The following is a 111,417-nucleotide window of genomic DNA, read 5'->3' as shown; positions in this document are numbered from 1 at the left end:
CGCCACCTTGAACGTGCGCGGCATGTCCGGCTTGGTGCGGCGCAGGATGACGACGGCGACGTTGACCAGGGCGAAGGCGAAGAGGGTGCCGATGCTGGTGGCGTTGGCGAGTTCGCCCAGGGGGATGAAGGCCGCCAGCGCGCCGCAGAAGAGGGAGACGATGAGGACGTTGGCGCGCGGGGCACCGCTCTTCTCGTCGACCTTGGCGAAGACCTTGGGCACCAGGCCGTCGCGGGACATCGCGAACAGGATGCGGGTCTGGCCGTAGAGGACGGCGAAGACGACGGAGGCGATGGCGACGACGGCGCCGGCCGCGAGGACGACGCCCCAGACGCTGGTGCCGGTGACGTCGGTCATGATCTGGGCGAGTGCGGCCTCGGTGCCCTCGAAGTCCTGCCAGGGCATGGCGCCGACGGCGACGAAGGCGACGAGGACGTAGAGGATGGTGACGATGCCCAGCGAGAGCATGATCGCGCGGGGCAGGTCCCTCTTCGGGTTCTGGGCCTCTTCACCGGCGGTGGAGGCGGCGTCGAAGCCGATGTACGAGAAGAAGAGGGTGGAGGCGGCGGCGCTGATGCCGGTGACGCCGAGCGGCGCGAGCGGGGCGTAGTTGCCGGACTTGATGCCCATGACGCCGATGCCGATGAAGAGCACCAGGGTGACGATCTTCACCACGACCATGATCGTGTTGATGCGGGCGCTCTCCTTGGCACCGCGCATCAGGAAGACCATGGCGAGCAGGACGACGACCAGGGACGGCAGGTTGATCCAGCCGCCGTCGCCCAGCGGGGCGGCGGAGAACTTCTCGGGGAGGGTGACGCCTATGGTGCCGTCGAGGAGCTCGTTGAGGTACTGGCCCCAGCCGACGGCGACGGCCGAGACCGAGACGGCGTACTCCAGGACCAGGCACCAGCCGCAGACCCAGGCGACGAACTCGCCCATGGTGGCGTAGGAGTAGGAGTACGAGGACCCGGAGACGGGGACGGATCCGGCCAGCTCGGCGTAGGACAGGGCCGAGAACAGCGCGGTCAGGCCCGCGATGATGAAGGAGATCGTCACGGCCGGGCCGGCCTTCGGGGCGGCCTCGCCGAGGACCACGAAGATGCCGGTGCCCAGGGTGGCGCCGATGCTGATCATCGTCAGCTGCCACATGGTGAGCGAGCGGCGCAGGACGCCGCCCTCGCCCTGGCCGCCCTCGGCGACGAGCTGCTCGACCGGCTTGCGGCGCAGCAGGGGGTGCGCGGGCTTGCGGGTCTCACCGTCGAGCGGTGGCGCCTGGCCGTGATCGAGCACGAGAGGACTCCTTTGACACTGCGGATGGGGACTGAGGCATCGACCGCAGCGGTCCGGAGCAGGACAGGCGTGAGCCTGGGCATGGGGGACCGCCGAGCAGGCGGTCCACGCCACTCCACGTACAGCGAGTGAGCCTACGAGCTGAGTGATACTGCCCGTAATGCACCATCCTTGCACATTGGCGCACGATCGTTGCGCGGATCTGTCCGGGATGGCCCTTTGTTGCGCGTGGATGTTCGATCAGTGCGCAGGCACCTCCAACCCCCTTTCTTGACACTTCGTCAGTCCTGCCGCAGCGTGCCGCCATGGATCCGGACCCCCGCCGGGCCGACTCGCCGAGATCGCGGACATCGCGGACACCACAGACATCACGGCCGCCCGTACTCGTCTTGTACGTCCCGGCCGCGCCCTGGCGGCGTACGCCATGGGCAGACGTTGGCCGCGCACGGCGGGGTAGGCGTCAAGTTCCCCCATCCGAAGATCGGAGGCGAGCAGTGACCACCGAGGACACCGCCCCGCACGCGCCGTGCACCACCCCGTGGCTGGACCCGGCGCCGTTCCTGCGCGGGGTCGCCTGGCTGGACCGGGGCCGCCCGGTACGGGCCGACCCGGCCGACACCATGCGGCTGCCCTGGGACACCGGCGAGCGGGCCACGCTGCCCATCGGGGTCCGGCTGGAGTTCACGGCCGAGGGGGCGCACGCCGTGGAGATCCGTTACCGGGCGACCGTCCCCGGGCCCACCGACGCCCTGCGCGACCTGGCGCACGGCTTCGCGCTGTGGGACCGCCACGGGGTGGTCCGGGAGGTCTGGACCGAACCGGCCGAGGAGGCCCTCGTACGCATCGAGCTCCCCGGGGGGCGCGGACCCTTCACCATCCACCCGCCCGAAGCCCAGGCCCCGGTGATCCTCGGCGTGCGGGCGGTCGGCGGCGCCCTCGCCCCCGCCCCGCCGGCTCCGCGCTGGGTGGTGCACGGCGACTCGATCACCGAGGGCTGGTGGTCCACCCGGCCCGCCCACGGCTGGCCCGCGGTCGCCGGCCGGGCGCTCGGCTGGGACACGGTCAACCTCGGCTACGCGGGGGGCGCGCGCGGCGAACTCGCCACCGCCGAGCAGCTCGCGGCCCTGCCCGCCGATGTCCTCACCCTCGCCTTCGGCACCAACTGCTGGTCACGCGTGCCGTTTTCGGCGCCGCTGATGTACGAGACCACCCGCGCCTTCCTCGACCTGGTCCGCCACGGCCACCCCCGTACCCCGCTGCTGCTCCTCTCCCCCGTCCTGCGGCCCGACGCCGAGCGCACCCCGAACCGGCTGGGCGCCACCCTCGGCGCCCTGCGCGACGCCATGGAGCGGGCCGTCCGGGACCGGATCGCCGCCGGGGACGGCCGGCTGGTCCTGCTGCCCGGGCACGACCTGCTGGGCCCCGAGCACCTGGCGGACGGCCTGCACCCCAACGACAGCGGACACCAGGTCCTCGGCCTCGCTGTGGCCACGGCTCTGCGGCGGGCCGGGTTCGCCGCGGGGTGAGTGAAACAGCCCACACCGCCCCTCGTGAACAGAACGGCCACCACACGGCGTGTCCTTCGCAAGCTGCCGACGCACCGCACCGGCGGGGCGGCGGACACGGAGACACCACACGTGGGAGAGATCAAGATGGGCATCAAGCGCGGAACCACCCTGGCCGCCGTGGCCGTTGCCGTCGCACTGACCGCGACGGCCTGCGGCGGGGACGACACCAAGGCCGGCGCCGCCAAGCCGGCCGGGGCCGCCGCCGCCGCTCCCGCTTCCGGCTCCGACTACGGGTCCGACTACGGCGCGGGCTCTGCCGCCGGTTCCGGTGCGAAGGCCGCCGGGCAGCTGGCCGTCGCCCAGAACGACACGGCCGGCCCGGTGCTCACCGACAGCGCCGGCCTCACCCTCTACCGCTTCGACAAGGACACCGCCAAGCCGCCGAAGTCGAACTGCGAAGGGGACTGCGCCACGACCTGGCCGGTGGTCGCGGCCGGTGACGCGACCGCCGCCGCCGGGATGGACCCGGCGCTGCTGGGCGAGGTGGTCCGCGGCGACGGCAGCAAGCAGCTGACCGTGGCGGGCTGGCCGGTGTACCGCTACGCCAAGGACACCAAGGCGGGCGACCTGAACGGGCAGGGCGTGGGCGGCACCTGGTTCGCCTTCGCGCCCGACGGGAAGAAGGCGGCGAAGGCGGCGGCCGCGCCCCAGGCCCAGGATGCCCAGGGCACCCAAGGCGCCCAGGCCGCCCGGGGCGCGCTGACCGTGGCCAAGGACCCCAAGCTCGGCGACCACATCGTCGACGGCAACGGGATGACCGTCTACCGGTTCAAGAAGGACACCGCCTGGCCGATGGCCTCCAACTGCACGGGTGACTGCGCGGCCAAGTGGCCGGTGGTGCCCCCGGTGGACAAGGCCGACGCCAAGGGCATCGTGGAGAAGGGCTTCTCCGTCCTGGACCGCCCCGACGGAAAGAAGCAGCAGGCGATCGACTGCTGGCCCGTCTACACCTTCACCGGCGACAAGAAGGCCGGTGACATCAACGGGCAGGGGGTCGGCGGTACCTGGTACGCCGTCTCCCCCGACGGCAAGCTGATCACCACCTCCTGATCACCACCTGCTGATCACCACCTCCGGATCATCACCTCCTGACCGCCCCCTCCCTCCACTCACGAGCCGCGCGGCCCCCTGCCCCCTCCCCCCGGCAGGCGGGCCGCGCACCGTTTCCCCGCGGGCCGGTCGTCCCTAGACTCCCTCGCATGCTGCGCGTACTGGCCGTCGACGACGAGAAGCCGCTCCTTGAGGAACTCCTCTACCTGCTGCGCTCCGATCCCCGGGTGCTCAGCGCGGAGGGCGCCTCGGACGCCACGGAGGCCCTGCGCCGCATCACCCGGGCCCTGGAGACCGGCCCGGACGGCCCCGACGGCATCGACGTGGTCTTCCTCGACATCCACATGGCCGGACTGACCGGCCTGGACATCGCCCGGCTGCTGGCGGGCTTCGCGCGGCCGCCGCTGATCGTGTTCGTCACGGCCCACGAGGGTTTCGCCGTGCAGGCCTTCGACCTCAAGGCCGTGGACTACGTACTCAAACCGGTCCGCCCCGAACGGCTGGCGGAGGCCGTCCGACGGTCCTGCGCCCAGCTCGGGCGGGCCGCCGAAGAGCCGCCGGAGCCCGCCGGCCCCGCCGTCCCGGTGCAGCGGCGGCCCGCCGCGCCGGAGGTGGCCGTGGCCGAGCGGGCGCCGGACCAGATCGCCGTGGAGCTGGGCGGGGTCACCCGCTTCGTGGCGATCGCCGACATCGCGTACGTCGAGGCCCAGGGGGACTACGCCCGGCTGCACACCGACGAGGGCAGCCACCTGGTCCGCATCCCGCTGTCCACGCTGGAGGAGCGCTGGGCGGCACACGGGTTCGTCCGGATCCACCGCCGCCACCTGGTGGCGCTGAGCCGGATCGACGAGCTCCGCCTCGACGCCGGCACCACGAGCGTCCGGGTGGGCTCGGCAGAACTCCAGGTCAGCCGCCGCCACGCACGGCAGCTGCGGGAACTGCTGATGCGCCAGGCCACCGGCTGACGGGATCCGCCCACCGTCGGCCGGCCGGATCCGCCGACCGTCCGGCGTGCGCAGGCGCCGTTCGTCGCGCGGCACGGGGCGTACGGCGATCCGCCGGTGCCGCCGGTCGCAGGAGCTCCCGGGGGGACCCGCGGTGGCCGCGGGCCGCGCCTATCGTGGAGCGGCAGGGGCGGGAGGAACACGAGATGGCTGAGATCCAGGCGCTGCTCGACGCGCTGGCCGCGTTGCCCCGGAGCCGGCCGGCCGGTCCCGCCGAGGCCGAGGCGCTGCTCGCCCGGCTGCGCAGTGCGGCCGCGCGCTGGGCCGAGGTCCTGTACGAGGCGAACGAGGGCGCCCGGCGGCAGCTGCCGCCCCGGGCGGAGGCGGCGCTGACGCTGGCGTTCCGGCGGGCCGAGGACTCGTACGTGGAGCTGGAGATCGCCCTCAGGGACTGCGCGGAGCACCGCGACCCGGCCCGGTGAAGCGCCGCCCGGAGGGGCGGGCGCTCCTCAGCGGGCGTAGGAGCCCAGGCCGACCAGGCAGTAGACGTACTCGTTGAGCGTGATCCCGCCCCGGGTGTAGCGGTACGAGAAGGCGTACTGCGTCTTGGGGTTGTCCTCGCAGCGGTTGAGGTCGGAGGTCAACGGAATGCTCTCGATCACCCGGTAGTGCGCGTCGTCCGCCGAGCAGGAGACCTCGCGTACTCCGGTGACGCGCTGCGCGGTCGTCGAGTCGGGCAGCTGTCCGTTGAGGCAGGTGCCCCGGTCGAAGGGGCTGGGAGCGGCTTCGGACGGGGTGGCGGGGGCCTCGGTCGCGGGGTCGGTCGCCGTGTCGGTCGCCGTGTCGGCGGGGGTGCCGGCCGGGGCCGGGGCCGGGGCGGGCGACCAGGAACCGGTCGAGGTGCTGGGCGTCGGGGTGGCGGTGGCCCGGTCGTTCTCCTCGTCCCCGCTGTTGAACAGCACCAGACCGACGATCACCGCCGCGGCGACGCCGAGCACCAGCAGGCACCCCTTGGCGCCGGAGGCCCCCGGGGTGGCGGGCCGCGCCGTGCCCGCGCTCGGGGACACCCGTATGCGCAGCAGGACGTCCGTGTCGCCGACGCGGGTGCGGACGAGGTCGCCGTCCCGGGCAGGCGGGATGCGCAGGTGGGAGGTGCCGGTGGACAGGGGCAGGGCGATGACCACTCCGGAGGCGGCCTGCTGGGGGGTGAGCGTGAGGGGGATCTCCTGCGAGGACACCGGCTGCTCCAGGGGGGGTGGCGCGGACACGGCCTGACGGACCCTCACGAGTGTGCCGCGTGCACGCAGGGTGACGCAGGGGTTCCGCCGGATCACGCCTGTTGCCGGCCCGCGGGCGCGCTTAGACTCCGGTACCTCCCCCTCCCTGCCGAAGGACCTGCCGGTGAACCAGACGTACGCGCTGACCGCGGTCACCGTCGTCGTCCTGGTCACGGTGCTGGTGGGGGCGCTGGGGCTGCGGATCTCGCGGACCACCTCCGACTTCTACGTCGCCTCCCGCACCGTCGGCCCGCGCCTCAACGCGGCGGCGATCAGCGGGGAGTACCTGTCCGCCGCCTCCTTCCTGGGGGTGGCCGGGCTGGTGCTGCTCCAGGGACCCGGGATGCTCTGGTACCCGGTCGGGTACACCGCCGGGTACCTGGTGCTGCTGGCTCTGGTCGCCGCTCCGCTGCGGCGCTCGGGCGCGTACACGCTGCCCGATTTCGCCGAGGCCCGCCTGGAGTCGCAGGCGGTGCGCCGGATCGCGGTGCTGTTCGTGGTCGGGGTCGGCTGGCTGTACCTGCTCCCGCAGTTGCAGGGCGCGGGGCTGACGCTGGAGATCCTGACCGGGGCACCGCACTGGGCCGGCGGGGTGGTCGTCGCCTTCGTGGTGACCGCGGCCGTGGCGGCCGGTGGCATGCGGAGCATCACCTTCGTGCAGGCCTTCCAGTACTGGCTGAAGCTCAGCGCCCTGCTGGTGCCGGCCTTCTTCCTGTTGGCGGCCTGGGCCGGCGACGGCGCGCCGCGCGCCTCCTTCGACGCCCCGGCGGTGTTCCGCGAGCACACCGCCGTCACCCTCGCCGAGGACGTACGGCTGTCACTGGACGCACCGCTGACCCTGACGGTGACCGGCCAGGTGGACGGGTGGACCTACGCGGGGGCGCCGGTGCGGCTGGAGGCCGGGCAGCACCTCGTACGGGCCCGCGCGCGGCTGGAGTTCGACCCTGCCACCCGGGTGCCCGAGACCCGGCCGGCGGCCGCGCCGGGGGTGTCCAGCTGGTCCGAGCCGCTGGACGGGAACCGCCCGGCGCTCGGGCTGTACGCGACGTACGGGCTGGTTCTGGCCACCTTCCTCGGCACGATGGGCCTGCCTCATGTCGCGGTGCGCTTCTACACGAGCCCGAACGGTCCGGCCGCGCGGCGCACCACGCTGGTGGTGCTCGGCCTGCTCGGCTTCTTCTACCTGCTGCCCCCGGTGTACGGGGTGCTCGGGCGGACGTACACGCCGGAGCTCGCCCTGACCGGGGACGCGGACGCCGCGGTGCTCGTGCTGCCCGAGCGGATGCTGGGCGGGGTGCTCGGCGAGCTGCTGGGGGCGCTGCTGGCCGGGGGCGCGTTCGCCGCGTTCCTCTCGACGGCCTCGGGCCTGACCATGGCGGTGGCGGGGGTGCTGCACCAGGACGTGCTGCCGACGCGCGGGCTGCGGACGTTCCGGTTCGCCGTGCTGGTGGCGATGCTGGTGCCGCTGGCCGGGAGCATGGCGCTGACGGATGTGCCGGTGGCGGACGCGGTGGGGCTGGCCTTCGCGGTGTCGGCCTCCTCGTTCTGCCCGCTGCTGGTGCTGGGCATCTGGTGGCGGGGGCTGACCCCGCCGGGCGCGGTGGCCGGGCTGGTCGCGGGCGGCGGGGCGGCGCTGGGCGCGGTGCTGGCGACCCGGGCCGGGCTGGCCCCGGCGGGGTGGGTGCACACGCTGCTGGCGTGGCCCGCGGCCTGGTCGGTGCCGCTGGGGTTCCTGACGATGGCGCTGGTGTCGCTGGCCACCCGGTCGCGGATACCCGCGGGGACCGCGGCGACGCTGGCGCGGCTGCATCTGCCGGAGACGCTGCGGCTGCGGGAGACCGGCGGCGGGGCCCGAGGTGCGGGCGGGGCCCGAGGTGCGGGCGGGGCCCGGGGTGCGGGCGGCGCTCCATGAGCGGAGCAGTGCTCGCGGTGCTGGCGGTGGCGGGTGCGGTCCTGCTGCTGGGCCTGGGCTGGGCGGGCGGCCGGTGGCAGGCCCGGCGTGGCGAACGGGCGACCGGGCTGGACCTGGGGACCCCGGTGGAGCGCGCCACCTTCCACACCCTGCACACCGCTTCGCTGGCCGCTCCCCCGCTGCGCGCCGGCCTCACCGAGGACGCCGCCCGCAAGGCCGCCAGGCGGCTGCGCTCCCTGCTGGGCACCGAGGCCCTGTGCCTCACCGACCGGCAGTCGGTGCTGGCCTGGGACGGGCCCGGTGCCGACCACCACCAGCGGCGGGCAATGGCCCGGGTCGCCGTCATGCTGGACTCGGGACGCAGCCAGAGCGTTCGGACCGAGTGCCACCGTCCCGACTGCCCGCTGAAGTGGGCGGTGGTGGCCCCGCTCACCGGCGAGGACGGAGTGCTGGGCGCGCTGGTCGCCTACGGCTCGCGGGAGTCGGCCGTGCTGGTGCGGGCCGCCACGGAGGTGGCCCGCTGGGTATCCGTTCAGCTGGAGCTGTCCGAGCTGGACCGCTCGCGGACCCGGCTGATGGAGGCGGAGATCAAGGCGTTGCGGGCGCAGATCTCCCCGCACTTCATCTTCAACTCCCTCGCCGCGATCGCCTCCTTCGTACGCACTGATCCGGAACGGGCGCGCGATCTGCTGCTGGAGTTCGCCGACTTCACCCGCTACTCCTTCCGGCGGCACGGCGACTTCACCACCCTGGCCGAGGAGTTGCGCTCCATCGAGCAGTACCTCGCCCTGGCCGGGGCGCGCTTCGGGGACCGGCTGAAGGTGACCCTGCAGGTGGCTCCCGAGGTGCTGCCGGTGGCGCTGCCGTTCCTGTGCCTCCAGCCGCTGGTCGAGAACGCCGTCAAGCACGGGCTGGAGGACTCCACCGAGGAGTGCCGGATCACCATCGCCGCCCGGGACGCGGGCGCGGAGGCGGTCATCACCGTCGAGGACAACGGGGTCGGGATGGACCCGGACCTGCTGCGCCGGATCCTGGCCGGGGAGCGCGCCGGATCCTCCTCCGGGATAGGGCTGACGAACGTCGACGAGCGGATCCGGCAGGTGTACGGGGACGTGTACGGCCCGGTGATCGAGACCGGGGTCGGGGCAGGCCTCAAGGTCACCCTGCGGATCCCCAAGTACCGCGCGGGCGTGCACAGCGCACCTCTGGGCGACGAGCCGCCCGGGCACTGAACGCCGCGGTCCGTGCGAGCCGGGACCGTGCGCGCGGCGCAGCGGAACGGGTTGCCGTGCTGCGAGAGGCACAGGTCTGCGGCCGAGCCCGGCGGTGCGTCGGCGGCGGCCGCTGCCCCGGCGGCCCGGGGTGGAGCTGCTGTGCGCGGAGCCGGGGGCGGGTCGTGGGGGCGTGCGGTCCGACCGGAGTCGGCCGAGCTGCTGCACGGGGCGGCCCCGCTTCCGGGATCGGCGCTGCGGGCAGGGCCCCGTACGGAGGACTGCCCGGGCCGCTCGTACGGCCGGGCTCGGTCCCGCGCGGACCGCCGAACAGCTGCCGGCCGCGGTGCGCCGGTCGGCCTGGGCGGCCTGGGCTCTGACCGGGGCCGGCGGCCGGATACGCCGCCGGGCGCCCCCGGCCTATGGCGGGGCGCGGTGGTGGCGCCGACGATCCAGACGCGGCCCGCTCGCCGGGGGGACGGAGGAGGCGTGGGCACAGGGGCAGCCTTTCCCGGAAGACGAGCGTGACGGACCGGACACGAAGAGTTGTGCGACCGTGCGACCTCATCCCGCCGCGGGCGGCGCCGACCGGTCGAACGGCACGCCGCCACGGTCCACCGCGCCGGGTACGCCCGTGGCCCCCGGCCGTCCGCAGGGGACGTCCGGGGGCCACGGGGAGGAGACGGAGACCCGCTCCGGAGGGGGACTAGCTCCAGCTGGCGTGCAGCGGCTTGCCCTCGGCGTAGCCGGCGGCCGACTGGACGCCGACCACGGCCTTCTCCTCGAACTCCGCGAGGGAGCCCGCACCGGCGTAGGTGCAGGAGGAGCGCACACCGGCGATGATCGAGTCGATCAGGTCCTCGACGCCGGGGCGCGCCGGGTCCAGGAACATCCGCGAGGTGGAGATGCCCTCCTCGAAGAGTCCCTTGCGGGCCCGGTCGTACGCGGACTCCTCCGAGGTGCGGTTCTGCACGGCGCGCGCGGACGCCATGCCGAAGGACTCCTTGTAGAACCGGCCGTCGGCGGACTGCTGGAGGTCGCCCGGCGACTCGTAGGTCCCGGCGAACCAGGAGCCGATCATCACGTTCGACGCGCCGGCGGCCAGTGCCATCGCCACGTCGCGCGGGTGGCGGACGCCGCCGTCGGCCCACACGTGCTTGCCGTACTTCTTGGCCTCGGCGGCGCACTCCAGCACCGCGGAGAACTGCGGGCGGCCCACGCCGGTCATCATGCGGGTGGTGCACATGGCGCCCGGGCCCACACCGACCTTGATGATGTCGGCGCCGGCGTCGATCAGGTCCTTGACGCCCTCGGCGGCGACGATGTTGCCGGCGACGATCGGGACCTGCGGGTCCAGCGCGCGGACGGCCTTGATCGCGTTGATCATCGATTCCTGGTGGCCGTGGGCCGTGTCGATGACGAGCGTGTCCACGCCCGCGTCGAGCAGCTGCTTGGCCTTGCCCACGAAGTCGCCGTTGATGCCGACGGCGGCCGCGATGCGCAGCTTGCCCCCGGCATCGGTGGCCGGGGTGTAGAGGGTCGCGCGCAGCGCGCCCTTGCGGGTCAGGATGCCGACGAGCTTGCCGTCCTTGTCGACGGCCGGGGCCAGCTTGCGGTGGCCGGCGTCGAGCTTGTTGAAGGCCTCGCGCGGGTCGATGTCGGCGTCGATGAGCAGGAGCTCCTTCGACATGACCTCGGAGAGCTGGGTGAAGCGGTCCACGCCGGTCAGGTCGTGGTCGGTGACGACGCCGACCGGGCGGCCCTCGGCGTCGACGACGACACCGGCGCCGTGGGCCCGCTTGGGCAGCAGGGACAGTGCGTCGGCGACGGTCTGGGTGGGCGCCAGCGTGATCGGGGTGTCGAGCACGAGGTGGCGGGTCTTCACCCAGGAGATGACGTCGGTGACGACCTCGATCGGGATGTCCTGCGGGATGACCACGATGCCGCCGCGGCGGGCGACGGTCTCGGCCATCCGGCGTCCCGCGATGGCGGTCATGTTCGCCACGACGAGCGGAATGGTGGTGCCGGTGCCGTCGGGCGAGGAGAGGTCGACGCCCTGGCGGGAACCCACCGCGGAGCGGCTCGGCACCATGAACACATCGTCGTACGTCAGGTCGTACGGCGGCTTCTGGTCATTGAGGAAACGCACGTGCAGAACTTCCCAGTCGATCGGAGTGCCTCGGACAGGGCAGCCGAGGAAACGCACGTACTTCATTCTCCCATGGCCCGGCATCAATGCCGCCCCGGCTGATCGTCCAGGACATACCGGGCCCGGTGGTCGGTTCCTACGGACGGGCGGAAGGTGGAAGGACAGGAGTGACAGATCGACGGTGGAGGCACCATGCGGGCAACGACGCGGAGCGAGACGCCCGTCGCCCTTGAGGGCGGCGGCCTGGAAATCCGGCTCAAGGAGATCGGCGGGGACCTCACCGTCGGGTTCTTCCGCCTCCCCGAGGGTGCGGACCTCACCGAGGCGCTCAAGGGTCTGCCGGGCGACATGTGCCAGTGCCCGCACTGGGGCTATCTGCTCAAGGGCCGGCTGCTGATGCGGTCCGCGGACGGGGAGAGCGTGTACGAGGAGGGTCAGGCCTTCTACTGGGGCCCGGGGCACGTTCCGGTGGCGCTCCTCGACACCGAGTACGTCGACTTCTCCCCGACCGAGGAGCTACGCAAGGTGCTCGACCACGTGAGGGGTGCGTCCGGGTGAGGGGCGCGCACGGGTGAAGGGTGCGCACGGGTGGTGAAGGGTGCGCACGGGTGAGGGGCGCGTCCGGCTGGGTCCGCGCCCCCCTCGCGGCGGCGCCGCGGCCGGTCGGCCGGCCGGCCGCTCCGCCGGCTGCTCAGCGGATGTACTCGCGTCTGGGGCTCTGCCCGGGGATCAGCGGGCGCGGCGGCAGCCTCGGCGGGGTGGCCGGGCGGGTCATGGGTGCTGTCGCGGTGGCGGCGGGACGGGCGGGGCCGGGATAGCCCTCGGGGATCCGGCCGCGGGCGGTCAGCAGCATCGACGCGTGGGCGACGCTCGCGAGCGTGGCGTGGTGGTGCCAGCCACGGAAGGAGCGGCCCTCGAAATCACGGATGCCTACGGGTTCACAGGTCTCGGTGAAGTCGAGGGACACCCGGTCGGTGAGTTTGGCCAGCAGGAACAGCTGGGCGAGGGGCCGGTCGCCGATGTTGGTGATCCAGAACTCGGAGGGCAGCAGGGCCGCTTCGGTCCAGGCGCCCATGAGCAGCAGCGGGGTGGCCGGTACGGGGGCGGGCCGGTCCTCGCTGGGGGTGGCGAGGATGGCGGCCGAGGTCAGCAGGGTCACCGCTCCTTCGGCGCGGCCGTGCCGGGTCCATTCGACGACCCGGCGCTGGGAGCGCAGCGAGTCGATCAGTTCGCGGGCGGGGGCGACGTGCGGGCCGGGCCGCTGCCGGCCCGCTCCGCCGAAGGCGACGGGCAGCGAGCCGTCGACCTTGAAGACGAAGGGGATGTCCTGGAAGGCGAAGGACTCGACGCTCTGCGCGATGTCGGTGTTGGCCACCTCCATGACCACCGGACGGCGCTGGAGCTGCCAGGAGGCGGCCATGCGCTGGACGGCGTGCACGGCGTCCTGGACGGGGGTCAGCGAGCGGGCGGTGTCGGGGATGCCGGCCCGTCGGCGGCGCAGCAGTTCGCTGGTCCACGGCCCGGGCAGGGTGAGGGTCCATTCGACGGGGAAGCTGGCCTCGCTGGAGGCGAGCCAGATCCCGCTGGACTGCTGGCAGTTGGCGGTTCGGCCGAGCTGGGGGACGAACTGGCGGCCGACGCCGACGGAGCGGTCGCCCGCCTTCTCGATGACCATGGGCTGGACGACCCAGGCCAGCGGGCGCTGGGCGGTGCGTTCGAGGTACTGGGCGAGCGAGCGGCGGACGGGCGTCCAGTCCCACGGCGACTTGCTGATGAACTGCTGGAGACTCTGCTCGACGGAGCTGGCACCCGTTCCGGCGATGTTACGGATCGTTTTCTTCCCGTTGGTCCTCACCAGGCCGTTGAGATATACGCGGGCCCAGTTTCGCTGGTCCCGCCTGGGTAAGGACTCGAAGAAGAGAGAGATCAGCATGTCGATCAATTCGGAGATTTCCTTTGTGGATTCCTCCGGCAGAACTACGCGCGCCATCTGGGCCTCCCCCGCGACCACTAGATCCAATACCCTACTTGACCGCACGAAACGGCCGTAGGGCCCCGCAACTACTTCCTGAGGTCGCTCGCAGTTTCGAGCCGCTCTTCTTCCACCACGAGGGGGATCGGGATCTGGTTCGCCGCATAGTAGAGAGCGATCAGGAAGTGCGCGACGAGCGTGAGGGGCGCGGAGAAGAAGGACAGGACGACCGTCAGCGGGTAGGCCACGGCGCCCAGGCCGAAGCGCACCCGGGTGGCCCGGGCACCCTCCCGGTCCACCCGTTCGTGGAACAGGTGGCCGACCCGGGTGACGTACCACCAGAAGGCCAGGAACGCCAAGGCGTACAAGACGGTGATGGAGCTGTAGAGGACGGCCGCGGCGTTGGCGGAGCCGCCCTCCTCCACGAGGTGCTCGGCGAGCACGGTGGTGGTGTACGGAATCACGGAAACCACCATCAGCACCAGGAGATTCAGGAACAACAGCGGACGGTCCACCCGCTTGAGGTGACTGAAGATGGTGTGGTGGTTCACCCACATCACACCGATGATGAGGAAACTGACCACGTATGCCGCGTAGTGCGGCCACTGTTCCCGGACCCCGTGCCAGAAGTCCGATCCCGTTTCCTCCGGAACCTTCAGTTCCAGGACGAGAATCGTGATGACGATGGCGAATACACCGTCACTGAATGCCTCGATCCGCCCGGTTTCGCGTTCCATGACCTCCCCTTCGGATTCCACGTGCACGAGCAGGGAGGGCGCTGCCTCCGCCCTCCCCGCACACGCTACCCAGATATTCTTGATCAGCTGCCGAACCCGGCGGTCTGGCGCCAGATCCGGCCATCGCGGACCACAAGTGTCCCGAACGCGTGCTCCGGTTCACCGTTCAGATTCATGATCGCCCGGTAGAAGATCGTGTCCTCGGTCTCGATGTACTCCTGGAGCTCCACCAGGGTCGGCTTCAGCGTCAGGTAGCCGGTGAAGGTCTCGCGGACGGCGTCGATCCCGACCGAGGCCCCCTCGAAGCGCAGGAGCACCGCGTCGTCGGTGTAGTTCTTCATCACCGCCTCGATGTCCAGGGCGGCCAGCGCCTCCATCTGGCGGACGAAGACCGGGTGCAGCGTGGAGATGTCGTACGTGGCCATCTGACTCCCTCTCAACGGGTGCTGGTGGGTGGGGCGGGTGGTTCGGCGCAGGCGGCGGCCGCGGAGAGCGGCAGCCGCACCACCATCCGGGTCTCCCCGGGACGCGAGCGGGCCGTGATCGACCCGTGGTGGCGCTGGGTCACGATGCGGTAGCTGAGGTGCAGCCCGAGGCCCGTGCCCTTCCCGACGTCCTTGGTGGTGTAGAACGGCTCGAAGATCCGCGGCAGGGACTCCTCGGGGATGCCCCGGCCCGTGTCGGTGATCTCCACGACCAGGCAGGCCCCCTCGGCGCGGACCCGCAGGGTGAGCGTGCCGGCGCCCTCCATGGCCTCGGCGGCGTTGTCGACCAGGTTGGTCCACACCTGGTTCAACTCGCCCGGATAGCCTGTCAGTTCGGGCAGGCCGGGCTCGTACGCACGCACGATGGTGATGCCGGAGAGCTTGGCACGCAGCACGACCAGCGTGTTCTCCAGCCCGTCGGTCACCGGGAAGCGCTGTTCGGGGGCGCGGTCGAGATTGGCGTAATCCCGGGTGGCGGCGACCAGTTGGGAGATCCTGGGGCCGGCCGCGCGCAGCTCCGCCGCCAGCGAGCGGACCTCCAGCAGGGCCGCCAGGTGGTCCAGGGCGGCGGCCAGGGCCGGTTGGCCGATCCCTTCCAGCCGCTGCAGCAGCCAGCCCAGCTCCAGCCCGAGGTCCGAGATCCCCGAGCCGAGCAGTCCGGGCCGTTCGGTGCCGGCCTCCTCGGCCCAGTCGGTGATCTCCTCCTCGGCGTCGGCCTGGGCCAGCGGGTCGGTGGTCGCCGGCGGTGGCAGCTTGTCCAGCTCCTCGCTCAGCCGGTCGAGTACGGAGCGCTCCGCGCCCGTCGCGGCGGCCCCCCAGGCGTGGGCGGTCCGGGTGAGCCGGTCCAGGGCGGGCGCCAGCTCCTGCGCCGCCCGGGCGACGGCCGCCGCAGGGTTGTTGAGCTCGTGGGCCAGTCCTGCCGCGAGGGTGCCGAGCGCCTCGACGGTGGCCCGCTTGCGGGCCTGGACCTCGGAGGACTTGATCCGCCAGGCCAGCACCGGGATCAGCACCGCCGCCACCCCGTGGCAGCGGGTGAGCATCTCGAAGAACACCGGCTTGGGATAGGCCACGACGGTGGTCGACGGGCCACTGGCCGCGGCGGTGGCCACGTAGGCCCCGTCCGTCAGCAGGGGCAGCTCGCCGGTGAACCGGTGCGCGGCGGAGGGCTTGCCGTCGTGGTCCTCGGCGGCCGCGCTCTCCTCCTCGGTGGAGTGCCGGGTGAGCACCTCCTCCCGCCCGTCCACGACCTTGGTGACCACCAGCCCGCCCGAGAGCAGGACGTGGAAGCCGGTGGCCTCCTCGCCGTCGCGGAAGAGGACCTCCCCGTCGGCGAGCACCCGGGGCTCGGAGACGGAGACCAGCCAGTCGAGCTGCTCCTCGGTGAGCCCGGCGAAGATCTCCAGACCGCGCAGCGCCGACCGCAGGTCGAGGCCCGCATCCCCAGCGTTCATGCCGTACTCCCTTCGGACCGGGTGCGGGCGGCCAGCCGCAGCGTGGCCAGCAGGGCCAGCGCGCACACGGCGGCGACGGCGGCCATGAAGCCGACCGAGGTGCGGTGCAGCCCGTGGATGTTGGTGAGCATTCCGGCGAGCACCGCCGGCACGCTCATGGCGAGGTACGCGAAGACGTAGACCGCGGCGGTCAGTTCGCCCCGGTGCGCCGGCTCGGCGAGCGCGCTCAGCGCCCGGAAGGCGCCGAGGAAGGCCGCGCCCCAGCCGCTGCCGAGGACGGCGGTGCCCGCCAGGAACACCGCGGCCGAGCCCAGGCCCAGGGCGAGCAGCACCAGCCCGAGCCCGGCCAGCAGCCCGCACAGCCCGAGGACGGCGGTGCGCAGCGCCTCGGTGCGGCCCAGCAGCAGCTGGGCGGCGGTGGCGGCGCCCGCGAGCAGGGCGACGGTGGCCCCGCCGACCAGGTAGTTGGTGCTCCGGAGCAGGGACAGGGCCAGGTGCGGTCCGAGCGAGAGGTAGAAGCCGCCGACGGACCAGACGGCCACGATGGTCAGGACGAGGACGGTGAACCGGCCGCGGACGGCGGTCGGCACGCTGATCCGGTGGACGGCGATCCTCATCCGCCGGCGGCCCTCCGAGGCGCCGACGGGAGCGCTCTCCGGCATCCGCACCACCCCCACCAGTGCGGCCGAGAAGGCCGCGACCAGCAGCAGGTAGCTGAGCACGGTCGGGGCGGGCGCGTACTGGACGAGCAGCCCGGCTCCGATCCCGCCCAGCCCGATCCCCACGGTGGGGCCCGCGCTGTTGACCTGGGCGCCCAGCGCGGGCCGGGAACGGGGCGCCAGTTCGAGCAGGGCGGCGCCCATCGCCCCGGTGGCGAGGCCCACCGCGAGCCCCTGCACGGCGCGGGCGGCGAGCAGCAGCCCGAGCCCCTCGGCCCCGGCGAACAGCCCCATGGAGACGATCGCCAGGACCAGCCCGGCACCGAGTACGGGGCGCCGGCCCAGGGTGTCCGACAGGGAGCCGAACAGCAGGAGCCCGAGGAGCACGGTGACGGCGTACAGGGCGAAGACGACCGTGATCGTGCCGGAGGACAGGCCCCATCTCTGCTGGTAGAGCACGTAGAGGGCGGACGGTACGGAGGAGGAGAGCATCAGCAGGACGAGGACCGCCCCCACCACCCGGAAGCCGGAGCCTCTGGGCGCGGCGGCCGGCCGGGCGGCCGGGTGCGGCGGAACCCCCGTGGTCGTCCTGGACATGTCGGCCACTGCGTCAACTCCCCCTTGTGGGCGGTCAGGCGAGGGCCTGGTCTGCCCTCTGCAGCGCGCGGGCGGTCAGCACCCCCGCGAGATGGCCGAGGTACTCGGCCGAGGTGCCGCGCCCCGGGACGAACAGCTCCCGGGGCTCGGCGCGGAAGGCCGCGAGCACGGCTTCCGTCGTGTACGGGCCGCCGCGCAGCCGGTCTTCGACGCCGCGCAGCCGCAGCGCGCGGGCGGTGGCCCCGGTGACCGCGATGCGCGGCCCGCCGGGGGTGATCCGTACGGCGGCTGCGCACACCGGGTAGCGGGTGGCCCGGTCGGCGGTCTTCTCGAAGGCGGCGGCCCGTCCCGCGGCCGGCACCAGCAGGGCGGTGATCACGGCCCGGGCGGGCACCCCGGTGGCGGCGAGGTCCTCGGCGGTGACGGTGGAGCGCCCGCCGAGAGCGGCCAGTTCGACCAGGGCGTCGGCGGCGACGGCCGCCACGGGCAGGTCGGTGGCGCGGCCCGCGGCGGCCAGGTTGCCGCCGGCGGTGCCGAGGTTGCGGACCTGGGGGTCGCCGTTGGCCCGGGCCGCCGCGGCCAGTTCCGGGGCCTCGGCCCGCACCAGCGGGTCGTCGGCGAGTTCGGCGAGAGTGGTGAGGGCGCCGATCCGGAGCCCGTCGGGGGTCCGCTCGATCCCCCGCAGCTCCTCCAGGTGGCGTACGTCGACCAGCAGCCGCGTCCCCTCCGCGTCGAGGGCGGTCTCCCCGGTGCGCAGGCCGGGCAGCAGGCTCTGGCCGCCGGCGAGCACCCGGGCGCCGCGGGTGGCGGACAGCAGGGTCAGGGCCTCTTCGAGGGTGAAGGGCCGGGCGTAGTCGAAGTCGGTGAGGATCACTGGGCTTCTCCTCGCAGGCGGCGCCAGACCTTCTCGGGGGTGAGTGGCATGTCGATGTGCTGGACGCCCAGCTCGGAGAGGGCGTCGACGACCGCGTTGACGACGGCCGCGGCGGGCGGCACGGTGGCGATCTCGCCGGCGCCCTTGGCGCCCAGCGGGTTGTGCGGGCTGGGTGTGACGGTCTTGTCGAGCGCGAAGAACGGCACGTCGGCGGCGCGCGGCAGGGCGTACCGGGTCAGGTCGCGGGTGACGAGCAGGCCCTGCTCGTCGTACTCGGCGGCCTCCAGCAGTGCCTGGCCGAGGCCGTGCACGATGCTGCCCTCGATCTGGCCGAGGACGATCTTCGGGTTGCCGATGTTCCCGGCGTCGTCGACGGCCGTGTAGGCCACCACCTCGATCTCACCGGTGAGTTCGTCGACCTCGACGACGGCGACGTGGCTGCCGAAGGGGTAGTTGAAGTCCGGCGGGTCGAAGTGGGTGGTCTCGTCGAGGGCGGGCTCGATCTCGGGGGGCAGCCCCCAGCCGTACCACATGGCCATCGCCAGCTCGGCGAAGGTCTTGGCGTTCTCCTCGTTGCCCTCCTCGTGGATCTTGCCCCGGGCGTAGACGACCTTGTCTTCCGGGATGCCGAGGAAGACCGCGCCGGCCCTGACCAGCTTGTCCTTGATCTTGCGGGCGGTGAGGGCGATCGCGGGTGCGGCCATGCTGTACGAGCGCGAGCCGTAGGTGCCCTGCCCGTACGGGGCCTTCTGCGTGTCGCCCTCCAGGACCTGCACCTGCGCCGGGTCGATGCCGAGCTCGTCGGCGGCGACCTGGGCGAAGACGGTCCCGTGGCTCTGGCCGGTGGAGGCGGAGCCGACGGTGACGGTGACCTCGCCGGTGGGGTGGACGCGGATGTTCGCGCTCTCCCAGGTGCCGCCGAGCATGCCCTCCTGGGACATCCGGGTGGAGGGGCCGACGCCGCAGATGGCGACGTAGGTGGCCAGGCCCACGCCGAGGCGCTTGCCGCGGGTGCGGGCCTCGGCCTTGCGGGCGGGCATGTCGGCGTAGCCGGACAGCTCCAGCGCCCGGTCGAAGTTCAGCTGGTAGTCCCCGGAGTCGTAGGTCCAGCCGAGGCCGTTGTCGTACGGGAACTTCTCTTTCGGCACCAGGTTCTTGCGCCGTACGGCCGCCGGGTCCATACCGATCTCGGAGGCGTACCGGTCGACGAGGCGCTCCATCAGGAAGGCGGCCTCGGCGCGCCCGCTGCCGCGCTGGGCCCCCAGGGAGACGGTGTTGGTGAAGGCGGCGTAGACCTCGCAGAAGGCGGCGGGGATGTCGTACATGCCGGTGATGGAGCGTCCCATCAGGGCGGTGGCGACACCGGGGCCGATGGTGGAGGGGTAGGCGCCGAGGTTGGCGTAGCTGGTGGCGCGCACGGCGGTGATCCGGCCGTCGCGGGTGCCGGCGAGGGTGACGTGCTGGCGGTGGTCTCGGCCCTGGACGGTGGAGTTCATCAGGCCGGTGCGGGTGTCCACCCATTTGACGGGGCGGCCGAGCGCCTTGGAGAGCAGCAGGACCAGGGCCATGTCGGGATAGAGGTAGCCCTTGGTGCCGAAGCTGCCGCCGACGGTCGGGGCGATGACGCGCAGTTTGTTGAAGGGGATGCCGAGGACCAGGGCGGAGAGCAGGAAGCGGTGGTTGTGCGGGCCCTGGGTGGAGGCGTAGAGCGTGTATTCGCCGGTGGCGGCGTCGTAGTCGCCGACCGCGCCGCGCGGCTCGATGGGGCTGTTGATGGTCCGCTGGTTGACGAGGTCCAGCTCCACCGTGACCTCGGCCTCGGCGATGGCCGCGTCGGTGCGGTCCTTGTCGCCGCAGGTCCAGTACGCGTTGAGGTTGCCGGGCACGGCCTCGTGCAGCTGGGGCGCCCCTTCGGCGAGGGCCTCGTCGGCCCGGGTGACCACGGGCAGCGGCTCGTACTCGACGACGATGGCGGCCAGCGCGGCGGCGGCCTGGCGCGGGGTCTCGGCCACGACCACGGCGATCGGGTCGCCGACGTGGCGGACGGTGTCACCGGTGAGGACCGGGCGGGCGCCGGGAAGTCCGTAGGGGTGCGGCGGGAAGTGGCTCTCGACACCGCCGGGTATCCAGATGCAGGGCAGCGGCATGACGTCGGTGAAGTCGGCGGCGGTGGCCACCTTCAGGACGCCCGGCAGCTGCTGCGCGGCCTTGGTCTCGATGGAGAGGATCTTCGCGTGGGCCACCGGGCTGCCGAGGATGGCCATGTGGGCGGTGCCCGGCAGGTCGATGTCGGCGACGTACTTCGCCTCGCCGCGCAGCAGCTGCGGGTCCTCGCGGCTGTCCAGCGGCTGTCCGAGCACCCCGGATCCGGGGAGGGCGCTCTCCCCCGTCACTGCGGTCATGGCTCAGCCCTCCTGACCGGACGCGGCGGAGGCTGCGGACGCGGTGGACCCGGCGCTGACGGCGTCGGCTCCGGCGGCCTCGGCCCGGGCGGCGGAGCAGGCGCGCTGCACACCGCGGACCACGCTGTGGTAGCCGGTGCAGCGGCACAGGTTGCCGGTGAGCCATTCGCGGATCTCGGGCTCGGTGGGGGCCTCGCCGCCGGCGGCGTTCTTGATGAGCGCGGTCTCGACGAGCTCGCCGAGGGCCATCACCATGCCGGGGGTGCAGAAGCCGCACTGGGTGCCGTGCTCCTGGCGCAGGGCCTCCTGGAGTCCGGTGAGTTCACCGCCGGGGGTGGTGATGCCCTCGATGGTGGTCACCTCGGAGCCGGCGGCCGTCGCGGTGAGGACCAGGCAGCTCTTGACGGACCGGCCGTCGAGCCGGACGACGCAGGATCCGCACTGGCCGGTGTCGCAGCCGACCTTGGTGCCGGTCAGCCCGAGGCCGTCGCGGAGCCGTTCCACGAGCAGTTCGTTCGGCTGGGCCGAGAACTGCTCGGGTCTTCCGTTCACGTTCAGTGAGAGATCCATGCCAGCGCCTGCGCTTCCGTGAGCGGCCGGTTGAAGAGGGGCCCGCCGGGCTGCTGGAGAATTCCTCCGGAGTGCAGCGAGCCGGTGTCGACGGGCGCGAATCCCAGATCCGTGATGATTCCCGCGACGATTTCCTTCGCCTTTTCGTCGTCGCCCGCAGTGAAATGGGCCAGACGTTCGCCGCGTGCGGTGCCGGCAATGGCGAGGGTCTCGTAATGCATGGTGTTCAGGGATTTCACGACCCGGGCGCCGGGATACCACTCGGCGACCAGTTCGCTGGAACTCCGGCCGCCGAGATCGGCGGGGGTGCCGGCGCCGCTGAACGCGTTGGTCGCGTCCACCATCACCGTGTCCCGTACCGCGTCCGCGGGGAGGAGCCCGCGGACGCTCGCGAAGGGCACCATCAGCACCAGGAGTTCGGCCCGGTCGGCGACCTCGGCGGGGTGCGCCGCCGAGGCCGCCGGGCCCAGCTCGGCCAGCAGCGGACCGAGGGACTCGGGGCCGCGGGCGTTGGCCAATAAGACCTCGTGCTCCGCGGCCACCAGGATCCGTGCCAGGGTGGATCCGATCCGCCCGGTGCCGATGACGCCTGTCCGCATTGCCGCTCCTTGTCGGGTCGGGTGGGTCAGTCCATGCCGATCCAGACCGACTTGGTCTGGGTGTAGCTTTCGAGGGATTCCGGCCCGCATTCGCGGCCGTAGCCGGAGGCCTTGTAGCCGCCGTAGGGCACCGAGGGGTCGTACTGGTTGTAGCAGTTCACCCAGACCGTCCCGGCCTTGATCTGCGAGGCGACCCGGTGGGCCCGGCGCAGGTCCTTGGTGTGGACGCCGGCCGCCAGTCCGTACGCGCTGTCGTTGGCGATGCGGATGGCGTCCTCTTCGGTGTCGAAGGGGATGATCGACAGCACCGGGCCGAAGATCTCCTCCTGGGCGATGCGCATGCTGTTGTCGACCCCGGTGAAGACGGTCGGCAGGAAGTACAGGCCCTGACTGGAGGCATCCTCGGGGGTCCAGCCGGTGCCGCCGGTCCGCAGGACGGCGCCTTCCTTCTCGCCGATCTCGATGTACGAGCTGACCTTCTCGAACTGCCCGCGGTGGGCGAGCGGCCCGAAGAGGGTGGCCGGGTCCCTCGGGTCCCCCGGCTTGAGGGCGGCGGCCCGCCGGACCAGGCGCTCGACCAACTCGTCGTGGACGGGGCGCTGCAGCAGCAGCCGGGAGCCGGCCGTGCAGATCTCGCCCTTGTTGTAGTAGATGCCGAAGAAGGCGAGTTCCTCGGCGGCGTCCAGGTCGGCGTCGGCGAAGACGATGTTGGCGGACTTGCCGCCCAGTTCCATCGTCACCTTCTTCAAGGTGCCGGCCGATTTGCGGATGATCGACTGGCCGACCGCGGTGGAGCCGGTGAAGGCGATCTTGTCGATGCCCGGGTGGTCGGTGAGGGTCTCGCCCAGTTCCACCCCAGGACCGGTGATCACGTTCAGCACCCCGTCGGGGATCTCCGCCTCCTGGAAGAGCTCGGCGATCTTCAGTGCCGTGAGCGGGGTCGCCGGGGAGGGCTTGTGGACGACCGTGTTGCCCGCCGCGAGGGCCGGTGCGATCTTCGTCATCGACAGCAGCAGCGGGAAGTTGAACGGGGTGATGGCACAGACCACGCCCAGCGGTTCGCGCAGGGTGTAGGCGAGCTGGCCGCCGGCCGGGGCCCGCGAGGAGCCGTCGACCCGGGTCACGGCGCCGGCGTAGTAGTGCATGAGCTGCGCGGCCATGGGGGCGTCGACCGTGCTGGAGAAGGCGAACGGCTTGCCCATGTCCACCGTCTCCAGCAGGGCGATCTCCTCCAGGTCGCGCTCGATGAGCTCACCGACCCGGTTCAGCCTCAGCGCGCGTTCCTGGGCGGACAGTCTGCTCCAGGGACCTTCCTCGTACGCCGCGCGGGCCGCCGCCACGGCCGCGTCCGCGTCGGCCGCGGTGGCCTGGGCCACCGGCACGATCTCCTGTCCGTCCACGGGGCTGATGTCCGGCTCGGTACGGCCGTCCTGGGCCGAGACCCATGTGCCGCCGATGAACAGCTTCCCGGGGTTGGCCAAGGGCTGGTCGCTGAGCGCGCGCTTGGTCATGGCTGCCTTCCGGTGTCGGTGTGCGGGGCGTGGTACTAGCCCTTCGCGAGCTGCCGTAAGAACGTCTCGGCGAGGGCCTTGGAGGAGTACGGGTTCTGACCGGTGGTGAGCTTGCGGTCCACGACGACGTGCGAGTCCCAGATCGCCTCGGCCTTCTCGTAGCGGGCGCCGAGCCGGGTGAGCTCGGCCTCCAGGATCAGCGGGAGGCGGCCGGCCATGTTGGTGACCAGCTCCTCGCTGTGCGAGAAGGCCGTCATCCGGTAGCCCTCGAAGGGCCAGCGGCCCTCGCCGTCGCGCAGCGCGAGCAGCGCGGTGTGACCGTGGCAGACGGTGGCCAGCGGCTTGTCCTGGGCGAGGGCCCAGCGCAGGATCTGGGCGAGCTCGTCGGACTTGGGCAGGTCGCCGATCGCGCCGTGGCCGCCGCTGACGTAGATGCCGTCGTAGTCGGCTATGTCCTTCTCGTCCAGGGACTCCAAGGAGATCGGGTTCTTGAGCTGGGGGATGCTCTCGATGACTCTGACGTACTCGGCGGCGTTGGCGGCGTCCTCGTCCGGCGAGCCCTCGGGACGGACCCACCGCAGGAATGCGGGGTCGATGCTGGTCCGGTCGACCGTCGGGGCCTCGCCCCCGATCGTCGCCACGTCCACGGTGTGGCCTGCTGCCGTGAAGAGGGTGTAGGGAACGACGAATTCCTCGGCCCAGAATCCCGAGGGGTGCTGCTCGCCGTCCAGCAGATGGAGCGTGGACTTGGCCGTCATGACGACGAGAATCTTCATGACTGTTCTCCTTGTTCTTGAATCGCTGCCGATTCAACACGCCGCCCGCGAGGGGCGTAAGGGGGGAGCGTCAGGCGCGCGATACTTCGTCACGTGCGTCCAACGCCGTGATGATGGTGCGGAATTCACCGACCAGGGGGTGGTCGGGATGGGCTTCGGCGAATATGCGTTCACCGTAGAGGGCGGCCATTTCCGGCACATAGGGAAGTATTCCGGCCAGGGGGGCGCCATAGACTTCCTGTGCGCGCCGGTGGGCCTGCGTGGGGTCGACGCCCTCGGGAGCCATGCTCATGACCAGAGCCCGCCGACAGGCCAGCCGCCCGGCGAGGGCGATGGTCTCCTCGACCCCCGAGAGATCGATCCGGTCCGCCCGCGCCAGGATCATCAGCACGTCGGCGCTCGCCATGGCGGTCACCGACTCGTTGTTCAGCCCGGCGTGGGTGTCGAGCAGCAGCACGTCCAGGGCGTAGTACTCGGCCAGCCGGTCGAAGCCCTCCGGCAGCAGCCCGACGTCGTATCCGCTGGTCATGATCTCGCGCAGGGCCGCCGTCCCGGTCCGGGCCGGCACCACGTACAGCCCTTGCACGCCGACCTGCTGGGCCGCGGCCTCGATCTCGCAGCGCCCCAGCAGGTAGTCGGCCAGGGAGGGGCCCGGGCCGAGCCGGAACAGCAGGTCCAGGGTGGGCGACTGGATGTCGGTGTCGACCACCCCCACCCGGCGCCCCTCGCCCGCGATGAGCAGGGCCAGGTTCGCCAGCACCGAGGACTTTCCGGTGCCGCCGCGGTGCGAGTGCACCACGATGGTCCGGGCCATCAGGCCACCGCCGTACGGGCGGCCGCGGTCCGGTCTCCGTGCGGCCCCCGCGCCGCACGTGGCCGGTGCAGGGCCAGCATGGTGACGTCGTCGTGCTGTTCGGCTGTGCCGGTGTGCTCGCGTACGGCCGTGTCCATCCGGTCGACCACCTCCCTGCCGCTCGCCGGGGGGCCGGCGAGCAGCTCCAGCATCCGTTCGTCACCGAGGAAGGTGCCGTTGGGGCAGCGGGCCTCGGGCACTCCGTCGGTGAACACGAAGAGGGTGTCTCCCGGGTTCAGCTGTGCGTAGCCGAGCGTGTACACGCAGTCGGGCAGCACCCCGACGGCCGGCCCGGTCACGTCCAGCGGAACCGGCTCGCCGCCGTCGGCGCGCAGCAGCAGCGGCGGGTTGTGGCCGCCGTTGATGTACACGAGGCTTCCGGTCTGCGGGTCCAGCACCCCGAAGAACAGGGTGGCGAAGTACCCCTGCCTCAGGTGGTTGCGGGTGAGGTACCCGTTGGTGGCGGTGACCGCGTTGAGCAGCGGTGTGGCGCCGACGACGGGAACCCGCCGGCTGCCCGCCCGGCCGACGGCCACCAGGTGCTGCAGTCCGCTGTTCTCGGCGGTGTGCCGCAGCAGCGAGCGGATCAGCGCCATGAACAGTGCGGCGCCGACCCCCTTGTCGCAGACGTCGGCGACGACGAAGGCGAGCCGGCGGCCGCGGGAGATCTCGAAGACGTCGTAGAAGTCCCCGGCGACCTGCCGGGCGGGCCGGAAGCGGACGTCGATCTCCCAGCCCTCGGGGACCGGCATCGATTCGGGCAGGAACCCGGCCTGGATCTCCCGGCCGATCTCCAACTCCTTCTCGTATCCCATCAGTTCGGCGCGGGCGTCGGCTTCGCGCAGGGTGCGTCCGAGTCCGGCCCGCTCCGAGCAGCTGTGCAGCCGGGCCCCGACCAGGGCGGGCAGGAAGGGCGGTACGAGGTAGTCGTGGCCAAGGCGCACGTGCTCCTCCAGGGCCGCGAACCCGGTCGCCGTCCAGACGACCACGATGGGCGCCCCGGCCCAGCGGCGCAGCCGGCGTACGGCCAGCCGTACAGATTCCCCGTCGCACTCGGCGGGCGCGAGCAGCACGTCCGCGACGGGCAGCCCGTCCATCGGGCCGGCCAGCAGCTCCGGCAGGGTGCGGGCGACGAGTTCGGCGTCCATCGTCCGCAGGGCGTCGAGCAGTTCGAGCGGGGGCGGCGGGTACTCGTCGAGGATGATCACGGTCGTGGAGGGCATGGGTCCGTCCCCTCAGCCTTCACAGTCAGCATGCTGATGTTGCGGCCGTCCCTGCGTACGTAGCTGAATTCGTCCACGCTGGTCAGCGCCAGGTGGATGCCGAGTCCACCGATCCGGCGCCGCTCGGGGGGAACCCCGGGGGCGGGCGGCAGGCAGCCCTCGACCGGGTCGAAGGCGGGTGCGGAGTCCACCAGGGTGATCTGCACCCGGCCCGGACCGGAGCGGCCGCGGACGGTGATCCGCCCGTCGCCGCCCCGGTACCCGTGCATCACGATGTTGGTGGCCAGTTCGTCCACGGCCAGCCGGATCCGGTACGCGGCCCGCTTGTCCAGGTCCGCCCGGCCGGCCAGCCGCAGGACGAACGCGGCGATCGCGCCCAGGGCCCCCATCGTCGCGGGCACCTCCAGCTCTGCGGGCGTCCTCGCCAGTTCGACCGTGTCACGCACGGAGTCGGCCATCGCCCTTACTCGTCCGAGAGCACGATGCTGCGGTCCAGCCCGGCCGTCCGGATGGTCCGGGAGACGGGCTCGATCGCGCCGACCACCTTGATGGTGACGTGGTCGGCGATCTTCTGCTGCGCGAAGACCAGGGACCGCAGCCCGGCACTGGCCATGTAGCCGACACCGGCCATCCTGATCTCGACGGTGGTGGTGCCGTGGCCGGCGGCCTTCTCGATGGTCTGGTGGAATTCCGGCGCGGTGTTGGCGTCCAGCTCGCCCGCCAGCTCGATCACGGTGGTGTCGCCCTCGATGCTCAGGGACACGGAAAGCGGCATGTCAGGTCTCCTTCGGCCGTACGGTTCGGTCGCTCATGGCGCGGACGGGCTACAGCTCGGGTGCGGGCGTACGGCCGACGAGGATCACGACTGAGCGCGGACCGATCAGGTACTTGCCGGCGTTCTCCAGCTCGGCCTCGCCGCCCGGGGTGCGGATGTCGTACGGGGCCTCGGCCCCGGTGTCCGCGAAGAGGTGCCAGCTGCGCCCGTGGGGCAGGGCGGGCAGCTCCAGGTCGTGCGCTTCCCAGTGCGCGTTCATGGCCACGTACACCACGTCGTCGTCCCCGGTGCCGCAGCGGGCCACCGCCAGCAGCCGGCTCTCGTCCGACCAGTCGGGCTGCCAGGCCCGCTCCCCGTGCCAGCTGATGTCGGGCAGCCCGAGGGTGTCCCGCATCTGCCCGGTGGGGTGGGAGGTGGAGCGCAGTTCGCGGTGGTGGCCGCGGAAGGCGATCATCTCCCGGGTGAACCGGAGCAGTTCGGCGTTCTGGTCGACCTGGTCCCAGTCGAACCAGGAGAGCTCGTTGTCCTGGCAGTACGTGTTGTTGTTGCCCTGCTGGGTGCGTGCGACCTCGTCCCCGGCCAGCAGCATCGGGATGCCCTGGCTGGTGAAGAGGATGGCCAGGGCGTTCTTCATCTGGCGCAGCCGCAGCGCGTTGACCTCGGGATCGTCGGTCGGCCCTTCCGCCCCGCAGTTCCAGCTGTTGTTGTCGTTCGCCCCGTCGTTGTTGCCCTCCCCGTTGGCCTCGTTGTGCTTGTCGTTGTACGAGACGAGGTCGGCCAGGGTGAAGCCGTCGTGGGCGGTCAGGAAGTTGACCGAGGCGGAGGTGCCGCGGGTGGAGTACAGGTCCGGCGAGCCGGCGAGCCGGGTGGCGAGCTCCCCGGTCACCCCGGCGTCGCCCTTGAGGAAGCGGCGCACGGTGTCGCGGTACTTGCCGTTCCACTCGGCCCAGCGGCCGTACGCCGGGAAGTTGCCGACCTCGTAGAGGCCGCCCGCGTCCCAGGCCTCGGCGATGAGTTTGGTGTGCCGCAGGACGGGGTCGTAGGCGAGCATCTCCAGCAGCGGCGGGTTGGGCAGCGGAGTGCCGTCCGGAGAGCGGCCGAGGATGGCCGCGAGGTCGAAGCGGAAGCCGTCGATGTGGTAGTCGGCGACCCAGTGGCGCAGGCAGTCGAGCACGTAGTTGCGGACGACGGGGTGGTTGCAGTTGACCGTGTTGCCCGTGCCGCTGAAGTTGAAGTAGTACCCCTCCGGCGTGAGCATGTAGTAGGTGGCGTTGTCGAGCCCCTTGAAGGAGATCGTCGGGCCCTGCTCGTTGCCCTCGGCGGTGTGGTTGAAGACGACGTCGAGGATGACCTCGATGCCGGCCGCGTGCAGGTCCTTGATCAGGGTGCGGAACTCGTCGCCCTGCATCCCGTAGCGTCCGGTGGCCGCGTAGCCGGCCTTGGGCGCGAAGAACGAGACGGTGTTGTAGCCCCAGTAGTCGAAGAGCCGCTCACCCGTCTCCGGGTCGGTGCGCGGGTTGTCGCTCTCGTCGAACTCGAACACCGGGAGCAGCTCGATGCAGTTGATCCCGAGTTCCTTCAGGTACGGGATCTTCTCCCGCAGCCCCGCGAAGGTCCCGGGGGCGGTGACGCCCGAGGAGGGGTGCCGGGTGAAGCCGCGCACGTGGGTCTCGTACACGACGAGGTCCTCGGCGGGCAGCCGCAGCGGTGTGTCGTCGCCCCAGTCGAAGTCCTGGAGGCAGACCCGCGAGCGGTACTGGTAGCCGCGGCTGCGGTCCGGCTCCACGCCCCACACGTCGCGACCGGAGATCAGCCGGGCGTACGGGTCGGAGAGGACCTGGCGGGCGTCGAAGCGGTGTCCGGTGACCGGGTCGTAGGGGCCGTCGGCCCGGTACCCGTACTCGATGTTCTCGTGGTCGAGGCCGAAGACCGTCATGGCGAAGACGCTGCCGGTGCGGAACTCCTCGGGGAACTCCAGCTCGGCCATCGGCTCGGGCTCTCCGCGCTGGTAGATGACCAGGGTCATGGAGGTCGCCTGGTCGGAGTACACGGAGAAACTGACCCCGCCGGGGACCACGTTGGCCCCGAAGGGGAACGGCTTGCCCGCGCGGACGCGGTACCCGCCCACCTCGTGGGTCGGGTACGCGTCGACGCGCAGGACCTGCTCGGACTGCGTCTCGGTCATCGCGCGACCGCGCTCTTGACGGCGGTCTTCGTGGAGGCGGCCCTGGCCGCGGCCGCGGCGGCCTCGCCGGTCTCGAAGAAGTCGAGGAAGCCGGTGGCCGACATGACGAAGCGGACTTCCTCGCTCACCCCGTACAGGGTGACGGCCACACCGGCGTGCTGGGCCTCGCGGTAGACCACGAGCAGGGTGCGCAGGCCCGCGCTGGACACGTAGGTGACGGCCGTGAGGTCGATCCGCAGCGGCCGGCCCTCCCGGACCAGCGGCAGCAGGGTCTGCAGCAGCGATCCGGAGGTCTCGCTGTTGATCTCACCGGTGGCGACGAGCACGGTGCCCGCCTTGTTCCGGCGTTCCTTGAGGTTGAGAGTCATGATGTTCCCCTCTATCTGGGGCGCCCCCCGTTGGGCATTACTTGGTCACCGGCCGCAGCCGGACCTTGACCTTGACGCGGCCCTGGACGTCGGGCAGCTTGACGGTCAGAGCGTCGGCGTCGAAGTCCCGGTACGGCTTCTCATCGATCTCGACGGACGCGATCTGCACCGATCCCGCAGGGAGCAGGTCGGGTGAGACGCGCAGGATGCGGTCGGGCAGGTCGGTCGGCGCGGGCTTGAAGTGGAAGTCCATCTCCCGGCCGTTGACGAGCAGGTTGTTGTACACGGCGGAGAGGTAGCAGAGCTCCGCCGAGTGGTACATGGACATCGAGTGGCTGCCCTTGAGCCGCTCGGTGCCGAGCAGGTACGGCGTACCGCTCGCGAGCACGTTGAAGTAGACGGCTCCCTCGTCGTGGTCGAGGAAGAAGGTGTTGTAGAAGGCCTGCGCCTGCCGGGCCTCGCGCAGGAAGTCCTCGCCGCCGACCGTGCCGTTCAGGATGAGGTAGGCGAGGATCGCCTGCTCCTGCTGCCACCAGGCCTTGCGGTCGTGCCAGGCGAAACGATACGTCTCCTGGTCGCCCTGCTTGATCCGCTCGACGACGTCGTACCAGCCGCCGCGCTGCCGGTCGCTGCCGACCGCCGGCATGATCTCGCCGATCTTGCGGGCGAGCTCCTCGTAGGCCGGCTTGGGCTTCAGCGAGTTCATCCGCATGAGGTTCCAGGCGATCTTCAGGTTGTGCCCGACCACCGCGCGGTTCTGCTGCCAGCTGTGCGCGGTGTCGTGCGACCAGTCGCGGAAGAAGCGCTCCTGGACGAACGGGCTGTTCTTGTAGTCCGGGAACTTGTCCGCGATGGTGTCGAAGGTGTACTCCAGGAAATCGGCGTACTTCTGCTCGCCGGTCGCCAGGTACAGGTTGATCAGGTACGCGGGCGCGTGGTCGCCGACCGAGTTCCAGTTCTTGCGCTCGGCGTTCTCGCCGAGGGACTCGTGGTCCGGGCTGAAGAGGATCGGGTCGATGTGCGAGTAGTAGCCGCCCTGCTCGCGGTCCAGGAAGAACTTGTCGAACAGCCGGATCGTGGCGTCCGCGTCGTTCTTGATCCGGACGTCACCGGTGACCCGGTACGTCTGGATCGGGCCGGCCAGCGCGTAGATCTGCTCGTACATCGGGATCGCGTCGTAGTCGTCGGAGAACTCCGAGGTGAAGAGCTTGCGCTCGCTGTCCCCGTCGACGCTGATGCCGTGGTACCAGAAGACCACGTCCTCCTCGCTGTCGACGACCCGCATGTGCTTGCGCAGGTACTCGGTGCCGCGCTCGGCGACCTCCAGGTACTCGTCCTTGCCGGTCAGCAGATAGGCCGAGGCCATGCCGTAGACGAGGCGGGAGATCGTGTCGGTCTCCTGGACGTGGCTGGCGGTCTTGTCGCCGCCGAGGCGGATCTCGGTGCGGTACTCGGTGAAGTCCACCGGGCCGTCGCCGAACTGCGCCCGCCTGTAGAAGTCGGCCAGCGACTCGATCTGCTTGACCCACCAGCTGGGCTCCTCGAACCGGTAGTCCTCAGCTCCGCGGCCCAGGAACACCAGGCGCTTGGCGTCGAAGCGCCCGCCGTGCTCCGGGTAGTGGATGCCGTAGGCGAAGAGGAACCGGCCGGGCGAGAGCATCTCGTCGATGTGCCCGGAGGCGTCGATGTAGGGCTCGTCCAGGTTCCGGACCAGCTCGGCGCTCGGGTCCCCGGCCAGCGAGACGTCGAACTCGCGGCCGTCCGCGGTCTTCAGCCGCAGCAGGCGGGACTGGGAGTCGAAGCGGCCGACGTAGCCCGCGATCGTGTCGGAGAAGGAGAAACCCACGGCGTCAGCCATGTTTCACACACCGTCCTTGTCGTGAGAGCTGTCGTCCTCGAATCCCTGGCTGACTTCGACGATGACCCCGTCGGGGTCGCGGACCCACACGGTCCGCCAGCCGCAGATGAAGCCGTCGAAGTCCAGGGGTCCGAGGGTCACTTCGGCCGCGTCGCCCAGCTCGGCCAGGAACGCGTCGACGTTGTCCGTCTGAAAGGCCAGGTGGCGCATCCGGCCCGGGGCCTGCGGCCCGTCCTCGTACGCCGGCCGGGCCGGTTCGGTGCCGGCCGCGAAGAGCTCCAGGTACGCGTCCCCCTTGCGCAGGAACACGATCTGCGCCTCGCCGAGGTCGACGACCCGGGCCCGGGTGAAGCCGAAGTACCGGGTGTAGAACTCCTCGGTGGTCTTCTGGTCCGTGCAGTTCAGGCCCACGTGCGACCACACCATCCGGCCCATCAGCCGGCCCCCCGGCCCCGGCCCGCCGCGATCAGCTCGATGATCCGGCGGGCGAAGAGGTGGTGGTGGGCGCCGGTGCGGCCGGTGACCAGGTCACCGTCGACCACCACGTCCTCGTCGACGTACTCGGCGCCCATGTTGCGGACGTCCCCGATGAGGTTGTTGTGGCACACCACCTTGCGGCCGCGCACCTTGTCGGGGATCGAGGCCGCCAGCCACATGCCGTGGCAGATGATCCCCTTCAGGACCGTCGGCTCCTCGAACGCCCGGCGCAGCAGCTCGGTCGCGGGCGCCAGCACGTCCACGTCCTCGGTGTAGCGCAGCCGGTCGGCCACCATGCCCGAGGGCACGATGACCGCCGCGTACCGGCGCAGCTGCTCGTCGCTCAGCCCCTCCAGGGACCGGCTCGCGGTGAACGGCGCCCGGTACTCGTGGCCGGAGAAGGTGAGGGAGTCGTTGCCCCACAGCCGGGTCAGGAAGTCGACCTCGGCACCCTCCTCGGCGAACCGGTGCTGGTAGTAGAAGATCTCCGGCTCGTAGAAGTCGCTCTCGACCAGGACCGCGATCCGGGTCCCGGTGAGGGCGCCCTCGCGCAGGACGGCGTCAGGCACGGGACACTCCCTTCAGGAAGTCCGCCGCGCGCTCGGCGATCATCGCGATGGCGGTGTGGCAGTTGCCCGACGGGACGGCGGGCATCACGCTGGCGTCGACGACGCGCAGGTTGCGCACCTCGTGCACCCGCAGCTCGGGGTCGACGACGGAGAGGTCGTCGATGCCCATGCGGCAGGAGCCGGCCTGATGGTGGTAGCTCTCGGACTTCTGTTTCACGAAGGCCCGCAGGTCCTCGTCGCTGCCGAAGCCGGGGCCGGGCTGGAGCTCCTGCTTGTACCAGGGCGAGAACGCCGAGGTCGCGAAGATCTCCCGGGCCAGCTTCACGCCCTGCACCATCCGCTCCAGGTCCCACCGGTCACCCAGGTAGTTCGGGTGGATCAGCGGGTGGGCCAGCGGATCGGCGCTCGCGAGCCTGATCCAGCCGCGCGAGACGGGCCGGACCACACCGGGCAGGATGCTGACCGTGTTCGGGTGGTCCTGGCCGACGATCACGTCGAAGGGCACGTGCACGAAGGCGATCTGCAGGTCCGGTGCCGGCAGACCCGGCCGCGACGAGAGGAACAGGGCGCTCTCCGACAGGTTCTGCGCCGGCGGCGGCAGCTCCTGGGTGACCTCGGCCATCAGTCCGGTCAGGACGTGGTTGTGGAAGTTCTCGCCGACCCCGGGCAGGGCCGCGGTGACCTCGATGCCGTGCTCGCGCAGCCGGGCCGGGTCGCCGATGCCGGAGAGCAGCAGCAGCTTCGGGGACTCGATCGCCCCGGCCGCCACGATCACCTCGCGGCGGGCCCGTACGGTGTGCAGGCCGGGCTCGGCGGCGGTGTCGACGGCGGTACGGCTGTCCCGGACGGTCCGGCCTGGGACGGCCGCGGGCGGGGCGAGCTGTGCGTACTCGACACCCGTGCAGGTGTCCCCGTCGAACAGCAGCCGGGTGCTCTGCGCGCTGGTGCGCAGGGTGAGGTTGGGCCGGCCGAGGGCCGGTTCCAGGTACGCGGCCAGGACGCCCTGGCGGCGGCCGTCGGCCACGTCGATGTGGTGCCAGCCGGTGCCGAACAGGCCCCGCCGCGGTCCGTCGGCGTTGAAGTCCGCGATCTCCTGGTGGCCGAGTTCCACGGCCGCGTCGATGAAGGCGCGGGAGACGGGGTTCGGGCCGTGCAGGCCCGCGTTGGTGATCCGCTGCGGGCCCCGGGTGCCGGTGGTCGCGGCGGTGGCGTCCTCCTGGCCCTCCAGCAGGGCGAAGTACGGGAGCACGTCCTCGTGGGACCAGCCCGCGGCGCCCTGGTAGGCCCAGTTGTCGAAGTCCGAGGCGTGGCCCCGGATGTGCATCATGATGTACAGGTTGCTGCTGCCGCCGGGGGCCTTGCCGCGCGGTTCGTACGTACGCCGCCCGTCGAGGCCGGGCTGGGGAACGCTGGTGTAGCCCCAGTCGACGGGACCGCCGAGCAGTTTGTACCAGGAGGACGGGTCGTCCACCTCGGGCGGGATGCGGTTGCCTCCGGCCTCCAGGACCAGGACGGAGACGTCCGGGTCCTCGGAGAGGCGGCTCGCGAGGACGCTGCCCGCGGTGCCGGACCCCACGACGACGTAGTCGTACTCCTCTACAGCCATCACGTGTCCCCTCAGCCCTGGCCCAGCACCTGGAAGGGGACGGTGTCGTGGTAGTTCGCCATGTAGGCGATCTTTCCGTCCACGATCCGGAAGAAGTTCATGACCTCGGCCTCGATCGCCTCGCCGGAGGCGCTGACGGCGCTGAGGTGGGAAACGGCCGCGGCCTTCTCCCCGTCGACGAGGAAGTGCAGGGGCTTGTTCCGGAAGACCCGGTACATCGTCCCCATGCCCTTCATCATCGAACGCAGCACTTCCAGGCCCTCGATGTGCCCGGCGAGCTGCTCGTCCATGACCTGGTCGTCGGCGAACAGGTCGCACCAGCGGTCCCAGTCCCCGGCGTTGGCGTAGTCGTAGTACTTCTCCAGGATCTGTCGTGCGTCCAGCGTGCTCATCGCGCTCATCCCCCTATCGGTCCCGGCGGGTTCCGTCCGGCGCGAACGGCGCCCAGAACTGGCTGAAGGCGGTGGCCGAGTCGCCGAAGAGGCCGTCGCGGCCCTCGGTGATCCGGCCGTCACGCCACCGCATGAAGTGGAAGACCGGATAGTCCATCCGCTCGTACGGCGACCGGCTCGCCTCGTCGGCGCCGTCCCGCACGGCGACGTTGCGGCACACGTCGGCGCTGCAGTCCTCACCGACGAGCACCGCCTGGATGTCCATCCGGAAGGTGCCGCCCGTGAGCTTGTGGGTCTGGCCCATCAGCTCCAGGAAGGCGTCGAGGCTCTCGTACCAGCCGGCGAGCGGGTGGTTGCCCGGCACCAGCCAGCGCAGGTCCTCGGAGTAGAACTCCAGGATGCGTGCGCGGTCTCCCGAACCGAGGGCCTGGTAGGCCGCACGGACCCGCTCCGGTGTCACTTCGGTCATCGCCGCTCCTCCTTCGCCGGCGCTCAGAGGGATCCGGAGCCCGGCATGGGGGCCAGCTCGTTGACGGTGTACTGCTTGATCAGCGGTCCGTCGGGGCCGGCCACCACGGTCCAGGTCTGGTCGGCGTCGAAGCCGAGCCACTGGCTGCGGGCGGCCGGGGCGTCCCAGATCCTGGCCTGCCAGTTGACGAGGACCCGGACGATCGCCCGGTCGCCCTCGATGACGGGCTCCACCTTCGTGACCGTGTGCACCTCGTCGAAGAAGCGGTGGGTCACGGCCTCGTACCAGCGGCCGAAGCCCTCGCGGCCGAGGAAGGTGTCCTCGGGGACCTTGAACTCCAGATCCTCGGTGATCATGGCCAGCACCCGGTCCGGCGCAAGGTGCTGGTCCAGCGCCACGTACCAGTTCTCCGCGAAGGTGCGGATCGCGTCCTCGGTCAGCCGCTCGGCGGGCATGCGGTCTCCTCCTGTCCGTGGGGATGGGGTGTGCGGTGGGTCAGATCTGGACGTCGACGAGGAACGGACCGGGGTGGTCCAGCATCCGGCCGACGGCGGCGACCGCCTCGTCCGGCTTCTCCACGCGGGTCCCGCCGGCGCCGAGCGAACGGGCCAGGGCGGCGAAGTCGATCTCGGGGTGTGAGAGGTCGAAGGAGCCCGGGAAGCCGTGCTCCGGGATGTCCCGCTCCCGCCAGTACTGGGCGATGTTGTCGTCCAGCAGCCGGTACTTGCGGTTGTTGCAGACCACGAACTTGGCGTCGATGCCGTGCCGGACCGCGGTCCACAGCGCCTGGTACGTGTACATCGACCCGCCGTCGCCCGCGAAGCCCACGACCAGCCGGTCGGGCCGGGCCAGCTTGACCCCGACCGCGCCGGGGAAGCCCACCCCGAGCGAACCGCCCCGGGTGAGGTGGTAGTCGCCGGGGCGCTGGGGCGGCAGGTACCGGGTGACCAGCGGGGAGGTGGTCAGCGCCTCGTCGAAGACGATCAGGTCCCCGCCGGTCCGCTCGGCCAGGGTCCGCAGGAAGACCGCCATCGGCGAACCGTCCTGCGCGGTCTCTGCCGCGCGGGCGTCGAGCGCCCGCTCCCGGGTCCGGGCGTCCAGCCGGGCGGCCGCGGCGGCCCGCTGCTGCGGGGTCAGCCGCTGTTCGAGTACGCCGGCCAGGGCGCGCAGCGCCTGGCGCGGGTCGGCGGCCAGGCCCAGGTCCACCGGATGGTTCTTGGCGATCTCATAGGCGTTGAGGTCGATGTGGACGACCTTGGCTCCGGCCCGGAAGGGGTTCTCCAGCTCGGGGAACACCTCCGGGAAGACGTACGTGCCGACGATCAGGACCCCGTCCGCGTCCCCGACCAGCTCCTTGCTGTGCGGGCCGAACATGTGGCCGGTCTGCACGCGGCGCAGCGGGTGCGAGGCGGCGATGTTCACCTCGGAGGAGTCCACTTCGTACACGTCGGCGCCCAGCAGCTCGGCGACGGCGACGAGTTCGCGCTGCGCTCCCGAGAGGGAGACCCCGTCGCCGACGAGCACGACGGGCCGCTGCGCGGAGGCGAGCAGCTCGGCCGCCCGCCCCACCGAGGCCGCCGAGGGCGCCACGTCGGTGAGCGGGACCGTGGCGGGAACGACGGGTTCGGTGTTCGGCTCGTCCAGCACGTCCATCGGCAGCGCCACGAACACCGGGCCGCGCGGCGGGGTCAGGGCGATCTTCACCGCCCGGCGGATGGTGCGCAGCACGGACCGCGGATCGGTCACCCGGGTCGCGTACTTGGTCACCGGCTTCGCCATCGCCACCAGGTCGGACGCCATCTGCGCGTCCATGGCGTCGTAGCGGACGCCGGCGTCGCCGGCGATCACGACGAGCGGGGTGTGGCCGCGCAGCGACTGGTAGAGCATGCCGATGCCGTTGCCGAGCCCCACGCCGGAGTGGAGCTGGAGCAGGGCCGCACCGCCGGTGGCCCGGGCGTAGCCGTCGGCGATGCCGGCGGCCACGGTCTCCTGGAGGGCGAGGACGTACTGGAAGTCCTCCGCCGCGTCCACCGCGTCGAGGAATCCCTGTTCCACCGTCCCCGGATTTCCGAACATCACTGTCAGGCCGTCGGCCTTGAACTGCTCGATCAGCCTTTCCCGTCCGGGAGTGGCTTCCATGAATTCCCCCTCTTTTCACCGCGGTTACGGGGCCGCCGGAATCACCACCCGTAACGGGTGAGGCCTTCTTCGAGGACTTCCACGATCTTCTGCCCCGTGAGATAGGAGTCGGGGGTCGAACGGCCGGTCACGAACGGGAAGTCGACGATCACCGAGAGGGGGTGGCCGAAATTCCCGTGATACGCCCCGCGCGGCCCGGTCGCATCGCGCAGGATGTACTCCAGCGGGTACGGCGGCGGCCCCATGTTGAAGTCGGTGCCGAGGAATCCGGTGCCGTCCTTGTAGTCGTACTCCTTGCAGTGGCCGGTGACGTGCTTGCCCCAGATGATGCTCCGGCGGTCTCCCCAGTCCCGGGCGAAGGCCAGACAGGCGACGCCGTAGCACTCGGCGGCCACGACCTTGCCGGCCTTCTTGAAGGCCAGGATCAGGGCGTGCACCCGCTCGTTGTTGGCGAGGTCGACGATGGGGCCGCTGCCGCCGACGACGAGGATCGCGTCGTATCCGGCGATGTCCGCGTCGAGCTTGTCCAGATCGCGGTGGTACTGCTCCAGCTTGCGCAGGTAGCCCTCGTCGCTCGTGTACGGGCGCTCCGGCACCCACGCCTCGATGTCGAGCGGCGAGTCCAGCCGGCTCGACTGCTCGAACTCGCGTCCCAGCCGGGCGTTCTCCTCGGTGGTGACCGAGCGTCCCAGCGGAGGGTCGATGAAGTTCGCGTCGAGGCTCGGCGGAAGAGCGTGCGCACGCTTTCCGGTCGGCGTGGCGAATACGACTTCGTAGCCCCGCTCGTCGAACTTCGACACCGGGCCTATGAGTTCTTCGGCCCAGTAACCGTGTTCGGAGACAATGACCAGAATCTTTCTGCTCACGGATTCCTCCAGGCGCCGCCTGTTGTCGTTGGCGTCCACCACACTGCTGGCGCCCGGACCCGGCGTCAAAGCGCCCGAAGGCGACTTCGTGAGGTAGGAAGGCAGGTCCTCGGCCCACTTCACGTAGTCACTCACCGAGGTCATGAAGTAGCCGCGGGACTTCCTGACTTCGGCCGAATCACTGAACCATTGCCGGGGCCCCGCCCTATGGTCTGGACGCGCCGTGAATCACGGGTGCACGGAGGACAGAGGAGAGGGACGGGGACGATGACGACCGACCTGTTGTGCACACACATCGAGCAGATACGTCCGGTGAAGCCCGGCACGGAGGGCTGCGAGGAGTGCCTCGTCCTCGGCGACAGCTGGGTGCACCTGAGGATGTGCCTCAGCTGCGGGCACGTCGGATGCTGCGACTCCTCGAAGAACCGCCATGCCACCAGGCACTACCGCACGACCGAGCACCCCATCGCCGCCTCGCACGAGCCGGGCGAGGACTGGGCCTGGTGCTACGCCGACAAGCTGATGCTGGACCCGGCGTGAGCGCGGCCCCGGAGCACGCCGCCGCCCCCGCGACGACGGCGACGGCGACGGCGACCGAGCGCGCGGAGACCAGGAAGCCCGTCATCCTCGCCGTGGACGACGACCCGCAGGTGCTGCGGGCCGTCCGCCGGGACCTGCGCAGCGCCTACGGGGACCGCTACCGGGTCCTCGGGGCCTCCTCGGCCGCCGACGCGCTCAAGATCCTGGACTCCCTCGACGAACGCGGCCACGACCCGGCGCTGTTCCTGGTGGACCAGCGGATGCCGGACGTGACCGGCGTCGAGTTCCTCCTCGAAGCCGTCAGCCGCTTCCCCGACGCGCGCCGCGTCCTGCTCACGGCGTACGCGGAGACCGACGCGGCGATCACCGCGATCAACCGGGTCCGGCTGGACTACTACCTGCTCAAGCCGTGGGACCCGCCGCACGAGCGGCTCTTCCCGGTCCTCGACGACCTGCTGTCGGACTGGCTGGCCACCTACCGCCCGGCCTACGACGGCATCATCGTCGCCGGCCACCTCGTCGCCCCCGGAACGCACGCCGTACGGGACTTCTTCACCCGCAACGGCCAGCCCTTCCGGTTCCTCAACGTGGAGCGGGACCCGGAGGCGCTGACCCTGATCGCCGCCCAGGCCGACGCGCCGCTGCCCCTCGTCCGCTTCCCGGACGGGTCGGTGCTCTCCGCACCGAGCGACACCGAGCTCGCCCAGCGGCTGGGGCTGGCCACGACCGCCTCCCGCCCGCACTACGAGTGCGTCATCGTCGGCGCGGGGCCCGCGGGCCTGGCAGCCGGGGTGTACTCGGCCTCGGAGGGCCTGTCCACCCTGATGCTCGACTCCCGGGCCCCCGGCGGCCAGGCCGGTACCTCCAGCCTGATCGAGAACTACCTGGGCTTCCCCTCGGGCCTCTCCGGCGGCGACCTCACCCGCCGGGCCACCATCCAGGCCTCCCGCTTCGGCGCCGAGATCCTGCACCCGGTGGAGGTGGTCTCGCTGACCCGGGACGACCCGGCGAAGATCCTCACCCTGGCGGACGGCACGGAGATCAGCGCGGAAACGGTGCTGCTGGCCACGGGTGTTTCGTACAACCGCCTCCAAGCCCCGGGCGCGGACCGCTTCGAGGGCGCGGGCCTCTACTACGGCGCGGCCACCACCGAGAGTTCGGCGTGCATCTCCCAGCACGTGTTCATCGTGGGCGGCGCCAACTCGGCGGGCCAGGCGGCGGTCCACTTCGCCAAGTACGCGGCCCGCGTGACGGTCCTGGTCCGCGCGGAGTCCCTGGACGCGAGCATGTCCCGCTACCTGATCGACGAGATCGAGCGCACCCCGAACATCGAGGTGAAGGTCCACACCACGGTCGTCGCCCTGTCCGGTGAGGACCACCTGGAACGGATCACCCTGCACTCCTCCGACACCGGCGAGGACACGGAGGTCCCGGCCCGCTTCATGTTCACCTTCATCGGCGCCCGCCCGCACACCGACTGGCTGTCGGGCGTGGTCGAGCGGGACGAGTACGGCTTCGTCCTCACCGGCTCCGACCTGATCGCCAACGGAGGCGAACTCCCGGCGGAGTGGAGCCTGGAGCGCGCCCCGTACCCGCTCGAAACCAGCGTCCCCGGGGTCTTCGCGGCGGGCGACGTGCGCGCCCACTCGGTCAAGCGCGTCGCGTCGGGCGTCGGCGAGGGCGCGATGGCGGTCTCCCTGATCCACCGTTACCGCTCCATGGGCTGAGCGCGCCCCTGGGCTGAGAGCGAACGCCGTGGGCTGAGAGCGAACACGATTCCCTTGCGATCAAGCTGCAAGCGGATGCAACGTTGATTACATGATTACAGCAGAGCAGAGCGAGCAGCTTCGCACGTGGTTCGCGGACCGCCTCCCGGTGGACGTCTACGAATCCCTGGTCGAGGTGGCCGTCGACCGCGAGGAGATCACGGTCGTCGGCACCCTCCCGGCGAACGAGTCCGTCAGGGAGTTCCGCGAGCGCACCCGCGAACAGCGCATCGAGGTGGCACGGGAGGCGGAGGAGCTCTACCGCCGCAAGGTCGCCTGGGCCGTCCAGTCCGGCGACGAACGCGTCCTGTTCACGCACCTGGCCGTCCCGGTGATGACGCGCCTGCGCCAGCCGGAGCGCCAGGTCCTCGACACCCTGGTCGCCGGCGGCGTGGCCCGCAGCCGCGCCGACGCCCTGGCCTGGTGCGTACGCCTGGTCGGCCGCAACACGGACGAGTGGCTGACCGAGCTCCGGGACTCCCTCGCCAAGGTGCAGCAGGTCCGGGCGGCGGGCCCCGACGTCACCCCCGAGGGCAGTGCCGATGCCGCCGACTCCCAGAAGTCTGAGTCGGAATGAGCAAAGCCCTCCCGGCCCGGGCATGATCACGCAAGTCTGACGAGCGACCAGGACCCGATCACAGGGAGAGGCCCGTTCCATGACCACCACCGTCGAATACATCCGCTACCGGATCGCATTGGACGACCAGCAGGCCTTCGAGGACTCCTACCGGCAGGCCGCGGAAGCCCTGGCCGCGTCACCCGAGTGCATCGACTACGAGCTGGCCCGCTGCGAGGAGGAGAACGACCGCGAGCACTACATCCTGCGCATCCGCTGGACCTCGGTCGAAGCCCACCTGAACGGCTTCCGCAAGGGGGAGCACTTCCCGGCGTTCTTCACCGCGATCCGCCCGTACGTGAAGGCCATCGAGGAGATGCAGCACTACCGCGTCACCGACGTGGCCGGCCCCGGAAAGGCCGCACCCCAGTCATGAGCACCACACCCGGCACCACCCCCACCATCTACGAGTGGATGGGCGGGGCGGAAGCCATGCAACGCCTCACGGACGTCTTCTACGCCCACGCCCTCCGGGACGAGATCCTCGCCCCGGTCTTCGCGGGGATGGACGCGGAACACCCCCGGCACGTCGCGGTCTGGCTCTCGGAGGTCTTCGGCGGCCCGAAGGACTACACGGCCCACCACGGCGGCCACCCGCACATGGCCACCAAGCACCTCGGCCGCGGCATCACCGAGAAGCAGCGCCGCCGCTGGGTGGACCTGCTCCTGGACACGGCCGACGAGGTCGGCCTCCCCACGGACCCGGAATTCCGTGCGGTGTTCGTCTACTACATCGAGTGGGGCACCCGTATGGCCCTGATCTACTCGGGCCCCACCCCGCCCCCCGTGGACGCGGCCGACATCCCGGTCTGGTCCTGGGGGCAGACCCCGCCCTGGATCCCCAAGAGCTGACCCGGTTGGGGGCAGGATCCGCCTGCCCCCACACCACCGGGCCGCAGCGCGGTACACCGGGCGCGCCGGGCGGAAGCGCGGCACCGGCCCGCCTCAGTCCTGCGCGGGCTCCCCCGCGGAGGCGAGCAGGACCGTCAACGCCCCCTCGTCGCCGGAGCGCCAGAAATCGACGGCCTCCTCCAGCACCTCCTGGAGCGTCGCCCAGTCGCCCGGACGCGCGCCGGCGTAGCCCCGCCACGAGGACACCGCCACCAGCCACCCCGGCGGCGCCGGCTCCCACCACGACAGGTCCCTCAGGGCGTCGGCCAGCGCATCCCAGTTCCCCCCGAACCACTCCGGCACGCGCAGCGCCGCCCCCCAGCGCCGCATCAGCTCGGCCTTGCTCCGTACGCCGTCCAGGTCCACCCGTACGGTCGTCCAGCCCGCCTCCTGCGCGGCGGCGAGCGCCGGTGCGAGCGGCTGCGGCTCCAGGGTCATCGCAGGACCGCCTTGAAGGTCTCGTAGTGGTCGGCGGTGTAGAAGAACTCCCCGCCCTCACCGGTCACGATCCTCCGGGCCCCGCGATCGCGCTCCCCCGGCGTCCTGACGGTGAACTCGTGGTAATAGCCGCGCGGGTGCGGGGGCAGGGCCTTCTCGAAGTTCCCGAAGACCGACCCGTCCTGCCGGTACGGGTACGGCCCGCCCTTGTCGATGAGCGCCAGCACGTTCCGCGCCTCCTGCGGCAGCGCGTCGGCCCGTACGGTGGCCATCCCCTTGGCCCATCCGGGCGCGGACGCACCGGAGCCCGAGGGCACGGCTGTCCCGCTGCCGGCGCTGCCTCCGTCGCCGCTCCCGCAGCCCGCCGCGCCGACCAGCGCGGCGCACAGGAACAACGCCCCCAGCACACGCAGCAACGATCGGGGCATGCTCCCGAAGATCATGCACCGATCGTGCCAAACATCCGATTCGCTCGCGAATCGCGCGGTGACCGCGGTGTCCGCGGTGTCCGCGAGGTCCTCAGAGTGCGGACATCTTGGTGTACGGACTCAGAATGCGTTTCTGGACGGACCCGAAGTCGACCAGGACAGCGATCCCCTCCTCGATACCGACGACACGGCCGAGGCCGTGCTCGTCGTGAGAGACCCGGTCGCCGACGCTGAACTGCCGGAGCGGCGGTTCCACGGGGGCCTTGAACGGGCTGGACGGCAAATGGCGGCGAGGTACTGCGGACTTTGTCATTGGGACCAGTATGCGCCCAGCGGGCCCCTGTACGGCCCTGGCTGAGGATCTCAATTCCGGCACCATCCGCCGCAGGCCCCCCACCGGGGACCCGCCCGGACCCCTCGGGCTCCCGGTCAGTCGTCGGGGTCGGCCCGCTCCAGCGCCGGGCGCAACCCCGGCGCCGACTCGGTCAGCAGGTAGTCCGCGACCGCCGTGTCCGTGACCAGGCTGGTCACCAGGCCCGACCGCAGCACCGCGCCGATGGCCGAGGCCTTGCGCAGCCCGCCGGCGATCGCGACGACCTCGGGGATCCGGCGCAGCCGGTCCGCCTCGACGGTGATGCAGCGCTCGCCGAGGTCCCGGCCGACCCGCCGCCCCTCGGAATCGAAGAGGTGGGCGGACATCTCGGCCGCGACACCGAGCGAGGCGTAGTGGGCCCGCTCCTCGTCGCTCAGCATGTCGTGGACCGTGGAGATGCCGGGCTCCCACGAGCCGATGGAGACGGCCGCGACGGTCACCTTGTCGAAGTACTCGAAGGCCCGCGCGATCCCGGTCTGGCTCCGCAGCGCGGCAGCGGTCGCGGGATCGGGCAGCAGCATCGGCGCGTAGATCGGGTGCGCGTCGCCTCCGGAGACCTGCGCGGCGCGCCGTACGGCTTCGACGGAGCCGCGCTCGGCGGTTCCGGCGTCGTACACCCCGGTCAGCTGGACGACGGTGCACTGCGGGAGGCGGTGCAGGGAGGCGGCCATGTGGATGGTCGACCGCCCCCACGCGAGGCCCAGTACGTCGCCCTCGTTGACGAGCTCGCCGAGCAGGTCGGCCGCGACCGCGCCGAGGTTCTCCGGGTCGGGCGCGTCCTCGGTCGCATCGGCCGGGGACTCCACCACCACGGCGTGCCGGAGCCCGTAGCGGGCCCGGAGGGCGTCGGAGCGCTCCGCATCGAGTTCCGCCGGGACCCGGATCTCGATGCGCACGAGGTCGCGTTCGAGAGCGGTCTCCAGGACCCGGGCCACCTTGAAGCGGCTCACGCCGAACTCCTCGGCGATCTGGATCTTGGACTTGCCTTCCAGGTAGAAGCGGCGGGCCATGGCCGCCGCCTGCACCAGCTCCGCGGGTCCCATCCGCAGGGCTGACCGTCCCGCCGACATTGCAGACACCGCGTTCTCCTCACTGCTGTTCACACTCTCGACTCGCCGTTCATCCTGTCAGATCCGGCGGCCGTTGATCAGCCCGGACAGCTGCCGTTCACCGAGCTGTTCACCAAGCCTTGTTCCCGTTGTTCCTGTTGTCTCCGTGGTCACACACGCCTCAGTGGTCGCACGCCCAGGGCGCCGCGGAGATCGCGGCGTCCGCCTGCTCGCGCAGGGTCCGTACGGCGGCGGCCGGGTCGACCGCCCCGTAGACCGCGCTCCCCGCGACGAAAACGTCCGCGCCGGCCTCTGCGCACTGCTCGATGGTGGAGGCCGAGACCCCGCCGTCGACCTGCAGCCAGAGCTCCAGGCCGTGCTTGGCGATCAGCTCCCGGGTCCGGCGGATCTTGGGGAGCATGATGTCGAGGAAGGGCTGGCCGCCGAAGCCGGGCTCCACCGTCATGATCAGCAGCATGTCGAGCTCGGGGAGGATGTCCTCGTACTGCTCGATCGGCGTCGCGGGCTTGAGCGCCATGGACGCCCGCGCCCCCTTGGCCCGGATCTCCCGCGCGAGGCGCACGGGCGCCGCGGCGGCCTCGGCGTGGAAGGTGATCGACCCGGCGCCGGCCTCGACGTACTGCGGGGCCCAGCGGTCCGGGTCCTCGATCATGAGGTGCAGGTCGAGCGGAGTGTCCGTGGCGCGGCTCAGGGACTCCACGACGGGCACACCGAGGGTGAGGTTCGGGACGAAATGGTTGTCCATGACGTCGACGTGCAGCCAGTCGGCCCCCTCGACGGCCCTCGCCTCCTCGGCGAGCCGGGCGAAGTCGGCGGACAGGATGCTGGGATAAATCTGAGCGGCCATGCCCCAAGCCTGCCATGCTCCCGGCCGGTTCCGGCCACGACCCCGAAGGTCCGGTCTTCCTTAGCTGGCCTAAAGTGATCATGGAGAACATTTAACTTGTCCTTCGCGATCGACTACGGCACGGTTCTGCTCTGTTCATGACACGAGCCGAATCCCGGCCCAGCCCCCACCCGACGCGAGGAGACCAGCCCCGGCATGCCCGCTGCCCCGCCCCCGGCGACCACATCCCCACGCCCCGCTCCCACCCCTTGGCGCAGCAAGGACTTCCGCACCCTTTTCACCGCCTCCACCCTCAACCAGTTCGCCACCAACACCGGCCAGGTGGCCGTCCCCCTCCTCGCCCTCACGGCCCTCGACGCCGGCGCCGCCCAGATCGGCGCCCTCGCCGCCCTCTCCACCGCCGCGTTCCTCCTGATCGGCCTGCCGGCCGGCGCCTGGGTCGACCGCCTGCGCACCCGCCGGGTATTGATCGCCGCGGACCTCGCACGCGCGACCCTCCACGCCTCCTTGCCGCTGGCCTGGTGGCTGGACGGGCTGACCCTCGCGCAGCTGTACGCCGTCGTCCTCGCGGGCGGCTGCGCCACCGTCTTCTCCGAGGTCGGCTCCCAGAGCGTGCTGCCCCGGCTCATCGGCCGCGACGGCCTGGTCCGCGCCAACGCCGCCCTGGTCACCCTGATGGCCGTCGCCAACATCGCCGGCCGCGGCGCCGGCGGAGCCCTCGTCGCCGCCCTCACCGCCCCCTTCGCCCTGGCCTGCTCCGCCGCTGCCTACCTCGCCTCGGCACTCCGCCTCGTCCGGATCCGCCCCACCCCGGCGCCCCCGCCCGCCCGGACACCGCTGGCGGCCCAGATCCGGGAGGGGGTGCGGCACGTACTGGGCCACCCCGAACTGCGCGCCCTCGCGCTCAACTCCGCCCTCAGCAACCTGGGCAGCGCCATCGTCAACACCATGCTCCCGGTGCTCTTCGTACGGGAGCTCGGTCTCTCCGCGGCCGCACTCGGCCTGTTCTGGGCGGCGGGCGGCGCGGGGCTCCTGCTGGGCGCGCGCCTGGCCCGACCCTTCGCCGCCCGCGTGGGCTACGGCCGCGCCCTGGTCCTGAGCCTGACGCCGGCGACGCTGCTGGTACCGCTGATGGACCGCGGACCGTGGCTCTGGGTGGCGGGGGCCGGGTGGCTGCTGGCCATGATGAAGGTCGGCGCGAACAACGTCCTGGGCGTCAGCCTCCGCCAGCACGTGACCCCGGACCCCCTCCTGGGCCGCATGAACGCCACCTTCCGCTTCCTCCTCACCGGCGCCCTCGCCCTCGGCGCAGCCGCCTCGGGCCTCCTGACGGAACTGACCACGCTGCACACCACCCTCTGGACGGGAGCCACGGTGATGGCCCTGTCATGGATCCCCCTGTCCCTGTCACCGATCCGCCACAGGGTGACGGGGCCGTAGGCGGGGGCCGCGGATGGGCGGGGCTTCGGGGGCGGGAGCCCGCGTGCGGCATCGGAAGGCGGGGCGGGGGCTTCGGGGGCCGGAATCCCCGCACCCGGCATCAGAGAACGTCCGGGGGCGTCCCGTCAGTCGACTGTCCTTCCGTGTCGGTCCGGGCCGTCAAGGGCGCTCCTTCGTCGCGTCGCTTCGCGATGGCCTTCGGCCACCCTTGACTGCCCGGCCCGCCCCGGAAAGACAACAGACTGCCGGGAAGCCCCCGAAGGATGGCCGGGGGGTTCGTGTTCAGGGGTGGGCCCGTCAGCGATGCCCGGGCCGTTTCCCGCCGCCAGTTCCCCATCCGGGGCCGACCGTCCCCTCTTCCCGAGCCCAGGTCGGGTCAAGCCGCAGCCGACGCCAATCAGATGGGCAATCCGGGGCCCGCGGGGGCCACCATCGCGTCAGATCGCTACACAGCCGGTCTCGGCATAGCGTCCGGCGCCCGTCTGGGGTTGCTCATAGCCGCGACAGATCGCTACACAGCTGATCTTGGTTTGGCGGCCGACGACCGTCTGGGGTTGCTCATAGGCCGCCACAGATCGCACAGGGCTTGTCTGCGTTGGCGCCCGACGGCCGTCGGGAGTCGGGAGGGGCGCGACGGATCGCTACACAGCCGGTCTCGGCTCGGCGTCCGCGGTCCGTCTGGGGTTGATGGGGCGAGATGACAAGCTCTTCAGCGGCTCGGGAAGGGAAACCTGGGGCTGGGGAGACGACGGCGATCGTGACGAGTCTCCTTGCGGACCGCCCCGCCCTACCGCTGCCCCGGGGTGCCGGTCCGGGCATCCGTCCGCCGCATCTGACAAGCCCACTGCCCGCCACTGACCGCCATCTGGACCGATCCAAGCGTCATTCAGGCCCCACGGCGGCCCATTGGAGACCTTGGCGGCCTCTTCGTGGGGCATCTGGAGGGCCGAAAGGGCTCAGAAGGAGCCAGATGCCAGGCTTTTCGTCATCACGCGCAGTCAAGAGCCCATCCATCGACCAACCGGCCGCCAAAACGGGACAAACAGGCCGCAGAGGCATGACTGGCGTCATGACCGCGTCGATGGCGCCCATTCCCCTCCCCCCAGACGGCCGCCGGACGCCAACCCATGCCCGGCTGTGTAGCGATCTATCGCACCTTCCCCAGACAGGCCGCGGACGCTATGCCGAGACCGACTGTGTAGCGATCTGTCGCGGCTATGAGCAACCCCAGACGGGCCGCGGACGCTATGCCGAGACCGACTGTGTAGCGATCTGACGCGATGGTGGGCGGATGGCCGCCGATGCCCATCTCATTGGCGTCGGCTGCGGCTTGACCCGGGCTGGGCTCGGGAAGAGGAGATGGTCGGCCCCGGATGGGGACATGGCAGCCGGGATCGGCCCGTGGATCGCTGACGGGCCCGCCCCTGAACACGAACCCCCCGGCCATTCCCCGGGGGCTTCCCGGCAGTCTGTTGTCTTTCCGGGGCGGGCCGGGCAGTCAAGGGTGGCCGAAGGCCATCGCGAAGCGACGCGACGACGAGGAACGAGGAGGAGCGCCCTTGACGGCCCGGACCGACACGGAAGGACAGTCGACTGCCGGGAAGCCCCCGGACTCCCTCTGATGCCGGGTGCGGGCATCCCGCCCGCCCCGCCCCCGCTCGCCTACCGCCCCCCGCACGCGGGCATCCCGCCCACCCCGATCCCGCCCCGCCTACCGCCCCCGCACGCGGGCATCCCGCCGACCCCGCCCCCCGACCCCCGCCCCCCGACGCCCCCCTACTCCTCCGGCGGGAACACCGTCTCCCCCGTCGCCGCCAGGGTGATCGTGATCGCCTCCACCGGGCAGCCCTCCGCCGCCGTCAGGACCGGCTCGTTCGCGTCCGTCTCCGGGTCGCGGGGGTGCGACTGGCGGGCCGAGTCCAGGGCGAAGCCCTGCGGTGCGTGGTTCACGCACATCCCCGAGCCGATGCAGACACCCCGGTCCACCTCCACGTGCCAGCGGTCGCCCATCAGGCACCCGCCCCGACCCCGTAACCCGCCGGCAGGTGGATCATCTTGTGCTCCAGGTACTCGCTCAGCCCCTCCGGGCCGAACTCCCGCCCGACCCCGCTGTTCTTGTAGCCGCCGAAGGGTCCCAGCATGTCCAGGCTGAAGGTGTTCACGTTGAAGGTGCCCGTGCGCACCTGCCGGGCGAAGTCGATGCCGTGTTCGACGTCCCCCGTCCAGACGCTGCCGCTCAGTCCGAATTCCGAGTCGTTGGCCACCCGTACCGCCTCCGCCTCGTCCGCGTACGGGATCAGGCAGACCACCGGTCCGAAGATCTCCTCGCGGGCGATGCGCATCGAGTTGTCCACGTCCCCGAAGAGCGTGGGCTCCACGTACCAGCCCCGCTCCAGCCCCGCGGGGCGGCCGCCGCCCGCCAGGACCTTGGCGCCCTCCTCCTGCCCGATCCGGATGTAGTCGAGGGAGCGCTGCTGCTGGCGCGGGGCCACCAGCGGCCCGAGCTGGGTCGCCGGGTCCAGCGGGTCGCCGACGACCAGGGCGCCGGCGGCCGCCGCGAGGGCCTCGGCCACCTCCTCGTACCGGCTGCGCGGCGCGAGGACGCGGGTCTGGGCCACGCACGCCTGCCCGTTGTTCATCCAGGCTGCGGGGACGATCCCGGCGACGGTGCTCTCCAGGTCGGCGTCGGGCAGGATGACGGCGGCGGACTTGCCGCCGAGTTCCAGCGTGACCCGGGTGAGGTTGCGCGCGGCGACCTCCATCACGCGCCGGCCCGCCGCCACCGAGCCGGTGAAGGCGACCTTGTCGACGCCCGGGTGGCCGACCAGGTACTCGCTGACCTCCCGGTCGGCGGGCAGGATCGACAGCACCCCCTCGGGCAGCCCGGCCTCCCGCGCGATGTCGGCGAGGATGTACGAGTCGAGCGGGGACTCCGGCGACGGCTTGAGGATCACGGTCGATCCGGTCAGCAGCGCGGGTGCCAGCTTGGCGGCGGCCACGAACTGTGGGACGTTCCACGGGATGACGGCCGCGACCACGCCCACCGGCTCCCGGCGCACCAGGATCGGCCCGAGCACGCCCTGGCGGTGTTCCTCGTAGGGGTAGGCGCGCGCGACCTGGATCGCGGCGTCGTAGACCATCATCGGGCCGAGGGCCTGCGCGAGGATGCTCCAGGAGTAGGGGGAGCCGTTCTGGGAGCTGATCGACCGGGCGATCTCCTCGTGCCGGACGGCGATGGCGTCCTTGATCCGGGTGACGACGGCGATCCGCTCGTCGAGGGACATCCGCGGCCACGGGCCCTCGTCGAAGGCCTTGCGCGCGACGGCGACGGCGCGGTCCACGTCCGCGTTCGAGGCGTGCGGGACGCTGCCGATGACCTGCTCGGTGTGGGGGGAGACGATCCGGATGGTGTCGGTGCCCAGCGGATCCGTCCACTCCCCGCCGATGAACAGGTGTCCGTGTTCCACGAGCTCGGTCATGGCTGCTGCCTCCTGCGGCTTGGCGTCCCAGAACTGATACCAGTTCTATTTCCAGGAGTCCACGGCCGGGACGCAACCACCCGGGTGATCCCACGACTGGTCAGGAAGCCCCGGAGATGGTCGACTTGGGCGACCACTGCAACACGTTCTCGTCACAGTGGAGGCCGGGCGGCCCACGCCCGCGGCCAGGCGCAGACAGGGAGCCCCTCATGCCAGCGGATCCGTCACAGGCGAAGCCCCATCCCGTGCCGCAGGTCACCGACCACGGCGGAGGCGTCCACGGCATCAAGGTGCCCATTCCGGACAACCCGCTGGGCCACACCCTCGTCCACGTCCTCGACACCGGCCGCGGCCCGGTCCTCGTCGACACCGGCTGGGACGACCCGGAGTCCTGGGACACCCTCGTCGCCGGCCTCGGCGCGCTCGGCATCGCCGTCGCCGACGTCCACGGCGTGGTCATCACCCACCACCACCCCGACCACCACGGCCTGTCCGGCCGGGTCCGGGAGGCCTCGGGCGCCTGGATCGCCATGCACGCGGCCGACACCGAGGTCGTCCTGCGGACCCGGTCCGCGGAGCCCGGCGTCTGGTTCGACTACATGAGCGACAAGCTCGCCGCCGCCGGGGCCCCCGAGGACCACATCGCCCCGCTGCGGGCGGCCCGCGCGGCCGGGCGGATGCGGACGCTGCCGGGGCTGCGGGCCGCCGTCCCCGACCGGGAGATCGTCCCCGGCGAGCTGCTTCCCCTCGCCGGGCGCAGGCTCCGCGCGATCTGGACTCCCGGCCACACCCCCGGCCACGTCTGCCTGCACCTGGAGGAGGAGCACCCGGCGCAGCTGCCCGGCAACGGCCGCCTGTTCTCCGGCGACCACCTGCTGCCCGGGATCTCCCCCCACATCGGCCTGTACGAGGACCCGGAGGACACCCGGGTCACCGACCCGCTCGGCGACTACCTCGACTCCCTCGAACGGATCGGCCGCCTCGGTCCGGCGGAGGTGCTGCCGGCCCACCAGCACCCCTTCACCGACGCCCCGGCCCGGGTCCGCGAGCTGCTGCGCCACCACGCGGAGCGGCTGACCGGGCTGTGGGAGCTGCTGGCCGAGCCGCTGACCCCGTGGGGTCTGGCGGAGCGGATGGAGTGGAACCGGCCCTGGGCGCAGATCCCGTACGGCTCCCGCAACATCGCCGTCTCGGAGGCCGAGGCGCATCTGCGGCGGCTGGTGAAACAGGGCCGGGCGGAGGCGGTCGCGGGCAGCGACCCGGTGGCGTACCGGGCGCTGTGAGGCCGCGTACCTGCGGCGCGTCGCGGGCGCTGCCACCGGGCCCGGTAAGGGGCGCCGACCGGCGGCGCCCCGGGCAGGCAGGCTACGGGCCGGTAGAGTGAACCCGTCGTCCACCCTGCCGTACGGGGGGAAGCCGGTGGGAATCCGGCGCTGACCCGCAACCGTGACCCGCCGGCACCGCCGGGACCGGGGAGCCGGATTGCCCCGTACGGGAGGTGCGCGGCTCGCGCCGCCGGAGCCCCCCGGCGGCCGGCACCGTCGAGGTAAACGGAGCCGGAGCCCGGTGCCTGAGCGTGCCTGCCTCCTGCTCCCCAGCAGGAGAGGCACCCGCCCCCATGAACGTCCGCCGCAGCGCCGCCGCGCTCGCCGCCTCCGCCGTGCTCTGCGCGGGCGCCGCCCCCGCAGCCCTCGCCGCGCCCTCCCCCTCCGCCTCCGCGGCGCCGGTCGTCCCGTCCGGGCTGTTCGGCGAGAAGGACCCGACGTACGACGGCGTGTGGCGGCAGTCCTTCGCCCTGCTCGCCCAGCGCACGGTCGGCGTGAAGCCCGCCCCGCAGGCCGTCGACTGGCTCGTCGGCCAGCAGTGTGCGAACGGCGGCTTCGCCTCCTTCCGGGCGGATGCGGGCGCGGCGTGCGACGCGGCGACGGTGTTCGACACCAACGCCACCTCGGTGGCCGTGCAGGCGCTGAAGGCGCTGGGTGGTCACGACGCCGCGGTGAAGAAGGCCGTGGACTGGCTGAAGTCCGTCCAGAACGAGGACGGCGGCTGGGCCTTCGTCCCCGGCACCCCGAGCGAGGGCAACTCGACGTCGATCGTGATCAGCGCGCTGGCCGTGGCGGGCGAGAAGCCGGCCGAGGTCAGGTCGAAGGCCGGCAAGTCCGCATACGAGGGCCTGCTGGCCTTCCAGCTGGGCTGCGCCGCCGAGCCGGCCGCCGACCGGGGCGCGTTCGGCTACCAGCCGACCGACGGGAAGCTGCCCGCGAACGCCGACGCGACGGCCGCGGCCGTCCTGGCCGGCCTGGGCAAGGGCGCGGTGGTCGAGCCGGCCGCCACGGACACCCCCGCGGCCCCGCCGGCCTGCCCGGCGGGCGCGGCCGACCCGGTGGCCGCCGGGCAGGGCGCGGCCGGCTACCTGGCCGAGGCCCTGAAGAAGGACGGCCACCTCACCGCGGTCACCCCGGGCGCGGACCAGCCGACCGCGGACACCGGCAACACCGCCGACGCGGTGATCGCCCTGGCCGCGGCCGGGCACAAGCAGTCGGCGGCGAGCGCGCTGGAATGGCTGAAGGCCAACTCGGCGGACTGGTCCAAGGGCAGCCCCGCGGCCCTCGGCACGCTGATCCTCACCGCGCACGCGACGGGCGCGGACCCGAGGTCCTTCGGCGGCACGGACCTGGTGTCGGCCCTGAACGCGACCGGCCCGGCCCCGCAGGCGGCGCAGGCCGAGAACAAGGACGAGAAGAAGAAGGACGAGGACGGCTCCGGCGGCCAGGACATCTGGTGGATCGTCGGCGCGGGCGCGGCGGCCGGCATGGGCATCGGCATCATGCTGAGCGGCCGCCGGAAGAAGAACCAGCTCTGATGCGCGGCCGCCCGACCCTGCCGGCGCTCGCCGTCGGCATCCTCCTCACCCTCCTCGCCGCGTCTCCCGCTCTGGCGTCGAGCTACCGGTACTGGTCGTTCTGGGACGGCGCGGGCGGCCGGTGGCAGTACGCCACCCAGGGCCCGTCGTCGGCCCGCCCGGCGGACGGCTCGGTCCAGGGGTTCCGCTTCTCGGTGAGCAAGGACGCGGCGGCGGAGGCGGCGCAGCCGCGGGCGGCGGCCGACTTCGCCGCGATCTGCGGCTCGACCCCCGCCGTGGAGGGCAGGAAGCGGGTGGCGCTGGTCGTCGACTTCGGTCTCGCGGCGGACGCCCCGGCGGGCGAAGCGCCGCCGCAGGAGGCGCCGCGTACGGCCTGCGCCCAAGTGCCCCCGGACGCCACGGCGGCCGAGGCGCTGGCGCAGGTGGCGAAACCGCTGCGGTACGACAGCGCGGCACTGCTGTGCGGGATCTCCGGCTACCCGAAGCAGGGCTGCGGCGAACCGATGGCGGACGCCGAGCCGAAGCCCGCGCAGCCGTCCGCCCCACAGCCGGCGGCCCAGGGCCCGTCGGACGGCGGCCCCTCGGCGGGCCTGCTGGCGGGCCTTGCGGCGGTGGCGGCCCTGGCCGCGGCCGCGGTCTGGCAGTCCCGCCGCCGCCGCACCCGATGACCCCGTCGGCCGGCTCCGCCAGCCCCGCCGACGGCGTCCCGGCCCCGCCGCGCGGTGGGGCGGACGCCGAAGCCAGCCGGCCGACCCCCGGGGCCACCCGCACGGGTGCCGCGGAGGGAAACCCGAGCGCGCCTGGGACCGCCCCCGGCAGCGGCAGCGGCCCGCGACCGCGGCCCGGGCGGACCAGCCGAACGGCCCGGGAAGAGACGCCGGCCCCGCGCAGCCGCAGCCGCAGGCACACGGCCCCGCAGGCCCGCCGGGGCAACGCACTGCACGCGGGTGCGTGGTGGCTCTGGGCACTCGGGCTGGCCACCGCCGCCTCCCGCACCACCAACCCGCTCCTGCTCGGCCTCCTCGTCGGCGTGGCCGGCTACGTCGTCGCCGCCCGCCGCACCACCGCCCCCTGGGCCCGCTCGTACGGCGCCTTCCTCAAGCTCGGCCTCTTCGTCATCGCCCTGCGCCTCCTCTTCTCCGCCGTCCTCGGCTCGCCCGTCCCCGGCGCGCACACGCTGCTGACCCTCCCCGAGCTCCCGCTCCCGGCCTGGGCGCAGGGCATCCGCCTCGGCGGCCGGGTCACCGCCGAGCAGCTCGTCTTCGCCTTCTATGACGGCGCGAAGCTGGCCACCCTGCTCGTCTGCATCGGCGCCGCGAACGCCCTCGCCAATCCGGCCCGGCTCCTCAAGTCGCTCCCGGCCGCCCTGTACGAGGCCGGCGTCGCCGTCGTGGTCGCCATGACCTTCGCGCCGAACATGGTCGCCGACGTGGCCCGCCTGCGCACCGCCCGCCGCCTGCGCGGCCGTCCCACCGGCGGCATCCGGGCGATCGCACAGATCGCCCTGCCGGTACTCGAAGGCGCCCTGGAACGTTCCGTGGCCGTGGCCGCCTCGATGGACGCCCGCGGCTACGGCCGTACGGCCGAGGTTCCGGCCGCCGTCCGCCACACCACCAACGCCCTCACCCTCGGCGGACTGCTCGGCGTGTGCGCGGGCACGTACGGCCTGCTCGCCGCCGAGGGCGCCGGGTACGGGCTGCCCGTCCTGCTCCTCGGCCTGCTCCTCGCCCTCGCGGGGCTTCGCCTGGGCGGCCGGCGCAGCATCCGTACGCGCTACCGGCCCGACCGCTGGGGCCCGCGCGCGTGGCTGGTCGCCGGGTCGGGCGCGGCCGTGGCCGCCGCAATGGCCTGCGCCGGGGCCCTCGACCCGGAGGGCCTGCACCCCGGGGTGGTCCCGCTGGTGGCGCCGACGCTGCCGCTGTGGCCTGCGGCGGCGATCCTGATCGGCCTGCTTCCCGCCTTCGTGGCACCCGTACCGCCCAAGGAGACAGCGCAGTGATCCGCTTCGAGCAGGTGTCGGTGACCTACGACGGCGCCGCGGAGCCCGCCCTCCAAGGCGTCGACCTGGTCGTTCCCGAGGGAGAGCTCACGCTCCTGGTCGGCCCGTCGGGCGTCGGCAAGTCGACGCTGCTGGGCGCGGTCAGCGGTCTCGTCCCGCATTTCACCGGCGGCACGCTGCACGGGCGGGTCACGGTCGCCGGCCGGGACACCCGCACCCACCCGCCGCGAGAGCTCGCCGACGTCGTCGGCACGGTGGGACAGGACCCGCTCGCCCATTTCGTGACGGACGTGGTCGAGGACGAGCTGGCGTACGGGATGGAATCCCTCGGCCTGGCTCCGGCGGTCATGCGGCGCCGGGTCGAGGAGACCCTGGACCTGCTGGGCCTGAACGAGCTGCGCGACCGTCCGATCGCCTCCCTGTCCGGGGGGCAGCAGCAGCGGGTGGCGATCGGCTCGGTCCTGACCCCGCACCCGCGCGTCCTGGTGCTGGACGAGCCGACCTCCGCCCTCGACCCGGCGGCCGCCGAGGAGGTCCTGGCGGTCCTGCAGCGGCTGGTCCACGACCTGGGCACGACGGTGCTGATGGCCGAGCACCGCCTGGAACGGGTGGTCCAGTACGCCGACCAGGTCCTGCTGCTTGCGGGCCGGGACGCCGCACCCGTGCTGGGGCCGCCCGCGGAGGTGATGGCCGTCTCCCCGGTCCACCCGCCGGTGGTCTCGCTGGGCCGCCTCGCCGGCTGGTCCCCGCTCCCGCTGTCGATCCGCGACGCCCGCCGCCTGGCAGCGCCCCTGCGCTCCCGCCTGTCCGAGCACGCCCCCGGCCCGCTCGCGGCGGGACCCGCACCGGCAGCCGTGGCGACGCCCGACCCGGCCGCGCCGGCGGTCGGCCCGATGGGGCACGGTCCCGCTGCCGGGAAAGTGCGGGCCGGGAAGGAAACCCCGGGCCGCGGCACCGGCTTCCGTCCCGCCCTGTGGTCCCGGCTCCGCCGTACGCCCGCCGCTGCGGCCGCGCCGCCGTCCCCGTCGCCGTCGGTGGCCGAGGCCCGGGGGGTCTCGGTGCGCCGTGCCCGCGCCGAGGTCCTGCACGGCATCGACCTCACCGTCTCCCCGGGCGAGACCATCGCCCTCATGGGCCGCAACGGCGCCGGCAAATCCACCCTGCTCGCCGCGCTCATCGGCATGGTCGAGCCCGCCTCCGGCTCGATCGGCGTCGGCGGCCGGGCCCCGCACCGGACGGCCCCGCACGAGATGGTCCGGCGGGTCGGCCTCGTCCCGCAGGAGCCCCGCGACCTGCTCTACGCCGACACGGTCGCCGCCGAGTGCGAGGCCGCCGACGCCGACGCCGGCGCGGCCCCCGGCACCTGCCGCGACCTGGTCTCGGCCCTGCTGCCCGGCGTGCCCGACGACACCCACCCCCGCGACCTCTCCGAGGGGCAGCGCCTGGCGCTCGCGCTGGCGCTGGTGCTGACCGGCCGGCCGGCACTCCTCCTGCTGGACGAGCCGACCCGCGGTCTGGACTACGCCGCCAAGGCCCGGCTGGTCGAGGTGCTGCGGGAGCTCGCCGCGGCGGGTCACGCCATCGTCCTCGCCACCCACGACGTGGAGCTCGCCGCCGAACTCGCGCACCGGGTCGTGATCCTGGCCGGCGGTGAGATCGTGGCGGACGGCCCGACGGCCGAGGTGGTCGTCTCCTCGCCCGCGTTCGCCCCCCAGGTGGCCAAGATCCTGGCTCCCGCGCCCTGGCTCACGGTGGCGCAGGTCGCCCGCGCCGTGGAGGGCGCCCGATGAGGCCCGTCCGTATCGGCCCCCGCGCGGCCGCCGCGTTGCTCCTCGTCACCCTCATCGGCATCGCGGCCTTCGGCTGGCCCCTGCTCGCCGACGGCGGGTCCGGCCTGGCGCACTCCGAGGACGCCCCCTGGCTGTTCGCGGCCCTGCTCCCGCTGTTGGTCGCCGTCGTCGTCGCGACCATCGCCGACCAGGGGATGGACGCCAAGGCCGTGGCGATGCTGGGGGTGCTCGCGGCGGTCGGCGCGGCCCTGCGGCCGCTGGGCGCGGGGACGGCCGGCCTGGAGCCCATGTTCTTCCTGATGGTGCTGAGCGGCCGGGTCCTCGGGCCGGGCTTCGGCTTCGTCCTCGGCTCGGTCACGATGTTCGCGTCCGCCCTGCTCACGGGCGGGGTCGGTCCGTGGATGCCGTTCCAGATGCTGGCGCTGGGCTGGTTCTCGCTGGGGGCCGGGCTGCTGCCGGGCGCGGAGCGGATCCGGGGCCGGACGGAGCTGGCGATGCTGGCGGCGTACGGCTTCGCGGGCTCGTTCGCGTACGGCACGATCATGAACCTGCAGGGCTGGGTGACCTTGCAGGGCATGGGCCAGGGCATCTCCTTCCATCCGGGGGAGCCGCTCGCCGCGAACCTGGCGCGCTTCGTCGCGTACTGCCTGGCGACCTCCCTGGGGTGGGACCTGGGCCGGGCCGCCCTGACCGTCGTGCTGACGGTGACGCTCGGCGGGACGCTGCTGAAGGCGCTGCGGAGGGCGGTGCGGAAAGCGGCGTTCGAGGCGCCGATTTCCTTCGGTTCGCGTTGATGGCGGCCACACCCACGCCCCTTTTCGCGTGACGAACCGATACATAAGGTGAGAATTCGGGCATCCGGCGGTGACCCGCCCCACAGGACCCACGTCACATCCGACCGCGGATAGTAGGCGCCGCGCCCCCCTCGGGAGCCCCTCCGAACCGGCTCCCACCTGCACGGACGCCGCTCACCTCGGGAAGGGGTCGAAAGGACCCGACTGCGAGGGCGCGTAGTAAGAGGGGCCGTTGCCAGACCCTTCTCAGCCTGGCTAACTGGTGTTGTCGCTACGGCGGCCGGGGTCTTCACCCCCCGCCCGACGAACCCCTCTCCTCCGCGTGAGTGGCTCACGCACGTCTTCGACGTGCCCGCGACCGCCCTTGCCCCCTTCGGAAGGTTCATCCGTGTCCAACGCTGTCATCCGCCGCATCGCCGCTTCCAAGAAGACCCTCGCCGGCTCCATCGTCGCCCTGGGCGTCGCCGGCACCATGCTCTCCACGGTTCCCGCCCAGGCGGCCCCGACGAGCGCCAAGGCGATCGCGCACCAGATGATCAAGGACCCGGCCCAGTTCGCCGCCTTCGACAAGATCATCTCCCACGAGAGCGGCTGGGACCACACCGCCACGAACGCCTCCTCGGGCGCGTACGGCCTGGTCCAGGCCCTGCCGGGCTCGAAGATGGCCTCGGCGGGTGCCGACTGGAAGACCAACCCGGCCACCCAGATCAAGTGGGGTCTGGACTACATGAACTCCCGCTACGGCAGCCCGGTCGGCGCCTGGAACTTCTGGCAGGCCCACCACTGGTACTAAGCCGCCAGTGGCCGTCCCGCGGTAACAGCAGTACGCGGCACCAGCAGTACAGCGGTAGCAGCAGTAGCGGTACAGCGGTAAGAGCAGTGCGAAGGCCCGGTGGCCGGCCTCCCCAGGCCGGCCACCGGGGCCTTCTGTTTCCCATCCCACAGGGTTTTCGAGGGCCGCCTACAGCCGCTGGATGATCGTCCCGGTCGCCAGGGCGCCGCCCGCGCACATGGTGATCAGCGCGAACTCCTTGTCGCGGCGCTCCAGCTCGTGCAGTGCGGTGGTGATCAGCCGGGCGCCGGTCGCCCCGACCGGGTGGCCCAGGGCGATGCCGCCGCCGTTGACGTTGACCTTGTCCAGGTCCTGTTCGAAGACCTGGGCCCAGCTGAGGACCACGGAGGCGAAGGCCTCGTTGATCTCGACGAGGTCGATGTCCTTGAGGGACATGCCGGCCTTGCCGAGCACGGCCCGTGTCGCGTCGATCGGGCCGTCGAGGTGGTAGTGCGGGTCGGCGCCGACCAGCGTCTGGGCGACGATGCGGGCGCGCGGCTTGAGCTTGAGCGCGCGGGCCATCTTGCGGGAGGCCCACATCACGGCCGCGGCCCCGTCCGATATCTGCGAGGAGTTCCCCGCGGTGTGCACGGCGGTCGGCATGACCGGCTTGAGCCGGGACAGCGCCTCCATGCTGGTGTCCCGCAGCCCCTCGTCACGGTCGACCAGCCGCCACATGCCCTGCCCGGCGGCCTGTTCCTCCTCCGTCGTCGGGACCTGGACGGCGAAGGTCTCCCGCTTGAACCGCTCCTCGGCCCAGGCGGTGGCGGCCCGCTCCTGGGACAGCAGGCCGAGCCGGTCGACGTCCTCGCGGGTCAGGCCGCGGTGGCGGGCGATGCGCTCGGCGGCCTCGAACTGGTTGGGGAGGTCGACGTTCCACTCGTCCGGGAACGGCTTGCCCGGGCCGTGCTTGGAGCCGGAGCCGAGCGGGACGCGGCTCATCGCCTCGACCCCGCAGGCGATGCCGATGTCCATGACCCCGCCGGAGATCATGTTGGCGACCATGTGGTTGGCCTGCTGGGAGCTCCCGCACTGGCAGTCCACGGTGGTGGCGGCGGTTTCGTAGGGCAGGCCCATGGCGAGCCAGGCGTTGCGGGCGGGGTTCATCGACTGCTCGCCGGCGTGGGTGACGGTGCCGCCGACGATCTGCTCGACGCAGTCGGGCTGGATTCCGGTCCGGGCGAGGAGCTCGCGGTAGGTCTCGCCGAGCAGGTAGGCGGGATGGAGGTTGGCGAGCGCGCCTCCGCGCTTGCCGATGGGGGTGCGTACGGCTTCGACGATGACGGGTTCCGCGGCCATGAGCTCGTCCTCTCCCTGCACTGCGCCGGCGCGGCGGGCCGTCCCGGCGCCCCGCCTCGAACTAGTACGCGTTCTAGTTCTCCTCGCAGTCTTATGACCCGGAGGCCCGGCACGCAAGGGTCTTGCACGCGGCTTACACGGATTCCACACGCAACAGTTGACGTGAGGACCCTTGTCACTTCTAGAACTCGTTACTACCTTCGAGCCAATCTCCTGATGGGCCGTCAGACTTTGGAGTCGCCCGATGCCCTGTCCCGCGCTGCCCGAAGGCTTCGACGCCACCGATCCCGACCTCCTCCAGGACCGCGTCCCCTTCCCCGAGTTCGCACAGCTGCGGCAGACCGCCCCCGTGTGGTGGTGCCCGCAGCGGCGGGGCGTCACCGGCTTCGACGACGAGGGCTACTGGGCGGTCACCCGGCACGCGGACGTCAAGTACGTCTCCACGCACCCGGAGTTGTTCTCCTCCACCACCAACACGGCCATCATCCGCTTCAACGAGCACATCCAGCGCGAACAGATAGATGCCCAGCGCCTGATCATGCTGAACATGGACCCGCCGGAGCACACCCGCGTACGCCAGATCGTGCAGCGCGGGTTCACCCCCCGGGCCATCCGCGGCCTGGAGCATGCCCTGCGGGACCGGGCCCGGCAGATCGTCCGGGAGGCGGCTGCCGCCGCGGGCGACGGCAGCTTCGACTTCGTCACGCAGGTGGCGTGCGAGCTCCCGCTGCAGGCCATCGCCGAACTGATCGGCGTACCCCAGGAGGACCGGCTCCGCATCTTCGACTGGTCGAACAAGATGATCGCCTACGACGACCCCGAGTACGCGATCACCGAGGAGGTCGGCTCCAACGCGGCGATGGAGCTCATCGGCTACGCGATGAACCTGTCGGCGGCGCGCAAGGAGCGCCCCGCCAAGGACATCGTCACGCAGCTGGTGGCGGCCGAGGGCCAGGGCAACCTGGGCTCCGACGAGTTCGGCTTCTTCGTCCTGCTGCTGGCCGTCGCGGGCAACGAGACCACCCGCAACGCCATCAGCCACGGCATGCACGCCTTCCTGACCCACCCCGACCAGTGGGAGCTCTACAAGGCGACCCGCCCCGCCACGGCCGCCGAGGAGATCGTCCGCTGGGCGACCCCGGTGGTGTCCTTCCAGCGCACCGCCACCCAGGACACCGAGCTGGGCGGCCGGAAGATCAAGGCCGGCGACCGGGTGGGACTGTTCTACTCCTCCGCCAACCACGACCCCGAGGTCTTCGAGAGCCCGGACGTCTTCGACATCACCCGAGACCCCAACCCGCACCTGGGCTTCGGCGGCGGCGGACCGCACTTCTGCCTCGGCAAGTCCCTGGCCATCATGGAGATCGACCTGATCTTCAACGCCCTCGCCGACGCCCTGCCCGACCTGCGGCTGGCCGGCGGGGAACCGCGCCGGCTGCGCGCGGCCTGGCTGAACGGCATCAAGGAGCTCCGGGTCAGCCACGGTTGAGCGGGTGAGCGCGACCGCGGCCGTACCGGTTCCAGGACGGCAGGGGCTGCTCCCTCTCCCACGCCCCCGGCCCCTGCCGTCCCCTGGAGTGCGCCGCCGCCGTCCCCGGCGGGCGGGCCGGGGAGTCCGCGCCTGCGGGTCCCCTGCGGGACGGTGGGCGTCGTATGCCGGATCGTTGGCGTCCGGAGCATTGTCCTGAGGCCTGTGGGGCGTCACACTGCGCGGATGAACCTTCACGCTGCCGAAGCCGACACCGCGGACCGGGTGGATGCCCGCTGGCAGCGGCTGCCCACGACATGGCGGCTGATCCTGGAACGCGGCGGGCCCGACCCGCTCAGCCGCGGGGTCATCGAGCTCATAGAGGCCGCTTCCGCTCAGCCGCAGCTGCGCCGGCTGTACCCGTTCACCCGCCAGTGGACCCTGTGGTTCAGCTCCCGCACCCGCCACCCCTTCGAGGTGGAGGCGCCGGCCGCCGAGCCGACGCCCGACGGCCGCTTCCGCGTCCGCAGCCCCAGCCTGAACACCGTGATCGCCGAGGCCGACACCGCGGAGGCCGCCATCGCGCTCATCGTGGACCGGCTCACCGCGGGCGGCACCACAGCCCCCTGAGGATCCGCTCCCCGACCCCGACCCCGACCGCCCCGAGTGGCGGGGGCGCCGCCGACGGCGGATCCTGACAGGACGCGGCGATCCACCGAAGGGGTGCCGGGGCAGGCGTACGGCCCGCCCCGGCACCCCTTCGCGGTGCGCGTGCGCCGTGGCCGTGGTCAGGCCCGGCTGCGGGTGGCGGCGCCCAGCCGTTCGGGCTCGCGCGGCTTGGGCACGGCGGCTCCGGCGGCCGCCCGGACGGCGCCGCGCGGCCCCGACAGTACGTAGACCAGCCCGAACCCGGCGCTGACCACGACCGCGCCCCCGACCGCGTCGAGCACCCAGTGGTTGGCGGTGGCGACGATCGCGCACACCGTGATCAGCGGGTGCAGCGCCCCCAGCAGCTTCTGCCACGCCTTCGGCGCCAGCATCATGATCACGATCCCGCACCACAGCGACCAGCCGAAGTGCAGCGAGGGCATCGCCGCGTACTGGTTCGAGATCGCGGTCATGGCCCCGTACTGCGGGTGGGCCAGGTCCTGCGGCCCGTGCACGGTGTCGATGAAGCCGAGGCCGGGCATCAGGCGGGGCGGCGCCAGCGGGTAGAGCCAGAAGCCGACGAGCGCGAGCAGCGTGGCCAGGCCCAGGGAGGCGCGCGCCCAGCGGTAGTCGCCGGGGCGGCGCCAGTACAGCACGGCCAGGATCGTCAGCGGCACCACGAAGTGGAACGACGTGTAGTAGAAGTTGAAGAACTTCTCCAGCCAGGGCGTGTTCACCACGGCCTGGTTGACGGCGTGCTCGATGTCGATGCCCAGTGCCCGCTCGATGCCGTGGATCTGGCTGCCGTTGCCTTCGGCGAGGCTGCGGCTGGTGGGTGCGGCGGCCCGGATGTGCGAGTACATCGAGTACCCGACCCGTATCAGCAGCAGTTCCAGCAGCAGGTTGGGGCGCGACAGCACGCGCCGCCAGAACGGCATCAGCGGCACCCGCGACCAGCGCGCGGCGGCGGGCCGCCCGTACGCCGTCGGGACCGGCTCGCGCCAGTACGGCGAGGACCTCGGCAGGAACGGCACGGCGCAGGCCGCCGCCAGAGCGGCGAGCAGCAGGACGTTGTCGCGTACGGGGGCCAGCGCGGCCAGGTTGGGCAGCAGCACATCGCTGGGCAGCGTCATGGCGAGCACCACGGCCACCGGCCACACGGGCCGGTCCGCCGCACGCCTGCCGACCTTGCCGGCCACCGCCAGCAGCACCCACAGCAGCTGGTGGCGCCAGCCGGTCGGCGCCACCGCGACGGCCACGCAGCCGGTGATCGCGACGGCGAGCAGCAGCTGCCCGTCCCGGGCGTAGCGCACCGCGCGGCGCAGGCCCAGCCAGGCGATCCCGGCGGCGAGCACCGCGTACAGCAGGATCTCGACGGGCCCGGAGAGGCCGAAGCGCAGCAGCGCGCCGTGCACCGACTGGTTGGCGAGGCCGCCGGGGGCACCGCCGAGGCCGGTGCCGGCCAGGTGGTGCACCCAGTACGTCCAGGAGTCGCGGGGCAGCGCCGCCCAGGACAGGGCGGTGGCCGCGGCGAAGGTGACGGTGGCGGCGCGGGCGGTGGGCCGGCGGCCGGTCAGCCAGAGCAGCGGCGCGAAGAGCAGCAGGGCCGGCTGGAGCGCGGCGGCGGAGCCGAGGAGGAAGCCGGACGCGCGCTCGCCGGGCACCCGGAAGACCGCCAGCAGCACCAGCAACACGGGCAGCACGGCGGTCTGGCCGGGCGAGGCCGCCTCGCGTACGGGCAGCGAGACCATCATCAGGCCCACCAGCGCGGGCGCGGCCAGCAGCGCGGTGCGCCGCGGCACGGGATCGGGCAGGCCCCGGGCGGCGACGAGCCCGACGGCCGCGACGAACAGCAGCGTCACACAGGTCCAGGCAACCTCCAGCGAGGGTGCCGCGAGACCGAGGAACGGCTTGAGCACCAGGCCCGCGAAGGGCGTCCCGGTGAACTGGCCGGCGTCGTAGAGCGACCCGGGCAGGGCGCCGGGAAGGTGGAAGCCGCTGAGCCACTCCCCCGGTGGCACGCGCAGTACGACGGCGGCCTGTCTGACGGCGAGGACGCCGGCCAGCGCCCACAGCAGCAGGCGCGCCGCCCCCAGTCTCCCGCTGTCACCGCCTATGACCCCGGCATGTCCGTTCGCACCACCGTGCTCTGCCGCGTTAGCCACGCCTCGCCGGCCTCCCGCCCTGTTGAACGCAACCCTGACTTAGCCTGGCTGCCGCGCTTCATGCACCACTTCATTACCTGGGAGGACGATATCCCCCGCGGGATCCCTAGGATGGCGGGCATGAGCATCGTGAAGATCAACGCGCTGACCGTTCCCGCCGAGCAGCGGGAAGTGCTGGAGCAGCGCTTCGCCTCGCGGGCGGGCGCGGTGGAGAACTCGGACGGATTCGAGTGGTTCGAGCTGCTGCGGCCGGTGGAGGGCACGGACCAGTACCTCGTCTACACGCGGTGGCGGTCCGAGGAGGACTTCCAGGCGTGGATGGAGGGCCCGATGAAGGCGGCGCACCAGGGTGGCGGCTCGGGGGAGGGTGAACGGCCGAAGCCTGCGGCCTCGGGGTCGTCGGTGTGGTCCTTCGAGGTCGTGCAGCAGGCGGCGCCGAAGCCGAAGGCCTGAGCCCGGGCGGGGCGGGGAGTAGACGTACGTCGGGTCGGCCGGGCGGGGCGGCCGACCGGGGGCGGCCTGGGCGGTCGACCAGGGGCCGACCACGGGGGCCGGCCATCTGGACCCGGGACCGGGGAGCCGGTCAACTCCAGAAGGCGTCTTCCTCGTCGATGTCCTGGGTGCACTGGTCGATGTCGCTGATCTTCCCGCCGACGATGGTGAAGAAGAGGCCTTCCTGGATCTCTATCCCGCGGTCGCCGCGGTCGCCGCGCGCCGTGTGGAAGGACATGACGTGCCCCCGCCCGTCCACCAGCACCGTGTGCAGGTCCACCTGGAAGGTTCCGTTCGTCTCCTCGCCCAGGCGCCGGTAGAAGTCGAAGACGGCTTCACGGCCCTTGTGGTGCCCGGACAGCGGGTTGTTGCCGGGCACGTGGTGGATGACATCGGCCGTCATCAGCGTGGCCAGCTTCTCCATGTCGCCCTTGGAGAAAGCCTCGTAGCCCCTGCGGACCAGGGCAGCGTCGGGGTGCTCTGACATGGCATTCACGCCCTCCATTAGTCCTATTTACCCTTTTCCCCATCATCGGTCTGTGCCTGTGGATATTCCACGCGGCGAGGCGCCCGCGCCTTCCACAATGACGCCATGAACATCAACACGAGCACCTCAGCCACAGCCGCAGCCGCAGCCGCAGCCACGACGACAGGGATGACGACAGGGTTGACGACAGCCACCTGGACCGTCGTAGCCGAGCACTTCACCACCGCCGACGCCACGGCCCTGCGCCGCGCGTACTACGCGGAGGTGGCCGGCCGGTATTGGAAGCGGTCCGTGACCGAGGCCGAGATCGACCAGGGCATGCTGGACTTCCCGGCCGACGGGCTGGTCCCGCCGACGGGCCGGTTCGTGGTCGGCCGACTGGACGGCCGGCCGCTCGCCTGCGGCGGCATACGGCTCCTCGACCCCGCCACCGCCGAGCTCACGAGGGTCTACGTGGACCCGGCCGCCCGCGGCACGGGCGGCGGGGCGGCACTGCTCGCCGCGCTGGAGGAGGAGGCCCGGGCGCTGGGCGCGGAGCGGATCCGGCTGGACACCCGGGCGGACCTGGTGGAGGCCCGAGCCTTGTATGCGCGCCACGGGTATGCGGAGATACCGGCGTACAAGGCCGACCCGTATGCGGAGCACTTCTTCGAGAAGCTCCTGGTCTGAGGCGCCGCGGTCAGTGCACGGCGTGGTCCCGGCGGGGACCTGCGTCGTAGGGCTCCTCCGCGTCGGATCCGCAGAGCTCGGCGTTGAGTTCCCTGACCAGCTTGACCAGGTCGGTCGGCCTGTCCGGGCCCCACCAGTCGCCGAGCAGTTCGGCGAGGGACTCCTGCCGCGCCTCGGCGAGCTTCTCCGCGTACCCCCGCCCGCGGTCCGTCAGGACCAGGGGCAGCCCGTCGCGTGCGGCGAGCCCGCGTTCCTCCAGCTGACGGGCGGCATCGGTGATCGCCTTCAGTGGTACGGCGGTCCGCTCAGCGAGCATCGCCGGCTCGGTGGAGCCGTACTTCTTGATCCGCAGCAGCATCCAGCTGGCCGCGGGCAGCAGGTCGAAGCCGGCCCTCTCGGTGATCTTCTCGTAGACGTGGCGGCGGCCCTCACGGGTGCCGAGCACCGAGAGCGCCCGGGCTACCTCCTCGTGGGAGGAGCGGTGGACGGGATTGGAGGCGAGGGTCTCGGTGACGTCGGGCGCGGTGACCGAGCCGCGCAGCTTGTCCTCCTTGAGGAACCAGGCGGTCACGAAGGCGAGGAGGACCACGGGCACGGCATAGAGGAAGACGTCGGTGATGGACGCGGAGTACGCGTCGAGCACGCGGGGCCGCAGCACCGGCGGGAGCCCCCCGATGGCCCGGGGATCGGCCTCCACCCGGGCGGCCGTACCGGGCGGGACGGGAAGACCGGCGAAGGCGGAGGCGAGCTTCTCCTCCAGCTGGTTGGTGAAGATCGTGCCGAAGATGGCGACGCCGAAGGAGGCTCCGATGGAGCGGAAGAAGGTGGCGCCCGAGGTCGCGACGCCGAGGTCGGCGTAACTGACGGCGTTCTGCACCACCAGCACCAGCACCTGCATGACCAGGCCCAGTCCGGTGCCGAAGACGAAGAAGTAGAGGCTCATCTCCCAGGCGCCGCTCGTGCGGTGGAGCTGGTGGAGCAGGAGCAGGCCGAGCGCGGTCACCGCCGTGCCCGCGATCGGGAAGACCTTCCACCGCCCGGTGCGGCTGACGATCTGACCGGAGGCCGTGGAGGAGATCAGCATGCCCAGCACCATCGGCAGCATGTGGACGCCCGACATCGTCGGCGAAACGCCCTGGACCACCTGCAGGAAGGTCGGCAGGTAGACCATCGCGCCGAACATCGCGAAGCCGACGACGAAGCTGATCACCGAGCAGAGGGTGAAGGTGCGGATCCGGAACAGTTTCAGCGGCAGGACGGGTTCCACGGCCCGCCGCTCGACGAGGAGGAATGCGACGAGCAGGACGGCACCGAGCACGGCCAGACCGATGATCCCGGCCGAGCCCCAGCCCCAGGTGCCGCCGAGGGAGGCGACGAGCACGAGGCAGGTCGCGACGGAGGCGATGAGGAAGGTTCCGAGGTAGTCGATGGTGTGCTTCGAGGGCCGTGCCGGGATGTGCAGGACCGCAGCGATGACGAAGAGGGCGACGAGACCGATGGGGAGGTTGATGTAGAAGACCCAGCGCCAGGACAGGTGGTCGACGAACAGGCCGCCCAGCAGCGGACCGAGGACGCTGGTGGCGCCGAACACGGCACCGAAGAGGCCCTGGTACTTGCCGCGCTCGCGGGGCGGGACGATGTCGCCGACGATCGCCATCGACAGCACGATCAGCCCTCCGCCACCGAGGCCCTGCAGCGCCCGGTACGCGATCAGCTGCGGCATGTCCTGGGCGAGCCCGCACAACGCCGAACCGATCAGGAAGATCACGATGGCCGCCTGGAACAGCTTCTTGCGTCCGTACTGGTCGCCGAGCTTGCCCCACAGCGGCGTGGCGGCGGTCGAGGCCAGCATGTACGCCGTGACCACCCACGACAGGTGTGCCATTCCGCCCAGGTCGCTCACGATCGTCGGCAGCGCCGTGGAGACGATCGTCTGGTCGAGGGCGGCGATCAGCAGTCCGAGCAGGAGTGCGCCGATGGAGACGAGCACCTCGCGGGAGGCGTGTTCGGCGGTGGGACCGGATGCCGGCGGGTCGGGAAGGGGGTCCACAGGGTCCGTGGTCATTTCCTGAGCCATCCGCTCCTCCTCAGGCCGGATCAACATTTCCATCCTGAGCGGTGTGTCCGGTTATGGCCTGTCGGGCGGGTTGGGCGGGCCCCGGCGGGTCTGCATAATCGCAGGCAATGCCCAGGGAGGGATGGATCCAGTGAGCGCTGAGCGCTGTCCAGAATGCGACGCCGTAGGCGTCGGCTGCGGGTGCGCGCCGGGTGCGGGCTTCGAGCCGTTGCGTATCCGCCCGTACGTGACCCTGTCCCACCCTGGCCTGCCCGACGGCCCGCCACCACAGCCGGCGCACCCGGTGCGGGGCGTGATGGCCGAGCCGCCGAGCCCGTACGCCCCTCCCGGCACGCCGACACCACCGGAGGCCGAGACCCCGGCCTACGGCACACCGGCGTATGGGGTGCCTGAGCAAGGCATGTCGACACACGGCGCAGCGGCTTACGGCGTACCGGCGCACGGCACGCCAGCGCACGGTATGCCGACGCACGGCACGGCAGCGCACGGCACGGAGGAGCAGGACACGCCTCCTTACGGCATACCGGTGCAGGGCACGCCGGCGTACGGCATGCCGGTGCAGGGCACGACGGTGCACGACACGCCGGTGACCTGGCCGGACGGCCCGCCGCAGGCGTCCTGGCCGGCCGGGATGGCCGGCACGGCTGGGCCGATCGAGCTGGGCACCCTCCGGCCACACACCGGGGGCGAGGGCAGGGGCGGGGGCGGGGGGCGGGGCGCGGGCGGGGGCCCCGAGAAGCGGCCCCGACCCAACCGCCGTCGCCAGCTCCCGACCATCCTGGCCGGCGCCGGAACGGTGGTCGCCGTCGGCACGGCCGCACTGGCCCTGGGAGTGCTCCCGGGCTCCGGTGACAGCGACACCGTCCTGCTGGACGACAAACCGACGGCCCCGGTGCTGAGCCTGGCCCCGATCGGCCCGACGCAGCCGACGACGGCCGGCCCCTCCCGTTCCGCCTCGCCGTCCCGCTCGGCGAGCGCCTCCAAGTCCGCTTCCCCGTCCCCCTCGGCCAGCGCCTCCCGCTCCTCGGCCGCGGCGGCCGCCCCGTCGGCGAGCAAGACCGCCGCTCCCACCACCCCGGCGCCTCCGGTGGGTCCGACGCTCAGGTACGGGGACTCGGGCCCGGAGGTGGAGAAGATGCAGCGGCTCCTGGCCGCGCGCGGGCTGTACCGGGGCAAGATCAACGGCAAGTTCGACGACCGTACGGAGAGGGCCGTATCGGAGTTCCAGTGGAACAACGAAATCGACGACGAGTGGGGCGTGTACGGCCCGGCGACCCGGCGCGCACTGGAGGGCACGGGCTGATCCGCAGGAGAGGTGGCGCGGACCGCCCCACGTTTTGTATCGTGTGGGAACAAAGTGGTTCCGTCCACACTCCCTGACCGGTGGACGGAACCGCTCTGTTCTCTTTTCCCGCCCCGTCTGGAGCCCGCCGATGTCGGCCAGCACCACCACCGCCCCCGTTGTCCTCACCGCCAAGGCACTGCTCCTGGACATGGACGGCACCATCGTCAACTCCGACGCGGTGGTCGAACGCTGCTGGCGCGACTGGGCGGTGTCCCACGGGCTGGACCCACAGGAAGCCCTCAAGGTGGTCCACGGCCGCCAGGGCTACGCCACCATGGCCCTCCTGCTGCCGGAGCGCCCCATGGAGATCAACCACGCCGAGAACACGGTGATGCTCGCCCGCGAGACCGCCGACACCGACGGCGTGGTCCCGGTGGCGGGCGCCCCGGAGTTCATGGCGTCCGTCACGACCCTCCCCCACGCCCTCGTCACCTCCGCCGACGAAGCTCTGGCCACGGCCCGCATGTCTGCCGCCTCGCTGCCGCTGCCGGACGTACGGGTCACTGCCGAGTCCGTGCAGGCCAGCAAGCCCGACCCCGAGGGCTTCCTCAAGGGCGCCGCCGAGCTGGGTGTGGACCCGGCCGACTGCATCGTCTTCGAGGACTCCGCCGCCGGCATCGCCGCGGGCCGGGCGGCGGGCATGCGCGTGATCGGCATCGGCCCCCGCGCCGCCGCCCACGCCCCGACGGCCCATGTCCCCGACCTGACCTCCGTGGAGGTCACCCCGACCGAGGACGGCTCGATCCGCCTCACTTTGGCGGCGCAGGGGTAAAGGGGCGGCCGAAGCCCCGACAGGCGAACTCGAAGGCCCAGCGGAGTCGGGATGGGCTGGGTCCCGGCTGACCGGCGTCAGAGAAAGTCCGGGGGCGTCCCGTCAGTCCACTGTCCTTCCGTGTCGGTCCGGGCCGTCAAGGGCGCTCCTCCTCGTTCCTCGTCGTCGCGTCGCTTCGCGATGGCCTTCGGCCACCCTTGACTGCCCGGCCCGCCCCGGAAAGACAACAGACTGCCGGGAAGCCCCCGAAGGATGGCCGGGGGGTTCGTGTTCAGGGGCGGGCCCGTCAGCGATCCACGGGCCGATCCCCGCCGCCAGTTCCCCATCCGGGGCCGACCATCTCCTCTTCCCGAGCCCAGCCCGGGTCAAGTCGCAGACATGTCAATCAGATGGGCATCGGCGGCCATCCAGCCCACCATCGCGTCAGATCGCTACACAGCGGATGTCGGCATAGCGTCCGCGGCCCGTCCGGGGTCACTCATAGCCGCGACAGATCGCTACACAGCCGGTCTCGGCGTGGCGTCCGGCGGCCGTCTAGGGCTGGGAACAGGCACTGAGGGACGGCCCGGATGCGACCCGATGTACGGGGTGGCAGCCTGGGAGGGACTGTCCGTCTTCGCGGGAGGTGTTCTCTCCGTGAGAAGCAAAGTTTCCCTCAGAAGAACGGCATTGACCCTCGCTGCAGCCGGAGTTATGGCCGCCACGCTCGCGCCGGGAACGTCACCGGCCGTGGCGTTGAGTTGTGACACCGCGGCCGCCAATCGGGCCCCGAGCAGCGGCAATGACGTTCAGGTGAACGACGTAGTGGTGTGTCTCATCAATGCCGAGCGGGCGCGGCGCGGGTTGCCGCTCCTCACCGTGAATCAGAGTCTGACGAAAGCTGCGCAGCAACACGCCGCCGCGGCCGTCCAGCTGAAGTGGTGGGGCCCCAACAAGGATTCCCACACCAACCCGCAGACCGGTTCCACACCGCAGAGCCGCATCATGGCTGCCGGGTACTGTCCCAATCCACGGTCATGGGCCGTAAATGAGATCACCTATACCGGGTGGGGCGGTTCGGGAACCCCCAAGGCTGCAGTCAACTGGTGGGTTAATGTCAGCACTTGGGGCCACCGTCAAATAGTTCTCGATCCCAATCTGCGCGACATCGGCCGGGCAGCCCTGCCGGGGGCCGCGGACCGAAGTGGAGCCGGGGCGAGCGGCGCCGGAACCTACGTCGTGACCTTCGGTCGCTGCCAACAGTGACGGCGGCCCCGGGGCCGTCAGGCCGGCTGCTTCACGCAGGTGCCGACCACGTAGCCGGTGACTCCGTACTTCGTCACCTTGACCCAACGTGTGCTGGTGATACCGCACTTGGTGTACGAGCCGCCGTAGTACATCTGGCAGGGCGACGTCGCCCTCTCGCCCTTGTTGAGCTGGGCGAGAGCCGTCCCGTTGACGCTCATCCGATCACGTATCACCACGGTCTCAAGGGCCAGCGCAGTGCAGCTCGCCGCGGACGCGTTCGTCTGCGCAATGGCAGGACTGCCGGCGATCAACGTGCCCCCGACCAAGGCGGCGGACATGACGGACACACCAAGAATCCGACGTGCGCGCATATTTGAACTCCCTTTTCGGCAACTACGGGCATGCCGCCCGCTGCGGTCAAAGGCAGCCTAGATCCCTCCGCGCCCCGGCCGACCGCCGGACGCCAGTCGAGATCAACTGCGTAGCGATCTGTCGCGGCTATGAGCGACCCCAGACGGGCGCCGGACGCTATGCCGAGACGGGCTGCGTAGCGATCTGACGCGATGGTGGGCGGATGGCCGCCGATGCCCATCTCATTGGCGTCGGCTGCGGCTTGACCCGGCTGGGCTCGGAAAGGGGACCGGTCGACCCCGAATGGGGACATGGCAACTGGAAGCCTGCTCGGGCATCGCTGACGGGCCCGTATGTCTGTCTGTCCCCCCGGCCATCCTTCGGGGGCTTCCCGGCAGTCTGTTGTCTTTCCGGGGCGGGCCGGGCAGTCAAGGGTGGCCGAAGGCCATCGCGAAGCGACGCGACGACGAGGAACGAGAAGGAGCGCCCTTGACGGGCCGGACCGACACGGAAGGACAGTCGACTGACGGGACGCCCCCGGACGTTCCCTGATGCCGAGTGCGGACACTCCGCCCACCTCGACCCCGCTCCGCCTTGCCCGCCCCCGGACGCCACCTCAGCCCGCAATCGCCTCGTACAGCGAGAACCCGGCCAGCGCCACCATCACGCATGCCGCGACCTTGGTGATCAGGCGCAGCGGCACGTACTTCATGAGGGTGCGCCCGCCCAGGATGCCGATTCCCGCGACCGCCCACAGGGCGAGGACGGCGCCGATGCCGACGGAGAGGGGGTTGTCGTAGCGGGCGGCGAGGTTGGCGGTCATGATCTGGGTCAGGTCACCGAATTCTGCTACCAGGATCAGCATGAAGCCTGCGCCGGAGACCTTCCAGAAGGACTGGTCGGCGGGGGCCTTGACGTGTTCCTCCTCGCCGCTCTTCTTGAGCAGCAGCATGGCCGCTCCGGCGAGGAAGAGGGTTCCGACGACCGCTTGCACCAGCCGGTGCGGGAGCAGGGTGAGGACGCTGCCGGCGGCGATAGCCAGTACGACGTGGATGGCAAAGGCGGCGGCGACTCCGGCGAAGACGTACGAGGCGCGGTAGCGAGTGCCGAGCATCAGGCCGGCGAGGGCGGTCTTGTCGGGGAGCTCGGCAAGGAAGACGACGCCGAAGGCGATGGCCGTGACGGTGATGCTGAAGCTGGTGCTGAGCACGGGGTGGAACCTCGATCGGTCGGGCAGGGCGCCATCGGTACCGAGAGACCTGGGGTGTTTCAGGGGTCGCTTCGGCTCGGCGGCGCCCTGACGGTGCCCACGCGCCCCGACGCGTGGACGGGTGCACATGAACCTGGGACAGGACACTGCGGCCGAAGGTCTCGCTGGCAGCCCGCCTGGGCGGTCTGCCTCCGGGCGCCGGCTGGGGTGACCCAGCAGTATGTCGACGGTCCGGCGAAGAGCTACTCCCCTTCTGCTCCTCACAGGGTACGCGACGTCGACGCACGCCCGAAATAGGCCAAAAGTCCCGCTGCCCCGACCACCACGCCCCCACCACCCGGGCCGCACACATACCCCTTAGCAAAAGCACCTCCGGACGCACCAACCGCACCAACCGCACCCCCGGAATCCCAACCTCCGCCTATGTAGAGCCGCCCATCCATCTCCAGCCCTGACGTGCGCATGCCATCTGGCTGTAACCTGACGCCCGCCCCCACGCAATCCGGGGCCGCCACCATGGCTGCGCCCCGCCGGGGCCGACCGACCCACCCCCCGCATCCAGGGAGCCCCCCTCATGGCCCTCACGGCTCACATACCCTCCGTCTACGCGCGTCGAATTGGCGTGCTCGCGTCAGCAGCGGCGCTCGCCGCCCTCACCTCCCTCATGACCGCGCCCGCCGCCCAGGCTTCCCCGCCCACCCCGATCAGCGCCGCGGCCGCGCGCTCCTACCTGGCCACCGTCACCCCGCAGGCGGAGGGCTCGACCAGCGGCTACAGCCGAAGCCTCTTCCCCCACTGGTCCACCGTCTCCGGCACCTGCAACACCCGCGAGACCGTTCTGAAGCGCGACGGCGTCAACGTCGTCGTGGACTCCAGCTGTGCGGCTGTCAGCGGAAGCTGGTACTCCGAGTACGACGGTGCCACCTGGACCGTCGCCGCCGACCTCGACATCGACCACGTCGTCCCGCTCGCCGAGGCCTGGCGTTCCGGCGCGAGCTCCTGGACCACCAGCAAGCGCCAACAGTTCGCCAACGACCTCACCCGTCCCCAGCTCATCGCGGTCACCGACAACGTCAACCAGGCCAAGGGCGACCAAGACCCGGGCAAGTGGCTGCCGTCGCGCACCGCCTATCGCTGTACGTACGCCCGCATGTGGGTCGAGGTGAAGCAGTACTGGGGTCTGAGCATGGACTCCGGCGAGAAGTCGGCCCTGGTCAACATCCTCAACGGCTGCTGACGGCGGCACCCCCCGAGCACCCCGGACCCCGGACCCCAGGCACCAGGCACTCAAGGGGAAGGCGGCAGGCAGCAGGCAGCAGGCAGCAGGCAGCAGGCAGCAGGCAGCAGGATCCCCTGCCCCCCTGCTCCCCTCCCCCACCGCCGCACATCCACCCCACCCACCGCCTCCCCCGCGTGGGCGGATGCTATCCCCCACCAGGGGGAGGCCAGGCTCCCTCTCCTCGTCGTACCGTGATCGAAGGGGCTACGGAGGAGGGGGAGTTCATGGCCGGGTTGCGTCTGGGGCCACTGCTGCGTCACGTCGACTGGGACACGGGCGGTTCGGCCACGATCTGGGTCGAGGCCGATCGCCCGTGCACGGCCGAGGTGCGCTGCGCCGACGGGGCCGGTGGCAGTGCGCGTACGTTCCAGATAGAGGGGCACCACTACGCGCTGGTGCCGGTGACCGGTCTGACTCCGGGGGCCACGACGGCGTACGAGGTGCTGCTCGACGGCCACCGCGTCTGGCCCCTGCCGGGCAGTGCCTTTCCGCCGAGCGTGATCACCACCCCGGCCGTCGCGGCGCCCGGGCGGCCGGCGCCTGCCCTGCGGGTGGCCTTCGGCTCCTGTCGGCAGGCCGCGCCGCCCGCCGACCGGCGGGGTCCGCACGGCCCCGATGCGCTGGACACCCTAGCGGCGCGGCTGGCAGCCGATCCGGAGGCGGTCCGGCCGGACGTGGTGCTTCTGCTGGGCGACCAGGTCTACGCGGACCATCTGTCGCGGGAGACCCGGCAGTGGCTCGCGGCGCGGCGGGATCTGCGTGAGGCTCCGGGTGCGCAGGTGGCGGACTTTGAGGAGTACACCCGGTTGTACTACGAGTCCTGGCTCGACCCGGAGATCCGCTGGCTTCTGTCCACCGTCCCCAGCCTGCAGATATTCGACGATCACGATGTCGTGGACGACTGGAACACCAGTGCTGCGTGGTTGGCGGAGATGCGGGCGACGCCGTGGTGGCGGGAGCGGGTGCTCAGTGGGCTGATGTCGTACTGGGTGTATCAGCACCTGGGCAATCTCTCGCCGGCCGAGCTCGCCGCGGACGCCGTGTACGAGCGGGTCTGCGCGGCTCCGGACGGTACGGATGCGTTGCGGGCCTTCGCGTCCGCGGCGGATGCCGATCCGAGTTCGGTGCGCTGGAGTTACCGCCGGGACTTCGGCCGGTCGCGGTTGCTGATGGTGGATACGCGGGCGGCGCGGGTGCTGGCCGAGGAGGGGCGGGCGATGCTCGACCCGGCGGAGCAGCAGTGGCTGCGGGAGAACGCGCTGGCGGGTCACGGCGGGTACGACCATTTGCTGATCGGGTCCTCGCTGCCGTGGTTGATGCCGCCGCTGATCCATGATGCGGAGGTGTGGAATGCGGCGCTGTGCCGTGGTGATCGGGGGCCTCGCTGGGAGCGGATCGGGGAGGATCTGCGCCGGCGCAGCGATCTGGAGCACTGGGCGGCGTTCCCGGCCTCGTTCGCGGCGCTCAGTGATCTGATCGAGGAGGTGGGGACGGGTCCTCGGGCACCGGCGACGGTGTGCGTGCTGTCGGGGGATGTCCATCACGCGTATGTGGCCGAGCCCCGAATACCCAGCACGGCCCGGGTGTTCCAGTTGACATGCTCGCCGGTGCACAACTCGGTGCATACGGTGGTGAAGTGGGGGTTTCGACTGGGCTGGTCGCGGGTGGGGCGCTGGCTGGGGCGCGGGTTCTCCCGGCACGGGCGGACGGGTCGGCCACCGTTGAGCTGGCGGCGTACGGGGGGGCCGTGGTTCGGGAACCAGTTGATGACGCTGGCCTTGACGGGCCGCACGGCCCGGCTGCAGCTTGAACAGGCTCGCCCCGCGGGCAGGAGACACAAGGGGGCCCGGCTGGTCACGGTGCTGGATCGGGATCTGACGGCGGCGGATCCGGCGACCTGACACACCGTGGGCTGCACAGGGGCACCTGGGCGACGGGGGCGCCAACGCCAGGCGTACGCTGTATGGCTGTCAAGCCGCCCCTGCCGCTCCCCCGCGACGTCGCGGCGCTTCACGCGGAAGCACGTCAACCGGACTGGGGAGTCCCGTTTGTTTGAGACTCTGGGGTCGCTGACCACGAGCCCATGGATTTACGCCGTGGTGGCGCTGTCCGTCGTGCTCGACGTCTTCCTTCCGGTGCTGCCGAGCGGGGTGCTGGTGATCACGGCTGCGGCGGCTGCGGCGGCTGCCGGGGCAGCGGGGCCGGTGCCCGTGCCGGGGCCCGAGCAGGTGCCGGACATCCTTGCCCTGCTGGTGATCGCCACGACCTCTTCGGTGCTGGGTGACATGGCCGCGTTTCGGCTGGCCCGGCGGGGCGGGGCGCGGCTTGACCGGGCCATCGCCCGTTCGCGCCGGCTGACCCGCGCCCAGGAGCGTCTGGGCACGGCCCTGGCCCGGGGCGGGGGGGCACTGGTGGTGATCGCCCGCTTCGCCCCGGCCGGTCGCTCGGTGGTCTCGCTGGGCGCGGGCAAGACGCACCGCAAGGTCATGGAGTTCCTGCCGTGGTCGGTGCTGGCGGGAATGGCCTGGGCCGGTTACAGCGTGGCCCTCGGATATTTCGGCACCCAGTGGCTCGGCGCCGCCTGGCTGGGCACGGCGGTCTCGGTCCTCGCCCTGTTCGCAGCGGGCGCCCTGGCCGCCTTCCTGGTCCGCCGCCCCACCCCGACGGCCGCCCGGGCGTAGCGGGCTCCCCCGGGCGGAGCAACGGCTCACCCGTTCACCCGGTCCCGATCGCCGCCGCGTGCCGGGGCTCCTAGCGTCCGACGTACGGTGCGCTGCCGAATCCGCGTCACATCCGTGGCCGGGCCGCGCCTTTTCGAGGAGCCGAGGAGTTCTCTCCATGCCCGCGACACGTTCCGCTCAGCTGATGAGGGCTGTGGCCGCGGCCGCGGTCATTGCCGCCGCCGCTCCCGCCACCGCCGCGTACGCCTTCCCCTCCGCCAGTGTCTCCCCCACCGTCGTCTCCCCGGGCGGCCGGGTCAGCCTGAACCTCTCGGGCTGCGGGACCAGCATCGGCAGGGCCTCGTCCAGTGCGTTCGGCGAAGCCAGGCTGACTTCCGGCAACCTGCAGAGCGGCACCCTCTTCGGCGCGACCACGGTCTACCGCGACGTCAGCCCGGGCTCCTACAACGTGACCTTCGAGTGCGGCGGCGGCGAGCGGGTCACCGTCTCCCTCCAGGTCTCGTCAGGGGCGGCGCGCGGCGGCCTGGGCGGCAGCACCCGCGCGATGAACACGGGGCAGATCGCGGTGGGCGGCGCCCTCGTCGCGGGCGCCGTCGGCGCGGGCATCTGGGTACTACGCCGCCGCGCCCGCGCGAGCTGATGACGCTGCACCTCTGATCTGGAGGCCGTCGAGGAGGTCGCGGGTGGCCTCCGCGACGGCGTCCACCGCCGCGTCGAAGACTTCCCGGTTGTGCGCGGCCGGCACGTGGAATCCGGAGACCTTCCGTACGTACTGGAGCGCGGCGGCGCGGATGTCCTCCTCCGTGGCCTTCTCGGGGAGGGCGGGCGGACGCAGGGTCTTAATGGAACGGCACATACCCCCACTATCCCGCTACTGGGGCAGCTCGGCCCCGGACAGCTTCATGATCAGGCCGGCTTGCAGGCGCGCCCGCAACTGGGGGTCGGCGACCTCGTCGAGCAGCGCGACGGCCTGCCGCAGGGCGGCGGCGGCCCGCCGGTCCTCGCGCAGGGAGGCGGTCTGCGCGGCCATGTGCCGCAGGGCGACATCGGCGCGCCGGTGGAAGAGGTGCCCGACGACCGTGACGACCAGCCCGACCGAGCTGGTCACGACCCCGAGGTACAGGTCCCCGGTGCTTTCGGCTTTCCACACGGCCAGGGCCACCCCGAGCAGCAGTATGGTGGCGCCCACTCCGGCGAACCGCTGGCTGGTCGCGAAGCTGCTGCGTGCCTGGGTCAGCCCGTAGGCGTAGTACTCGACGAGCACGGAGGTGAAGTCGACGTCGCTCTCCTCCCGCCCGGCCGGTATTCCGCCGACGTCGGCGTACTTCGGATCCTCCGCCTCCTCCGGCGCGGCAACCTGCGCGAGCAGCCGCGCCCGCTCCGCATCACGCCGCCTCTCGAACGCCGCCGCGGCCCCCCTCTCCAGTACGACCAGCACCCCGGCGACCCCCAGGACCGCCCCGCCCACCGCGAGCCACTCGCCCATCCCCCGACCATCCCACGCTCCGCCCCACCCCGAAACCCCCACGCACGACCACCGCGTCGGCGGCGATCAAGGCCCGGCCGCCGCGCCGGTCTTGGGACGGGCATTGCCGAACTCGCCGGTCGGCGGGCGGGTCCGTCGCCGCACCGGACCGGCGCAAACAATCAATGCTGATCTGCCGACCGGCGCCCCCGGCAAGGACGCAGGCGATCACCCTGGCGGGTCACGCAGCGGGGGGGGTGGGGCGGATCGAAGGTCCCCCGCCATGATCGGCGAGGGGCCTTTGGGTGGGCGCGGACGGTTTCGAACCGCCTACATCTGCTTTGTCAGCCTGGCACCCGCAGCTGATCCGTCATCGCAGCTCACCCCCTCTGTGCGCCACGACGACCGACACAAGCTGTGAACGCCGCTGCGATCCCCCAGTGACCGTGGTTGACCGCCCGATCTGGCACGCATCTGGCACGCGTGCCGCCAGCCCTCTCATTGACCGCGAGCAGCCGCACCTTCCGGCAGGTCGGTGACACGCCGGGCGGTCACCAGGTAGCCCGCGAAGCTCACGTTCGGCCTGGCCTTCGCCCACCCGTCCGCCTTCTCAACCGGAACCAGTACGGTCGTGCCCGGAACGGGGTAATTCACCTTGTCCGTGGCGCCCGGGGGTATCCCGTAACGGCAATGCACCTCGACGATCGACACCACCTCCACCGAGGTGGGCGTGTGCCCCTCCTCTTGGCCGTGATGCTCCTCGCGGAAGTCGATCTCATCCGCACGTTCGCTACCGACCACGTCGGCGTAGTCCTCCGGATCGACCTCCAGCAGCGTCCACGAAACAACATCCCCTGGCGCGAAGTTCTCTCCGCAGCACTGGATCTGCCAGTCATCGACCCAAATTTTCAACGTCATGCCGTCATTGTCCGCCGATCGGCCCACGCTCATGAGGGCCTCGGGCGGGAGCGCGGACGGTGGCACTGTTGATGCCAAAGGGAGAGATGTAGACGAGCGCTGGGCTCGACGCCCTTCGACAGTCAGCTCTTCGCTTTCCAGATCCGCGATGGTGCGCCGACGCCCATGACGGCCGACACTGAGTCTTCTCCAACGTTCCGGAAATCGCGTAGATCCCCGACCAGACCGCTCGGTCCGGCACGATGGCGTCCAGCCTGTCGGACTGCATCATGACGTCATAGAGCCAGTCAGACAGGACGAATGCCTGGTCACGCGTGACTTTGATGATCATTGGTTCTTCGTCCACATGGTGACCGTACGGCCGAGCCTCAGCCGCTTGTTCTCTTGCATCCCGGAGGGGTCGGGACTCCCCCGCATCCGCCCGCACGACGCCCGGCACGGGTGCGCCACGCTCCTGTTCGCCGCGGGCGTTCCGGCGCGAGTCGTGATGGAGAGCCTGGGCCACTCGCAGATCGCCGTCGCCATGAACATCTACGCCCACGTCTCCGACGATCATCGGCAGGAGGTGATGGGGCACATGGACCGGTTGCTGCGGCGGCGCCGGCTTGAGTGGGCTACTGCCGTCAGCTACTAGCGTCAAAGGCCCCCGCAGCGAGACGCTGCGGGGGCCTTTGGCTGGTGGGCGCGGACGGTTTCGAACCGCCGACATCTGCTTTGTAAGAGCAGCGCTCTACCCCTGAGCTACGCACCCGTGGATGAGTGGACAGCCTACATGGCGGGCACACCCCCCACGCAAACCCGTTCCCGTGGGGGAGAATGGATCAGGGCATGGCGGACGCGGTACGGGAGAGGGATTGTGACAACGGCATCCCGGCGGTGGTTCGGTGGGCGGGACGAGAGTCGGCGGGCCGATGCGCAGGCGGCGAAGGATGCCGCCGCCGCCGCGTTCTACGAGTTGGACACCGCGCAGCGTGATCTGCGGATCTCCATCGAGACCATCGCGGCGGCCGACGGGTCGCCCGCGGCGCGGGAGGCCGGGCAGGGGTTCGCCGCGCTCGGGCAGCGGATCGACCAGGTCAGCCAGGTGTACATCGAGGCCGTCGACGCCCATGACCTGGACCGGCCCGAGCTGGAGGGTTCCGTCGCCGCGCGGGCGCGGGAGCAGCTGACGCGGGCGCGGGACGAGCTCGTACGGGTCAAGGCGGAGCTGGACCGGTTCGCGCAGGGGTTGCAGCCGCTGCTGGACAAGGCCGAGACGCAGCTGGCCCGGGTGGCGCCCGCGCGGGAGCGGGCCAGGGCGGCGCTGCTGGCCGCGAGTACGGCGCTGGACGACGTCCGCGGCAAGGGGATGCGGGCCGATGACCTGGCGGCCCGGCTGGCTGCGCTCGGACCGGAGCTGACCCGGCTGAACCAGGGCGCCGCGCAGCACGGCGTGCAGGAGACCGTCCAGCGCGCGGACCGGATCCTGCGCGACGCGGAGGCGATACGGGCGGAGGCCGCGCGACTGCCGGAGCGGGCTGCGGAGATCGACCGGCGGCTGGTGAGCCTGCGGACGCGGGCGCAGGCGCTGCGCAACCGGGCGGACCGGGTCGATCCGGTGCTCAGTGAGCTGCGCCGGCGGTTCAGCGCCGCGTGCTGGCAGGACCTGCAGCAGGTGCCGGACGAGGCGGTACGGGACGTGGCGCGGGCCGAGGAGCAGTTGCGGGAGGCCGCCCGGGCCCGCGAGGAGCAGCGGTGGGCGGACGTGGGGGCGTTGATCGAGGCGGTCCGGGTGTCGTTGGACGCGACCGACGAGGCGGTGTCGGCTGCGCAGGACCGGCTGGCGCGGCTGGAGGCGGTGGAGCGGGATCCGCAGGCGGAGGTGCAGCGGACGCGGTTCGCGATCCGGGATGCGCAGCGGCTGGCGATGGAGGGGCGCAGCGTCCCTGATCCGCGGCATGCGCGGCCGCTGGACGAGGCGGTTGCCCGGATGGAACGGGCCCTGGGCGGGCTGGAGGGACGGCACCCGGACTATTGGCATTTCCTCCAGGAGATGGAGGGGGTCCGGGCGGCCGTGGGCCGAGTGGTGACGGACATGCGGGGCCGGCGCGCCGTCGGGTGAGGCCCGGAGGGTATGCCCGGAGGGTGAGGCCCGGAGGGTATGCCCGGAGGGTGAGGCCCGAAGCCGCAAGCGGGCTGCCGGGGGTGAGCTGCATGCCCGGCCGGAGTTGTCCGGGGGTAGGCATCGGTGGATGCTGGAGGTCCGGGAACGGAGCAGAGGAGGGCGGTATGGCTGCCCACACTTTCCACCTGCCTCGTGTGCTGCACAGGCCTCGCGCGTCCCGCGTGCCGCAGGTGCCCCCCGTACCGCATGAGCACGATCATGGGCACGCCCACCCCCATGGCCATGAGTCCTATGCACCTCATGCGCTCTACGGGTGCCACGAGCCCCATGAGTCCTATGCGCCGTACGTGGCCCACGAGCCGTATCCGACCCACGCGCCCCCGCCCGGCCCCGGGCCGCTGCAGCGCATGATGAACCCGGTCAATGCCCGGCTCGACGAGCATCTGCCCGCCGATCACAAGCTCAGCAAGGTGTACCGGGTCGGCGCCGGACTGACCGGGCTGCTGCTGGTCGCCTTCGGCATCCTGGGGCTCGTCGACCAGATCGGGTTCTTCGACACCGGCGGTGACACGGTGCTCGCGCTGAACACCAATGGTGCGCTGAGTGTCCTGTCGATCTGTATCGGGGGGCTGCTGTTCGTCGGGATGGTGATCGGCGGGACCTTCGCCTCCACCCTGAACATCGTGCTGGGGGTGGCGTTCATCCTGAGCGGGTTCGTCAATCTCGCCCTGCTGGACAGCGGTTTCAACTTCCTGGCGTTCCAAATCCAGAACGTGCTGTTCAGCTTTGTCGTCGGCGTGATGCTGATGTGGTTCGGGATGTACGGGCGGGTGGGCAGCGCGCTGCCGCACGACAATCCGTACTGGCGGGCCCGTCACCCGGAGCAGGCCGCGCAGGAGGACCGGATCCGGGCCGGGGGCAGGATCGGCGGGCAGACCGGTGGACGGGCGGGTGGTGGCAGGCTTCAGCCCGGCCGTCCGGCTCGGTAGCCTTGGCCCATGCCTCGTTACGAATTCCGCTGCCGGACCTGCGAAGACACCTTCGAGGTCAGTCGGCCCATGGCCGAGTCGTCCGCGCCCGCCGACTGCCCCGCCGGGCACGCCGACACCGTCAAGCTGCTGTCCGCGGTGGCCGTCGGCGGTACGAGCAGCGCCCCCGCCCCCGCCGGCGGCGGGTGCTGCGGCGGAGGCGGCTGCTGCTAGCCGGTGCTGACCGCAGCCCGCTGCGGTCAGCGATCAGCGGTAAGCGGTCAGCGCTTGCGCGAGAGGGTCAGGCCGTCCGAGATCCCCAGGAGCACGGATTCCATCCGGTCGTCCGCCACCACGTGGTCGTTGAAGGCCTGGACGCCCGCCGCCGAGGGTCGCGGCTCCGGGTCCAGGACGCTCCCGTGGAAGAGGGTGTTGTCCGTGACGATCAGACCGCCCTGGCGCATCCGCGGAACCAGTTCCTCCCAGTAGGCGATCTGGCTCTCCTTGTCCGCGTCCAGGTAGGCCATGTCGATGTGCGGCTCCGGGGGCATCGCGCGCAGCGTCTCCAGGGCCGGGGCGATCCGCAGGTCGATGCGGTCGGCGACGCCCGCCGCCTCCCAGGCGGCGCGGCCGTAGGCCGTCCACTCCTCCGAGATGTCGCAGGCGATCAGCGTGCCGTCGGCCGGGAGGGCCTGGGCCATCGAGAGGGCGGAGAAGCCCGTGAAGGTGCCGACCTCCACGATGTGCCGGGCGCCGGTCAGTCGGACCAGGAAGGCCAGCAGCGGACCCTGCTCCTCCGCCGACTGCATGCCGGCGACGTCCGGGAACTTGGCGTCCGTGGTCTCCATCAGCCCCCGCTGGTGTGCGTCCAGCGGCGGGTTGTGCGCCAGCATGTAGGCGTACAACTCGTCAGTCATCTTTGTCGTGTTGCCTTTGCTCATGCGTTCAGTCTCGCAACTGCGCCGCCGAAGCGCCGGAGGATTTCCTCACCCGCGAGGACGCCCACTTCCTCCAGTGCCGTCACGCCCTGCGCGCCCCACCCGGCGTCCGCCAGTTCGCCGTGGCCCGGGCGCCATGCGGCGTCCGCGGCGAGCAGCAGGTCTGCGTCGAGCAGGGAGTCGCCGGCGGCGAGGGTCGTCGTGGCCCCCGTACGGCGGGCCACCTCGTGCATGGCCGCGCTCTTGGTCAGCGGCCGCGGGACGGCGTAGATCTTGCGGCCTTGGAGGGAGACGGTCCAGCCGCGTGCCTCGGCCCATTCCGCCAGGGTCTTGATCCACTCTGCGGGGACCAGGGCGCGTTCGACGACGAGGTAGGCGAAGAGGTCCTCCGCCACCCGGGCCTTGCGCAGCCATGCCGGGTCGGCGGTGGCCAGCAGGTGTCCGTGGACCTCCTCCAGCGGTGCGCATTCCTCGGCCAGGCGCGCGGCGACCTGCCGCCGCCAGTCGCGGTCCGGTACGCCGTCCACCAGCAGCTGGCCCCCGTTGGCGCAGATCGCGTACGGGGCGGGGCGGCCGGGGAAGCGGATGCGCTGGTACTGCTTGCGGGTGCGGGTGGTGGTGGGGACGAAGACCACCGCCGGGTCGGCGGTCAGTCCGGCCAGCAGCTGCGCGGCCGTCTCGGTCATGTAGGACAGCGGCTTGCTCTCGTGCACCTCGACGCACAGCAGGCGCGGGGCCGCGGTGTCGGGCATGCTGAGGCCCAGCGCCGCCGTCGAGTAGATGAGCGTGCGGTCGAGGTCACTGGCTACGAGGACGGTCACTTGGAGGCCACGGCCTTTCCGTCGGCGCCGGTCGCGCCGCGCGTGAAGCGGGGGTGGATGAGTCCCACGCACGTGTAGGGCAGTCCGTCGACCTCTTCCACGGGCACGCCGCGCTGCTGCGCGAGGAGGCGTACGTGGTCCAGGTCGGGTCCGGCGCCGCGCTGGGCCAGGATCTTCCACGGCACGCGCCGCAGCAGCACCCGCGTCGTCTCGCCGACGCCGGGCTTGACCAGGTTCACGTCGTGGATGCCGTACTCCTCGCTGATGCGCTCCACCGCCGCCCAGCCCTCCCAGGTGGGGGCCCGGTCGGCTGCGAGCAGCTCCTTGACCTCGGCGTCGACGGCGTCGGCCACCTCGTCGAAGCGGGCGGCGACGGTGTCGACGAAGTCGACGGAGACGTCGGCGGCGGCGAGTTCGCGGTAGAACTTCGCGCCGTGGAAGTCGGCGGGGCCGACCAGGTCGGACCTGAGCACCGTACGCGAAATGAGGCCGGAGACGGTGGAATTGAGGCAGGCGGAGGGGATCAGGAAGTCCTCGCGGGTGCCGTACGTGCGCACGCAGGAGCCCGGGTCGGCGAGGACGACGATCTCCGGGTCGAAGCCGGGGAACTCTCCCAGGGCGTCCCTCAGTTCGCGCGTGATCGCCCCCTTGCCGGTCCAGCCGTCGACGAACACGACGTCGGCCGGGTCGTGGTGGGCGGCCAGCCAGCGCAGCGCGTTGGCGTCGATGCCGCGCCCGCGCACGATGGAGACGGCGTAGTGCGGCAGGTCCAGGCCGTGCCGTGAGCGGGCCCAGCGGCGCATCAGCACGCCGACGGGGGTGCCGGCGCGGGCCAGGGAGACCAGGACGGGGGACGGGGAGCGTTCGGCGAGGACGGTCTCGGTGACCGTGCCGACGGCCCGGGCGATCCGGGCGGCGGAGGTGTTCAGCGCGCTGCGGTAGAGCTCCTGGTACTGGGCCGAGGGCTGGTACTCGACGGGCAGCGACTCCGCGTAGTGGGCGCCGCCGGCCTGGATGGCCTCCTCGCGTTCCTCGGTCGGTGCCTCCAGCGGCACGTCGGAGAGGTCCTGGAGCAGCCAGCCGACGTCCTCGGCGGCGTACGAGGAGAAGGCGGGGCCGCGCAGGGGCTCGGGCATGGTCGGCTCCTGCCGGGGGTCGGTGGTGGTGCGGGGGCCGGACGGGCCGGGGGTGTACGCGGGGATGACGACGAGCAGGACCCGGCGGGTGTGCGGGGCCAGGCGGGCGAGGAGGCCGTCGGGGGCGTGCAGTGCGGGGGTGTCGCCGTGGCTGTCGACGACGGCGATGACGGTGTCGAAGCCGGCCCCCGCCACGTTGTACGCGTACCGGTCACCGGAGCCGTCGGCGGCGGGGGTCCCGCCGGCGGCGGCCGGCGGAGTGTCGTGGGCGGGGAAGACCAGCCGCGTGCGGATGGCGTAGCCGGGGTCGTCGACGGCGAGCACGGGCGAGCGGGTGGTGGTCGAGAAGCGGACCTCGTCGGCCGCACCGGAGTCCTCCAGGGCCTGCGCGAGGCGCAGCGGCGCGTACATCAGCTCCTCGTTGCCGAGTACGAGGACCCGCCCGGGCGCCGTGCCGAGCGCGTCGGTGAGCTGCCGGGCCAGGGTGGGCAGGGCCGCTTCGAGGCGGGCGCGGTGGGCGGGGGTGAAGCCGTGCCGGCCGCCGTCCGGGAGCCCGGCGGGCAAGTCCAGGGCGACCCGTTCCACGGGCGTGCGCGGGGCGGCGGCTGCGGCTGCGGGGGCCGTGGAGGCGGAGGCGGGGGCCGTGGAGGCGGAGGCGGTGCAGGCGGCCTCCTGCGCTTCGTGGGCCTCGACCAGGGCCTGTCCGGCGGCGAGGACGCCCTCGGGGAGGTGCACCGTGCCGCGGGCCAGGGCCAGCAGGTCGACGCGGGCGCCGACCTCGGCGGCGAAGGCGGCGAGCCGGTCCCGGTCGGCCTCCGCGCGCATGTCGACGAGGGCGACGACCACGTAACGGCTGCGGGGGTGGCGGGCGTGCAGGTCGCGGATGGTGTTCAGGACCGTGTTGCCGGTGGAGAACTCGTCGTCGACGAGGACCAGCGGTCCGTCACCCGCCAGCAGCTTGGGGTCCTCGGGAAGCAGCAGGTGGGAGGTGGCGTGCGAGTGGGCCTCCTCGAATCCCCCTGCGGGCTCCACGCCCGGGACGGGGCGGCGGGTGGAGTGCAGGTAGGGGGCCGTGCCAAGGCCGTCGGCCACGCAGTGTCCGAGCCCGGTCGCGGTCTCGGCGTATCCGAGGACGACGGCGTCGGCGGCCTCGTCGCCGAGCAGTTCCCGGACCCGCTCCCCGAGTCCGTATCCGGCGGCGTAGACGGTGCGCGGTGACTGCGGGACGTGCTTGCCGAGGACCTGGGAGACCAGGAGGTGGGCCCGCTTGGGGTTGCGGCGCAGGGCCAGCCCGAGCAGGTCGGTGAGCCGCGGCGGCGCCCCGCCCGCGGCGGCCGCGCCCGCCGGCTCCGGCGCCGCCGCGGCAGGGGCAGGGGCAGCGGCTCCCTGCGCGGCACGCGCGTCGAGGGCCTCGGCCTCCTGCAGGCGTACGCCCAGCCGGTCCGCGACCCAGGTTCCCGACCACACCGCTTCGATCGTCTTGCCTCTCTGCTCGGGGGATGCCACGGGCGCGCTCACGTCTGGAGCCCGGCGGCGAGGAGGTCGACGAAGCCGACCTCTTCCTTGGCCACGCCGAAGACCTCGGCGCGCAGCACGGTGCGCTCGGCCCAGGCCCGGTGCGGCTTCACCTCGTTCATCTTGTTCGTGTAGGCGGAGCGCATGACTCCGCCGCCTCCGCGCTCGGGGCGCAGGATGTCCTGGGCGTCGCTGAACTCCTCGTGGGAGACGACCGACAGCGCGTGGACGGGGGTGACGTGGGCGGGGTGGATGCAGGTCTTGCCCAGCAGTCCGTTGGCCCGGTCCAGCTCGACCTCGCGCAGGAGCCCGTCCAGGTCGTGTTCGATCAGCGCGGTGCGCAGTTCCTCGGCGCCTTCCTCCAGGAAGGGGCTGCGGCGCAACTGCGGCTTGAAGAGTCGCTGCTGGTGGCGGAAGTACTCCCAGACGGGTCCGGTGACCGTGAAGCCGGTGCCGTCGGCGCGGCTGAGCACGTTCACCACGTCGGCGATCACTCCGGCGACGATCTGGACGTCGTAGGCCGTCATGTCGGGGGTGCGGCGCAGCCCGTACACGGAGCAGAAGTCGGTGACGCCGAGCCGCAGGGCGAGCACCCGCTCGCGGTGGCGGTTGACCGTGCGGGAGATGCCGGCGAGGGCCTCGACGCGGGTTTCGAGGTGGAGGAGGTCGGGAGTCTCCAGGACGGGCATCGCATACAGCCGGTGCTGCCCGCTGCGCTCCTCTGCCTGGGCCAGGGCGTCGAGGAAGGCGGTTCCGCCGTGCTCGGTGAACTTGGGCAGTACGAATCCGGCCAGTCGGCGGGCGGACGCCCCGAGGCGGTCCAGGAGGTCGGGTATCTGCTCGGGGGTGCGGACCCGGATGAAGAGGAGGGGGAGCTCCCGGCCCGCGCCGGCGTCGGCGTCGAGGGCGGCGAACTGGCGCACGAGGTTCTGCTCGGCGCCCGCCACGTCGGCGTCGCTGATCGAATCCTCCAGGCAGATCACCATGGAGACGACTCCGCGGCCGGCCTGCTTGTGGATGTCGGCGGCGAGGTGGGGGCGGGTGGCCGGGCTGTAGAGGGTGGCACCGAGGGCAGCGGCGAGGATGCGGGCCGGCGAGGCGGCGGTGAACTCGGCCGGCTCCTGGTGGAAGAGGTCCTTACGGACCGCGGGCGATATGTGCCCAAAGTGACGCATGTGCTTCCCCCGTACTGCTTCGGCGGCCCGACTGGCGTGGCCGGTAATAGTACGTACGAATGTGAGTCAAGAGTTCCTCAAGCACATGAAGTTCAGGTAACCCTCTTGCACCATGCCCAGCTCTTTCCCCCAGGACAAGGCCCTACGGGGGGCCGCGTTGTTCCGCGGCCCCCCGGGAGGGCAGGATGACGGGCATGACGCACGCGATGCAGAAGGGCTCGAACATCCCCGTGGCCGCCGTGGCGGTCAGGGCGGTGCTGCGGTGGACCGGCGGCCCCGAGGTCCCGGACGTCGACGCCTCGGCCCTGCTCGTGGGCCCGGACGGACGGGTGCGCTCGGACGAGGACTTCGTGTTCTACAACCAGCCCCGGCACCCCTCGGGGGCGGTGTGGCGGCTCGGCAAGAAGCAGATCGGCGACGCGGTCACCGACGCCGTGCAGGCGGACCTGCGGGCCGTGCCCGCGGCGGTGGACCGCGTCCTCGTGGTCGCCTCCGCCGAGGACGTCCCCTTCCAGCGGGTCCAGGACCTGCGGATCCTGCTGTACGACGCCACGGCGACCGGCGGCTCGGAGCCGCTGGCCTTCTTCGACGTGCGGCCCGAGACGGGCGCCGAGACGGCCCTGATCTGCGGGGAGCTGTACCGGCGCGGCGAGGGCTGGAAGTTCCGCGCACTGGGTGAGGGCTACTCCGACGGGCTGGTGGGCCTGGCCACCGACCACGGGATCTCCGTGGACGAGAACGCCGCCGAGAACGCCGCCGAGGCCGCGCAGAACGCCGAGCGGGCCCCCGGCTCCGGGACGGCCTCCGCCGCCGGGCCGACCGCCGAGCAGACGGCCGCGATGCGCCCGCCGACCCCGACCGGCCCGGTCGCGCCGCCGACACAGGCCCCTCCGGCCGTACAGCCGGCCTACGGGTACCCGCAGCCGGTGTCCCCGGCGCCGGTGCCGGGTCAGGGCGGCGACGCCTTCCGGCTGCCGGTGCAGGGCCCGCAGTTCATCCGCCGCTGACCGGCGCCGAGCGGTCAGCTCGTGGCGGTCTTGCGGTCAGCTCTTGGCGGTCTTGTAGCCCCGCCCCCACTGGAGTCCCCACCCGTAGAGCCGGTCCAGCTCAGCCTGGAAGCCGTACACGAACTTCACCTCGCGGCGCACGATCAGCTCGCCCCTGACGTGCTCCAGGGAGACCACGGCGCAGGAGCGGGCCTGCGGGTGGCGCTCCTCCAGCGGGATCTCGATGCGCGGCCCGGTGATCGGGTAGAGGGTGACCATGGCGTGGGTCCGGTCGAAGGCCGGGGTCTGGTCGTAGATGTAGACGAAGATCAGCAGTCGTTTGATCTCGTCGGCGTGGTCGAGGTTGACGAAGACCGTCTCCCCGGAGGGCGCCCCGAAGCGGTCGTCGCCGCTGAGCTTCACGTACGGCGGGCTGTTGATGTCGCCGTGCAGGTTGCCCAGGGGCTGGACGACGCCCCGGGTCCCGTCGGCGAGCTCGTAGAGGCAGCCGATGTCGAGGTCGACGTTGACCATGCCCTGGGTGTGCGCCTGCACGATGTCGGGCTTGAACAGCTTGAACGGGTGCCGCAGGAGCCGGCCGCCGCCTGATCCGGGACCGCCGATGTCGGAGGTGCGCATCCGCCAGGACAGGTTGACCCGCAGGTTTCCGTGGACCGCGCCCTGTTTGGTGAGGGAGACGGTCGGATGTCGTTTGGTGAGCTCGATCGCGTTCGACGAGGCGTTGCCCGAGTCGAACTGCAGCGCCCGGCTGCCCCGGATGCCGTCGAAGAATCCCATCCCCTGTCTCCCCCTGATCCCCTGGTCCCCAGAACCCCTGTGTGACGCGGACGGGGCGGCCCGCCGGGTGTGGACCCGGCGGGCCGCCCCGCAGTAGAGCGTTCCGCATGTGCGCCGTGGTCATGCCTCGGCGGGGGAACCCTCCGCTTCCAGTCGCTTGTTGCGGCGCACCGAGGACCAGAAGGACCAGGCGATGAGCACGACGCCGACGAGGCCGGTGATGACCTCGTGGATCTCGTACTGGATGGTGACGAGCAGGATCACGGCGAGCGCACCGATGGCGTAGTGCGCGCCGTGCTCCAGGTAGACGTAGTCGTCGAGGGTGCCCTGGCGGACCAGGTAGACCGTGAGCGACCGGACGTACATGGCGCCGATGCCGAGGCCGAGGGCCATCAGCACGATGTCGTTGGTGATGGCGAAGGCGCCGATGACCCCGTCGAAGGAGAAGGAGGCGTCGAGGACTTCGAGGTAGAGGAACATGAAGAACGCGGCCTTGCCGGCCAGGGTGACGGCGGAGACCGGCTTGCCGCTCCTCTTGGCCTCTTCCTCGGCCTCGTGCTCGGCTTCCTCCTCTTCCTCCAGCTTGTTCTCGAAGTAGCCGGAGAGACCGCCGACGATCATGTACGTGATCAGGCCGGCGATGCCGGCGATCAGTACGGTCTGCGCCTTGTCCACGTGGGTGCCGCCGTGCTGGTGGGCGTGGGCGGCGAAGGTCATGGACGTGATCAGCAGGGCGATCAGCGCGATGCACGCGGACAGCATGTCGATCTTGCCGAGCTTGGCGAGCGGGCGTTCCAGCCAGGCGAGCCACTTGATGTCCCGGTCCTCGAAGATGAAGTCGAGGAAGATCATAAGAAGGAACATGCCGCCGAATGCCGCGATCGCCGGGTGGGCGTCGGTGACCAGCTGCTGGTACTGGTCCTTGTCGGTCAGTGCCAGGTTGACGGCATCGATCGGCCCGATCTTGGCGGTGATCGCGACGATCACGACGGGGAAGACCAGACGCATGCCGAACACGGCGATGAGCACGCCGACGGTGAGGAAGATCTTCTGCCAGAAGGCATTCATCTTCTTCAGGATTCCGGCGTTGACCACCGCGTTGTCGAAGGACAGCGAGATCTCAAGGATGGACAGGATCGCGACGATCCCGAATGCGGTCCACCCCCCGTAGAACACCGCTGCGACCAGACCGAGCGCAGTGACTGCGAACGACCAGCCGAAGGTTTTGAGAACCACTGGCACCCCATCGTCTTGTACGGCTTTACGAAACGTTGACCCCGAAGTCTAGAGCGATGCCCCGGAGGCCCGACGCGTACCCCTGCCCCACCGCGCGGAACTTCCATTCACCCCCGTACCGGTAGACCTCGCCGAAGATCATCGCGGTCTCGCCGGAGGCGTCCTCGGTGAGGTCGTAGCGGGCCAGTTCCTGGCCGTCCGATTCGTTCACGACGCGGATGAAGGCATTGGTGACCTGGCCGAAGGTCTGCCGCCGGGCGTCCGCCTCGTGGATGGAGACCGGAAAGACGATCTTGTCCACCTCGACCGGGACCTTGGTCAGATCGATGATGATCGACTCGTCGTCGCCCTCACCCTCGCCGGTGAGGTTGTCCCCCGTGTGTTCGACGGAGCCCTCGGGGCTCTTGAGGTTGTTGTAGAAGACGAAGTACGCGTCCCCCAGCACCCGGCCGTCGCGGCAGAGCAGCGCGCTGGCGTCGAGGTCGAAGTCGGCCCCCGTGGTCGAGCGCGCGTCCCATCCGAGACCGACCAGGACCCGGGTGAGGTTCGGTGCGGCCTTGGAGAGGGAGACGTTGCCCCCCTTGGCGAGTGTGACGCCCATCTTGTGGTCCTCCCCGGACGACGTGTGGTCCCGGCCCCCGCTCTGGCGTGGCGGCCGGGGGTGGATCGTGCAAAGCACGTCCGGCGCCGTACACACAGTGCACGGCGCCGGACGGGTGACAGCTGGCGACAGCTGGCAGGCTTGATCAGACGTTGACGCCGAAGTCCTGCGCGATGCCGCGCAGGCCCGAGGCGTAGCCCTGGCCGATGGCGCGGAACTTCCACTCCGCACCGTTGCGGTACAGCTCGCCGAAGACCATGGCGGTCTCGGTCGAGGCGTCCTCGGAGAGGTCGTAGCGGGCGAGCTCGGAGTTGTCGGCCTGGTTCACGACGCGGATGTAGGCGTTGCGGACCTGGCCGAAGCTCTGCTGGCGGCTCTCGGCCTCGTAGATGGAAACGGGGAAGACGATCTTGGCGACATCGGCCGGGACCGAGGCCAGGTTGACCTTGATGGCCTCGTCGTCGCCTTCGCCCTCACCGGTGGTGTTGTCCCCGGTGTGCTCGACCGAGCCGTCCGGGCTCTTCAGGTTGTTGAAGAACACGAAGTTCGAGTCGTTGGCGACCTTGCCCTGGTCGTTGGTCAGGATCGCGCTGGCGTCGAGGTCGAAGTCGACACCGGTGGTGGTGCGAGCGTCCCAGCCCAGACCGACGATGACCGCCGTCAGGTTCGGCGCGGCCTTGGTCAGCGAGACGTTGCCGCCCTTGCTGAGGCTGACTCCCACGGGTCCTCCATTTGGGTTCATGTGGGGCGGTGCCCCGTCGTGCGGTTTCTACGGGATCAACGCTTGGATCCTAGTGACGGGTTCCCGCCGACAGGGGGTTTTCGCGCGGATCCCGGCCGGGACCGCCCCCGGGCCCTGGCGGCCCCGGGTGCCCCGGAGGCGCATCACAGGCTGTCGAGGGCCTTGATGTACTCGTTCAGGTCACGGGCGTCGGGCAGGCCGTTGACGACGGTCCAGCGCACGATGCCGTCCTTGTCGATGATGAAGGTGCCGCGGACCGCGCAGCCCTTCTCCTCGTCGAAGACCCCATACGCGCGGGAGGTCTCGCCGTGCGGCCAGAAGTCCGAGAGCAGCGGGTAGTCCAGGTTCTCCTGCTCGGCGAAGACCCGGAGGGTCGGCACGGAGTCGTTGGAGACGGCGAGGAGCTGGACGTCCTCGTTCTGGAACCGCGGCAGCTGGTCGCGCAGCTCGCACAGCTCGCCGGTGCAGACCCCGGTGAAGGCGAACGGGTAGAAGAGCAGTACGACGGCCTTCTCGCCGCGGAAGTCCGAGAGCCGCACGGTGGCACCGTGGTTGTCCTTGAGCTCGAAGTCCGGAGCCTTGTTGCCGACCTCGATCGCCATCTCTCGCATCCCTTCGTTCCTGCGTCCCTGGATTGGGCTGTTCGGGTGGGGCCAGCCTATGGGGAGGAGGCGTCCGCAACGCACGCACCCCGCCGACCGGGGTGGGTTCCGGTGCGGCGGGGTGCGTGTCCGCTTGGCTGCGGGGCGCGGCTCAGCGCTTGGACTTGGCGGCCTTGGGGGTCATCAAGCGGCTGGCGTTCCACTCCTTGCCCACGCTGACGCTCTTGGTCTGCGAGAGGCCGGCGGTCTGGGCGGCCTCGCTGATGTCGCTGGCCTCGACGTAGCCGGGGCGGCCCGTCTTGGGGGTCAGCAGCAGGATCAGCGCGGCGTCCTCGACCAGCTCGGTGGCGTCGACGAGGGCGTCCGTCAGGTCACCGTCCTCGTCGCGGAACCACAGCAGCACCGCGTCGGCCACGTCGTCGTAGTCCTCGTCGACGAGGTCGTTGCCGATCAGTTCCTCGACTGCGTCGCGGAACTCCTGATCGACATCTTCGTCGTAGCCGATCTCCTGGACCACCTGTTCGGACTGGAAACCCAGCCGGGCGGCCAGGCTCTCCGCGTGGTCCGCGGTCGCGCTCACGGGGTGCCTCCTGCTCATGTTCGGTGAATGTCTTCGGCGGCGCGCGTACGCGCAGCATTGGGCGTAGTCCACACGGGCGCGGCGGATCGCGCAAGTACCCGGCCGCCGAGACCGTCGAAACGGTGACGATTGCGGCCGTCTCGCCGCAACTTTCAGCCTTCCCGTGGGGGGCTAGGGTGATTCATCCCACAGCATTCCAGGTCTTTAGGCCTTGCTTGAGGACTTTCCTACCTGTTTGAGGGACGAACGCGGTCACGGCCCGGGTGATCCCTCCTGGGCGTAGGGTGGCGATGGGGCCGACCGCCGCCGAGGCCCGAAACCGCTGCTCGCCGCCGAATCACCGCAGACTCGATTGATTACCCAGTGGTAGAGATGACGATGGGGAGCGAGCGTACGACCATGGGAGGCGGCGAACCCGAGGCAAACCCTCCCCTGACAGCGAAGGAACAGCGTGGCTTCCGCATCCGATCGCAACCCGATCATCATTGGCGGCCTGCCGAGCCAGGTCCCGGACTTCGATCCTGAAGAGACCCGGGAATGGCTCGACTCCCTGGACGCCGCCGTCGACGAGCGGGGACGTGAGCGTGCCCGCTACCTGATGCTGCGGCTGATCGAGCGGGCCCGCGAGAAGCGCGTGGCCGTGCCCGAGATGCGCAGCACGGACTACGTCAACACGATCGCCACCAAGGACGAGCCGTTCTTCCCGGGCAACGAGGAGATCGAGCGCAAGGTCCTGAACGCCACCCGGTGGAACGCGGCCGTGATGGTCTCGCGTGCGCAGCGCCCCGGAATCGGTGTCGGCGGCCACATCGCCACCTTCGCCTCCTCCGCCTCCCTCTACGACGTGGGCTTCAACCACTTCTTCCGGGGCAAGGACGAGGGTGACGGCGGCGACCAGATCTTCTTCCAGGGCCACGCCTCGCCGGGCATCTACGCCCGCGCCTACCTCCTGGACCGGCTGTCGGAGCAGCAGCTCGACGCGTTCCGCCAGGAGAAGTCGAAGGCCCCGTACGGCCTGTCGAGCTATCCGCACCCGCGGCTGATGCCGGACTTCTGGGAGTTCCCGACCGTCTCGATGGGTCTGGGCCCGCTCGGGGCGATCTACCAGGCCCGGATGAACCGGTACATGGAGGCGCGGGGAATCGCGGACACCTCCAAGTCACACGTATGGGCGTACCTCGGCGACGGCGAGATGGACGAGCCGGAGTCGCTGGGCCAGCTGTCGATCGCGGCGCGCGAGGGCCTGGACAACCTGACCTTCGTGGTGAACTGCAACCTGCAGCGCCTCGACGGCCCGGTCCGCGGCAACGGCAAGATCATCCAGGAGCTGGAGTCGCAGTTCCGCGGTGCCGGCTGGAACGTCATCAAGCTCATCTGGGACCGCTCCTGGGACCCGCTGCTGGCGCAGGACCGCGACGGCATCCTGGTCAACAAGATGAACTCGACGCCGGACGGCCAGTTCCAGACGTACGCCACGGAGACCGGCGCGTACATCCGCGAGCACTTCTTCGGCGACGACCAGCGGCTGCGCGCGATGGTCGAGAACATGAGCGACCAGCAGCTGCTGCACCTGGGCCGCGGCGGCCACGACCACAAGAAGATCTACGCGGCGTACGCGGCGGCCAAGGCGCACAAGGGCCAGCCGACGGTGATCCTGGCGCAGACGGTCAAGGGCTGGACGCTCGGCCCGAACTTCGAGGGCCGCAACGCGACGCACCAGATGAAGAAGCTGACGGTCGACGACCTCAAGCGCTTCCGCGACCGCCTGCACATCCCGATCACGGACGCGCAGCTGGAGAGCGGCGCGCCGCCGTACTACCACCCGGGCCGCAATTCGCCGGAGATCCAGTACATGCACGACCGCCGCAGCTCGCTGGGCGGCTACGTGCCGACCCGTGTGGTGCGGGCGAAGCCGCTGCAGCTGCCGGACGACTCGGTGTACGCGGCGGCGAAGAAGGGCTCGGGGCAGCAGTCGATCGCCACGACCATGGCGTTCGTGCGCATCCTGAAGGACCTGATGCGGGACAAGGAGATCGGCCGGCGGTTCGTGCTGATCGCTCCGGACGAGTACCGCACCTTCGGCATGGACGCGTTCTTCCCGAGCGCCAAGATCTACAACCCGCTGGGCCAGCAGTACGAGGCGGTCGACCGCGACCTGCTGCTCGCGTACAAGGAGTCCCCGACCGGCCAGATGCTGCACGACGGCATCTCGGAGGCGGGCTGCACGGCCTCGCTGATCGCGGCGGGTTCGGCGTACGCGACGCACGGCGAGCCGCTGATCCCGGTCTACGTCTTCTACTCGATGTTCGGTTTCCAGCGCACGGGTGACCAGTTCTGGCAGATGGCCGACCAGCTGGCGCGCGGTTTCGTCCTCGGTGCGACGGCCGGCCGGACCACCCTGACGGGTGAGGGCCTGCAGCACGCGGACGGTCACTCCCAGCTGCTGGCGTCGACGAACCCGGGTTGTGTGGCGTACGACCCGGCCTACGGCTACGAGATCGCGCACATCGTCAAGGACGGTCTGCGGCGGATGTACGGGCCGGAGGCAGAGGACGTCTTCTACTACCTGACGGTCTACAACGAGCCGATCCAGCACCCGGCGGAGCCGGCGAACGTCGACGTGGACGGCATCCTCAAGGGCATCCACCGGGTGTCCACGGGCGTGTCCGGCGCGATCGGGGCCCAGATCATGGCCTCGGGCGTGGCGGTGCCGTGGGCGCTGGAGGCGCAGCGGATCCTGGCCGAGGAGTGGAACGTCCGGGCGGACGTGTGGTCGGCGACGTCCTGGAACGAGCTGCGCCGCGAGGCCGTCGAGGTGGAGGAGCACAATCTGCTCCACCCGGAGGAGGAGCAGAAGGTCCCGTACGTGACGCAGAAGCTGTCGGGTGCGGAGGGGCCGTTCGTGGCGGTGTCGGACTGGATGCGGTCGGTCCCGGACCAGATCTCGCGGTGGGTGCCCGGTGCGTACACCTCGCTGGGCGCGGACGGCTTCGGCTTCGCGGACACGCGCGGCGCGGCCCGGCGCCATTTCCACATCGACGCGCAGTCGGTGGTGCTGGCGGTGCTGACGGAGCTGGCCAAGGAGGGCCGGATCGACCGTTCGGCGCTGAAGCAGGCCGTCGACCGCTACCGGCTGCTGGACGTGGCGGCCGCGGACCCGGGCCCCGCGGGCGGCGACGCGTAGCGCTCCGGCGCTCGAACGGATGAGAAGGGTGGGCCGGGCTCCGCGGAAGCGGGGCCCGGTTCGCTTTGCCTGTTCCTTACGATGCTGTCCATGAAGCAACCGTCCAGGCAGTTGCGGTGGGAGCGGCGCAGCCAGACCCCGCTGCTGGTGCTCGCCGTGGCGTTCGCCGTCGCCTACGCCGTGCCGATCGTCTTCCCCGATGCGGACGCGCGGGTGCACCGGGCGTGCATGGTGACCGAGTGGGTGGTGTGGGGGGCGTTCGCCGCCGACTACCTGATGCGGCTCGGCCTGTCGTCGGCGAAGAAGGCGTTCGTACGGACGCACTGGCTGGACCTCGGGGCGGTTCTGCTGCCGATGTTCCAGCCGCTGCGGCTGCTGCGGCTGGTGTCCACACTGCTGCTGGTGGGGCGGCGGGCCCGGATGGCCCCGCAGATCCGGCTGACCACCTACGTGGCGGGGGCGGTGGTCGGGCTGCTGATGTTCGGCTCGCTGGCCGTGCTGAGCGTGGAGCGGGACGCCCCGCGCGGGAACATCAAGAACCTCGGCGACGCGGTGTGGTGGAGTTTCACCACCATGACGACCGTCGGGTACGGGGACCACTCCCCCACCACCGGTCTGGGCCGGTTCCTCGCGGTGGGCCTGATGCTGTCCGGGATCGCGCTGCTGGGTGTGGTCACCGCCAACATCGCGGCCTGGTTCATCTCCCGCTTCGAGCGCGACGACCGGGTGGAGCGGGCCCAGACCGCCGCGATCGCGGAACTGACCGCGGAGGTACGGGCCCTGCGGGCGGAGGTCGCCCGGCTGGGCGAGGCCGCTCCGGGCGCGGGGGCCGAACGGCCGGCCCGCATGCCCGAAGCGGCCCCGGCGGCGGGCGCCGCTAGCGCTCCCACACCTTGAACGCCCTGATCAGGTAGGGCGATTCGGGCAGCCAGACCCCGTCGCCGGGGTAGGTCTGGAACTCTCCGGTCTCGGCGCACTCGGCCGACTGGTAGGTGGTCACCGGCCGCCCCGTGCGGTTGACGAGCGACTGGGCGGTGGCCCCTTCGGGCAGGGCCGTGCAGCTGTTGATGTCGAGGGTGCTGAGCTCGCGGGTGTGCCGGGTTCCCTTGAACTCGGGCTTCGCCCACAGGCACAGCTGCCCGGTGGCGCAGGGCGGTGTCTTCGTCGGCGGCCCCGCGGCGTGCGCGGCGCTCGCCGTGCTCGGGATGAGGGCGGCCAGGGCGAGGGCGGTCGCGGCGAGGACGGTGGTCGGTCGTGCGGGGGAACTCGTACGCATGACGGGTCAACTCCTGGTGGACTGCGGGGCCCCGGACCGGTTCCGGAGCTCCCGGTGCACCACGCTGACCTGCGGGGACGGCCGGGCGGAAGGGGCTGCGGGCCGGTCCATCCGGATAGGCGACAGCCCCGCGGGAACCGTCCGGCGGGCCTGTCGCGGGCAGCGGGTTGACGCCCGCGCCGCCTGGGCCGAGGGCGCGGAGCGTGCGTGCGGCGGCTCAGACGTGGGCCGCGCCCGCCCCCGCGGCGGCGTTCTCGCCGCGCTTGGTGAAGCAGGCCACGAGGGCGGCGAGGACCGCGACGACGCCGGCGACGGTGAAGGCGGCGCTCATCCCGGACACGAAGGTGTCGTGGGCGACCGTGGTGATCGCCTCGGTGAGCTGCGCCGGGGCGCCGGGCGGGACGGGGGCGATGCCGACCTGGACGCCCTTCTCGGCGAGGTCGAGCTGCTGGGGGTCGAGCGGGGGCAGCTGCGCCGCCTGCCAGTTGTCCCCGAACGAGTTGCCGACCGTACGGGCCATGACCGCGCCGAGGACGGCGGTGCCGAGGCTGCCGCCGACCTGCATGGCGGCCTGCTGGAGGCCGCCCGCCACTCCGGACAGCTCCAGCGGGGCGTTGCCGACGATGACCTCGGTGGCGCCGACCATGACGGGCGCGAGGCCGACTCCGAGGAGGGCGAACCAGAGGGACATGGTGAGGGTGGCGGTGTCCGGGGTGAGCCGGGACATCCCGAAGCAGGCGGCGGCGCTGGCGAGCATGCCCGCGACCAGCGGGATCCGCGGGCCGACGGCGGTGATGGCGGCGCCGGCCAGCGGCGAGCCGACGATCATCATGCCGGTCAGCGGCAGCAGGTGCAGGCCGCTGTCGACCGGGCTCATGCCGTGCACGTTCTGCAGGTAGAAGGTGACGAAGAACAGGCCGCCCATGAAGGCGAAGGCCATCAGCACCATGAGCACGGTGCCCGCGGACAGGGGCAGCGAGCGGAACAGGCCGAGCGGGACGAGCGGCTCGGCCACCTTGGACTCCCAGACCGCGAAGGCCGCGAAGCAGAGGAGGGACACGCCGAGGAAGACCAGGGTCAGCAGGTCGCCCCAGCCCCACTCGGAGGCCTTGATCAGCGCCCAGACCAGGGAGAACATCGCGCCCGACAGCAGCACGACGCCCAGCAGGTCGAAGGACCCGGGGGCGTTGTCGGCGCGGTGGTCGAGCAGGATGAACAGGCCGAAGGCGAGCGCGACGACGCCGACGGGCACGTTGATGAAGAAGACGGACTGCCAGCTGACGTTCTCCACGAGCAGGCCGCCGACGATGGGTCCCGCGGCGGTGGACGCGCCGATGACCATGCCCCAGATGCCGATCGCCATGTTGAGCTTCTCGGCGGGGAAGGTGGCGCGCAGCAGGCCGAGTGCGGCGGGCATCAGCAGGGCGCCGAACAGGCCTTGGGCCACGCGGCAGCCGATGACCAGCTCGACGCTGGAGAACAGGCCGATGGCCGCCGAGGCGGCGGCGAAGCCCGTGATGCCGAGGAGGAAGGTCTGGCGGTGGCCGAAGCGGTCGCCGAGCTTTCCGGCGGTGATCAGGGAGACGGCGAGGGCCAGCAGGTAGCCGTTGGTGATCCACTGCACGTCGGCGAGGGAGGCGCGGAGGTCCTGCTGGATCGCGGGGTTGGCGACGGCGACGATCGTGCCGTCCAGGGTGACCATCATGACGCCGATGGCGACGGCGAACAGGGTGAGCCAGGGGTGGCCGCGCAGAGCGGTCGAGGCCGGTCCCGGTCCGGGTGCCTTCTCGGGGACCCGGTCTTCGGCACTCATCTGACGAGTCATGCGAACAGGCTAATGACAGCGACTGACACTTCACAGACGGCCCAACGCGGCAGCGGCTGTCAGGTCCGTCACAGGTACCCTGACCCCTCACTCAGCGTCAGAAAGGACCCGCGGTGATGACGGACCAGCAGACCGTGCCGGCCTCGGTACCGGCCGGACTGCGCGAACGCAAGAAGCGGCGCACCCGGGACGCGCTCCTGCGCGCCGCCCTCCTGCTGTTCACCTCCCAGGGGTACGAGGAGACGACCGTCGACGAGATCACCGACGCCGTGGAGGTCTCCCAGCGCACCTTCTTCCGGTACTTCGCCAACAAGGAGGAAGCCGCCTTCGCCGTCCAGGACCTGGTGGAATCGCACTTCCTGGCGGCGCTGCGGTCCCGGCCGGCCGCCGAGGGCCCGCTGGAGGCCCTGCGCGGTGCGGTGCTCGCCGCCTGGGACACCGTCGACGAGGCGCTGTCGGACGCGGTCCCGGTCGACCTCTACATGCGCACCTACCGGCTCATCGAGTCGACCCCTGCCCTGCTCGCCGTACACCTGCGGCGCTCCACCGAACTGGAGGAGCGGATCGCCCGGCTGGTCGCGGAGCGTGAGGGCCTGGACGTGGAGGCCGACCCGCGGCCGCGGGTGGCCGTGGCGGCGTTCAGCGGGGTGATGAGGGTCACCGGGCGGCTCTGGGGCCAGGGCGAGGACACCAGCGTGGCCGCGATCCGGCGGATGACGGAGGACTTCCTCGACCAGATCGGACCGGCGCTCGCCGCTCCCTGGCGGGGCTGAGCCGCGTACGGGAAGGCCAGCCGGGGTCGGTACCGGATCCGCGCGGGGCGCGCGCAGGCCCTGTACGGGCGTCCCACGATCGGCCGTGAACCCGGTCACCCGGGGCGCTGTGCCCCGATTCGGTCTCATACCCTGGATGCAGTGAACGTGCCCGGCCCCGCCCCCTCCCTCGTCGGCGCTGATCCGCGCCCCGCCGCCCTGCGCGCCCTGCTCGCGCTGGCGGTGGTCTTCCTCATGCTGGCCACCACGGGCTGGACGGCCGTGCACCGGCCCGACGTCGGCAGCTCCCTGCGCGCCGCCGCCCTCGCCGCCTGGTCGGCGGCCCGGATCGAGGGCCGGCCCCTGCCGCCCGCCGACGCACCCGTGCGCACCGTGGCCCGTTTCTTCGCCGGCCTCGACGGCTCCCAGCGGGCCCGGCTCGCCGAGGGCTACCCGCTCGTCGTCGGCAACCTCGACGGCGCGCCCGCCGCGCTGCGCTACCGGGCCAACCTACGCGCCCTCGAACAGGCCGCCCGCGCCGAGGAGTCACGCAGCCGGGACGTCGGCCTGAGCCCGGCCGACCGCGCCACGGCCGGGCGGCGGGCGCACCGCTTCGAGTCCCTGGCCCAGCCCGGCCGGCAGATCCTGACCTTCGACCCGACGGGCGGCGGCCGCGTCGCCGAGGTCTTCGGCGATCTCGACCGGGCCGACCGGGTCTCGGTCATCGTGCCCGGGGTCGACACCGACGTGCTCACCTTCGAGCGCACCCAGCGCCGCGTCACCGCGCCCGTCGGCATGGCGCAGGCGTTGTACGAGGCCGAGCGCGCGGCGGCTCCGGCTGCCCGGACCGCGGTCATCGCCTGGGCCGGGTACACGGCCCCCACCGGGGTCGGCATGGACGCGGCCACCGGCCGGATGGCCATGGACGGCGCGGTCCGGCTGGAGTCGCTGGCGGCGGCCCTGCCCCAGGACGCGAGCGTGGCCCTGTTCTGCCACAGCTACGGCTCGGTGGTGTGCGGGGTGGCCGCGCACGCGCTGCCGAGGTCGGTGAGCGACCTGGTGGTGGCGGGCAGCCCCGGCATGCGCGCGGGGTCCGTCGCCGAACTGGGCACCTCGGCACGGGTATGGGCCACCCGGGACGCCGGGGACTGGATCGCGGACGTCCCGCACCTGGAGCTCGGCGGGCTGGGGCACGGGGCCGATCCGGTCTCCCCGGGGTTCGGGGCGCGCCTGCTGTCGGCGGCCGGGGCGAGGAACCACACCGGCTATTTCGAGCCAGGTACCGGCTCCCTGGACAACTTCGCCAAAATCGGAACCGGCGCATTCGGTTCCGTTGTCTGCGCGACCGGCGACGATGCCTGTCGGCGCGGAATTTCCTGGCCGGGCGGCGAGTGACACGTGTAGAGACCGGAAAACCGGGCTCTGCACCGAGGGGGACGCCTGGGGGTAGGTCCCTCTACCATGTGCCGCATGGGTGACGTACTGGCCGGAAACCATGCCGTCTGGGAGTTCGACTCGGACTCGGTGCTCATCCGCTTCGCACGGGGGATGCGAACGCCACGACTCTGGCACGCCCTCGGGGCCCGGCGGATCCCCTTCGAAGCGCTGTCCGGGGTGAGCGTGAGCGCGTCCGGAACCGGGGGGAGGCGCGAGCCGGTGGTACTGCGCGCCGTGCCGCGGGCCGGCGCGGATCCCCTGGTGGAGGCCGCCGCGGGACAGCTCCGGGAAGCGTGGGACCCGTACCGGCTGGTGCTCGCGGCCGACCGGGCCGGGCAGGCGGACGCCTTCGCCGAGGCCGTGCGCAGCCGGCTGGGGCCGGATGCCTCCGAGCCCGCGGGGCGCTTCCTGGTCGAGGTGGCGCAGCCGCCGCTGCGGCTGAAGGCGTACGACGCGCGGGTGGGCTTCGACGGCTCGGCCGTAACGTTTCAGTGGTCGCGTACGGGAGCCACCGGCACCAAGTGGAAGGCGGGCGACCAGCGGTATCCGCTGGCCGCCCTCAGCGGCGTGGAGTGGAGCTCCCCGGAGCGCCCCGGCGGCCACCTGCGCCTGCTCACCCGGGACACGGCGGGCGACCCGCGCCCGGACCACGACCTGGCGACCGCGGTGTTCCGGGCCGGGCACGGGGCGGTCCACGAATCCCTGCCGTTCGCGGCAGCGGTGCTGGCCGCGCTGGGCCGGGGCACCCCGGTGGCCTCGGTCCCGCAGCCCCGCGCGAGCGGCGACCGGCTGCACCACCTGGGCGAACTGCACAGCGCGGGCCTGCTGACGGACGCCGAGTACGCGGCCCTGCGCGACCGCTTCACCGCCGAGGCCACGTAGCGGAGTCGGGCCCTGGAGGGGCGCCGGGGCGGCGGGGCCGGCCGGAGGAGCCGGTCAGCGGGACGGGAGTCGCCCGGACGAGCCGGTCAGCAGCAGTCGCCCGGAGGAGCCGGTCAGCGCGAGTCGGCCTCGCGGGCGGCGGAGGTGAAGGACATGTCCGGGTAGCGGTCCCCCGCGACCTGCCCGGCGATCGGCTCCAGCAGGGCGAGCTCGGCCGGCGAGAGGGTGATCCGGGTCGCGGCGGTGTTCTCCGCGAGGCGGGACGGCTTGCGGGTGCCCGGGATCGGGACCACCGTCAGGCCGTGCACCTGCGCCCGCTGCTGCACCCAGGCCAGTGCGATCTGCGCCGGGCTCGCCCCGTGCGCCCGGGCGACCTCCCGCACCGGGGCCAGCAGGGCGGCGTTGGCCCTGGCGTTGTCGCCGGTGAACCGGGGCTGGTGGCGGCGGAAGTCACCCTCCGACAGGTCCGCCGCCGCGTCGGCGAAGGCACCCGTCAGGAAGCCCCGCCCGAGCGGGGAGTACGGCACCAAGGCCACGCCCAGCTCCGCCGCCGCACCCACCGCGCTGCGCTCCACGTCCCGGCTGAACAGCGACCACTCCGACTGGAGCGCCGCGATCGGGTGCACCGCGTGCGCCTCGCGCAGCTCGGCGCCCGTGACCTCGCTGAGCCCCAGGTGGCGCACCTTCCCCTCCTGCACCAGCTCGGCCATGGCGCCCACCGACTCGGCGAGGGGCACGGCCGGGTCCCGCCGGTGCATGTAGTAGAGGTCGATCACCTCGGTGCCGAGCCTCCGCAGACTGGCCTCGACGGCCTGGCGGATGTAAGCCCGGTCGTTGCGGACGCCGCGGTGATGCGGGTCGTCCGAGCGCTCTATGGCGAACTTGGTGGCGAGGGTGATCTCGTCCCGGTGGGCGGCGACGAACGGCGCGAGGAACTCCTCGTTGCGGCCGCGCCCGTAGACGTCCGCCGTGTCCAGCAGGGTGACCCCGAGGGCCAGCGCCGCCTGCAGGGTTTCGCGGGCCGCCGCCTCGTCGGTGTCCCCGTAGAACTCGCTCATGCCCATGCAGCCGAGGCCCTGGACGCCGACCCGCGGGCCGCCCTTGCCGAGTTCGACCTGTTCGATGGTGGTGTGGTGCGTCATGCCCGTTGTGCCTTCCCCGTGTAGAGCTCGATCTTGTAGTCCAGTACGGCGAGCGCGTCGTTCAGCTCCGTGATCCGCGCCCGGACCTCGCGCCGGGTCTGCTCCAGCAGTTCCCGGCGCAGGTCGACGGTGTGCTCGCCCTCGCGGACCAGTTCGGCGTAGCGGACCATGTCCGCCACCGACATCCCGGTGCTCCGCAGCTTGCCCACGAAGGCCAGCCAGCCGAGGTCGTCGTCGGTGAACCGGCGCTGCCCCGAGTGGGAGCGGTCCACGTGCGGCATCAGGCCGATCCGCTCGTACCAGCGCAGGGTGTGCTGGCTCAGACCGGTCCGGGCCTCGACCTCGCTGATCGTGTACCGCGTCTGCGTCAGGCTCATGACCGACACGCTAAAACCCTTGAGTGCACTCCAAGCAAGTAGGCTCGACGGCATGGAGAGTCTGCGGATCATCGAGAGCTGGCCGGTACCCAACGCCGCGGCGGCCGTCGTGCGCGCCGACGGGAGCCTGGCCGGTACCCACGGGCCGGTCGGCCACCGCTTCCCGCTGGCCTCGGTGACGAAGCCGCTCGCCGCGTACGCCGCCCTCGTGGCGTACGAGGAGGGCGCGATCGAGCTGGACGAGCCGGCCGGACCGGAGGGTTCGACGGTGCGTCACCTGCTCGCGCACACCAGCGGGCTGGCCTTCGACGAGCACCGCGTGATGGCCCCGCCCGGGACCCGGCGGCTGTACTCGAACGCCGGTTTCGAGGAGCTCGGCGACCACATCGCCAAGGCCACCGGCATTCCCTTCGCCGAGTACCTGCACCAGGCCGTGTGCGAACCGCTGGGCATGACCGCGACCACCCTGGAGGGCTCCCCCGCCAAGGACGGCGTCTCGACCGTCGCCGACCTCGTCCGGTTCGCCGCCGAACTCCAGGCGCCCCGGCTGCTCGACGTGCGCACGGTCGCCGAGGCCACCTCCGTGGTCCACCCGGGGCTCAAGGGCGTCCTGCCCGGCTATGGCCACCAGTCCCCCAACGACTGGGGACTCGGCATGGAGATCCGCGACGGCAAGAGCCCGCACTGGACGGGCGCTTCCTCCTCGCCGCGCACCTTCGGCCACTTCGGGCAGTCGGGCACCTTCCTGTGGGTGGATCCGCAGGCGCGGGCGGCGTGCGTGGCGCTGACGGACCGCGCCTTCGGCCCATGGGCCGTGGAGGCCTGGCCCCCGTTCACCGAAGCGGTCCTCGCCGAGCTCGCGGCCGGCCGGGCCCTGCGGCCTTAAGGGAGTTCCCAGATCAGCACTTCGCCCGGGGCGGCGGCGACGAGCTCCAGGCGCTGTTCGCCGGTGATCCGGGCCGAGTCCCCGGGGCCGAGCTCCTGTCCGCCCAGGCGCAGGTCCCCGGACACCACGTGCAGGTAGACCCGCTCGGCGGCCGGTACCGCGATGCGCTCGCCCGCGCCCGGCCGGCGCACGTGCAGGACGGCTCCGGCCGCGGGGAGTTCGTACGGCTCGTCTTCGGCGATGTCCCGGACCAGCTCGTACGAGGGGTCCCCGCCCGCGGCCAGCGGCGCGAGCCACATCTGGACGAAGCGCAGCGGGACCGGGCCGTCGTTGCGTTCCACGTGGCGGGCTCCGGAGCCGGCGCCGAGGTGCTGGACGTCTCCGGGCCGGACCAGGCTGCTCGTGCCGGTGCTGTCGCGGTGGGTGAGCTCGCCCTCGACCACCCAGGTCACGATCTCGGTGTGGCTGTGCGGGTGCTCGCCGAACCCGGCGCCCGGTGCGAGGGTCTCCTCGTTGCAGGCGAGGACCGGGCCGAAGCGCAGGTTGTCCGGGTCGTAGGAGGACCCGAAGGAGAAGGCGTGCCGGGTCGTGATGCCGGCGTCCGGATCGCCGCCCTCGTACCGGTCGGCGCTGCGGCGTACGTCAATCATGGGGGCCACCGTAGCCGCGGCCCGGGCCCCGGGAGGAGACCGGAGTCGGCGCCGCCGTCCCGATAAGGCAGTCTTGTCCCGTGCCTCAACCCGAACGCGAGCATTCCCCCGCTCATCCCGCTGCCGCGCATCCGCATGCCGCGACGCTGCGCCGACTGGAGAAGTCCTCCGGCCGGCTCGCCGCCAACGCGATCGCCCGCATGGACGAGACCCTGCCGTGGTACCGGGCGATGCCCCCGGAGAACCGGTCCTGGATCGGCCTGGTCGCGCAGGCCGGTATCGCCGCGTTCACGGAGTGGTTCCGGCATCCGGAGACCCCGCAGGCGATCTCCACCGACGTCTTCGGGACGGCTCCGCGGGAGCTGACCCGGGCGATCACCCTGCGCCAGACCGTCGAGATGGTCCGCACCACGATCGAGGTCATGGAGGCCGCGATCGAGGAGGTCGCGGCGCCGGGCGACGAGTCGATCCTGCGCGAGGCGCTGCTGGTGTACGCGCGGGAGATCGCCTTCGCGACGGCCCAGGTGTACGCGCAGGCCGCGGAGGCCCGGGGGGCGTGGGATGCCCGCCTGGAGTCCCTCGTCGTCAATGCGGTGCTCTCCGGAGAGGCCGACGAGGGCGCGCTGTCGCGGGCGGCGGCGCTCGGGTGGAACTCCCCGGAGCACGTGTGCGTGGTGCTGGGCACGGCGCCGGAGGGCGACAGCGAACTGACGGTCGAGGCGATCCGGCGGGCGGCCCGCCACCACAAGCTGCAGGTGCTGACGGGTGTGCTGGGTGATCGCCTGGTGGTGGTCGCGGGTGGCAGCGACAACCCGCTCCAGGTGGCGAAGTCGCTGATCGGGCCGTTCGCGGCGGGGCCGGTGGTCGCCGGTCCGGTGGTGCCGGACCTGCTGAACGCGACGAAGTCCGCGCAGGCGGCGGCCGCCGGGCTGAAGGCGTGCACGGCCTGGCAGGACGCGCCGCGGCCCGTGCTGGCGGACGATCTGCTGCCGGAGCGCGCGATCGCCTCGGATCCCTCTGCCCGCGAGCAGCTGGTGGAGGAGATCTACAGACCGCTGGAAGAGGCGGGCTCGGCTCTGCTGGAGACGCTGAGTGTGTACTTGGAGCAGGCGAGCAGCCTGGAGGGTGCTGCGCGGATGCTGTTCGTACACCCGAACACGGTGCGCTACCGGCTGCGACGTGTGACCGACGTCACCGGCTGGTCGCCGTCGGACGTCCGCTCGGCGTTCACCCTGCGGATCGCCCTGATCCTCGGGCGTCTGGCCGACGGAGATCAGCAGTCCTAGACTTTTGTCGGACATCAACAATTACCCCGACGGTTCTTCGTCCCTGTCCCCACGGGCGGCGGAGACCGTCCACAAGAGAGAGTGTGAGGGTGCTCGTACTCGTCGCTCCCGGCCAAGGCGCACAGACGCCCGGCTTCCTGACTCCCTGGCTCGAACTGCCCGGCGCCGCCGACCGCGTCGCCGCGTGGTCGGACGCCATCGGGCTCGACCTTGCCCACTACGGCACGAAGGCCGACGCGGACGAGATCCGCGACACGGCCGTGGCCCAGCCGCTGCTGGTCGCGGCGGGCCTGCTGTCCGCGTCCGCGCTGGGATCGCGCACGGCCTTCGGTGCCGTCGCGGGCCACAGCGTCGGCGAGATCACGGCCGCCGCGTACGCCGGTGTGCTGTCGGACGCCGACGCGCTGTCGTTCGTACGGACCCGCGGCCTGGCGATGGCCGAGGCCGCCGCGGTCACCGAGACCGGCATGGCGGCGGTGCTCGGCGGGGATCGCGACACCGTCGTCGCGCACCTGGAGAAGCTGGGTCTGACGCCCGCCAACATCAACGGCGCGGGCCAGATCGTGGCCGCGGGGACCATGGAGCAGATCGCCGCCCTGGAGGCGGAGAAGCCCGAGGGCTCCATGAAGGTCGTCGCCCTCAAGGTCGCGGGCGCCTTCCACACGCACCACATGGCTCCGGCCGTCGATACGCTGGAGAAGGCCGCGCAGGCCCTCACCCCGGCCGACCCCGAGCTGACCTACGTCTCGAACAAGGACGGCCGCGTCGTCACCACGGGCGCCGACGTCGTCGCCCGACTGGTGGGCCAGGTCGCCAACCCGGTCCGCTGGGACCTGTGCATGGAGACCTTCGCCGAGCTGGGTGTCACCGGTCTCGTCGAGCTCAGCCCCGGTGGCACGCTGACGGGTCTGGCCAAGCGTGCGCTCAAGGGCGTGCCGACGGTGGCCCTGAAGACGCCGGACGATCTCGACAAGGCCGCAGCGCTCCTCGCCGAGCACGCGGCCTGAGAGAAGGAGCCCACACAGCATGTCGAAGATCAAGCCGGCCAAGGGCTCTCCGTACGCCCGCATCCTCGGCGTCGGCGGCTACCGGCCGACCCGGGTGGTCCCCAACGAGGTCATCCTGGAGACGATCGACTCGTCCGACGAGTGGATCCGGTCCCGCTCCGGCATCGCGAGCCGGCACTGGGCCTCGCCGCAGGAGACCGTCGCCGCGATGTCGGTGGAGGCCGCCGGCAAGGCGCTGGCCGATGCCGGCGTGTCGCCCGAGCAGATCGGTGCCGTGATCGTTTCGACGGTCTCGCACTTCAAGCAGACCCCGGCCGTCGCGACCGAGATCGCGCACCGGGTCGGAGCGGTCAAGCCCGCCGCGTTCGACATCTCCGCCGGCTGCGCCGGTTTCGGCTACGGACTGACCCTGGCCAAGGGCCTGGTCATCGAGGGCTCGGCGGAGCACGTCCTCGTCATCGGCGTGGAGCGGCTCTCGGACCTGACCGACCTGGAGGACCGCGCGACGGCCTTCCTGTTCGGCGACGGCGCGGGCGCCGTCGTCGTCGGCCCCTCGGACGAGCCGGCCATAGGCCCCACGGTGTGGGGTTCGGAGGGCGACAAGTCCGAGACGATCAAGCAGACCGTGCCGTGGGACGAGTACCTCGGCAAGGACGGCGGCGAGAAGTTCCCCGCCATCACGCAGGAGGGTCAGGCGGTCTTCCGCTGGGCCGTCTTCGAGATGGCCAAGGTGGCCCAGCAGGCGCTCGACGCCGCCGGGATCACCGCGGACGACCTGGACGTCTTCATCCCGCACCAGGCCAATATGCGGATCATCGACTCGATGGTGAAGACTCTCAAGCTGCCGGAGCACGTCACGGTCGCCCGTGACGTGGAAACCACCGGCAACACGTCGGCCGCCTCGATCCCGCTCGCCATGGAGCGGCTCCTGGCGACCGGAGCGGCGAAGAGCGGCGACACCGCGCTCGTCATCGGCTTCGGGGCGGGGCTCGTCTACGCCGCGACGGTCGTTACCCTCCCCTAGGGCCCGGGATCCACTCCCGCCCTGTTTCACCCAGTCAGCTATAGAAGGAGCGCCACATGGCCGCCACGCAGGAAGAGATCGTCGAAGGTCTCGCGGAGATCGTCAACGAGATCGCGGGCATCCCGGTCGAGGACGTCGAGATCGACAAGTCCTTCACCGATGACCTGGACGTCGACTCCCTGTCCATGGTCGAGGTCGTCGTCGCCGCCGAAGAGCGCTTCGACGTCAAGATCCCGGACGAGGACGTCAAGAACCTCAAGACGGTCGGCGACGCTGCCGACTACATCCTGAAGCACCAGGCCTGAGCCTGACGTGAGCTGTCGCCACCCGGCGGTGGCGCCGTGACAATTCAGCACCCCTGAGACGTGGAGAAAGAATTCCTGTGAGCCCGACCAATCGCACCGTGGTCGTCACCGGTATCGGCGCAACCACTCCGCTGGGTGGCGACAGCGCATCGACCTGGGAAGGTCTGCTCGCCGGCCGTTCCGGCGTCAAGCCCCTTGAGGGCGAGCGCTTCGCCGAACTCCCGGTACGTATTGCCGCTCCGGTCGCCGTAGACCCGAGTGAGGTCCTGCCCAAGCCGCTGGCACGCAAGCTCGACCGGTCGGCGCAGTTCGCCGTCATCGCGGCCCGCGAGGCCTGGGCCGACGCGGGCTACACCGCCCCGGCGGGCGAGGACGAGTCCATCGCGCCCACCCGGCTGGGCACCGTGATCGCCTCCGGTATCGGCGGCGTCACGACGCTGCTCGACCAGTACGACGTACTGAAGGAAAAGGGTGTGCGCCGGGTCTCCCCGCACACCGTCCCCATGCTCATGCCGAACGGCCCGTCGGCCAACGTCGGCCTGGAGGTCAACGCCCAGGCGGGCGTGCACACTCCGGTCAGCGCGTGCGCCTCGGGCGCCGAGGCCATCGGCTACGCCGTCGAGATGATCCGTACCGGCCGCGCCGACGTCGTCGTCGCGGGCGGCACCGAGGCGGCGATCCACCCGCTGCCGATCGCCGCGTTCGCCAACATGATGGCGATGTCCAAGAACAACGAACACCCCGAGCAGGCCTCGCGCCCGTACGACAAGGACCGCGACGGCTTCGTCCTGGGCGAGGGCGCGGGCGTCGTCGTCCTGGAGTCCGCCGAGCACGCCGCCGCGCGCGGCGCCCGGGTGTACTGCGAGGTGCTCGGCCAGGGTCTGTCCGCGGACAGCCACCACATCGCGCAGCCGGAGCCGACCGGCCGCGGTGTCGCCGCCGCCGTGCAGAACCTCCTCGACAACACGGGCCTGGACCCGGCCGAGCTGGTGCACGTGAACGCGCACGCCACGTCGACCCCGCAGGGCGACACGGCTGAGCTGAAGGCGCTGCGCAAGGTCCTGGGCGACGACCTGGACCACATCGCGATCTCCGCGACCAAGTCGATGACCGGCCACCTGCTGGGTGGCGCGGGCGGGATCGAGACCGTGGCGACCGTGCTGGCGCTGTACCACCGGATCGCCCCGCCCACGATCAACGTGGACGAGCTGGACGAGGACATCACGGAGGACATCGTCCGCGGCGAGCCGCGCAAGCTGCCCGTCGACGGCCCGATCTCCGCGATCAACAACTCGTTCGGGTTCGGCGGCCACAACGTCACCCTGGCGTTCCGTACGGTCTGACGCCACGAAGGCTCCGTACGAAGGCCCCCTGCCCGGCAGCTGCTGCCGGGCAGGGGGCCTTCGTCGGTCTGCTCAGACGACCTGGTGGAGCCAGCGGACGGGGGCGCCCTCGCCGGCGTAGCGGAAGGGCTCCAGCTCGTCGTCCCAGGGCTTGCCGAGCAGCTTGGCGATCTCCGCCGCCAGGTCGGTCTCGCCGCGCGCGGAGCGGGCGAGGGCGGCGCGCAGCCGGTCCTCCGGGATCAGGATGTCGCCGTGCATGCCGGTGACGGCGTGGAAGATGCCGAGTTCCGGGGTGGAGCTGTAGCGCTCGCCCTCGGCGGTCGGGCAGGGTTCGGCGGTCACTTCGAAGCGCAGCAGGTGCCAGCCGCGCAGGGCGGAGGCGAGCTTCGATGCCGTGCCCGCTTCGGCCTGCCAGGAGAACTCGGCTCTCCAGGTGCCCGGCGAGGCGGGCTGCCTGATCCAGTCGAGGTTCACCCGCACCCCCAGCACGCCCGCAACAGCCCATTCCACGTGCGGGCAGAGCGCGCGCGGTGCGGAATGCACGTACAGAACTCCACGTGTCGTCACCGGGACCTCCAGTGTGGGACGAGGTCGGGAATAAACTCCAGAAAACGGACAGTTTGTGACGTGATGTAATGTAACGGAAAATATTGAACATTGCGCTGCGGGACCTGCGGCCGAAACGCCACGGGGAAAAGCTACCGTGCGCCAGGGGTCATGGTGTGACGTACGGTCGGTCCCGGGCCGCCGAACACAGAGCTTTCACTCAGCAGGACGCCCCCGGGGGACGCGGGGCGACGAGAAGGGGAACCACCCGATGCGCACCACCGCTCCGCGCCGCCGCGCGCGCCGGACCCTTGCGGGCGCGGGAGCGGCATTGGCCGTCATGGCCGGGGCCCTGACCGGGTGTCAGTCCAACGGGTCCGCCCCCGACGGCGGGCACAGGGGGCAGGCAGGGCCGCGCTGGAACACCGCCCCCACGTCGATCGCCGCCGTCGGCGATTCCATCACGCGGGGCTTCGACGCCTGTTCGGTGCTGGCGGACTGCCCGGAGGTCTCCTGGGCCACCGGCAACGACCCCGCCGTCCGGTCGCTGGCCGCGCGGCTGCTCGGGGAGTCCGAGGTGCCGCTGCGCAGCTGGAACTACGCGGTGACCGGCTCGCGGATGGCGGACCTGGCGGGCCAGGTGGCCGCGGCGGCCGCGCACAAGCCCGACCTGGTCACGGTGATGGTGGGCTCGAACGACGCCTGCCGCCCGACGGCTTCCTCGATGACGTCCGTGGCGCAGTTCCGGGCCGGGTTC

Annotated in this window: 108 protein-coding genes, 1 tRNA gene and 1 pseudogene (2 of these 110 cut by a window edge); 48 read left to right on the top strand and 62 right to left on the bottom strand. The window is 71.7% G+C overall.

The features are described from left to right. Positions 1–1,293, bottom strand: the 5' portion of a protein-coding gene (locus AC0666_RS06165) for an amino acid transporter (protein WP_478707170.1). The gene continues 165 nt to the left of window position 1, outside the view; 1,293 of the gene's 1,458 nt are visible here — the first part of the coding sequence; it begins with the start codon at positions 1,291–1,293; its stop codon lies beyond the left edge, outside the window. Between the two features lie 494 nt (positions 1,294–1,787). On the opposite strand from AC0666_RS06165, the gene AC0666_RS06160 reads away from it, so the two are divergent. The 4 genes from AC0666_RS06160 (at position 1,788) to AC0666_RS06145 (ending at position 5,337) form a co-directional block, all read left to right on the top strand. Further along, the gene (locus AC0666_RS06160) at positions 1,788–2,819 is read left to right on the top strand and encodes a GDSL-type esterase/lipase family protein (protein ID WP_468970978.1); all 1,032 of its coding nucleotides are present in this window, start codon (positions 1,788–1,790) and stop codon (positions 2,817–2,819) included. A 126-nt stretch (positions 2,820–2,945) separates the two neighbouring features. After that, positions 2,946–3,911, top strand: coding sequence for an SCO0930 family lipoprotein (locus tag AC0666_RS06155; protein ID WP_468583829.1), 966 nt, complete (start codon positions 2,946–2,948; stop codon positions 3,909–3,911). A gap of 149 nt (positions 3,912–4,060) precedes the next feature. Then, the gene (locus tag AC0666_RS06150; RefSeq protein ID WP_468970975.1) at positions 4,061–4,876 is read left to right on the top strand and encodes a LytR/AlgR family response regulator transcription factor; all 816 of its coding nucleotides are present in this window, start codon (positions 4,061–4,063) and stop codon (positions 4,874–4,876) included. 185 nt (positions 4,877–5,061) lie between these two features. Beyond that, the gene (locus AC0666_RS06145; protein ID WP_356850910.1) at positions 5,062–5,337 is read left to right on the top strand and encodes a hypothetical protein; all 276 of its coding nucleotides are present in this window, start codon (positions 5,062–5,064) and stop codon (positions 5,335–5,337) included. 27 nt (positions 5,338–5,364) lie between these two features. On the opposite strand, the gene AC0666_RS06140 is transcribed toward AC0666_RS06145, so the two are convergent. Next, positions 5,365–6,123, bottom strand: a complete 759-nt coding sequence (locus tag AC0666_RS06140) for an LppU/SCO3897 family protein (RefSeq protein WP_478707169.1) — start codon at positions 6,121–6,123, stop codon at positions 5,365–5,367. Between the two features lie 133 nt (positions 6,124–6,256). On the opposite strand from AC0666_RS06140, the gene AC0666_RS06135 reads away from it, so the two are divergent. Next, positions 6,257–8,044 (top strand): sodium/solute symporter, encoded by a 1,788-nt coding sequence (locus AC0666_RS06135; protein WP_478707168.1) that lies wholly within the window; start codon positions 6,257–6,259, stop codon positions 8,042–8,044. After that, entirely contained in the window at positions 8,041–9,276 is a 1,236-nt protein-coding gene (locus AC0666_RS06130) for a sensor histidine kinase (RefSeq protein WP_468970966.1), read from the top strand. The genes AC0666_RS06135 and AC0666_RS06130 overlap by 4 nt, the downstream gene beginning before the upstream one ends. Before the next feature lie 685 nt (positions 9,277–9,961). On the opposite strand, the gene AC0666_RS06125 is transcribed toward AC0666_RS06130, so the two are convergent. Further along, a complete protein-coding gene (locus AC0666_RS06125; RefSeq protein WP_468970963.1) occupies positions 9,962–11,404 on the bottom strand; it encodes a GuaB1 family IMP dehydrogenase-related protein in 1,443 nt (480 codons plus the stop codon). Positions 11,405–11,596: 192 nt separating this feature from the next. Between AC0666_RS06125 and AC0666_RS06120 the strand changes: the two genes are divergently transcribed. Then, positions 11,597–11,962, top strand: coding sequence for a cupin domain-containing protein (locus tag AC0666_RS06120; RefSeq protein WP_468583615.1), 366 nt, complete (start codon positions 11,597–11,599; stop codon positions 11,960–11,962). A 133-nt stretch (positions 11,963–12,095) separates the two neighbouring features. Here the strand turns inward: AC0666_RS06120 and AC0666_RS06115 are convergent, their stop codons facing one another. The 26 genes from AC0666_RS06115 to AC0666_RS05990 all read right to left on the bottom strand — a co-directional run bounded on the left by AC0666_RS06115 (position 12,096) and on the right by AC0666_RS05990 (position 37,817). Beyond that, complete coding sequence (locus AC0666_RS06115; RefSeq protein ID WP_468970960.1) at positions 12,096–13,394, bottom strand: IS701 family transposase; 1,299 nt, start codon at positions 13,392–13,394, stop codon at positions 12,096–12,098. A gap of 71 nt (positions 13,395–13,465) precedes the next feature. Further along, positions 13,466–14,113: a TMEM175 family protein gene (locus tag AC0666_RS06110; protein ID WP_361722571.1), complete on the bottom strand. Its 648-nt coding sequence runs from the start codon at positions 14,111–14,113 to the stop codon at positions 13,466–13,468. A gap of 83 nt (positions 14,114–14,196) precedes the next feature. Then, a complete protein-coding gene (locus AC0666_RS06105) occupies positions 14,197–14,538 on the bottom strand; it encodes a nuclear transport factor 2 family protein (protein WP_361722568.1) in 342 nt (113 codons plus the stop codon). Between the two features lie 11 nt (positions 14,539–14,549). Continuing rightward, positions 14,550–16,049 carry an ATP-binding protein gene (locus AC0666_RS06100; RefSeq protein ID WP_478707167.1) on the bottom strand — a complete coding sequence of 500 codons (1,500 nt, stop codon included), beginning with the start codon at positions 16,047–16,049 and terminating at the stop codon, positions 14,550–14,552. Beyond that, complete coding sequence (locus AC0666_RS06095) at positions 16,046–17,305, bottom strand: MFS transporter (RefSeq protein WP_478707166.1); 1,260 nt, start codon at positions 17,303–17,305, stop codon at positions 16,046–16,048. Before AC0666_RS06095 ends, AC0666_RS06100 begins: the two co-directional genes overlap by 4 nt. 34 nt (positions 17,306–17,339) lie before the next feature. Continuing rightward, positions 17,340–18,179, bottom strand: coding sequence for an FAD binding domain-containing protein (locus AC0666_RS06090; RefSeq protein ID WP_478707165.1), 840 nt, complete (start codon positions 18,177–18,179; stop codon positions 17,340–17,342). Beyond that, a complete protein-coding gene (locus AC0666_RS06085) occupies positions 18,176–20,581 on the bottom strand; it encodes a xanthine dehydrogenase family protein molybdopterin-binding subunit (protein WP_478707164.1) in 2,406 nt (801 codons plus the stop codon). The genes AC0666_RS06090 and AC0666_RS06085 overlap by 4 nt, the downstream gene beginning before the upstream one ends. A gap of 3 nt (positions 20,582–20,584) precedes the next feature. Beyond that, positions 20,585–21,151, bottom strand: a complete 567-nt coding sequence (locus AC0666_RS06080) for a (2Fe-2S)-binding protein (RefSeq protein WP_468583625.1) — start codon at positions 21,149–21,151, stop codon at positions 20,585–20,587. After that, complete coding sequence (locus AC0666_RS06075; RefSeq protein ID WP_478707163.1) at positions 21,136–21,750, bottom strand: NADPH-dependent F420 reductase; 615 nt, start codon at positions 21,748–21,750, stop codon at positions 21,136–21,138. The genes AC0666_RS06080 and AC0666_RS06075 overlap by 16 nt, the downstream gene beginning before the upstream one ends. A 26-nt stretch (positions 21,751–21,776) precedes the next feature. Next, positions 21,777–23,261, bottom strand: coding sequence for an aldehyde dehydrogenase family protein (locus AC0666_RS06070; protein ID WP_468583628.1), 1,485 nt, complete (start codon positions 23,259–23,261; stop codon positions 21,777–21,779). A gap of 35 nt (positions 23,262–23,296) precedes the next feature. Further along, a complete protein-coding gene (locus AC0666_RS06065) occupies positions 23,297–24,037 on the bottom strand; it encodes a type 1 glutamine amidotransferase domain-containing protein (RefSeq protein ID WP_468970937.1) in 741 nt (246 codons plus the stop codon). 70 nt (positions 24,038–24,107) lie between these two features. Next, positions 24,108–24,851 carry a MinD/ParA family ATP-binding protein gene (locus tag AC0666_RS06060; RefSeq protein ID WP_468970934.1) on the bottom strand — a complete coding sequence of 248 codons (744 nt, stop codon included), beginning with the start codon at positions 24,849–24,851 and terminating at the stop codon, positions 24,108–24,110. Next, positions 24,851–26,113: a PP2C family protein-serine/threonine phosphatase gene (locus AC0666_RS06055; protein WP_468970931.1), complete on the bottom strand. Its 1,263-nt coding sequence runs from the start codon at positions 26,111–26,113 to the stop codon at positions 24,851–24,853. The genes AC0666_RS06060 and AC0666_RS06055 overlap by 1 nt, the downstream gene beginning before the upstream one ends. After that, positions 26,095–26,571 (bottom strand): ATP-binding protein, encoded by a 477-nt coding sequence (locus tag AC0666_RS06050; RefSeq protein WP_469155393.1) that lies wholly within the window; start codon positions 26,569–26,571, stop codon positions 26,095–26,097. Before AC0666_RS06050 ends, AC0666_RS06055 begins: the two co-directional genes overlap by 19 nt. 5 nt (positions 26,572–26,576) lie before the next feature. Next, entirely contained in the window at positions 26,577–26,888 is a 312-nt protein-coding gene (locus AC0666_RS06045; RefSeq protein WP_361722532.1) for an STAS domain-containing protein, read from the bottom strand. Positions 26,889–26,937: 49 nt separating this feature from the next. Beyond that, positions 26,938–29,073 (bottom strand): glycogen debranching protein GlgX, encoded by a 2,136-nt coding sequence (gene glgX, locus AC0666_RS06040; RefSeq protein ID WP_468583635.1) that lies wholly within the window; start codon positions 29,071–29,073, stop codon positions 26,938–26,940. Then, positions 29,070–29,441 carry an STAS domain-containing protein gene (locus AC0666_RS06035; protein ID WP_468970923.1) on the bottom strand — a complete coding sequence of 124 codons (372 nt, stop codon included), beginning with the start codon at positions 29,439–29,441 and terminating at the stop codon, positions 29,070–29,072. Before AC0666_RS06035 ends, glgX begins: the two co-directional genes overlap by 4 nt. 37 nt (positions 29,442–29,478) lie before the next feature. Beyond that, positions 29,479–31,299, bottom strand: a complete 1,821-nt coding sequence (locus AC0666_RS06030; protein WP_468583638.1) for an AGE family epimerase/isomerase — start codon at positions 31,297–31,299, stop codon at positions 29,479–29,481. A gap of 3 nt (positions 31,300–31,302) precedes the next feature. After that, entirely contained in the window at positions 31,303–31,734 is a 432-nt protein-coding gene (locus AC0666_RS06025) for a VOC family protein (protein ID WP_468970920.1), read from the bottom strand. Continuing rightward, positions 31,734–32,345: a DJ-1/PfpI family protein gene (locus AC0666_RS06020; protein ID WP_468583640.1), complete on the bottom strand. Its 612-nt coding sequence runs from the start codon at positions 32,343–32,345 to the stop codon at positions 31,734–31,736. Before AC0666_RS06020 ends, AC0666_RS06025 begins: the two co-directional genes overlap by 1 nt. Further along, positions 32,338–33,951, bottom strand: a complete 1,614-nt coding sequence (locus AC0666_RS06015) for a GMC family oxidoreductase (protein ID WP_468970917.1) — start codon at positions 33,949–33,951, stop codon at positions 32,338–32,340. The genes AC0666_RS06020 and AC0666_RS06015 overlap by 8 nt, the downstream gene beginning before the upstream one ends. An 11-nt stretch (positions 33,952–33,962) precedes the next feature. Further along, positions 33,963–34,343: a nuclear transport factor 2 family protein gene (locus AC0666_RS06010; RefSeq protein ID WP_468970914.1), complete on the bottom strand. Its 381-nt coding sequence runs from the start codon at positions 34,341–34,343 to the stop codon at positions 33,963–33,965. Between the two features lie 13 nt (positions 34,344–34,356). After that, entirely contained in the window at positions 34,357–34,812 is a 456-nt protein-coding gene (locus AC0666_RS06005) for a nuclear transport factor 2 family protein (RefSeq protein ID WP_478707162.1), read from the bottom strand. Between the two features lie 23 nt (positions 34,813–34,835). Beyond that, complete coding sequence (locus tag AC0666_RS06000; RefSeq protein ID WP_468583645.1) at positions 34,836–35,267, bottom strand: nuclear transport factor 2 family protein; 432 nt, start codon at positions 35,265–35,267, stop codon at positions 34,836–34,838. Positions 35,268–35,307: 40 nt separating this feature from the next. Beyond that, a complete protein-coding gene (locus tag AC0666_RS05995) occupies positions 35,308–36,951 on the bottom strand; it encodes a thiamine pyrophosphate-binding protein (RefSeq protein ID WP_478707161.1) in 1,644 nt (547 codons plus the stop codon). A gap of 41 nt (positions 36,952–36,992) precedes the next feature. Further along, the gene (locus AC0666_RS05990) at positions 36,993–37,817 is read right to left on the bottom strand and encodes a type 1 glutamine amidotransferase domain-containing protein (RefSeq protein ID WP_356850952.1); all 825 of its coding nucleotides are present in this window, start codon (positions 37,815–37,817) and stop codon (positions 36,993–36,995) included. A 267-nt stretch (positions 37,818–38,084) separates the two neighbouring features. Here AC0666_RS05990 and AC0666_RS05985 point away from each other — a divergent pair, with 267 nt between their 5' ends. The 5 genes from AC0666_RS05985 to AC0666_RS05965 all read left to right on the top strand — a co-directional run bounded on the left by AC0666_RS05985 (position 38,085) and on the right by AC0666_RS05965 (position 41,591). Beyond that, a complete protein-coding gene (locus AC0666_RS05985; RefSeq protein WP_468970904.1) occupies positions 38,085–38,357 on the top strand; it encodes a UBP-type zinc finger domain-containing protein in 273 nt (90 codons plus the stop codon). Then, positions 38,354–40,084: an FAD-dependent oxidoreductase gene (locus AC0666_RS05980; protein ID WP_478707160.1), complete on the top strand. Its 1,731-nt coding sequence runs from the start codon at positions 38,354–38,356 to the stop codon at positions 40,082–40,084. The genes AC0666_RS05985 and AC0666_RS05980 overlap by 4 nt, the downstream gene beginning before the upstream one ends. A gap of 91 nt (positions 40,085–40,175) precedes the next feature. Then, complete coding sequence (locus tag AC0666_RS05975; protein WP_468970899.1) at positions 40,176–40,700, top strand: hypothetical protein; 525 nt, start codon at positions 40,176–40,178, stop codon at positions 40,698–40,700. 79 nt (positions 40,701–40,779) lie between these two features. Beyond that, a complete protein-coding gene (locus AC0666_RS05970) occupies positions 40,780–41,115 on the top strand; it encodes a putative quinol monooxygenase (protein WP_468583651.1) in 336 nt (111 codons plus the stop codon). Continuing rightward, complete coding sequence (locus tag AC0666_RS05965) at positions 41,112–41,591, top strand: group II truncated hemoglobin (RefSeq protein WP_468970897.1); 480 nt, start codon at positions 41,112–41,114, stop codon at positions 41,589–41,591. The genes AC0666_RS05970 and AC0666_RS05965 overlap by 4 nt, the downstream gene beginning before the upstream one ends. Positions 41,592–41,684: 93 nt before the next feature. Here AC0666_RS05965 and AC0666_RS05960 read toward each other — a convergent pair whose 3' ends face one another. The 5 genes from AC0666_RS05960 to rpe form a co-directional block, all read right to left on the bottom strand. Beyond that, positions 41,685–42,068, bottom strand: coding sequence for a barstar family protein (locus tag AC0666_RS05960; RefSeq protein WP_468970895.1), 384 nt, complete (start codon positions 42,066–42,068; stop codon positions 41,685–41,687). Beyond that, positions 42,065–42,511, bottom strand: coding sequence for a guanyl-specific ribonuclease (locus AC0666_RS05955; protein ID WP_468970892.1), 447 nt, complete (start codon positions 42,509–42,511; stop codon positions 42,065–42,067). The genes AC0666_RS05960 and AC0666_RS05955 overlap by 4 nt, the downstream gene beginning before the upstream one ends. 76 nt (positions 42,512–42,587) lie before the next feature. After that, the gene (locus tag AC0666_RS05950) at positions 42,588–42,809 is read right to left on the bottom strand and encodes a CarD family transcriptional regulator (RefSeq protein ID WP_030157491.1); all 222 of its coding nucleotides are present in this window, start codon (positions 42,807–42,809) and stop codon (positions 42,588–42,590) included. 116 nt (positions 42,810–42,925) lie between these two features. After that, positions 42,926–43,939, bottom strand: a complete 1,014-nt coding sequence (locus tag AC0666_RS05945; RefSeq protein WP_468583831.1) for a sugar-binding transcriptional regulator — start codon at positions 43,937–43,939, stop codon at positions 42,926–42,928. Between the two features lie 160 nt (positions 43,940–44,099). Continuing rightward, positions 44,100–44,786, bottom strand: coding sequence for a ribulose-phosphate 3-epimerase (gene rpe, locus AC0666_RS05940; protein WP_468583657.1), 687 nt, complete (start codon positions 44,784–44,786; stop codon positions 44,100–44,102). Positions 44,787–44,981: 195 nt separating this feature from the next. Between rpe and AC0666_RS05935 the strand changes: the two genes are divergently transcribed. Continuing rightward, the gene (locus tag AC0666_RS05935) at positions 44,982–46,226 is read left to right on the top strand and encodes an MFS transporter (protein WP_468970888.1); all 1,245 of its coding nucleotides are present in this window, start codon (positions 44,982–44,984) and stop codon (positions 46,224–46,226) included. A gap of 1,776 nt (positions 46,227–48,002) precedes the next feature. Here AC0666_RS05935 and AC0666_RS05930 read toward each other — a convergent pair. Further along, positions 48,003–48,236 carry a ferredoxin gene (locus tag AC0666_RS05930; RefSeq protein WP_468967523.1) on the bottom strand — a complete coding sequence of 78 codons (234 nt, stop codon included), beginning with the start codon at positions 48,234–48,236 and terminating at the stop codon, positions 48,003–48,005. Beyond that, positions 48,236–49,705, bottom strand: a complete 1,470-nt coding sequence (locus tag AC0666_RS05925) for an aldehyde dehydrogenase (protein WP_478707159.1) — start codon at positions 49,703–49,705, stop codon at positions 48,236–48,238. The genes AC0666_RS05930 and AC0666_RS05925 overlap by 1 nt, the downstream gene beginning before the upstream one ends. Positions 49,706–49,914: 209 nt before the next feature. Between AC0666_RS05925 and AC0666_RS05920 the strand changes: the two genes are divergently transcribed. From AC0666_RS05920 to AC0666_RS05890, 7 genes are all read left to right on the top strand, one after another. After that, positions 49,915–50,988, top strand: a complete 1,074-nt coding sequence (locus AC0666_RS05920) for an MBL fold metallo-hydrolase (RefSeq protein ID WP_478707158.1) — start codon at positions 49,915–49,917, stop codon at positions 50,986–50,988. Positions 50,989–51,323: 335 nt separating this feature from the next. Further along, the gene (locus AC0666_RS05915; RefSeq protein WP_468967532.1) at positions 51,324–52,568 is read left to right on the top strand and encodes a prenyltransferase/squalene oxidase repeat-containing protein; all 1,245 of its coding nucleotides are present in this window, start codon (positions 51,324–51,326) and stop codon (positions 52,566–52,568) included. Further along, positions 52,568–53,236, top strand: a complete 669-nt coding sequence (locus AC0666_RS05910) for an SCO2322 family protein (protein ID WP_478707157.1) — start codon at positions 52,568–52,570, stop codon at positions 53,234–53,236. Before AC0666_RS05915 ends, AC0666_RS05910 begins: the two co-directional genes overlap by 1 nt. Further along, complete coding sequence (locus tag AC0666_RS05905) at positions 53,233–54,567, top strand: energy-coupling factor transporter transmembrane component T family protein (RefSeq protein WP_478707156.1); 1,335 nt, start codon at positions 53,233–53,235, stop codon at positions 54,565–54,567. The genes AC0666_RS05910 and AC0666_RS05905 overlap by 4 nt, the downstream gene beginning before the upstream one ends. Next, on the top strand, positions 54,564–56,357 hold the full coding sequence (locus tag AC0666_RS05900; protein ID WP_478707155.1) for an ABC transporter ATP-binding protein: 1,794 nt from the start codon (positions 54,564–54,566) through the stop codon (positions 56,355–56,357). The genes AC0666_RS05905 and AC0666_RS05900 overlap by 4 nt, the downstream gene beginning before the upstream one ends. Further along, positions 56,354–57,151 carry an ECF transporter S component gene (locus tag AC0666_RS05895; RefSeq protein WP_468967544.1) on the top strand — a complete coding sequence of 266 codons (798 nt, stop codon included), beginning with the start codon at positions 56,354–56,356 and terminating at the stop codon, positions 57,149–57,151. The genes AC0666_RS05900 and AC0666_RS05895 overlap by 4 nt, the downstream gene beginning before the upstream one ends. A gap of 388 nt (positions 57,152–57,539) precedes the next feature. Next, the gene (locus AC0666_RS05890; protein WP_468584403.1) at positions 57,540–57,944 is read left to right on the top strand and encodes an aggregation-promoting factor C-terminal-like domain-containing protein; all 405 of its coding nucleotides are present in this window, start codon (positions 57,540–57,542) and stop codon (positions 57,942–57,944) included. A 168-nt stretch (positions 57,945–58,112) separates the two neighbouring features. Here AC0666_RS05890 and AC0666_RS05885 read toward each other — a convergent pair whose 3' ends face one another. Then, positions 58,113–59,282 carry a steroid 3-ketoacyl-CoA thiolase gene (locus tag AC0666_RS05885; RefSeq protein WP_356853747.1) on the bottom strand — a complete coding sequence of 390 codons (1,170 nt, stop codon included), beginning with the start codon at positions 59,280–59,282 and terminating at the stop codon, positions 58,113–58,115. Positions 59,283–59,526: 244 nt separating this feature from the next. Here AC0666_RS05885 and AC0666_RS05880 point away from each other — a divergent pair, with 244 nt between their 5' ends. Together AC0666_RS05880 and AC0666_RS05875 are read left to right on the top strand one after the other, a co-directional pair. Further along, the gene (locus AC0666_RS05880; RefSeq protein ID WP_478707154.1) at positions 59,527–60,771 is read left to right on the top strand and encodes a cytochrome P450; all 1,245 of its coding nucleotides are present in this window, start codon (positions 59,527–59,529) and stop codon (positions 60,769–60,771) included. Positions 60,772–60,996: 225 nt separating this feature from the next. Further along, positions 60,997–61,380 carry a DUF6193 family natural product biosynthesis protein gene (locus tag AC0666_RS05875; RefSeq protein WP_478707153.1) on the top strand — a complete coding sequence of 128 codons (384 nt, stop codon included), beginning with the start codon at positions 60,997–60,999 and terminating at the stop codon, positions 61,378–61,380. 158 nt (positions 61,381–61,538) lie between these two features. On the opposite strand, the gene AC0666_RS05870 is transcribed toward AC0666_RS05875, so the two are convergent. Beyond that, the gene (locus AC0666_RS05870) at positions 61,539–63,563 is read right to left on the bottom strand and encodes a bifunctional glycosyltransferase 87/phosphatase PAP2 family protein (RefSeq protein WP_468967626.1); all 2,025 of its coding nucleotides are present in this window, start codon (positions 63,561–63,563) and stop codon (positions 61,539–61,541) included. Between the two features lie 120 nt (positions 63,564–63,683). Between AC0666_RS05870 and AC0666_RS05865 the strand changes: the two genes are divergently transcribed. Next, a complete protein-coding gene (locus tag AC0666_RS05865) occupies positions 63,684–64,016 on the top strand; it encodes an antibiotic biosynthesis monooxygenase family protein (protein ID WP_468584413.1) in 333 nt (110 codons plus the stop codon). A gap of 130 nt (positions 64,017–64,146) precedes the next feature. On the opposite strand, the gene AC0666_RS05860 is transcribed toward AC0666_RS05865, so the two are convergent. After that, positions 64,147–64,542 (bottom strand): nuclear transport factor 2 family protein, encoded by a 396-nt coding sequence (locus tag AC0666_RS05860; RefSeq protein WP_468967630.1) that lies wholly within the window; start codon positions 64,540–64,542, stop codon positions 64,147–64,149. Between the two features lie 180 nt (positions 64,543–64,722). On the opposite strand from AC0666_RS05860, the gene AC0666_RS05855 reads away from it, so the two are divergent. Next, a complete protein-coding gene (locus AC0666_RS05855) occupies positions 64,723–65,211 on the top strand; it encodes a GNAT family N-acetyltransferase (protein WP_468967633.1) in 489 nt (162 codons plus the stop codon). A gap of 10 nt (positions 65,212–65,221) precedes the next feature. Here the strand turns inward: AC0666_RS05855 and AC0666_RS05850 are convergent, their stop codons facing one another. Beyond that, complete coding sequence (locus AC0666_RS05850; protein ID WP_468967636.1) at positions 65,222–67,288, bottom strand: DHA2 family efflux MFS transporter permease subunit; 2,067 nt, start codon at positions 67,286–67,288, stop codon at positions 65,222–65,224. A 460-nt stretch (positions 67,289–67,748) separates the two neighbouring features. Between AC0666_RS05850 and AC0666_RS05845 the strand changes: the two genes are divergently transcribed. The 3 genes from AC0666_RS05845 (at position 67,749) to AC0666_RS05835 (ending at position 70,650) form a co-directional block, all read left to right on the top strand. Next, positions 67,749–68,591 (top strand): peptidoglycan-binding domain-containing protein, encoded by an 843-nt coding sequence (locus tag AC0666_RS05845; protein ID WP_478707152.1) that lies wholly within the window; start codon positions 67,749–67,751, stop codon positions 68,589–68,591. A gap of 130 nt (positions 68,592–68,721) precedes the next feature. Further along, entirely contained in the window at positions 68,722–69,405 is a 684-nt protein-coding gene (locus AC0666_RS05840; RefSeq protein WP_478707151.1) for an HAD-IA family hydrolase, read from the top strand. Between the two features lie 693 nt (positions 69,406–70,098). After that, the gene (locus tag AC0666_RS05835) at positions 70,099–70,650 is read left to right on the top strand and encodes a CAP domain-containing protein (protein WP_468967642.1); all 552 of its coding nucleotides are present in this window, start codon (positions 70,099–70,101) and stop codon (positions 70,648–70,650) included. Positions 70,651–70,667: 17 nt separating this feature from the next. Here AC0666_RS05835 and AC0666_RS05830 read toward each other — a convergent pair whose 3' ends face one another. Beyond that, a complete protein-coding gene (locus AC0666_RS05830; protein WP_468967645.1) occupies positions 70,668–70,970 on the bottom strand; it encodes a hypothetical protein in 303 nt (100 codons plus the stop codon). A 629-nt stretch (positions 70,971–71,599) separates the two neighbouring features. Continuing rightward, the gene (locus AC0666_RS05825) at positions 71,600–72,193 is read right to left on the bottom strand and encodes a TMEM165/GDT1 family protein (protein ID WP_478707150.1); all 594 of its coding nucleotides are present in this window, start codon (positions 72,191–72,193) and stop codon (positions 71,600–71,602) included. Between the two features lie 592 nt (positions 72,194–72,785). On the opposite strand from AC0666_RS05825, the gene AC0666_RS05820 reads away from it, so the two are divergent. The 4 genes from AC0666_RS05820 (at position 72,786) to AC0666_RS05805 (ending at position 76,793) form a co-directional block, all read left to right on the top strand. Beyond that, the gene (locus AC0666_RS05820; RefSeq protein ID WP_468968501.1) at positions 72,786–73,430 is read left to right on the top strand and encodes a GmrSD restriction endonuclease domain-containing protein; all 645 of its coding nucleotides are present in this window, start codon (positions 72,786–72,788) and stop codon (positions 73,428–73,430) included. Between the two features lie 266 nt (positions 73,431–73,696). After that, positions 73,697–75,373, top strand: coding sequence for an alkaline phosphatase D family protein (locus AC0666_RS05815; RefSeq protein WP_478707149.1), 1,677 nt, complete (start codon positions 73,697–73,699; stop codon positions 75,371–75,373). A gap of 147 nt (positions 75,374–75,520) precedes the next feature. Beyond that, on the top strand, positions 75,521–76,153 hold the full coding sequence (locus AC0666_RS05810; RefSeq protein WP_468584433.1) for a DedA family protein: 633 nt from the start codon (positions 75,521–75,523) through the stop codon (positions 76,151–76,153). A 157-nt stretch (positions 76,154–76,310) separates the two neighbouring features. After that, positions 76,311–76,793, top strand: coding sequence for a hypothetical protein (locus AC0666_RS05805; protein WP_468967655.1), 483 nt, complete (start codon positions 76,311–76,313; stop codon positions 76,791–76,793). On the opposite strand, the gene AC0666_RS05800 is transcribed toward AC0666_RS05805, so the two are convergent. The 3 genes from AC0666_RS05800 to AC0666_RS05790 form a co-directional block, all read right to left on the bottom strand. Then, a complete protein-coding gene (locus AC0666_RS05800; RefSeq protein WP_468584437.1) occupies positions 76,767–77,009 on the bottom strand; it encodes a DUF2277 domain-containing protein in 243 nt (80 codons plus the stop codon). The genes AC0666_RS05805 and AC0666_RS05800 overlap by 27 nt on opposite strands. Before the next feature lie 15 nt (positions 77,010–77,024). Next, complete coding sequence (locus AC0666_RS05795) at positions 77,025–77,639, bottom strand: TRADD-N-associated membrane domain-containing protein (RefSeq protein WP_468967658.1); 615 nt, start codon at positions 77,637–77,639, stop codon at positions 77,025–77,027. 477 nt (positions 77,640–78,116) lie between these two features. After that, positions 78,117–78,536: a DUF6578 domain-containing protein gene (locus AC0666_RS05790; RefSeq protein WP_468968504.1), complete on the bottom strand. Its 420-nt coding sequence runs from the start codon at positions 78,534–78,536 to the stop codon at positions 78,117–78,119. A 373-nt stretch (positions 78,537–78,909) separates the two neighbouring features. On the opposite strand from AC0666_RS05790, the pseudogene AC0666_RS05785 reads away from it, so the two are divergent. After that, a pseudogene (locus AC0666_RS05785) lies at positions 78,910–79,170 on the top strand (tyrosine-type recombinase/integrase); the annotation flags it as partial. Between the two features lie 42 nt (positions 79,171–79,212). Here the strand turns inward: AC0666_RS05785 and AC0666_RS05780 are convergent. Then, positions 79,213–79,287, bottom strand: a tRNA-Val gene (locus AC0666_RS05780). 105 nt (positions 79,288–79,392) lie between these two features. Here AC0666_RS05780 and AC0666_RS05775 point away from each other — a divergent pair. From AC0666_RS05775 to AC0666_RS05765, 3 genes are all read left to right on the top strand, one after another. Further along, positions 79,393–80,637, top strand: coding sequence for a hypothetical protein (locus AC0666_RS05775; protein WP_468967661.1), 1,245 nt, complete (start codon positions 79,393–79,395; stop codon positions 80,635–80,637). A 410-nt stretch (positions 80,638–81,047) separates the two neighbouring features. Continuing rightward, positions 81,048–81,629 (top strand): DUF4383 domain-containing protein, encoded by a 582-nt coding sequence (locus AC0666_RS05770; RefSeq protein ID WP_468968506.1) that lies wholly within the window; start codon positions 81,048–81,050, stop codon positions 81,627–81,629. 9 nt (positions 81,630–81,638) lie between these two features. Beyond that, positions 81,639–81,842: an FmdB family zinc ribbon protein gene (locus tag AC0666_RS05765; protein ID WP_361725412.1), complete on the top strand. Its 204-nt coding sequence runs from the start codon at positions 81,639–81,641 to the stop codon at positions 81,840–81,842. 47 nt (positions 81,843–81,889) lie between these two features. On the opposite strand, the gene AC0666_RS05760 is transcribed toward AC0666_RS05765, so the two are convergent. From AC0666_RS05760 to AC0666_RS05745, 4 genes are read right to left on the bottom strand one after another with little or no spacing between them, the layout of a single operon-like run. Further along, positions 81,890–82,549, bottom strand: a complete 660-nt coding sequence (locus AC0666_RS05760) for an O-methyltransferase (protein ID WP_468967664.1) — start codon at positions 82,547–82,549, stop codon at positions 81,890–81,892. Next, positions 82,546–83,367 (bottom strand): HAD family hydrolase, encoded by an 822-nt coding sequence (locus AC0666_RS05755; RefSeq protein ID WP_468967667.1) that lies wholly within the window; start codon positions 83,365–83,367, stop codon positions 82,546–82,548. Before AC0666_RS05755 ends, AC0666_RS05760 begins: the two co-directional genes overlap by 4 nt. Continuing rightward, positions 83,364–86,021: a phosphoribosyltransferase gene (locus AC0666_RS05750; RefSeq protein WP_478707148.1), complete on the bottom strand. Its 2,658-nt coding sequence runs from the start codon at positions 86,019–86,021 to the stop codon at positions 83,364–83,366. Before AC0666_RS05750 ends, AC0666_RS05755 begins: the two co-directional genes overlap by 4 nt. Next, a complete protein-coding gene (locus tag AC0666_RS05745; RefSeq protein ID WP_468967673.1) occupies positions 86,018–87,193 on the bottom strand; it encodes an HpcH/HpaI aldolase/citrate lyase family protein in 1,176 nt (391 codons plus the stop codon). Before AC0666_RS05745 ends, AC0666_RS05750 begins: the two co-directional genes overlap by 4 nt. Positions 87,194–87,387: 194 nt before the next feature. Between AC0666_RS05745 and AC0666_RS05740 the strand changes: the two genes are divergently transcribed. Then, positions 87,388–88,200: a TerD family protein gene (locus AC0666_RS05740; RefSeq protein ID WP_478707147.1), complete on the top strand. Its 813-nt coding sequence runs from the start codon at positions 87,388–87,390 to the stop codon at positions 88,198–88,200. A 36-nt stretch (positions 88,201–88,236) separates the two neighbouring features. On the opposite strand, the gene AC0666_RS05735 is transcribed toward AC0666_RS05740, so the two are convergent. The 6 genes from AC0666_RS05735 to AC0666_RS05710 form a co-directional block, all read right to left on the bottom strand. Beyond that, positions 88,237–88,977, bottom strand: a complete 741-nt coding sequence (locus AC0666_RS05735) for a TerD family protein (protein WP_478707146.1) — start codon at positions 88,975–88,977, stop codon at positions 88,237–88,239. 120 nt (positions 88,978–89,097) lie between these two features. Next, entirely contained in the window at positions 89,098–90,213 is a 1,116-nt protein-coding gene (locus AC0666_RS05730) for a DUF475 domain-containing protein (protein ID WP_468967682.1), read from the bottom strand. Positions 90,214–90,238: 25 nt separating this feature from the next. Continuing rightward, positions 90,239–90,814: a TerD family protein gene (locus tag AC0666_RS05725; protein ID WP_361713894.1), complete on the bottom strand. Its 576-nt coding sequence runs from the start codon at positions 90,812–90,814 to the stop codon at positions 90,239–90,241. Positions 90,815–90,959: 145 nt separating this feature from the next. After that, the gene (locus tag AC0666_RS05720) at positions 90,960–91,535 is read right to left on the bottom strand and encodes a TerD family protein (protein ID WP_361713892.1); all 576 of its coding nucleotides are present in this window, start codon (positions 91,533–91,535) and stop codon (positions 90,960–90,962) included. A 164-nt stretch (positions 91,536–91,699) separates the two neighbouring features. Beyond that, entirely contained in the window at positions 91,700–92,158 is a 459-nt protein-coding gene (locus AC0666_RS05715) for a peroxiredoxin (RefSeq protein WP_361713906.1), read from the bottom strand. Positions 92,159–92,309: 151 nt separating this feature from the next. After that, a complete protein-coding gene (locus tag AC0666_RS05710) occupies positions 92,310–92,738 on the bottom strand; it encodes a DUF3052 domain-containing protein (protein WP_356850396.1) in 429 nt (142 codons plus the stop codon). 451 nt (positions 92,739–93,189) lie between these two features. Here AC0666_RS05710 and aceE point away from each other — a divergent pair, with 451 nt between their 5' ends. Both aceE and AC0666_RS05700 read left to right on the top strand, forming a co-directional pair. Then, the gene (aceE, locus tag AC0666_RS05705) at positions 93,190–95,922 is read left to right on the top strand and encodes a pyruvate dehydrogenase (acetyl-transferring), homodimeric type (RefSeq protein ID WP_478707145.1); all 2,733 of its coding nucleotides are present in this window, start codon (positions 93,190–93,192) and stop codon (positions 95,920–95,922) included. A 90-nt stretch (positions 95,923–96,012) separates the two neighbouring features. Next, complete coding sequence (locus AC0666_RS05700) at positions 96,013–96,819, top strand: potassium channel family protein (protein ID WP_361713888.1); 807 nt, start codon at positions 96,013–96,015, stop codon at positions 96,817–96,819. Here AC0666_RS05700 and AC0666_RS05695 read toward each other — a convergent pair. Together AC0666_RS05695 and AC0666_RS05690 are read right to left on the bottom strand one after the other, a co-directional pair. Next, on the bottom strand, positions 96,800–97,198 hold the full coding sequence (locus AC0666_RS05695; RefSeq protein ID WP_361713886.1) for a peptidase inhibitor family I36 protein: 399 nt from the start codon (positions 97,196–97,198) through the stop codon (positions 96,800–96,802). The genes AC0666_RS05700 and AC0666_RS05695 overlap by 20 nt on opposite strands. A gap of 217 nt (positions 97,199–97,415) precedes the next feature. After that, the gene (locus tag AC0666_RS05690; protein WP_478707193.1) at positions 97,416–99,011 is read right to left on the bottom strand and encodes an MFS transporter; all 1,596 of its coding nucleotides are present in this window, start codon (positions 99,009–99,011) and stop codon (positions 97,416–97,418) included. Between the two features lie 128 nt (positions 99,012–99,139). On the opposite strand from AC0666_RS05690, the gene AC0666_RS05685 reads away from it, so the two are divergent. The 3 genes from AC0666_RS05685 to AC0666_RS05675 all read left to right on the top strand — a co-directional run bounded on the left by AC0666_RS05685 (position 99,140) and on the right by AC0666_RS05675 (position 102,094). Further along, on the top strand, positions 99,140–99,796 hold the full coding sequence (locus AC0666_RS05685) for a TetR family transcriptional regulator (protein WP_468584463.1): 657 nt from the start codon (positions 99,140–99,142) through the stop codon (positions 99,794–99,796). A 147-nt stretch (positions 99,797–99,943) separates the two neighbouring features. Next, positions 99,944–101,170, top strand: coding sequence for an alpha/beta hydrolase (locus AC0666_RS05680; protein WP_468968511.1), 1,227 nt, complete (start codon positions 99,944–99,946; stop codon positions 101,168–101,170). A gap of 75 nt (positions 101,171–101,245) precedes the next feature. Then, entirely contained in the window at positions 101,246–102,094 is an 849-nt protein-coding gene (locus AC0666_RS05675) for a DUF4429 domain-containing protein (protein WP_468967692.1), read from the top strand. Between the two features lie 113 nt (positions 102,095–102,207). On the opposite strand, the gene AC0666_RS05670 is transcribed toward AC0666_RS05675, so the two are convergent. Together AC0666_RS05670 and AC0666_RS05665 are read right to left on the bottom strand one after the other, a co-directional pair. Next, the gene (locus AC0666_RS05670; protein ID WP_478707144.1) at positions 102,208–103,236 is read right to left on the bottom strand and encodes an aldo/keto reductase; all 1,029 of its coding nucleotides are present in this window, start codon (positions 103,234–103,236) and stop codon (positions 102,208–102,210) included. Next, positions 103,233–103,613, bottom strand: a complete 381-nt coding sequence (locus AC0666_RS05665; RefSeq protein WP_361713878.1) for a MerR family transcriptional regulator — start codon at positions 103,611–103,613, stop codon at positions 103,233–103,235. Before AC0666_RS05665 ends, AC0666_RS05670 begins: the two co-directional genes overlap by 4 nt. A gap of 52 nt (positions 103,614–103,665) precedes the next feature. Between AC0666_RS05665 and AC0666_RS05660 the strand changes: the two genes are divergently transcribed. Then, positions 103,666–104,499 carry a serine hydrolase domain-containing protein gene (locus AC0666_RS05660; protein ID WP_478707143.1) on the top strand — a complete coding sequence of 278 codons (834 nt, stop codon included), beginning with the start codon at positions 103,666–103,668 and terminating at the stop codon, positions 104,497–104,499. On the opposite strand, the gene AC0666_RS05655 is transcribed toward AC0666_RS05660, so the two are convergent. After that, complete coding sequence (locus AC0666_RS05655) at positions 104,496–105,149, bottom strand: pirin family protein (protein WP_478707142.1); 654 nt, start codon at positions 105,147–105,149, stop codon at positions 104,496–104,498. The two genes, AC0666_RS05660 and AC0666_RS05655, sit on opposite strands and share 4 nt — an antisense overlap. Positions 105,150–105,229: 80 nt before the next feature. On the opposite strand from AC0666_RS05655, the gene AC0666_RS05650 reads away from it, so the two are divergent. The 5 genes from AC0666_RS05650 (at position 105,230) to fabF (ending at position 110,114) form a co-directional block, all read left to right on the top strand. Next, positions 105,230–106,435 (top strand): PucR family transcriptional regulator, encoded by a 1,206-nt coding sequence (locus AC0666_RS05650; RefSeq protein WP_468967703.1) that lies wholly within the window; start codon positions 105,230–105,232, stop codon positions 106,433–106,435. 89 nt (positions 106,436–106,524) lie between these two features. Further along, on the top strand, positions 106,525–107,442 hold the full coding sequence (locus AC0666_RS05645; RefSeq protein WP_468967706.1) for an ACP S-malonyltransferase: 918 nt from the start codon (positions 106,525–106,527) through the stop codon (positions 107,440–107,442). Between the two features lie 19 nt (positions 107,443–107,461). Then, entirely contained in the window at positions 107,462–108,466 is a 1,005-nt protein-coding gene (locus AC0666_RS05640) for a ketoacyl-ACP synthase III (protein WP_356850409.1), read from the top strand. A gap of 56 nt (positions 108,467–108,522) precedes the next feature. After that, a complete protein-coding gene (locus AC0666_RS05635) occupies positions 108,523–108,771 on the top strand; it encodes an acyl carrier protein (RefSeq protein WP_125816520.1) in 249 nt (82 codons plus the stop codon). 77 nt (positions 108,772–108,848) lie between these two features. Continuing rightward, positions 108,849–110,114 carry a beta-ketoacyl-ACP synthase II gene (gene fabF / locus AC0666_RS05630; RefSeq protein ID WP_468967711.1) on the top strand — a complete coding sequence of 422 codons (1,266 nt, stop codon included), beginning with the start codon at positions 108,849–108,851 and terminating at the stop codon, positions 110,112–110,114. A 72-nt stretch (positions 110,115–110,186) separates the two neighbouring features. Here the strand turns inward: fabF and AC0666_RS05625 are convergent, their stop codons facing one another. Continuing rightward, positions 110,187–110,681 carry a DUF3145 domain-containing protein gene (locus AC0666_RS05625; RefSeq protein WP_361713866.1) on the bottom strand — a complete coding sequence of 165 codons (495 nt, stop codon included), beginning with the start codon at positions 110,679–110,681 and terminating at the stop codon, positions 110,187–110,189. Positions 110,682–110,931: 250 nt separating this feature from the next. Here AC0666_RS05625 and AC0666_RS05620 point away from each other — a divergent pair, with 250 nt between their 5' ends. Beyond that, on the top strand, positions 110,932–111,417 hold the 5' portion of the coding sequence (locus AC0666_RS05620; protein WP_478707141.1) for an SGNH/GDSL hydrolase family protein. It continues 411 nt past the right edge of the window; the window shows 486 of its 897 coding nt (coding positions 1–486); it begins with the start codon at positions 110,932–110,934; the stop codon falls past the right edge of the window.

This window comes from Streptomyces sp. NPDC043680 (genome assembly GCF_056436685.1).
Note: the sequence above shows the minus strand (reverse complement) of the source record. Positions and strands in the feature narration are given on the sequence as shown.

Coding starts and splice junctions, on each gene's coding strand:
- AC0666_RS05965 (WP_468970897.1), top strand. CDS start 41,112: ATGAGCACCACACCCGGCACCACCCCCACCATCTACGAGTGGATGGGC.
- AC0666_RS05690 (WP_478707193.1), bottom strand. CDS start 99,011: ATGAGTGCCGAAGACCGGGTCCCCGAGAAGGCACCCGGACCGGGACCG.
- AC0666_RS05945 (WP_468583831.1), bottom strand. CDS start 43,939: ATGTCGGCGGGACGGTCAGCCCTGCGGATGGGACCCGCGGAGCTGGTG.
- AC0666_RS05920 (WP_478707158.1), top strand. CDS start 49,915: ATGCCAGCGGATCCGTCACAGGCGAAGCCCCATCCCGTGCCGCAGGTC.
- AC0666_RS05850 (WP_468967636.1), bottom strand. CDS start 67,288: ATGGCTCAGGAAATGACCACGGACCCTGTGGACCCCCTTCCCGACCCG.
- AC0666_RS06015 (WP_468970917.1), bottom strand. CDS start 33,951: ATGGCTGTAGAGGAGTACGACTACGTCGTCGTGGGGTCCGGCACCGCG.
- AC0666_RS06150 (WP_468970975.1), top strand. CDS start 4,061: ATGCTGCGCGTACTGGCCGTCGACGACGAGAAGCCGCTCCTTGAGGAA.
- AC0666_RS06070 (WP_468583628.1), bottom strand. CDS start 23,261: ATGACCAAGCGCGCGCTCAGCGACCAGCCCTTGGCCAACCCCGGGAAG.
- AC0666_RS06000 (WP_468583645.1), bottom strand. CDS start 35,267: ATGCCCGCCGAGCGGCTGACCGAGGACGCGATCCGCACCTTCGCGGAG.
- AC0666_RS06080 (WP_468583625.1), bottom strand. CDS start 21,151: ATGGATCTCTCACTGAACGTGAACGGAAGACCCGAGCAGTTCTCGGCC.
- AC0666_RS06095 (WP_478707166.1), bottom strand. CDS start 17,305: ATGTCCAGGACGACCACGGGGGTTCCGCCGCACCCGGCCGCCCGGCCG.
- AC0666_RS06145 (WP_356850910.1), top strand. CDS start 5,062: ATGGCTGAGATCCAGGCGCTGCTCGACGCGCTGGCCGCGTTGCCCCGG.
- AC0666_RS05865 (WP_468584413.1), top strand. CDS start 63,684: ATGAGCATCGTGAAGATCAACGCGCTGACCGTTCCCGCCGAGCAGCGG.
- AC0666_RS05995 (WP_478707161.1), bottom strand. CDS start 36,951: ATGGAAGCCACTCCCGGACGGGAAAGGCTGATCGAGCAGTTCAAGGCC.
- AC0666_RS05745 (WP_468967673.1), bottom strand. CDS start 87,193: ATGCGTCACTTTGGGCACATATCGCCCGCGGTCCGTAAGGACCTCTTC.
- AC0666_RS05805 (WP_468967655.1), top strand. CDS start 76,311: ATGCCCGCGACACGTTCCGCTCAGCTGATGAGGGCTGTGGCCGCGGCC.
- AC0666_RS05715 (WP_361713906.1), bottom strand. CDS start 92,158: ATGGCGATCGAGGTCGGCAACAAGGCTCCGGACTTCGAGCTCAAGGAC.
- AC0666_RS05675 (WP_468967692.1), top strand. CDS start 101,246: ATGGGTGACGTACTGGCCGGAAACCATGCCGTCTGGGAGTTCGACTCG.
- AC0666_RS06065 (WP_468970937.1), bottom strand. CDS start 24,037: ATGAAGATTCTCGTCGTCATGACGGCCAAGTCCACGCTCCATCTGCTG.
- AC0666_RS05905 (WP_478707156.1), top strand. CDS start 53,233: ATGACCCCGTCGGCCGGCTCCGCCAGCCCCGCCGACGGCGTCCCGGCC.
- AC0666_RS05700 (WP_361713888.1), top strand. CDS start 96,013: ATGAAGCAACCGTCCAGGCAGTTGCGGTGGGAGCGGCGCAGCCAGACC.
- AC0666_RS05795 (WP_468967658.1), bottom strand. CDS start 77,639: ATGGGCGAGTGGCTCGCGGTGGGCGGGGCGGTCCTGGGGGTCGCCGGG.
- AC0666_RS06075 (WP_478707163.1), bottom strand. CDS start 21,750: ATGCGGACAGGCGTCATCGGCACCGGGCGGATCGGATCCACCCTGGCA.
- AC0666_RS05800 (WP_468584437.1), bottom strand. CDS start 77,009: ATGTGCCGTTCCATTAAGACCCTGCGTCCGCCCGCCCTCCCCGAGAAG.
- AC0666_RS05835 (WP_468967642.1), top strand. CDS start 70,099: ATGGCCGCCACGCTCGCGCCGGGAACGTCACCGGCCGTGGCGTTGAGT.
- AC0666_RS05935 (WP_468970888.1), top strand. CDS start 44,982: ATGCCCGCTGCCCCGCCCCCGGCGACCACATCCCCACGCCCCGCTCCC.
- AC0666_RS05725 (WP_361713894.1), bottom strand. CDS start 90,814: ATGGGCGTCACACTCGCCAAGGGGGGCAACGTCTCCCTCTCCAAGGCC.
- AC0666_RS05970 (WP_468583651.1), top strand. CDS start 40,780: ATGACCACCACCGTCGAATACATCCGCTACCGGATCGCATTGGACGAC.
- rpe (WP_468583657.1), bottom strand. CDS start 44,786: ATGGCCGCTCAGATTTATCCCAGCATCCTGTCCGCCGACTTCGCCCGG.
- AC0666_RS05695 (WP_361713886.1), bottom strand. CDS start 97,198: ATGCGTACGAGTTCCCCCGCACGACCGACCACCGTCCTCGCCGCGACC.
- AC0666_RS05665 (WP_361713878.1), bottom strand. CDS start 103,613: ATGAGCCTGACGCAGACGCGGTACACGATCAGCGAGGTCGAGGCCCGG.
- AC0666_RS06120 (WP_468583615.1), top strand. CDS start 11,597: ATGCGGGCAACGACGCGGAGCGAGACGCCCGTCGCCCTTGAGGGCGGC.
- AC0666_RS05790 (WP_468968504.1), bottom strand. CDS start 78,536: ATGACGTTGAAAATTTGGGTCGATGACTGGCAGATCCAGTGCTGCGGA.
- AC0666_RS05770 (WP_468968506.1), top strand. CDS start 81,048: ATGATGAACCCGGTCAATGCCCGGCTCGACGAGCATCTGCCCGCCGAT.
- AC0666_RS05670 (WP_478707144.1), bottom strand. CDS start 103,236: ATGACGCACCACACCACCATCGAACAGGTCGAACTCGGCAAGGGCGGC.
- AC0666_RS05975 (WP_468970899.1), top strand. CDS start 40,176: ATGATTACAGCAGAGCAGAGCGAGCAGCTTCGCACGTGGTTCGCGGAC.
- AC0666_RS05880 (WP_478707154.1), top strand. CDS start 59,527: ATGCCCTGTCCCGCGCTGCCCGAAGGCTTCGACGCCACCGATCCCGAC.
- AC0666_RS05860 (WP_468967630.1), bottom strand. CDS start 64,542: ATGTCAGAGCACCCCGACGCTGCCCTGGTCCGCAGGGGCTACGAGGCT.
- AC0666_RS05885 (WP_356853747.1), bottom strand. CDS start 59,282: ATGGCCGCGGAACCCGTCATCGTCGAAGCCGTACGCACCCCCATCGGC.
- AC0666_RS05740 (WP_478707147.1), top strand. CDS start 87,388: ATGACGCACGCGATGCAGAAGGGCTCGAACATCCCCGTGGCCGCCGTG.
- AC0666_RS05930 (WP_468967523.1), bottom strand. CDS start 48,236: ATGGGCGACCGCTGGCACGTGGAGGTGGACCGGGGTGTCTGCATCGGC.
- AC0666_RS06005 (WP_478707162.1), bottom strand. CDS start 34,812: ATGACCGAAGTGACACCGGAGCGGGTCCGTGCGGCCTACCAGGCCCTC.
- AC0666_RS06105 (WP_361722568.1), bottom strand. CDS start 14,538: ATGGCCACGTACGACATCTCCACGCTGCACCCGGTCTTCGTCCGCCAG.
- AC0666_RS05635 (WP_125816520.1), top strand. CDS start 108,523: ATGGCCGCCACGCAGGAAGAGATCGTCGAAGGTCTCGCGGAGATCGTC.
- AC0666_RS05685 (WP_468584463.1), top strand. CDS start 99,140: ATGACGGACCAGCAGACCGTGCCGGCCTCGGTACCGGCCGGACTGCGC.
- AC0666_RS05950 (WP_030157491.1), bottom strand. CDS start 42,809: ATGACAAAGTCCGCAGTACCTCGCCGCCATTTGCCGTCCAGCCCGTTC.
- AC0666_RS05845 (WP_478707152.1), top strand. CDS start 67,749: ATGCCGACGCACGGCACGGCAGCGCACGGCACGGAGGAGCAGGACACG.
- AC0666_RS06130 (WP_468970966.1), top strand. CDS start 8,041: ATGAGCGGAGCAGTGCTCGCGGTGCTGGCGGTGGCGGGTGCGGTCCTG.
- AC0666_RS05830 (WP_468967645.1), bottom strand. CDS start 70,970: ATGTCCGCCGCCTTGGTCGGGGGCACGTTGATCGCCGGCAGTCCTGCC.
- AC0666_RS05765 (WP_361725412.1), top strand. CDS start 81,639: ATGCCTCGTTACGAATTCCGCTGCCGGACCTGCGAAGACACCTTCGAG.
- AC0666_RS06085 (WP_478707164.1), bottom strand. CDS start 20,581: ATGACCGCAGTGACGGGGGAGAGCGCCCTCCCCGGATCCGGGGTGCTC.
- AC0666_RS06010 (WP_468970914.1), bottom strand. CDS start 34,343: ATGAGCACGCTGGACGCACGACAGATCCTGGAGAAGTACTACGACTAC.
- AC0666_RS05815 (WP_478707149.1), top strand. CDS start 73,697: ATGGCCGGGTTGCGTCTGGGGCCACTGCTGCGTCACGTCGACTGGGAC.
- AC0666_RS05895 (WP_468967544.1), top strand. CDS start 56,354: ATGAGGCCCGTCCGTATCGGCCCCCGCGCGGCCGCCGCGTTGCTCCTC.
- AC0666_RS05655 (WP_478707142.1), bottom strand. CDS start 105,149: ATGATTGACGTACGCCGCAGCGCCGACCGGTACGAGGGCGGCGATCCG.
- AC0666_RS06035 (WP_468970923.1), bottom strand. CDS start 29,441: ATGACTCTCAACCTCAAGGAACGCCGGAACAAGGCGGGCACCGTGCTC.
- AC0666_RS06055 (WP_468970931.1), bottom strand. CDS start 26,113: ATGCCCTCCACGACCGTGATCATCCTCGACGAGTACCCGCCGCCCCCG.
- AC0666_RS05925 (WP_478707159.1), bottom strand. CDS start 49,705: ATGACCGAGCTCGTGGAACACGGACACCTGTTCATCGGCGGGGAGTGG.
- AC0666_RS06025 (WP_468970920.1), bottom strand. CDS start 31,734: ATGGGCCGGATGGTGTGGTCGCACGTGGGCCTGAACTGCACGGACCAG.
- AC0666_RS06030 (WP_468583638.1), bottom strand. CDS start 31,299: ATGGCTGACGCCGTGGGTTTCTCCTTCTCCGACACGATCGCGGGCTAC.
- AC0666_RS06115 (WP_468970960.1), bottom strand. CDS start 13,394: ATGGCGCGCGTAGTTCTGCCGGAGGAATCCACAAAGGAAATCTCCGAA.
- AC0666_RS05910 (WP_478707157.1), top strand. CDS start 52,568: ATGCGCGGCCGCCCGACCCTGCCGGCGCTCGCCGTCGGCATCCTCCTC.
- AC0666_RS05735 (WP_478707146.1), bottom strand. CDS start 88,977: ATGGGATTCTTCGACGGCATCCGGGGCAGCCGGGCGCTGCAGTTCGAC.
- glgX (WP_468583635.1), bottom strand. CDS start 29,073: ATGACCGAGACGCAGTCCGAGCAGGTCCTGCGCGTCGACGCGTACCCG.
- AC0666_RS05915 (WP_468967532.1), top strand. CDS start 51,324: ATGAACGTCCGCCGCAGCGCCGCCGCGCTCGCCGCCTCCGCCGTGCTC.
- AC0666_RS05760 (WP_468967664.1), bottom strand. CDS start 82,549: ATGAGCAAAGGCAACACGACAAAGATGACTGACGAGTTGTACGCCTAC.
- AC0666_RS05985 (WP_468970904.1), top strand. CDS start 38,085: ATGACGACCGACCTGTTGTGCACACACATCGAGCAGATACGTCCGGTG.
- AC0666_RS06060 (WP_468970934.1), bottom strand. CDS start 24,851: ATGGCCCGGACCATCGTGGTGCACTCGCACCGCGGCGGCACCGGAAAG.
- AC0666_RS06050 (WP_469155393.1), bottom strand. CDS start 26,571: ATGGCCGACTCCGTGCGTGACACGGTCGAACTGGCGAGGACGCCCGCA.
- AC0666_RS05875 (WP_478707153.1), top strand. CDS start 60,997: ATGAACCTTCACGCTGCCGAAGCCGACACCGCGGACCGGGTGGATGCC.
- AC0666_RS06045 (WP_361722532.1), bottom strand. CDS start 26,888: ATGCCGCTTTCCGTGTCCCTGAGCATCGAGGGCGACACCACCGTGATC.
- AC0666_RS06110 (WP_361722571.1), bottom strand. CDS start 14,113: ATGGAACGCGAAACCGGGCGGATCGAGGCATTCAGTGACGGTGTATTC.
- AC0666_RS06100 (WP_478707167.1), bottom strand. CDS start 16,049: ATGAACGCTGGGGATGCGGGCCTCGACCTGCGGTCGGCGCTGCGCGGT.
- AC0666_RS05840 (WP_478707151.1), top strand. CDS start 68,722: ATGTCGGCCAGCACCACCACCGCCCCCGTTGTCCTCACCGCCAAGGCA.
- AC0666_RS05640 (WP_356850409.1), top strand. CDS start 107,462: ATGTCGAAGATCAAGCCGGCCAAGGGCTCTCCGTACGCCCGCATCCTC.
- AC0666_RS05960 (WP_468970895.1), bottom strand. CDS start 42,068: ATGACCCTGGAGCCGCAGCCGCTCGCACCGGCGCTCGCCGCCGCGCAG.
- AC0666_RS05955 (WP_468970892.1), bottom strand. CDS start 42,511: ATGATCTTCGGGAGCATGCCCCGATCGTTGCTGCGTGTGCTGGGGGCG.
- AC0666_RS06155 (WP_468583829.1), top strand. CDS start 2,946: ATGGGCATCAAGCGCGGAACCACCCTGGCCGCCGTGGCCGTTGCCGTC.
- AC0666_RS05660 (WP_478707143.1), top strand. CDS start 103,666: ATGGAGAGTCTGCGGATCATCGAGAGCTGGCCGGTACCCAACGCCGCG.